This window comes from Pseudomonas sp. CROZ-RG-20F-R04-15, from assembly GCF_022662375.1.
In the GTDB taxonomy this organism is placed as follows: Bacteria; Pseudomonadota; Gammaproteobacteria; order Pseudomonadales; family Pseudomonadaceae; genus Aquipseudomonas.
The window spans coordinates 115,344-228,406 of record NZ_JAKNQL010000008.1 but is presented as its reverse complement, the minus strand read 5'-3'; the positions used below and the strand labels follow the sequence as shown (position 1 = coordinate 228,406).

Here is a 113,063-nt window from a genome sequence, read left to right as displayed (position 1 = left end):
GAAGTGGTGCCGGGCGCGGAGGTTTTATCGATGATGCGTACGCGTACGCCGAGTTTGCTCAGCCACAGGGCCAGCACCAGCCCGGTCGGGCCGGCGCCGATGATCAGGACGTCGCTGCGGTTCATGGGCCTGTCCTCCGTTTGCTGTGCAGCAAGTATGGATCAGCAGGCGAGGGTGGCCAGTGGATCGGCCAGACGGAAAAAGGCCCCGCAGTGGTGAGGCTGTGGGGCCTTTTTTGGATGTTCGGCAGGAAATTCTGGTGACAGTGAAATTTACCCCCTCACCCCAGCCCTCCCGAAACGTCGGACCGCCCCCAAGGGGGCGAGAGGGAAAGGGAGCCGATTGGGGGCCTTTCAGAACCTGAGTTCGACGCGATGGCACACGTCGGCGTAACTCGAAAGAACACCGCAATCAGTCCCCTCTCCCTCCGGGAGAGGGCTAGGGTGAGGGGCTTTTCAGCGTTAGAAATCGATAGTGCCGGACAACTTGGCAACCCGCGGTTCACCCTGCGTCAGATAACCACCCTGAGCCGATTCCCAGTACTTCTTGTTCGCCAGATTCTCCACGCCCAAACGCAACGTCACGTCCTTCTCCGAGACCTTGAACGCATAACGCGCACCCGCATCGAAGCGGTTCCAGGTCGGCAGGCTGAGGTTGTTCGCCGCATCGGCATATTGACCGCCGGTACGCAGCATCCGCGCATTCAACGCGACACCTTGCAGGCCGGGCACGTCCCAATCCGCACCAGCGTTGAACTGGAAGGTCGGCACGCCGATCGCACGGTTGCCGTCGTTGGCGCCGTTGAGGGTGTTCTTCAGTTCGGTGTCCATCAGGGTCAAGCCGCTGATCAGGCGCAGACCATTGATCGGCTCGCCGAACACGTTCATTTCCACGCCTTTGTTGACCTGTTCGCCTTCACGCACGTAGGTGCAGGTGGTCGCACTGTCGATGTTGCAGTAGCCGTCGCTCGGCTGTTCGATGCGATAGACACCGAGGCTGGCGCCGTAAGTGCCCATGTCGACTTTCACTCCCACTTCGGTCTGCTTCGAGCGCGCCGGTGCGTAGACTTCGTTGCCGTTGGTCACGCGAAAGCCGCCGGTGCTGGTCGGCGAGGTCGGGCCCTGGGCCAGGCCTTCGATGTGGTTGGCGTAGAACGACACGTGTTCCCACGGCTTGAACACCACGCCGTAGACCGGGGTGGTGATCGATTCGTCGTAGCTCGACTTGCGATCGCCGCTGCCCCAACTGGCATAGTTGTAACCTTGCACCACCAGTTGCTGGCGGCGCAGGCCGGCGGTGACGAGCAGGCGATCATCGAAGAAACCGAGGGTGTCGGAAAGCGCGATGCTGCGGTTGAAGGTCTTGCCGACAATGCCCGGATCATTCACATCGCCGCCGGCAAAATTGCCCACCGGTGACGGCGTCTGTACCGGGTGGTAGATGTTGTTGGCGTACTTGGTCAGGTCGAAATCATAGGCGCTGCGCTGTTCGGTCCAGATCCCGGTCAGGCCGAAGTTGAGCTTGTGGCTGACCGGACCGGTATCGAATTTGCCGTTGAGGCCGGCCATGACACTGGTGTTGTCTTCATCGTGGGGAATGAACGAGCCAGTGGTGAACGAAGCACCGTTGTTGCCGACCAGGGTGGTCGAGTTGTAGCGCCCGACTTCGCGGGTGTGCTTGGCGCCGCCGGCCGCGTAGGCGGTCCAGTTATCGTTCAGGTCGTACTCGGCGCGGAGCATGCCGAAGGTGTCTTCGATGTCGGTGTAGCCCCACTTCGGCGCGTAGTTGGTGTCGGCCGATGGCGCGTCGGGAATGTGCGTGGCAGTGCCGAGGTTGACCGAGTTGCGGCCACCGTTGACGCGTTCTTTCTGATAGGCGAAGTCGCCAGAGATGCGCAGGGCATCACCGCGATAGTCGAGGCCGATGGCGAACAGTTTCGAGCGCTGGTTCTCGTGATCGATACCGGTGTCACCTTCGCGCTGGGACAGGTTGATCCGTGCGCCGAAGCGGTTGTCTTCACCGAAGCGCTGGCCGATGTCGAAGTGCTGACCGATGCGGCCTTCGCTGTTGATGTCGGTGGTGTAACGACGCAGCGGCACATCGCCGGCGCGTTTCGGTTGCAGGTTGACGCCGCCGCCGATGCCGGAGCCGGTCGGGGTCACACCGTTGATAAAGGCGTTCGGGCCTTTGAACACTTCCACGCGCTCCAGCGCGTCGGTGGAAATGATCTGCCGTGGCAGCACGCCGTACAGGCCGTTATAGGAAATGTCGTCGCCGCTCAGCGGCAAGCCGCGGATCATGAACACCTGCGCCTGGTTGGAGAAACCCGAGGCCTGACGTACCGACGAATCGTTGAGCAACACGTCGGCGACGTCTTCGGCCTGTTGATCCTGAATCAGTTGCTCGGTATAGGAGGCGGCGCTGAACGGCACGTCCATCATGTCCTGATTACCCAGCACGCCGAGCTGGCCGCCACGGGCGACCTGACCCCCCGAGTAAACCGGGGGCAGGGCGTCAGGCGTCAGGGCCTGAGCGTTGACGTTGACGTCGTCCAGCACCAACGCCTTGGTATCGCCTTCGGCGGCGTGGGCGGTGACAGTCAGGGAGCACAGCAGGGCGAGAAGCGTCGGGCGAAACGGGACGGCGAGTCGAGCTGAAGCGGGCATGTAGGGACCTGGAGGCGCGCGGCCGGTTGGAAAAGTAAGGGCGGCGCGGAACTCCTTGCGCAAATGCGACTCCAGGTGCAAATGATAGATTTTCTCAGTAACGTTTTGCAATCAGTTTGTCATCACCCCTTCAATACCCGCATTCCTGTGCAGGAGCCTGCGGCAGCTCCTGCACGGATTGTGTATGGTGGTTCGGGCTTAACGGACTGGATAAAGCTTCATGCAAAACTTTCGATTACCGATCACCTTCGCCGCACTGCTGGTGCTCGCCGGTTGCGCCGGGCAGCGCAGCCAGGAACCGGTGCCCCGTGCGCCTGCTGAAGTGAAGGCTGAGATCGTCCGGCTGATGCCGGCCAAGACCGCTGATCGCCAAGGCTGGGCCACCGATATCTACGCCGCATTTGCCGCGCAGAACATCAGCCCGACCACACAGAATCTGTGTTCGGTACTGGCCGTTGCCGAACAGGAATCCACCTTTCAGGCCGATCCCACCGTGCCCGGCCTGGGCAAAATCGCCCGCGACGAAATCGACCGTCGTGCCGCCAAAGTGCATATCCCCAGCCTGTTGGTCAGCGGCGCGCTGCAAGTGCGCTCAACCAACGGCAAGACCTACAGTGATCGCCTGAGCGCGGCGCGCAGTGAAAAAGAGCTCAGTGGCATTTTCGACGACTTCATCGGCCGGGTGCCGATGGGCCGCACGCTGTTCGGCGGCTTCAACCCGGTGCACACCGGCGGGCCAATGCAGGTCAGCATCGAATTTGCCGAGCAGCACGCCAAGGATTATCCATACCCGGTGGATGGCACGATCCGCCACGAGGTTTTCAGCCGCCGGGGCGGCATGTATTTCGGTATCGCGCATTTGCTCGGTTATCCGGTGAGCTATCGCGAGCCGCTGTATCGGTTTGCTGATTTCAATGCCGGTTGGTACGCCAGCCGCAATGCCGCTTTCCAGAATGCAGTCAGCCGTGCTTCTGGCATCCCGCTGGCACTCGATGGCGATCTGATTCGCTACGACTCGATCATGCCTGGCGGTACTGAACTGGCGGTGCGCACCCTCGGCAAGTCATTGGGCATGCGCAACCCGACCATTCGCGATCAACTGGAGAAGGGCAAAACCCTTGAGTTCGAAGAGACCAAACTCTATCAACGGGTGTTTGAACTGGCAGAGCAAGCGGAAGGGAAAAAGCTGCCACGTGCGGTGTTGCCGGGGATCGTCCTGCAGAGCCCGAAGATCACCCGCAAGCTGACGACGGCCTGGTTCGCCAAACGCGTGGACGAGCGCTACAAACGCTGCATGGCCAAGGCCGGATAAAACACACAGACATAAAAAACCCGGCTGAGGGAGCCGGGTTTCTCTGGGGTGTTGCGCTTACAGCCATTCATTCAGGCAACGCGGCGTTCGAGCAGACGATCCGAACCACCTTCGGCAACACGACGTTCGATCAGACGATCCGAGCCACCTTCAGCAACGCGGCGTTCGATCAGACGATCCGAACCACCTTCAGCAACGCGGCGTTCGATCAGACGATCCGAACCACCTTCAGCAACGCGGCGTTCGAGCAGACGATCCGAACCACCTTCGGCAACGCGACGTTCGATCAGACGATCCGAACCACCTTCAGCCACACGGCTTTCGATCAGTTTGTCCGAGCCGCCTTCGGCGATCATGGTGTGGGCCGGGGTAGCGGCGAAAGCGTTGATAGCGAAGACCGAGAAAGCGATGCCGAGAAGGGTTTGGCGTTTCATGATGGTGTGCTCCGGGGTGTTGTTGGTTGGTATGGAGCAGATGTTACGCCCGGGATTTTTTATGAGAACTTCATTGCCGTGATTGTAAACATCGATGCCGATGATGTTTGCCAGAAGCCGCAGAGCAGAGCCTTACAGCACCTTCACCGCGCGCCCGATCGCCTGAATCGGCCCGGTCGGTTTGCCGATCGGCGAGCCATTGGCTCCCTCTAGTGTCAGTTCGAACAACTGGTTCGGTTGCAGCGGCGGCAGCTTGTCCAGCGGCACCGACAACGCCTGTCCAGGCTTGACCAAACCTAGCGATACCGGCCCTTGCCAGCCATCAGCCTTGGTCCAGAATTCCAGTGCCTTGTCCGCCGGTACTTCGACCACACCCAGCGGAATCAATTGAATCTCCCGCGAATTGCTCGCCTGGATCACCCAGCCCGGAGCCTTGTCTTGCGGCGCGACCAGCACCACCAGATAACTCGGTTTCGGCGTGGTCTGGGTCAGCAGGATCGAGCCCAGAATCAACGTGGCGGCCAATCCGGCAGCACTCAATCCGCGCCAGAGCGGCAGCAGGTTCCACCATGAGGTCGATGGCGCTTTCGGTGTGAGTCGTTCGAGGCTGCGCTCAATGCGCGACCACAACTGCGCCGACGGTTGTTGCGCGGGCGCAAGATCGGTCAACTCCAGCAGACGCCGTTCCCAGGCATCCACCGCCGCACGCAATTCGGGCTCATTCGGCAAGCGCCGTTGCACTTCGATGCGCTGCTCGGCGGGCAGCGTGCCAAGCACATATTCGCCAGCCAGTTCATCACGTTCCTGCGCCGATTCGCTGGTCATCCCATGCACTCCCGCAACGCATTGAGGCTGCGCTTGATCCACGCCTTGACGGTGCCCAGCGGCGTATCGAGGCGCGCGGCAATCTGCGCGTGACTGTAACCGTCGACATAGGCGTGGAGGATGCAGTTGCGGCGTTTTGGCTCCAGTTGTTCAAGACAATGATGGATGCGTGTCGAATGCGCGTAGGCGTCGAAGCTGTCATCGTCCTCAGCGCTTTCGTGGGCCTCGTTGAACGGCGTTTCCCGCCCGTGATCACGCAGCAGGTTGAGCGCCAGATGCCGGGTCACGCTGAACATCCAGCCACGCGCCGAACCACGCGCCGGGTCAAACCCCGCAGCGCCGTTCCATATCTTGATGAAGGCCTCATGAACGATGTCCTCCGCCAGTGCCGTATCGCGCACCAGCCGCTTGGCCACGCCGAGCAGACGCGGGCCTTCCTGCACATACAAATCGCGCAGGGCCGCGCGCTCGCCTCGGGCACAGGCAGCGAGGCGCGCTTCGTAATCGAATGTGGATTCGGCTAAAGGCATGTCGTGCAATCTAGCTCACATTCCCCAAACATCCAGACAACCCAATTGCCCCCTGTGGGAGCGAGCCTGCTCGCGAAGGCGTCGGGTCAGTCAACACTTATGTGATTGACCCACCGCATTCGCGAGCAGGCTCGCTCCCACATTGGATCTCGGTAACTCCGGGAATCAGTTCGCCGCCCAGAAGATGTAATCGGCCTGATACTTCACCACTTCCTGCTTGCCCTTGTTCGCCGCCGTGCATTCACTGCCCGGCGCCACGCCGCCCTTGAGCGCGACACGCTGGATGTAACTCACACCCGTCATCGCGCCTTTACCTTCGGCCGGATTGGCCTTGACCAGTTGATAGGGCAGGTTGCCCGGAGTCGACGGCGCCACGGCCAATTGCGTACCGGTGACTTTCGAACCGTCCTTGGCCTGCCAGGTGGCCGGCGGGCCGAAGTAAGTGCCGACTTGTTTGCCGCTGCGATCATTGAGCACCGCTTTCGGGCCGACAAAGGTCCACTCGGTCTGTCCCGGGGTATTGGCTTTGTCACGGCATTCGTAGGTGATCTCGCCGACCCCGGTGGTCTCCATCGCGATCTTGTGGCCGTCCGGGACTTTGATCGCGTCGGGATAACTGCTTTGGGCGAAGGTTGAGGCGCTGGCGGTGAGCAAACCGGTGAGGCAGATCAACTGGGTGATGTTCATCAGTATGTTTCTCCGAAAAGGGTAGATCGCTGGCAGCCGAAGCGGGCTGTTACAGGGACTACCCGTGGCGGAGGCGTTTGGATGCAGTGCCCGAAAAATAAATTTCAAACCCGACGATAACCCCTGTGGGAGCGAGCCTGCTCGCGAAGGCGCCGGGTCAGCCAGCACTTATGTAACTGACACACCGTATTCGCGAGCAGGCTCGCTCCCACAAGGATTTTTGTCTGGCTTTAGGCCGGAGGCATTCAGGAGTTCCTGGGTGTAGGGATGTTTGGGCGCGGCAAAGATTTCCCGCGACGAACCCTGCTCCACCACCTTGCCATCCTTGATCACCATCAAGTCATGCGCCAACGCATGCACCACCGCCAGATCATGGCTGATAAACAAATAGGTCAGCCCATGTTTGATTTGTAGTTGCCGCAGCAACTCCACCACCTGCTTTTGCACCGTACGATCCAGCGCCGAAGTCGGTTCGTCGAGCAGAATCAGCGCCGGTTCCAGCACCAGTGCGCGGGCGATGGAAATGCGCTGGCGCTGGCCACCGGAAAACTCGTGGGGATAACGATGGCGGCTCTGCGGGTCGAGGCCGACTTCCTCCAATACGCGAATCACCGCCGCCTCCCGCTCGGCCTCGGTACCGATACCGTGAGTCAGCAAGCCTTCGGCAATGATCTGCTGCACCGACATCCGTGGGCTGAGGCTGCCGAACGGATCCTGAAACACCACTTGAATCTGCCGCCGCAACGGCCGCATCAAGCGTTGATTGAGCAGGCTGAGTTGCTTGTTGCCAAAACGGATATTGCCCTCGGATTCGACCAGCCGCAGGATCGCCTGACCCAACGTTGATTTGCCCGAACCCGACTCGCCAACAATCCCCAAGGTCTTGCCCCGTTGCAGGGTGAAACTGACCCCGTCCACCGCTTTGATGTAATCCTGCTGCCGGCTGAACAGCGCTTTGGGCAACGGAAACCACACCTTCAAATCATCGACTTCGAGCAGGTTGTGATCGTATTCACTCGGCACCGGCGCACCGCTCGGTTCGGCCTCGATCAGCAAACGACTGTAAGGATGCTGCGGCGCCCGAAACAGCGCTTCGCAATCGGCCTGCTCAACAATCTCGCCATGGCGCATCACGCACACCCGCTGCGCAATGCGCCGCACCAGATTGAGGTCATGACTGATCAATAGCAGCGACATGCCCAGCCGTTGCTGCAACTCGATCAGCAACTCGAGAATCTTCTGCTGCACCGTGACATCCAGCGCCGTGGTCGGCTCATCGGCGATCAACAGTTCCGGCTCGTTGGCCAGCGCCATCGCAATCATCACTCGTTGCCGCTGCCCACCGGAGAGCTGATGCGGATAGGCTTTCAAACGCTGCAATGGCTGGCGAATACCGACCAGCTCCAGCAACTCCAACGTCCGTTCGCGGGCAGCGCGGCCCTTCAGACCTTTGTGAATCTCCAGCACTTCGCTGACCTGCTTTTCCACCGTGTGCAACGGATTGAGCGAGGTCATCGGCTCCTGAAAAATCATCGCAATGCGATTGCCACGCAAGCCACGCATCTGCTGCTCGCTGGCGTGCAATAAGTCCACGCCGTTATAGCGGATCGCGCCGCTGCTGCTGACGTTCTTGCCCGGCAACAAACGCAGGATCGAATGCGCGGTCACTGACTTGCCCGAGCCGGATTCACCAACCAGTGCCAGGCACTCGCCCCGGCGAATATCGAGGTTCAAACCATGCACCACTGCCTCCCCGGCGAAGGCCACGCGCAGATCGCGAATTTCAATCAGGTTGTCGTTCATCTCAGCTCCTTGGATCAAACGCATCACGGCAAGCCTCACCGATGAAAACCAACAAAGACAAAATCAGTGCCAAGGCAAAAAACGCGGTCAACCCCAGCCACGGCGCTTGCAGATTGCGCTTGGCCTGGCCGATCAATTCGCCCAGCGACGCGGTGCCCGCCGGCATGCCGAAGCCGAGAAAGTCCAGCGCGGTCAGCGTGGCGATGGCGCCGGTCAGAATGAACGGCAGGTAGGTGAGGGTGGAGGTCATGGCGTTGGGCAGGATGTGTCGGCACATCAGTTCGTTGTCGGTCAGGCCCAGCGCTCGCGCAGCTTTGACGTATTCCAGATTGCGTCCGCGCAGAAACTCGGCACGCACCACATCGACCAATGCGAGCCAGGAAAACAGCGCCATGATCCCCAGCAACCACCAGAAACTCGGCGAGACGAACCCGGACAAAATGATCAGCAGGTACAGCACCGGCAATCCCGACCAGATCTCCAGCACGCGCTGCCCGAGCAAGTCGACCCAACCGCCGTAATAACCCTGCAACGCCCCGGCAACGATGCCGATCAGCGCACTGATGCCGGTGAGGATCAGCGCAAACAGGATCGAAATCCGCGTGCCGAAAATCACCCGCGCCAACACGTCGCGTGCCTGATCATCGGTGCCCAGCCAATTGCTCGAGGATGGCGGACTCGGCGCCGGTTCGCTGAGGTCGTAATTGACCGTGTCGTAGCTGAACGGAATCGGCGGAAACAGCATCCAGCCGCCCTGATCCTCGATCAACTTGTGCACGTAACTGCTGGCGTAATCCGGTTGAAATGGCAGCTCGCCGCCGAAGTCGGTTTCCAGGTAATCGCTGAGGATCGGAAAGTAAAAAGCGTCGTGATAGCGGATTACCAGCGGTTTGTCGTTGGCGATCAACTCACCGCCCAGACAAATCAGGCACAGACCGATAAACAGCCACAACGACCAGCGTCCGCGCCGATTGGCTTTGAATTGCGCAACGCGACGCTGACCGAGAGGAGAAAGAGTGAACATCAGGCAGTCCTCGCCGAGAAGTCGATGCGCGGGTCGAGCAGGGTGTAGCAGAGGTCGCCGATCAGCTTGATCAGCAAACCGAAAAGGGTGAACAGAAACAGCGCGCCGAATACCACCGGATAGTCGCGCGACACTGCCGCCTCGTAGCTCATGCGCCCGAGGCCGTCGAGGTTGAAGATGGTTTCGATCAGCAGGGAGCCGGCGAAAAACACCTCGATCAGTGCCGACGGCACACCGGCCACCACCAACAACATGGCGTTACGAAACACATGGCCGTAGAGCACGCGCCTCTCGGTCAGACCCTTGGCCCGCGCGGTGATCACGTACTGACGGCTGATCTCGTTGAGGAAGCTGTTTTTGGTCAGGATCGTCAGCGTGGCGAAGCCGCCAATCACCAGCGCCGTCACCGGCAATACCAGGTGCCAGAGGTAATCGCCAATCTTGCCCAGTGTGCTGAGGCTGTCGAAGTTATCCGAGACCAAGCCCTGCACTGGAAACCAGTTGACGTAGCTGCCACCGGCGAACACCACGATCAACAGAATCGCGAAGAGGAACGCGGGCATCGCATAGCCGATGATGATTGCCGTGCTGCTCCAGACATCAAACGCGCTGCCGTTCCTGATCGCTTTGCGAATGCCCAGCGGGATCGAAATCAGGTAAGTGATCAACGTCGCCCACAAACCCAGCGACAGCGACACCGGCAGTTTCTGCACGATCAGATCAGTGACTTTGGCGCCGCGAAAGAAACTGCTGCCCAGATCCAGCTGCGCGTAGTTTTTCAACATCAGCCACAGGCGTTCGTGCATCGGTTTGTCGAAGCCGTAATGGTGTTTGATTTCCTCGATCAGCGCCGGGTCGAGACCACGGCTGCTGCGCCCGGCGCCGCCAATCGCGGCGACCTCGCCACCGCCGCCCATGCTGTGCCCGCCAAAACCTTGCAGGCGCGCAATGGCTTGCTCGACCGGGCCACCCGGCGCGGCCTGCACAATAAGAAAATTGACCACCAGAATGCACAGCAGCGTGGGGATGATCAGCAGCAAACGTCGGCTCAGATAACGCAACATGTCACTGGCCCCCCGCGAGCTGAGTGTGCATCTGCTGGGTGGTCAACGCCTTGGCCGATACCTCCCACCAGGTGTTGAGGCCTTCGTCGTACGCCGGTTGCACGGGCGGCATGCCGAAGCGGTTCTGATACACCGTCGGCGTGCCTTTGGAGTAGTAGTTGGGAATCATGTAGTAACCCCATTGCAGCACCCGGTCGAGGGCGCGGGCGTAATGCACCATGGTTTCGCGGGTGTTGGCCTGGACCAGCCCGTCGATCAGTTGATCGACCGCCGGATTGGCCAACACCATCGAGTTCGAGCTGCCGACTTGCGTGGCACTTTGCGAGGCGTACAGGCTGTACAACTCGCGGCCGGGCGAGACGATCGGATCGCCGCTGCGCGGGAAACTGGTGACGATCATGTCGTAGTCGCGGGCGTTGAGGCGGTTGACGTATTGCGCTGAATCGATCCGCCGCAGATTCAGGGTGATGCCGATCTGCGCGAGGGTGCGTTTGAACGGCAGCAGCATGCGATCGAAGCCGCCCTGACCGTCGAGAAAAGTGAACTCCAGCGGCTCGCCAGCAGCATTGACCAAACGATTGTGTTGCGGCGTCCAGCCAGCCTCGGCGAGCAGCCTCAGCGCTTGCAGTTGCTTGTCGCGGATGTAGCCGCTGCCATCGGTTTTCGGGGCCTCATACACCGTGGTGAAAACCTCGTCAGGAACCTGTCCGCGTAGCGGTTTGAGGATCTTCAATTCTTCAGCGTCGGGCAGGGCGGTGGCGGCCATTTCACTCTTTGGCCAGAAGCTGTTCTGGCGCACGTAGAAGCCGCGCATCATCTGTTTGTTTGTCCACTCGAAATCCCACAGCAGGCTGATCGCCTGACGCACGCGGCGATCCTGGAAGATCGGGTTCTGCAGGTTGAACACAAAGCCTTGGGCGGCGGTGGGTTTTTCCGGCGCCAGAATCGACTGCTGCAAGCGCCCGTCGCGCAACGCCGGGCTGTCGTAGCCGACCACGTAGCCGGAGGAGGAAAATTCGCGGTTGTAGTCGAACGCACCGGCCTGCAACAACTGGCGGGCGACGTCGGTGTCGCCGTAGAAATTCACTGTGAGGGTGTCGAAGTTGTACATGCCGCGACTGACCGGCAGGTCCTTGCCCCACCAGTCCGGATCGCGCTGGAAACTGATGCTGCGCCCGGCGTCGACCTTGCTCACCCGGTACGGGCCGCTGCCCAGCGGTGGCTCGAAACCGCCGCCATTGGCGAAGTCGCGGGTTTTCCACCAGTGTTCGGGGACGATGCGCATCGTCGCCAGATCCAGCGCGAGGGTGCGGTTGAGGTTGTTCTTGAAGGTGAAGCGCACCTGTCGCGGGCCTTCGATCAACACGTCCTGAACGTCGGCGTATTGCTGGCGATAACTCAGGCTGCCCTTGGTCATCAGCAGGTTGTACGTGTAGCGCACGTCTTCGGCGGTAATCGGCGTGCCGTCGGCGAAACGTGCTTTTGGATTGAGGGTGAAGCGCACCCAGAGTCCATCGGGGTCGCGCTCGATCTGCTGCGCGACCAATGCGTAAACGGTGTACGGCTCGTCGAGTGAACGGAACGCCAGCGGCGAGTACACCCAGTCGTTGACCTGCACCACGGAAATGCCCTGATCGGCGTAAGGGCTGATGTAGTTGTACTGGCCGATTTCCATCGACGCGCGGCTCAGCGAACCGCCCTTGGGCGCGTTGGGATCGACGAATTCGAAATGCTGGAAATTCGCCGGATACTTCGGCGCCTCGCCGTACACCGTCAGCGCATAACTGCCAGCGGCCAGCACCGAGGTGCCGGTGCACAGTAGCGCACTGCCCAAAAGCAGGCCCGCCATGTTGCGCAAAAAACTCATGCAATCACTCCTCAAAATCCCTGAAAGTCCACGGACCCAATGTGGGAGCGAGCCTGCTCGCGAAGGCGTCTTGTCAGCCGACATCTCTCTTGCTGATCCACCGCTTTCGCGAGCAGGCTCGCTCCCACAGGGGGAGATGTGTTCTGTTTCTGGTTAGAAGTGGTAAGTCATGCGCGCAAATAACGTGCGGCCCAGCGGGTCGGTGTAGCGCGGGTCATAGCCGCTCTGGAAGTTGTAAGCCTGGTTGGAAAACGGCGGATTGCGGTCAAACACGTTCTTCATCCCGGCATCGACATCCAGCACCTTGTTGAAGGTGTAACCGGCCGACAGGTCCCACACTGAATACGACGCCACGCGCGCGTGGGTATCGCGGTCGTAGTCGTTGTAGCCGGTGGTGAAGCGGTTGGTCAGTGCTGCCCGCGCCGCGCCGAAGGTCCAGCTGCCGGTGAGGTTATGCTTCCAGCGCGCGATCACGCCGTCACCTTCGAAGTCGCCGACCTTGTCGGTGAACGGGCCTTTGATGGTGCTCTGGAAGTCGTACTCGTCAACATAGGTGCCTTGCAGGCCCAGACCGAACTGACCGTACGGCGTGTTCGGGAAGCGGTAATCCAGCGACACGTCGACACCGTTGGTTTCGACGATGCCGAGGTTGGCGTTGCCGGTGACGATGTAGTTGAGCGTGCCATCGGCGTTGCGCACAAAACGGTCCTGATAGGAGCCGGCCTGATCAAACACGGTGGATTCCGGGAATGGCTGGATCTGGTTGGAAATGTGAATCCACCAGAAATCCAGACCCACCGAGAGGTTGTTGATCGGCTGATAGACGAAGCCGAGGGTCACGTTGCGCGCCTTCTCCGGGGCCAGGTCTTCGTTGCCGCCGATCTGGTTGAGGAACTGCTGACCGCAATCGCGGCCGCCGTTGCCGCCCGGTTGTACCACGCCGCCGGTACACAGCACCGGGTCGTTGTAGTAGCCCTGGGTGTAGGTGATGCTGCGCGGCGAATACAGCTCGTACAGCGATGGCGCACGGAAGCCTTCGCTGTAGGCGCCACGCACCACCAACTCTTTCAATGGCTGATAACGGAACGAGTATTTCGGGTTGGTGGTGCTGCCGAAGTCGCTGTATTTGTCGTGACGCACGGCGGCGGACAGTTCGAGGCTGTCGAGCACCGGCACGTTGATTTCCGCGTAGGCAGCTTTGACGCTGCGGTCACCTTCGACACTGCCGGCCGGGTCGATGCCGAGGCTCTGGATGTCGCCGGCGAAGGACTCGAAGTCCTGGTGGAATTTCTCTTTGCGGTACTCGCCACCCAGGGCCAGACCGGAAGGGCCGGCACCGAACCAATCGCCGATTTCACGGCTGATACGACCATCGAAACCGGCTACACGACCCACAGCAGTGGAGTAAGCGCCGTGATACGCCGCGTTATCGATGTATTGCTGACCGGCGGCGGACTGTGGGCCGAACGGGTTGAGCAAACCGCTGGCCAGACCGTCGATCATTGCCTGATCGCTGACATAACCGCTGGTGACGCTGGAGACGATTTTGTTCTGGTTGTACGAGGCGCCGACGTTGTAATCCCAGCCACCGACCAAGCCATCGAAGCTGAGCAAGAAGCGCTGGCTGGTGTTCTGGTCTTTCGATTCGCGCGGGCCGGCAGCAGTTTCACGCCAGTTCACATCGACCGGTTGCGTCGGGTCGAGGGCGAAATCGGTCGGTGCCGGGGTGATGCCATTGCCGGGGTAGTAGGGCGATGAGCCGTCGAGGCTCAGACCGGTCAACGGCGCAGGGCCGACCGCCGTGGCGTTGTTGTTGCGCGACCAGAAGTATTCGAGGTTGACGTTGTGATCGTCGCCGAGCTTGCCGGTGGTCTTGCCGAAGAACGAGGTCTTCTCGGTTTGCGGCACCAGGTCGATGAATTCACGGGTACTGAAGCGGCACAAGCCGTCGCGGGCGATCAGGTTGGGGCCGTTGCAATTGCTGTTGGCCAACGGGTTGGTCGCGTTGCCGTTCTGGCTGTAGTTGCCGGGGAACGCGGTGCCCGAAGTCTGATCGAGACCGCGACCGGGCGCGTAGTCGGTGGCGAAGGAGCGGTCGTTGGCGTCGAGGTTCTGCTGCTTGTTGTAGTTGAACACGCCAAGGACGTTGAAGCGGTCCTCCTCCAGATCGCCGTAGCCCCAACTGGCGCTCATGTCCTTGGTCGCACCGCCGCCGCTGTGGGTCGGGGTTTCGCCGCCGAGGGTCAATTGGCCGTCAGTCAGGGATTTCTTGGTGATGAAGTTGATCACACCGCCGATGGCGTCGGTGCCGTACAGGGCCGAGGCGCCGTCGCGCAGCACTTCGACGCGCTCGATGGCGGCAAACGGGATCATGTTCAGATCCACCGCGCCGCCGGCCGAGTTGGTCCCCGACAAGGCGTTGTTGGCCAGACGTCGACCGTTGAGCAGCACCAGCGTCTTGTTCGCGCCGATGCCGCGCATGTCGGCGAACGAGGCGCCGCCAGTCGCCGCGCCCACGGAGCCGGCGCTGTTGTTGATCGACTGGCTGCCGGTGATGCGCTGCACCAGTTCGGCGGTGGTGGTCACGCCCTGTTTGCGCAGCTCATCGGCCTTGAGAATGGTGATCGGCACCGCCGTTTCCGCATCGACCCGGCGAATCGCCGAACCGGTCACTTCCACCCGTTGCAGTTGCGTGGTTGGCGCAGCCACCGCCGCAGCTGCCGGGACGGCAGCGTTGTCGTCCTCGGCCGCCTGCACAGTCCCGGCGCCCATCCCCATGGCCACCAGATACAACGGAACAAAACGGTGGCGAGAAATCGTTGCCACCAAGGGTTTGAGCGTGAAGCGTGGAGTGTTCATCAGCATGGTTATTTCCGACTTTTTAGACGTTATCGAATTGGCCTTGTGAGCCCCTCATTGCTCCGCTATCGGTGATACCGCGTGCGGAAAACCACTTTCTTCAAGCAAGCCGATCCCCTCCGAAGACGCGTGGCGTTTTTTCGGTCGGCTGGTTGCGACGGGAGTCAGCGAACGGTGGCGGGCGTGTCCCTCAAGGCGCGCCCGCCACCGCACTCAATGGGTGGTCATCACCGAAATCTTGGTAATGCCCGAGCGTTCGATCGACGCCATGGCCTTGGCCACCTGGCCGTAATTGACGGCGGAGTCGGCCTGCAGCTGCACGCGGACTTCGGCGTCCTTGGCCTTGACCTCTTTAAGGCTGGCTTCCAGCGATTCCGGGGCCAGCTCGGTTTTCGCCAGATAGAACTTGCCGTCCTGATCGACGCTGACCACCACCGGGTCTTTCTTCTCGGCGGGGGCGACGGCGTCGGTTTTTGGCAGGTTGACCTTGATTGCGTTGGTCATCAGCGGCGCGGTGACGATGAACACCACCAGCAGCACGAGCATCACATCGACCAGTGGCGTGACGTTCATTTCGCTGAGCACTTCATCGCTGTCCTGAGTAGAAAAAGACATCAGCTGGCCTCCCGCACGGCGGCTGTGGTTTTGCTGGCGATGGCCTGGCGGCTGATGGAAAACGCGCTGCGCGAGGCGAGGGCGTCGAAGTCGTGTGCGAAGTCATCCATGTCTGCCGAAGCGAGTTTCAGACGACGCAGGAAAAAGTTGTAAATCAGCACCGCCGGTACGGCGACGGCGATACCCACGCCGGTGGCGATCAGTGCGTGACCGATCGGACCTGCCACCGCTTCCAGGCTGGCTGAACCGGTTTCGCCGATGCTTTTCAGCGCTTCCATGATTCCCCACACGGTGCCGAACAAACCAATGAACGGCGCGGTGCTGCCGATACTGGCGAGGATTGCCTGGCCGTTTTCCAGCGAGCGGCGTTCCTTCTGGATCTGCTGGCGCAGGTTGCGCTCGAGGCGATCCGAACGGTTGATGGTGTGCGCCAATTGCTGCGTGGTGCGCGGCGAATCTTCCACCAGCAGCGCTTCGAAACCGCTGCTGGCGATGCGCGCCAGCGAACCAGGATACTGGCTGGCGTGTTCGGCGGCGGTGAGCAGATCCGGCGCGCCCCAGAAGGCTTTAGTGAACTGCTTGTTCTGCGCTTTCTGGCGCAGGTACTGCGCCGACTTGACCAGCAGGATCGCCCAGCTGACCACGGAAAACAGCACCAGACCCCAGAGCACGCCGGGGACAATCATCGAAGACAAATCGTTCATGGTGATACCTCGCTTGCGTTATTCGGTTGTGCGTTGATTGAGCGTTCGGTTATTGCGGCAATTTGAAATCGATGGTCTGCGTGGCGAAGCCGTCGATCGGCGTTTCACCGCGTTTGGCCGGAATAAACTTCCAGTTCTTCACCGCAGCGACAGCGGCGTCATCCAGTTGCGGCTTGCCACTGGATTTGGTCACCGTCACTGATCCTGCGCGACCGTTGGCGAGCACCTGAATGCGCAGCACCACGCTGCCTTCCCAGTTGCGTCGCAGGGCCAGCGACGGGTATTCCGGTGGCGGGTTGCCAAGACTGGCGAGGCCGGAAACGGCTGCCGACTCCTTCACCGGACCTGGCGCGGCGGCAGGGGCCGGTGGCGCGCTCGGGGTGGCTGGCGCAGCGGGTGCAGCCGGTTGTGCCGGGGCCGGTGGAGCTTTCGGCGGCTCGACCTTTTTCACCGGTTTCGGCTTCTCGACCGGTTTCGGTTTTTCGATCGGCTTGGGTTTCTCCACCGGTTTCGGTGGTGGCTTGACCGCATCTTCGTCTTCCACCGGTTGTTCCGGCTCCGGTGGGGGAGGCGGCGGCGGTGGCGGTTCCGGGGTAGGCGGTGCCGGTGGTGTCGGGCTGGTCAGCTCGACGGTCATTTCCGGAATCTGCGGCGGCGTTGGCAATGGCTCGGTTCTGGACTGCTGGAGAAACCACCAGGCACCGCCGTGTATCAGCGCCGACACAGCCACCAGCAACACCATCTGCTGTTTATTCAGACCGCCGGGTTGTGAGGTATTGGCTTTGAAGGCCGGCCTGCCCGGAGGCGGCGGAATTGGCGCTTCCCGCAACGACCCCGGCAGGGTTCTGTGCTTTACCGCATCGTTCATTAAAGCTCCCTCGGGTGGATGAAGGGCAATAAGGTGCCGTCCGAACATTTGGCTGATGTTCGAGTGGGTGGGTGTAACTTTCTTCAAGGTGTGCAGAAGCCGATAGTTGAACTATCCGGTGAACAAGGCTTGTGCAAACTTACTGGCTTGGCGCTATCGATTTCGTCTGTTCATCAGCCATTCCCTGGTTGTTCTTCTATTGCCTAAGACAACGGTCGGTGTCTCATGCTTGTTACACATAGCAACCGCTGTGCCACATGTTGCTGAAATGTAGAGTGCGTATTTCATGAGTGTTACCCATGTCGCATTTATATAAGTTTTACCCTCGTCATGGTTTTTCCAAGGCGCGCAGATTGCCGTGACTCCGGTTGAGAGAGCTTTTTCACAGGCGAGTCAGGCTGTGCGCCATATCCCGCGGGTTGGCGGGATAGAGCGGCTGCGCAGCTGGCGGCCAGGGCACTTGCTGGTGCGCGGCGGACTGAATTGGTGCGGGTCAATGTTTTAGCGGCTCACGGGGCATGTTCCTTGTTGTTGTTTAAATGAAATCGCTGTTTGAAGTATTGAATAGTTCAAATCCGTGGAGCAGTTTTGGTGCACTTGCAATGGCGCTGAAAGTTATTGTTCGACAATCCTGCTGTCGTTCAATGCACACTGCATTCGTGCAATAACTGCCCGAGTCTTATTTAAAAAATAAATAGCACGCTGCCGTCGGCCAATGACTCATTGCCGAACGCAGTGCGCTGTCGAGGTGTCAGGTAATAAAGTAAGTGTGAAGGCAGCCGGGACTGTTCGAATGAACTCGGCGGCGAACGGATAAATGCAAAGAGGTTGTGATGCGGCAGAGCGTTTGAAGATTCACGCGGTGAACTCCTTGTTGCCAGCTCGGATACGCGAACTTTTGGTTCGGTATCGCACCTTACAAGAACGCGGATAGCGTTCGATGATTGCTCTTGGTGCGGGATGGGCACCGCCAGCGCTGTTTTGCGAGGTTTGAATTCGCAAGTCGCGAGTGCATGGGAAAACCGTGCCAAAACCGATACACAGACAGATTATTTCTACACCCGCGCTACAGCCATCTACCCTGTGGCAATGGCCTTTTCGGGGGGATTGGATATGTACCAGCTCTACGGGCACAGAAATTCAGGCGCAGCGGCCATCGAAGCGGCGCTGGAACTGTGCCAGATCGCTTACCGCTTCATTGATATCGAAGCCAGCACCGAAGCCGCCGAGGCGCTGGCGCAGCTCAATCCACTCAAGCAGATACCGACGTTGCAACTGCCCGATGGCAGCGCCATCACCGAGAGTGCGGCGATCCTGATTCATCTGGGCCTGACGTTTCCCAAGTCCGGCCTGCTGCCAGCCAAAGCGGAGGATCGCGATCAGGCGATTCGCGGTCTGGTCTACATCGTCAGCAACTGTTATGCGGCGATCGGCGTCATCGATTATCCGGAGCGCTGGCTGCTGATGCCCGACGAAGCCTCGCGGCAGAATCTGGTGGCCGGCGCGCGTGAGCGATTGCACTGGAGTTGGGAGGTGTTTGCCGACCAGTTTTCCGCCGAGCTGTATCTGGATGACGAAACGCCGGGGGCACTGGATGTGCTGGCGGCAGTGGTGACGCGTTGGGCAGGGAGCCGCGAGCATTTGCGTCAGACGCGACCGGGGTTTTCTGCGTGGTTGCAGCGGATTGACCGGCACCCGGTGCTGGCACCGGTGTTTGCCCGGCATTGGCCGTCCTGACCGACGATGATCGTTCCCACGCTCTGCGTGGTAACGCAGCCCGGGACGCAGAGCGTCAAAGGAGGCATTCCCACGCGGAGCGTGGGAACGATCAGGACAGGGGGCGGCGGTGTCTTTGGGATTTATTCCCCGCGAATGTACTGCTCCAGCTGCTTGATCAGCTCCGCCTGTTCGGCAATCGCTTCCTTGACCAGGTCACCGATCGACAGCAAGCCGATCAGCTTGCCGTTCTCGACCACCGGCAAGTGCCGCAGGCGTTTGTCGGACATGATGCCCAGGCAGGTGTCGACGGTTTGATGGGTGTCGACGGTGATCACGTTCGCCACCATGATGTCGCGCACCGGTGTGCCCACGGATGAGCGACCATGCAGCACCAGTTTGCGCGCGTAGTCCCGCTCGCTGATGATGCCGACCACCTTATCGTCTTCGACCACCAGCAAGGCACCGACGTTTTTCTCGGCCATCTTCATCAGCGCTTCGAGCACCATGTGATCAGGTTTGATCTGGTGCACTTCCTGATTTTTCTGATCTTTGAGCTTGAGCAGTTGGGCGACGGTCTTCATGGCGGTTACTCAGGTGTTGTCGTTGTTATTCAAGCATCGTAGACGCAAGCGCGCAGGGCAAGGTGGCAAAGCGGCAGATAACACGCAAAAAACGTCATTCGCCGGTTTTTTCCGTGGTTGGCGCCGATTTATCGCCAGAGTCATCCCACGCAATGCCGCGTAGAATGCCCCTCTGTTTCAATTCCTGAGGTTGCAGTGGTGGATTTACCGCAGGGCTTCGTCCTGACCCGGCATTGGCGCGACACAGCGGCCGGCACCGAAGTCGAGTTCTGGCTGGCGACCGACGCCGGGCCGCGCCGTGTGCGCTTGCCGCATCAGCCGTCGGTGGCGTTTATTCCCGCTGAGCAGCGCGCGGCGGCCGAACGTCTGCTGCACGACGAAAAGAACGTCGAACTGCGCCCGCTGGCCTTGCAGGATTTCGAGCATCGCCCGGTGCTGGGGCTGTATTGCCAGCAACACGGCCAATTGATGCGCCTGGAAACCACGCTCAATCGCAACGGGGTCGACGTCTTCGAAGCCGACGTTCGCCCGCCGGAACGCTATCTGATGGAGCGTTTCATCACCGCACCGGTGCGGTTCAGCGGCACGCCCGATGCCGACGGCGTATTGCTCAACGCCCAGCTCAAACCCGACCCCGATTACCGACCGAGACTGCGACTGGTCTCGCTGGACATCGAAACCACCGAAACCGGCGAGTTGTATTCGATCGCCCTCGAAGGCTGCGGCGAACGTCAGGTGTACATGCTCGGTGCGCCGAACGGCGACGCCAGCATCGTCGACTTCGACCTTGAATACTGCGACTCACGCACGGTCATTCTGAAGAAACTCAACGACTGGTTCGCCCGCCACGACCCCGACGCGATCATCGGCTGGAACGTCGTGCAGTTCGACCTGCGCATCCTCCACGAACACGCACGGCGCCTCGGCGTGCCGCTGAAAATCGGTCGTGGTGGCGAAGAAATGCAATGGCGCGAACACGGCAGTCGCAATCACTACTTCGCCTCGGCGGCGGGACGGTTGATCATCGACGGCATTGAATCCTTGCGTTCGGCGACCTGGAGTTTCCCTTCGTTCAGCCTGGAAAACGTCGCGCAGACCCTGCTCGGCGAAGGCAAGTCGATCGATAATCCGTACCAGCGCATGGACGAAATCAACCGCATGTTTGCCGAGGACAAACCGGCGCCGGCCAAGTACAACCTCAAGGACTGCGAACTGGTCACGCGTATCTTCGCCAAGACCGAACTGCTGACCTTCTTGCTCGAGCGCGCCAGCGTCACCGGATTGCCAGCGGACCGCAGCGGCGGCTCGGTGGCGGCGTTCACCCATCTGTATATGCCGTTGATGCACCGCCAGGGTTTTGTTGCGCCGAACCTCGGCACCAATCCGCCGCAGGCCAGCCCCGGCGGATTTGTCATGGACTCGCAACCGGGGCTGTACGAATCGGTGCTGGTGCTCGATTACAAGAGCCTTTATCCGTCGATCATCCGCACCTTTCTGATTGACCCGGTGGGCCTTATTGAAGGCCTGCAACACCCGGATGACGCCGATTCCGTGGCGGGTTTCCGTGGTGCCCGATTCTCGCGCACCCGCCATTGCCTGCCGTCGATCGTCTCGCGCGTTGCCGAAGGTCGTGAGATCGCCAAACGTGAGCACAACGCACCGTTATCGCAAGCGCTGAAAATCATCATGAACGCCTTCTACGGCGTGCTCGGCTCCAGCGGCTGCCGCTTCTTCGATACGCGGCTGGCGTCATCGATCACCCTGCGCGGTCACGAAATCATGCTGCGCACGCGCAAGCTGATCGAAGAGCAGGGCCACGCGGTGATTTACGGCGACACCGACTCGACGTTTGTCTGGCTGCGTCGCCCGCACGGACAGGAAGAGGCGGCGAACATCGGTCATGCGCTGGTCAAGCACGTCAATGATTGGTGGCGCGCGCATGTGCGTGATGAATATGGCCTGGAAAGCGCCCTCGAACTGCAGTTCGAAATTCACTACAAACGCTTTCTGATGCCGACCATTCGCGGCGCGGAGGAGGGCAGCAAAAAACGTTATGCCGGCCTCGTCACCCGTGCCGACGGCAGCGATGAAATGGTCTACAAAGGTCTGGAAACCGTGCGTACCGACTGGTCGCTGCTGGCCCGGCAATTCCAGCAGGAACTCTACGAGCGGATCTTCCAGCGCAAGCCCTATCAGGATTACGTGCGTGACTACGTGCGCAAAACCCTCGCCGGTGAATTCGATGATCGCCTGGTCTACCGCAAGCGCCTGCGCCGCACCCTCGACGATTACGAGCGCAACGTACCGCCGCACGTGCGCGCGGCGCGCTTGGCCGATGACTACAACGCGCAACACGGGCGACCACGGCAATACCAGAATGGCGGCTGGATCAGCTATGTCATCACCCTGGCCGGCCCGGAACCGCTGGAAGTGCGCCGCGCCGCGATCGACTACGACCACTACATCACTCGGCAGCTGCAACCGGTGGCGGATGCGATTCTGCCGTTTGTCGACGACGACTTCTCAACCCTGATCGGCGGGCAACTGGGCCTGTTTTGAGTCGAGCAGTTGCAGCGTCCATTCATCGAGAATGCCGTGGAAGTAACGCTCCAGCGCCTGATTGAACAGGCTGTCTTCAGCGGCAAATTGAGCGAACAGCGTCATCGAGGAATGAAATTTCAGGTCATCGGGATGGCCGAAAATCTCCGCGATCGAGCGCTGTGGCACATTAAGCACAAGCTGCGTGCCGGTGCGTAGTCGGGCGCCGAGCAGCTCGTGGGCCAGATAAGCCCGGGCTTCCTCGGCTGAACCGATAGCGTAGCGCCGGGACATTTCACTGCCGCCCAGACCCGCGAACTGCGGGAAGACAAACCACATCCAGTGGCTGCGCTTGCGGCCGTCGTCGAGCTCGCGTTGCACGCGCTCGAACACCGGGTCCTGGGCCTGGACAAAACGTTGCAGGTTGAACGGGTCGTACTGATCAGTGCTTCTCATCGCGAAGCCCTCGCCAGCCGCTAGCTCAAACCATGGCCAGCCGCTGCTTGCGTTGTGGCGCTTGAAACGCCTGGTCCAGCGCCGCCAGATCCCCGGCCTCCAGTTGCAGTTGCGCGGCTTGTGCATTGAGTTGCACATGTTCCGGTCGCACAGCCTTGGGAATCGCAATCACACCATCCTGACGCAGAATCCACGCCAGCGAAACCTGCGCGGGGGTTACACCATGACGAGCGGCAATTTCATTCAGCACCGGTTCAGCCAGCATCGCGCCGCCCTGGCCGATCGGACAGTAAGCCATCAGCGGCATGCGCTGATGTTGGCACCATGGCAGCAGATCGAATTCGATGCCGCGCTCTTCAAGGTTGTACAGCACCTGATTGGTCGCACAGGCCGAGCTGGACAGCTCTTCGAGATCGTCGACATCGAAATTCGACACGCCCCAACGGCCGATCTTGCCGTCCTCGCGCAGGCGCTCGAAGGCCTCGACGGTTTCTTCCAGCGGATACTGGCCGCGCCAGTGCAACAGATAGAGGTCGATGTAATCGGTGTCGAGTCGGCGCAGACTGCGCTCGCAGGCCTGCGGGATGCCTTTGCGGCTGGCGTTGTGCGGGTAGACCTTGCTCACCAGAAACACCTGATCGCGCAGGCCGGCAATGGCTTCGCCAACCACGCTTTCGGCGCCGCCCTCGGCGTACATTTCCGCCGTGTCGATCAGGGTCATGCCCAGCTCGATCCCCGTGCGCAGCGCCGCCACTTCACGCTTGTGCGCCGAGCGATCTTCACCCATGCGCCAGGTGCCCTGGCCAATGATCGGAACCTGGACGCCTGCCAGTTCGAGGGTACGCATGCAAACCTCCTTGCTGAATGTGTCGATACCTTTTAGTGGGCAGCAGGATAGCGCAGGGCTTCAAAAAGCAAAAAGATCGCAGCGTGCCGCAGCTACAGGGGGAACGATCAACTGTAGGAGCTGCGGCACGTTGCGATCTTTTGATCTTCGTTTTTACTTGGCGGAGAACTTCAACACCACGCTGTGGCTGTAAGTCTGCCCCGGATCAAGCCGAGTACTCGGGAAGTCCGGCTGATTCGGCGAGTCAGGATAATGCTGAGTCTCCAGGGTAAACGCGCCCCAGTGCGGATACACCTTGCCACTCTTGCCCTTGACCGTGCCGTCGAGGAAGTTGCTGGTATAGAACTGCACACCCGGCTCCGTGGTGAACAACTGCAGCACGCGACCGGACTGCGGATCACTGACCTCAGTCGCAACTTTGCCGATGTCACCCTTGGTATCCAGCGCCCAGTTGAAATCAAACCCACCCTGTTTCGGCTCAGCAAACTTCAGCTGCGGATGATCAGCCTTGATGTGCGTGCCAATCGCGGTCGGCTTGGTGAAGTCCATCGGCGTGCCGGCCACGGGCGCCAGTTCGCCGGTCGGGATCAGTTTGGCGGTGACCGGGGTGTAATGGCTGGCGTGCAGCGTGGCGACCTGTTTGAGAATGTCGCCATTGCCGGCACCGGCGAGGTTGAAGTAGCTGTGGTTGGTCAGGTTGAGCACGGTCGGTTTGTCGGTGCTGGCCTTGTAGTCGATGCGCAGTTCGTTGTTGTCGGTGAGGCGATAGGTCACTTCGGTGGTGAGGTTGCCGGGGAAGCCCATTTCGCCGTCCGCTGACAGATAGGTCAGGGTCACGCCGACCGAATCCTTGTCCCTGGTTTCCTGTGCCTTCCAGACTTTCTTGTCGAAGCCCTGCGTGCCGCCGTGCAGCGCGTTGGTCTTGTCGTTCTGCGGCACTTGATAGTGCTTGCCGTCGAGTTCGAACGCACCTTCGGCCAAGCGATTGCCGAAACGGCCGATGGTCGCGCCGAAGTAGGCGGTGCCTTTCTGGTAGCCCTGGACATCGTCGAAGCCGAGCACGACGTCGTCGAATTTGCCGTGTTTGTCGGCGACTTTCAGCGATTGCAGGGTCGCGCCGTAGGTGATCACGGTGGCTTGCATGCCGTGGCTGTTGCGCAGGATGTATTGCTCGACGGGCGTGCCGTCATTGGTTTTGCCGAAGGCTTTGTGTTCGGCGCTGAGGCCGGCCGCGTTGGCGGAAAGGGTGGCGATCATCAGGGACAGTCCGAGGCCGGAGAGCAGGTGACGGGATTGAAGCATGGTAGACCTTCCTTCTTGTTGTTGTTTTCAGAGCGAAACTAGTCAGGCTATTTGTTGGTTGGAGTGAAATTTATAGCTGATTAATCGTTTATTTCAACAATAAAGACAGACTAATTGGTTGTGGCTAAGGTGCCGAAGGTCGGTTGGTCATGCGCACCACTGCACTTTTTCGCAATCGGCGGCTCTATCCATGGCCAGGATGCGGTGACTCCCGCCGCACAGGAATGTGCCTGTTCGAGATTTCATGCCGAGAGTTTTTGCCCTGATCGCTGCTTTTTTCCGCCGCCCGTGCCTGTTGCTGGCGTGTTTGTCGTCGCTGCTGTTCAGCGGTTGCAGTCACCAGGACGGCAACGGTTTCTTCAACCAGATGCGTGACGGTCAGCCGCAGGAATTCCTGCAGACCAGCGTCGACCGCATGGCCACACTGGCGATGCGCGACAACCTCAACAGCCTCTATCGCTTGCAGGGCAAGCTGTACTTGCGTAACCCGGAAGAACTGCGCAAGTCAGGCTTTCTCAACATCCATGCGGCCGTGAAACAGGTGCGCCAGGCCATCGAGCAGCAACAACCGCTGCCGGTGCTTGGCGGGCGCAAGGATCTGGCCGCGCTCAGCTATGCGATGAGCCCGGAGTTTCTCGGTGACCGCGTCGGCGCGTTCATCTATGCGATCGGCAGCATGCTGGTCACCGCCCACGGCAATCGCACCGAGTTCTACATGACCGACGCGATCAACCCGACGTTCGTTCACAACGCTGCACGCAATATCGAAAAAGCCACGTGGATTTTGTCCCAGCGACAAAACAAGGAAGGTCAGCCGCTGCTGTTTTCCAATGAGATCTCGGAGGAGGGCAGCAACCTGAGCTTCGCCACCGAGTTCGGCAAGATCGTTGCGCGACTGGACCTGATCACGCAGATGCTTGATGAGCGTTACCGGCGGATCGGCCTCAACTACGCGCAGAGTTTGTTGTTCCTGAATTTCCTTCCGGTGCAGTGAGTGCAGAGATCCAATGTGGGAGCGAGCCTGCTCGCGAAAGCGGTGGATCAATCAACACTTCAGTGCCTGAAAGACCGCATTCGCGAGCAGGCTCGCTCCCACATTGAATCAATAGTGCAGGTGATTTTTGTATACAATCCGTCGCCACTATTGATCAAAAAGGAGCTGCACCTGTCATGACCGACCCCGCAAGCGCCGATTTCACTCGCGTCGACCGCACCGCCCGTGCGGACAAACTGCCCTATGCCGCGTTGCTGGCATTCGCCATGACCGGTTTCATCGCCATCCTCACCGAAACCCTGCCGGCCGGGCTACTTCCGCAAATCGGCGCCGGGCTCAACGTCAGCGAAGTGCTCGCCGGGCAACTGGTGACGCTGTACGCGCTGGGTTCAATTGTCGCGGCGATCCCGCTGACCGTCGCCACGCGCGGCTGGCCCCGGCGGCGGGTGTTGTTGATGACGGTTGGCGGGTTTCTGGTGTTCAACACCGTCACCACGTTCTCCAGCCATTACGGTCTGACCCTGGCTTCGCGTTTTCTTGCCGGGATGGCGGCGGGGTTGTCGTGGGGGATCATGGCCGGTTATGCACGCGGCATCGTGCCGGTGCATCAACAGGGGCGAGCGCTGGCGATTGCCATGCTCGGCACGCCGGTGGCGCTGTCGTTGGGCACGCCGGCGGGGACGTGGCTGGGCAATCTGATCGGTTGGCGTGCCTCGTTCGGGATCATGTCGGCGCTGGCCCTGGTGTTGGCAGCATGGATTGTCATTGCGGTGCCGGATCGTCCGGGGCAGGCCAGTGATGAGCGTCTGCCGTTGCTTGAGTCGATGCGTTTGCCCGGCGTGCGGCCGGTGCTGTTTGTGGTACTGACGTGGATGCTCGGGCACAACATTCTCTACACCTACATTGCACCGTTTCTGATGCAGGCCGGATTGGCTGATCGGGTCGATCTGGTGCTGCTGGTGTTTGGCCTGTGTTCGCTGGTGGGGATCTGGATCATCGGCATGCTGGTGGATCGCTGGTTGCGCTGGTTGACCTTGATCAGCCTTGCGGTGTTTGCGCTGACGGCACTGGTCTTGGCGCTGGCGGCACCGTCACCGCTGGTCATTTACGCGTGCATGGCGGTGTGGGGCTTGTCGTTTGGCGGTTCGGCAACGTTGTTGCTCACCTCCGCGGCCGACTCTGCTGGCGATCACGTTGACGTGGTGCAGGCGATGCTTACCACCTCGTGGAACGTGGCAATCGCCGGTGGCGGCTTGTTCGGCGGCTTGCTGCTGGATCGGGCAGGGGCGATGTCGTTTCCGTGGGCGCTGCTGATTCTGTCGCTGATCGCGTTGGCCACAGTGTGGATCAACAAGACCCACAGCTTCAAACCGGGCCGAAGGATGCACTAACTCTGGAAACCACCGCTTCACCCTGTGGGAGCGAGCCTGCTCGCGAAGACGTTGTGTCAGTCGATAAATGTGTCGGATGACCCACCGCATTCGCGAGCAGGCTCGCTCCCACAGGGGGTAATCGTGGTGAGTTCGATATGGCATAACGATAGACCGCATCGATATATGTGGTTATAAGAAAAATCGCTATGCTGCGGGCCAGATTTTTCCTGTCGTTTTTCTGGACGGTTTAATGGAATTGGCAAATTTCGGCCTGGTGATTGCCGGGCTGGTGGTGGGTTTTATTGTCGGCATGACCGGTGTCGGCGGCGGTTCGTTGATGACGCCTATCCTCTTGTGGTTCGGCATCAACCCGGCAACGGCAGTGGGCACTGACCTGCTGTATGCCGCCATTACCAAATCCAGCGGCGTCCTCGTTCATCGCAAAAACAAGAACATCGACTGGGCGATCACCGGCTGGCTGACCCTCGGCAGTGTGCCGGCGGTGGCCATGACCCTGTGGTTTCTCAGCACTTTGCATACCGCGCCGGACGCGATGAACGCCATCATCAAACAGGCGCTGGGCTTTGTGCTGTTCGCCACGGCGCTGGCGATCTTCTTCAAGAAACGCTTGCTCGACTTCGCCCACAAACGCGCGGGTGGCAACTACAACCCGAGTGGTTCGCGGCTGAACGTGATGACCGTGATCACTGGTCTGGTTCTTGGCACCATGGTCGCCCTGACCTCGATCGGCGCTGGCGCCCTCGGCACTGTCGCGCTGTTCATCCTTTATCCGCTGCTGCCGACCCGTCGCCTGGTTGGCACCGAAATCGCCCACGCCGTTCCGCTAACGCTGGTCGCAGGCCTCGGCCACGCGAGCATGGGCAATATGGATTGGGGGGTGCTGGGCTTTTTGCTGGTCGGCTCGCTGCCAGGCATCTGGCTCGGCAGCCACCTGACCGGACGCATCTCCGATGAAGTGCTGCGCCCGTGCCTGGCGACGATGCTGGTGTTGATCGGTTACAAACTGGCGTTCTGATCCGGCCATGAGTGAAACCACTGTCCATTGCGCAGGCCGTCTCGCCATCACCGTCGAACCGCGTGAGATGCGCATGAGCCATTGGCTGTACGCGCCGCGTGTGGTCGATCTGCAGCAGCAAAAAGTGCTGCTGGATCTGAGCGAGAGTCTGTGGGATTTGCTCGGTACCGCCGACGAGACGGCCAATGGCATTGAGCTTCTGCTGCGCAAGTACCCGGGCGATCGGGCGTCGCTGAGGTTGAGTGTTGAACTCGACAGCGGTGAACTCAAGCTCGGTGGACAACCCGTCGACCCCTCGCAGTTGCTCTCGGCACTCGATTCAGTGCTGGAGTGAGGCGGCACAGCTTGCGGTGGACCGCCTCACCACGGGGTTAGCGCTCAATGGCGTATTTCATCACCGTCACCGGCAAATCGTCGTAGACCAGCTCTTCCACCACTTCCCAACCCAGTCGCGCATACAGCGACTGCGACGTGTCGGTGTACAGATACAACTCCCGCACACCCAACGCCGCCGCTTCTGCAACCACTCGATTGACCAGTTGCGAAGCTATCCCGCGACCGCGTTCCTCAGCCTTCACATAAACGCCAGCCAGCCATGGCGTCAGGTTCGGGCGCAGCTTCAGATCGTTCTCGATCAGCAGCGCGCCGCCCAGCAAACGTGAACCTTCAAGCGCCACCACCACGCTGGGCACCGCACCTTTGCCACAAGATTCACGCATATGCTCGATGCGGTGCTCAACGGTTTGCCCGGGACGAAACTCGCCCCACTCCTTGAAGTTGAGTGTGGCCAGTTCTTCAATCAATTCGGGGTGATCGCACAGGTAATCGATGTGCATGCGGGTGAACTCCATTTCATGGGCAGAACCACCACCCTAATGCGGTCATAAAAGGTAATCAAATCCGCGTTGCGATCACCTCGGATATGTTGCGCAATGTCGCGCCTGTCCTAAGCTTCTGACTAGGCGGAAGATATTTGCCGGGTTGTCCCGGAACAATCGCCACGATGCGCAATCATTAGAGCGTGGATATCAAAAGGAGATGCGCATGCTCATCAGGTCACTGACCCTGACACTCTTGCTGGCGATTGCCGGCCCCTTGTTCGCCGCTGACAACGATTCGCCCATCGCCGGAGATATGGGCCGCGCCCGACCGCTGATCGTGATCGCACAAAGCACCGTCGACGCCGTGTGGGTGGCTTTGAAAAAGTCGTTGGAGGATCCCGCCAACAAAAAGGGCGTCACCGACCGCAACATCAAGGTCTACACCATCCTCAACATGGCCGGCCAGCTCGACGGCAAGGACCTAGGCCAGCAAGACACCATGGCGCTGCTGCGCTCGCTGAAGCTCGGTGCCGGGGCCTATCCGAAAGTGTTCCTGGTGGGCAAGGACGGCGAGACCAAGCTTTCGGCGTCGGGGGATGAAGCGAAAGCGGTGGATCTGAAGAAGATCTTCGACACCGTCGATGCATTGCCCGCCACCGAGAAGGACATCGCGCCGCCGTCCGTAGCAACGACACCGGCAGCGACCGAACCGGCCGCGAAAGGTACGAAGGGCGCCAAGCCGAGCAAACCAGCGAAACCGGCCAAGCCGCCGGAAATGCCGGATGATTGATCAAACAGTCACTGAATAAAACGCGTCCCCTGCAGGAGTGAGCCTGCTCGCGATAGCGAGCAGGCTCACTCCTGCATATTTGCGGACACCGACGCCCTCACAGCAACCTGTCTACCCACGGCTATCGTCCTCATCAAGCAGGTAAACCAGCACACCTTTGGTATCACCTATGACCAGTGGAGAACGCGTGGTCAACACGAACTGGCAATTGGGAAAGGTCGCGCTTAATTGCGTAGTCAGACCGAGCTGCCATTGCGGATCCATGCGCAATTCCACCTCGTCGATCAGAACAATGCCATCGCCGTGCAGCGGGTTGTCCATCGACGGGTTCATCATCGCCAGACGCCTGGCCATGTCACCCACCCACGCAATCATCGACTTTTCGCCAAGCGAGAGCTGAGTGACATTGAATGTCGCGCCATGTTTGTCGACGGCCATATGCAGATGTGGTTTGCGTTGCACGCGCAGGTTGGAGAAGTCCGGCATGAACGCGGTGAGGGCCGAGCGAACGGCAGTCAATTGGCGATCGCGAGTGGAGGCTTTCACATTGGCCAGCGTTTTCCAGGCGTCGCTGTCAGTACCGAATTTTTCCGCGATTTCGGCCAGTGCGGTATTGGAAATCCCGTCTTCGTTTTCGCTGTCTTCGCGTTCGCGGAACCATTCGAAAAAACTGCCAAAATCGACACCCCCGTGAAAACTGGTGTCGTAGCCGTCGAGTTGATCGAAGGCTTGTTTGCCGCTGATTTTCAGCGGGACTTCAACAACGCAACGTTCGGCCGGGTAATAAGCGATCAGCGGGAGTGAGGCGCTATCGTCGGCGGTGAGTTGAGTGCGGTAGTGGTCTGCAAGCAGTCTGACTTCGTTTAAATATCCACGGCCCGAGACTGCACCTTCCTGGCGACTTCGGGCAGCGCCCCATACGAATAATTCGTTTTCGGAACCCGCATCACTCTCAGCTGCGCGCGGGTGTGAAACGTCGGTGATGCCAATCGAAAGGACGGCTCCTGGGGCGCCGTTGCGAATATCTTCATCGACAAGGTATTTGCCATTGCCTTTATTGGAGCGAATTGTTGCGATCAGCCAGCTCAGACAAATATTCAGGGATTTCAGAATGGTGGTTTTTCCGCTGCCGTTGTTTCCCACCAGCACCGTGATGTTCGAACGGTGTGTCGGGGTAGGGGCAAACTGAATATCCATGTCGCCAAAGTGTCCGACATCCGCAAGCTTCAAACTTTTGATTTCCATCACTGCACCCTTCGAATGACTGTTTTTTGCCCGACGCCATCCTCGTCCAAAGATTGACTCGATGCAGTGTAGATACAACAAATTCATTCGCTAATACAAAGTCGTTGCAGCATGTGCCGGCCGAAATGTCTTACACAAAGCTCCTTCAGGTCGCGCGGATTTTTCCTGCAAGTCGCGGCGGCGGTGGTGAACTGGTGGGGTTGGGGGAGGAGGGATAGTCTTCTTTGGCCGCTGCAAAACACAGTGGTCGGATGTGGAAGTCCGGTGATTCCCGAGAGCGCGTTGCGCCTGTAAACACATGTTGGTGGTTTTTATGCCAACATTGTTTGCTTATGGCAGCGATGCGCAGGAGCACTCTCGAGTGCACCGGGTTCCTCGGGTTTCCCCGGACTTCCACCCCTGCGCAAAGCTGCCACCCTCTCGTGGAAGTGAGTTCGGCAGTTTTTTCTTTGAATGTCCCGAGGATTTACTAATGAAAAAACACACTCCAAGTCCCCCCGAATCCCCCATGGATTCAGGGTCCTTCGACGCCAACAACCCCCGCTTACGCAACCCGCATCACCCCGATCCCATCAGCCACCTCTTCACCATCCTCCCCGATATCGATACGCCCACGCTGCTCTGCCACGCTTGCGAAACCCTCGCTTCACTGAATGCCCTGACCACCGATCTGGCCGCAGAACTTCAAGGTTCACCGCGTAGCCTCGCCCTGTCGATTCAACAGTTGGCCGTACTCGGCGAGTTGCTGGTCAACCGAGCGCTGGACAATCTCGATCCACCGGCGGCGACGCAGCATTGAACAGGGAGGTTCAAACATGACGCGATACATTCCGCTGACCGGGATCGACTGCAAGATTCCCGCTCTGTTGATCGACCGCGAAGCACCGGTGGATGTGCTGCATGGCACGGCGGCTTACCGTTTGCGCTGTGTGACGCAACTGATGGAGACACTGGCGCTCGGTGACGGCAAGGGCCACGACGCCTTGCTGCTGCAGGATTTCGCACGGGTGATGGCGATCCCGTTGCGGGACAGTTGCGACTTGATGGATATCATCGGCTGGAAGTTGCAGGCGCAGCTTTAAAGACAAAAGATCGCAGCCTGCGGCAACTCCTACAGGATCGGGTTTTCACTCGGTCAAGGAGCTGCCACAGGCTGCGATCTTTTGATCTTTATTCAGCGACAGCGCTGAGAATTGTATGGGCGATTTTCACCCGCTCAGGAATCGGGAAGTTCTTGTTGGCCATGATCACAATGCCAATGTCCTTGCTCGGCACAAACGCCACGTAAGTCCCGAAACCACCGGTAGAGCCAGTCTTGTTGATCAGCACGTCATGCGGCTGCGGTTGCGGCGGATTCAGCCACTGCACTTTGTGCGCTTCCATGGCCATTTCCGTCGAGTTGCCCGCCAGCAAGCTTTCGAGGCTAATCGGGTAACGGTACATCTCCCAACCCAAACCTTGAGTCATATCGCCGACGGTGTAGTAGCCGGTGTGGGTGTTGGCGATGGTTTTTTGCAGGGAGGCTTCCAGGGTTTCAGGTTTCAGGTTGGCCTGCACGTAACGCAGCATGTCCACGGCACTGGTTTTCACGCCGTAGGCCTGCGAATCCAGGGCGCCGGGTGTGACGCGCACCGGTTTGCCATTCTTGTCATAGCCCTGCGCATACAGGGCCATTTGCGCGGCAGGCACGCTGAGGTAGGTGTGCTGCAAACCGAGTTTCGGCAGCAGGGTTTGCTTCATCGCCTGATCAAACGGCTGGCCGAGGCTCTTCGCCGCCAGATAACCGAACAATCCAAGGCTTGGATTTGAATACTGGCGATGGCTGCCGGCGGGATATACCGGTTTCCACTGCTGGAAATAGCCGAGCATCTTGTCAGACGAGTCCGCGTTGTCCGGGAATTGCAGCGGCAAACCGCCGGCGCTGTAGGTGCCCAGTTGCAACACACTGATGTTGTCGAACGCGCTGCCTTTCAGTTCAGGCCAGAGCTGGCTGGCCTTGGTCGACACGTCGAGTTTGCCCGTGGCCTGGGCATAACCGGCGAGGGTGGCGGTGAAGGTTTTGCTCACCGAGCCGATTTCGAACAGGGTGTTTTCGCTGACTTTCTGCCCGGTGTCTTTTGCTGCAACCCCGTAGTTAAAGTAATGCGCCTTGCCGTTAACGGTCAGCGCCACGGTCAGCCCGGGAATGTTCTGTTGTTGCATTACCGGCGTCACTGCGTCGTTGACCAGCGCTTGCAACTGCGCGTCGGTGGGCGTGGCGGCCATGCAGGCCGAGGCGCCGAAAAGCAGGCCGAAAGCGGCGCAGGAAATGACGTTGTTTGAATGAATGGATGGCATGAGTGAACCACTCTCCATGAGTGTTGATGACGTTATCCCGCTACACTGCGGGCGATTTCTTCGTTGGGCAACTGATCAACGCCGCCAATCTAGTCAGCGCGACGCCAATCGACAAACGACGAAAACTCGCACGAGCCATTAGAAAAATTTGGGACTGGGCATGATTCGACCGCAATTGCCGCTCAACGCACTGCGCGCCTTCGAGGTATCGGCGCGGCATTTGAGCTTCACCCGCGCCGCCGTGGAACTGTGCGTCACGCAAGCGGCGGTCAGCCATCAGGTCAAAAGCCTCGAGGCGCAACTCAACGTCACCCTGTTCAAACGCCTGCCCCGTGGGCTGATGCTGACCAGCGAGGGCGAAACCTTGCTGCCGGTGCTGAGCACGTCGTTCGATCACATCGCGCAGATACTCGAACGCCTCGCCGGTGGACAGTACCGCGAAATGTTGACCGTTGGCGCGGTCGGCACGTTCGCTGTGGGTTGGCTACTGCCGCGGCTGGCGGACTTCCGGGCGAAACATCCGCTCATAGATTTGCGCCTGTCGACCAACAACAACCGCGTGGATGTGGCAGCAGAAGGGCTGGATTACGCGATCCGCTTCGGTGCTGGTGCGTGGCATGGCATCGAGGCGACGCGGTTGCTTGAGGCGCCGCTGTCGGTGTTGTGCGTGCCGGAAATCGCCCGGCAATTGCAGACGCCGGGCGATCTGCTGCAACAAACATTGCTGCGTTCCTATCGCACCGACGAATGGCCGGAGTGGTTTCAGGCCGCCGGGTTGGCGACCCAGGCTGCGCCGCCGCAGAGCATCGTTTTTGATTCATCGCTGGCGATGATGGAAGCGGCGTTGCAGGGCAGTGGGGTGGCGTTGGCGCCACCGCTGATGTTCGCCAGGCAACTGGCGGCGGATACGATTTGCCAGCCGTTTGCGATTGAGATCACGACGGGGAGTTACTGGTTGACGCGGTTGCAGTCGCGTCCTGAAACAGCGGCGATGATGGCGTTCAAAAACTGGCTGCTGCAAATCTCTGATTAATGCAAAACCCTTGTAGGAGTGAGCCTGCTCGCGATAGCGGTGTGTCAGTCAAAATTGATATCAACTGACACACCGCTATCGCGAGCAGGCTCACTCCTACAGGGACCGTGGTGGATTTGAGATCAGGTTCAGCGCACCAGACACGGCCGCTTGTTATCGAACTTCCACCCCGGAATCAGAAACTGCATCGCCACGCTGTCATCCCGCGCGCCGAGGCCCATGCCTTTGTACAGTTCATGCGCCTTGGCCACCTGATCCATATCCAGCTCCACGCCCAGCCCCGGCTTCTTCGGCACTTGCACCAGACCATCGACAATTTGCAACGGCGCCTTGGTCAACCGTTGGCCGTCCTGCCAGATCCAGTGGGTGTCGATCGCGGTGATATCGCCCGGCGCGGCAGCGGCGACATGGGTGAACATCGCCAGCGAGATATCGAAGTGGTTGTTGGAATGCGAACCCCAGGTCAGGCCCCACTCATGGCACATCTGCGCCACGCGTACCGAACCCTGCATCGTCCAGAAGTGCGGGTCGGCCAGTGGAATGTCCACTGATTGCAACTGGATCGCATGACCCATTTCACGCCAGTCAGTGGCGATCATGTTGGTGGCGGTTTTCAACCCCGTGGCACGACGGAACTCAGCCATCACTTCGCGACCGGAATAACCGTTTTCCGCGCCGCACGGGTCTTCAGCATAGGCGAGCACCTGATGCTGATCGCGGCACAGGCGGATGGCTTCTTTCAGTGACCACGCGCCGTTCGGATCGAGGGTGATGCGCGCATCAGGAAAGCGTTCGGCCAGCGCTGTGACCGCTTCGATTTCGGCATCGCCACTGAGCACGCCGCCCTTGAGTTTGAAGTCCTTGAAACCGTATTTCGCGTGGGCCGCTTCGGCGAGGCGGACCACGGCTTCGGCGGTCATGGCCTTCTCGTGACGCACGCGGAACCAGTCGTTGTCGGCGTCCGGTTCGCTGCGGTAGGCGAGGTCGGTTTCGCGCTGATCACCGACGTAAAACAGATAACCGAGCATCTTCACTTCGTCGCGTTGCTGACCTTCGCCAAGCAGCGCCGCCACCGGTACATCGAGATGCTGACCGAGCAGATCGAGCAGCGCCGCTTCAAGACCGGTGACCGCGTGAATGGTGATGCGCAGATCGAATGTCTGCAGGCCACGGCCACCGGCATCGCGGTCGGCGAAGGTCTGGCGCACTTGATTGAGGATCTTCTGATAGGTGCCGATCGGGCTGCCGATTACCAGGCTGCGCGCGTCTTCCAGCGTCTGGCGAATGCGCTCGCCACCGGGCACTTCACCGACGCCGGTATGGCCGGCGTTGTCCTTGAGAATGACGATGTTACGAGTGAAAAACGGCCCGTGGGCGCCGCTCAGATTGAGCAGCATGCCGTCGTGACCGGCCACCGGGATGACTTGCATGTCGGTGATGATCGGGGCTTTGGCGGTGTCGTGTGCGGTCATGTTCTTATCCTTTTAATACGCAATCTTTAAAAATGGACGTCAGGCGTGTTTCGGCGCGGTCTCGACCACGGCGATGTCGGCAGCAGGTTTCGGTGTGGTGCGCGCGAAGAAGACAATGATCGCGGCGATGATCGAGGTCGCGGCCAAACCATAGAGGCCGCCCTGAATCGAGCCGGTGTGTTCTTCGAGCAGGCCGAACGTAGTCGGCGCGACGAAGCCGCCGAGGTTGCCCACCGAGTTGATCAGTGCGATCACCGCCGCAGCGATGCGGGCATCCAGATAGGCCTGTGGGATCGGCCAGAACAGTGACGAAGCGGATTTGAAACCCAGCGCGGCAAAACAGATCGCAACGAAAGCGAAGATCGGCCCGCCGGTGGTGGACATGAACATCCCCGCAGCAGCGATCAACAGTGCGGTGGCGACCCACGCCTGCTGGTGTTTCCACTTGGCCGAGAACGAGGCGAAGGCGTACATGCCGATGATCGACAGCAACCATGGAATCGAGTTGAACAGGCCGACCTGGAAGTCGCTCATCTCGCCCATTTTCTTGATGATGCTCGGCAGCCAGAAGGTCGCCGCGTAGATGGTCAACTGAATGAAGAAGTAGATCAGGCAGAACAGGATGATCTGGCGATCCTTGAGCAGTTTGCCCATCGATGGCCGGATGGGCGTCGCGGCTTCGCGAGCCTTTTGCTCGGCGTCGATAGTGTTGACCAGTGCGTCCTGTTCGGCGCGGGTCAGCCATTTCGCGTCGTGTGGCTTGGCGTCGAGCCAGAACCAGACAAACACGCACAGGCACACAGAGAACATCCCTTCAATGAAGTACATCCACTGCCAGCCGTGCATGCCCAGCCCGTTGATTTGCAGGAGCAGGCCTGACAGCGGGCCGGAGATCAACGAAGCCACGGCCGAGCCGCTGAGGAAGATCGCAATCGCCTTACCGCGTTCGGCGCCGGGCAGCCAGCGGGTGAAGTAGTAGATCACCCCGGGAAAGAAACCGGCCTCGGCCACGCCGAGCAAAAAGCGCAACACATAGAAGTGGGTTTCGTTCTGGATGAACGCCATACCGGCGGCGACCAGGCCCCAGGTGAGCATGATGCGGGTCAGCCAGATGCGTGCGCCGACTTTCTGCAGAAGCATGTTGGAGGGCACTTCGAACAGCGCGTAGCCGATGAAGAACAGCCCGGCGCCGAAGCCGTAAGCGGCGGCACCAATACCAAGGTCGTGTTCCATGTGGGTGCGGACGAAACCGATGTTCACCCGGTCAATGTAATTGACGATGAACATGATCACGAAAAGCGGCAGGACGTGGCGTTTCACTTTCGAGATGGCCGAGGCGAGTGTCGAATCGACACCCTCGTTCATCGCGGAGACGGAGGTTTTCACTTGTTTTTCTCCCACTGATTATTTTTATGCGGGGTAGGGCCGGTGCTGCGTTGTTGCTAGACATCATACAACTGAGATTTTTTGTCCTACAAGTGGGGAGCGGTGATTAATTTTTTCTGAAAGATCGGTTTTTTATGCTTTTCTTGTTTTTGTTCAGTATTTACTAGGCTTGTGGCGGAGTGTTCACGATCTTTTTCTACGGATCTACAGGTTTGGTCGCCAGAAAGCTCAAAGGCCGTTTTGCTCATGTTTGAATGTTGTCATACAAGTGTGGCGCTAAAATCAATGCCGTCGGCCAGTCTCGCAATGCTACGATCGACAAGCCCCGATCACCGGAACCGACCATGCAAGAAGACCTCGACGCTCCCGCCCGCAAACGTGCGCACAACCTCGCCCATGATCTGGTGGACAAACTCACCCAGAGCATCCTGCTCGGCCAGCTGACACCCGGCGACAAGCTGCCCTCGGAGAATTCCATCGTTCAGGAACACGGGGTCAGTCGCACTGTAGTGCGCGAGGCAATTTCAAAATTGCAGGCCTCCGGATTGGTGGAAACGCGTCACGGCATCGGCACGTTCGTCATCGAGCGCGCGCCGGAGCAGGGCTTGCGCCTGAATGTCGACACCGCGCTGGGCGTGCGCAGCATTCTCGAACTGCGCCTCGGCCTGGAAACCCAGGCAGCGGCACTGGCGGCGCAACGGCGCAGCGAGCAGCAATTGCTGCAAATGCGTCAGGCGCTGGATGACTATCAGCGGTTACTGGACAACAACGACAGTTGCGTCGAGGCCGATCGGCGTTTTCACCTGCTGATCGCCGAGGCGACCGGTAACGTCTGCTTCAGTGAAATCATGCAGCAGCTGGGCAGTGCGATGATTCCGCGCAACCGGCTCAACGCCGCCGAGCGTGGCGCGGCGGATCTGAGCAAGCTCGGGCAACTGGCCCATCTGGAACATGAGGCGATCCTGAATGCGATCAAGCGTCAGGATGCCGATGCCGCGCGGGCAGCGATGTGGCTGCACCTGACCAACAGCCGCGACCGCTTTTCCGCGCAGGGTTGAACGCCGTTGGTCTGTTCGATAGCACGCGGTATACAGGGCTGATTCCAAGGTGTACGGCCCGGGTATTCCGGACCTCCTGAGTGAGGTGCGTCATGGCTAACGATTTGCTGTTTCAGGGTGGTGTGCTGCCCACCGATCCAACCCGGCCGCTGCCCGGTACCGATGAACCGACCTTGGCCGATCACGATGCACCGATGGGAATGCCCCCTGGGCGCGACCCGCTGAGCGATGCCGATCGGCCCGAAGACTGGAAGGATCCGGCGGCGGACGATGAAGATGTGCCACCGGCAGATGAGCCGACGCCGTTGTCGGATGATCGGCGCTGAATCCTGGTTGTTGTGCTGGATTTACCGGCCCTTTCGCGAGCAGGCTCGCTCCCACATTTTGGAATGCGTTCTCCTGTGGGAGCGAGCCTGCTCGCGAAGACGGCTTTCGCTTCAAACAGGTTTCAGGTTAAACCCCGGCAGCCCGAACATCGCCAACCCGCCGCTCCAGATTCAACGCCAACACACTGATCAACACCACCACCGACCCCACCAGCACCATCAGCGTCGGCCGCTCCGCCAGCCCGACCGAAGAAATTCCCATCGCCGTCGGTGGAATCAGATACAACGCCATCGTCGCCCGGCTCAGGTCCACATGCTTGAGCACAAATCCCCACGCCAGATAGGCCAGCGCACTGGGAAATACCCCCAGCGCCAACACCGCCCATTGCACCCGCAGCGGCGCTTTCATCACGCTGTCCCCCAGCCCTGGCAGATAGATCAGCAGCATCAACGTCCCCGACCACACCGCATAACAGGCCAGACTGAAGCCGTCGTATCGCCGCGCATGATGCTTTTGCAGTGCGAAGTAGATGCTCCACGACATCGCTGCCAACAGGATCAGCAGGGCATGCGCATCAATGTCGCCCAAGCCTTTGTCGCCGCTGACCACGATCACCACGCCAACAAAACCGAGCAACACACAACCCCAACGCCAGGCGCTGACCTGATCCTTGAACACAAACCGCGCCAGCAGCGTGCTGAACAGCGGACTCGATTGCGCCAGTACGCTGGAGGCGCCGGCACTGACGCTTTGCTGGCCGATGTTCAGCGCGACGTGATGCAGGCTCACGGCGAAGAATCCCAAAGCGAACAACAGCGGCACATCGCGCAGATGTGGCAGGCGAATGTCCTTGAACGCAGCGATCAACGCCATGAACAGCGAGGCCAACAGAAACCGCAGCAACGCCAGATGCCCGGGCTCGTAGGATTGCAGGCCGATGTGGATGCCGGTCGACGAATAGGCCCAGCAACCGACGACAAATGCCATCGCCAAGAAGATTTTCAACGGGGAAGGGTGCGGCATGATCGGGCGCTCGGTGGTGTTGATGCGCCGAGTATCCCGGCGCCCAATCATTCGCCACAACTGACTTATACTGCGCTGAATGTTCACTCAGAGTGATGGGTATGGAGCTGGCACAAATCCGTATGTTCAAGACTGTGGCCGAGGTCGGCAGCATCGCTCGGGCGGCGGAAAAGCTGTTCTGCGTGCCGTCGAACATCACCGCGCGGATCAAGGCACTTGAGGCCGAGTTGGGCGTTGCACTGTTTCTGCGTGAGGGTCGCGGGTTGCGCATCAGCCCGGCGGGGCAGACGTTTTTGGTCTATGCGGAAAAAATTCTGGCGCTGACCGTCGAGGCCAAACGCGCGGTGGATCCTTCGGCCGAGCCGTCCGGGCCGTTGCGCATCGGCGCGATCGAATCCTCGGCGACCGGGCGCTTGCCGCGCTTGCTGGCGAAGTTTCACCAGCGTTATCCGCAGGTGGCGCTGGAACTCACCACCGGCACTTGGGGGCAATTGCTCGACGACACCGTCAGCCATCGCCTCGACGGGGCGATTGTTGCGGTGGATGTCGAACGTTCGCAGCTCAAGCGCACGCCGATGTATCGCGAAGAATTGCTGCTGATCGCGTCGACCTCGTTTGGACCGGTGCGCGACATTAATGATCTGCAGGACAAGACCGTGTTCATGTGGCCGCAAGGTTGTCCGTATCGCGCGGCGCTGGAGCATTGGTTGTTGCGTCAGGGCCAGGCGTTGCCGATTGTCAGTCTGGCCAGTTATGGCGCGATTGTCGGGTGTGTGAGTGCCGGGGCGGGGGTGGCACTGGTGCCCAAGGGCGTGTTTGAGCAGTATGCGAAAGGGGCTGGGTGTGTGGGGTATGAGTTTCCTGAATTGACCGCCGTTGACAACTTGTTTTACTGGCATGAAAACGCCGGGGTGCACCCGGCGCGGGAGGCGTTTGTGGCGATGTTGCGGGAGGAGTTTAGTGTGTAGGAAACGCCAGCCCTCACCCCAGCCCTCTCCCGGAGGGAGAGGGGGCCGACCGAGGTGTCATGCGTTATGCATCGACCTGAACAACCGAGTCGATTATGGATTCAGCCAAATCTGATTTTCTTGATCAGAAAAGTCGATTGTGGATTCACCGACGAATTTTCAGGTCGGTGAACCTCTCCAATATCCCCCAATCAGTCCCCTCTCCCTCTGGGAGAGGGCTAGGGTGAGGGGCTTTTTCAGGCAACACCGATATCCCGCATCAACAACCCAAACCGCAAACCCACCCCCTCCGGAATCGGCACATAAACCGTGTGCCCATCCCCCGGCGCCACCACAATCGCCTCACCCTTGACGCTCTGCAACTCATGCAGATCAAAATGAAAATTCCCGGTGGGCGTCATCAACTCCAGATGATCACCCAGACCAAAACGGTTCTTCACCTTGACCTCGGCCAGCCCCTCACGCTGCTCACCAGTCAGCTCACCCACGAACTGCTGGCGCTCCGACACCGAACTGCCGTGCTGATAATTCTGGTATTCGTCATGCACATGCCGGCGCAGAAAACCTTCGGTGTAGCCGCGCTGGGCCAGTGACTCCAGATCCGTCATCAGGCTGCGATCAAATTCACGTCCAGCCACCGCATCATCAATCGCTCGACGATACACCTGGGTGGTACGCGCGCAATAGAAGTGCGATTTGGTCCGGCCTTCGATTTTCAGGGAGTGCACGCCCATACGCGTCAGACGCTCGACATGCTGCACCGCGCGCAGGTCCTTGGCGTTCATGATGTAGGTGCCGTGCTCGTCCTCGAAGGCAGGCATCAATTCGTCGGGACGGTTGGCTTCCTGTAACAGGAACACCTGATCGGTGGGCGCGCCGAGGCCAAGAGTCGGCTCGGGCTGACAGGTCTGGACGATTTCGCCGAGCTGGTTTTCCGTGGCCTCTTGCGCCGAGTATTTCCAGCGACAGGCGTTGGTGCAGCTGCCCTGATTGGCATCGCGCTTGTTCATGTAACCCGACAGCAGGCAGCGCCCGGAGTAGGCCATGCACAGCGCGCCGTGGACGAACACTTCCAGCTCCATGCCGGGCACCTGTTCGCGGATTTCGCCGATTTCCTCCAGCGACAATTCCCGCGACAGGATGATCCGGCTCAAACCCTGTTGCTGCCAGAATTCGACACTCGCCCAGTTCACTGTGTTGGCCTGCACCGACAGGTGAATCGGCATCTGCGGGAAATGCCGGCGCACCAGCATGATCAGCCCTGGGTCGGACATGATCAGCGCATCCGGCGCCATCTCGATCACCGGCGCCAGATCCTTGAGGAAGGTCTTCAGCTTGGCGTTGTGCGGCGCGATGTTGACCACTACGTAGAAGCGCTTGCCCTGCGCCTGGGCTTCACGAATCCCCAGCGCCAGGTTGGCGTGATCGAACTCGTTGTTGCGCACCCGCAGGCTGTAGCGCGGCTGGCCGGCGTAGACCGCATCGGCGCCGTAAGCGAAGGCGTAACGCATGTTTTTCAGGGTGCCGGCGGGGGCGAGCAGTTCGGGGGCGGCGAGGGTCGGGGTCATGGCGGTGTCGGTCGCAAAAGCGCGGCAGGGTAATGCGGATCAGGGCGAGGTTTGTTGATCTGGATCTATGTTTGTGTCGAGCGCTGAACCTGTGCAGAAACAGCACAGATCATGTGCCGGTTTCACTGTGTTCGACACACCGGCACCTGCTTAAGCTCTGTTCATCAATCAACTGAACAGAGGCAATCTCCATGCAGCGTCTTACTCGTCGTTTTCTCAGCGCTTGTGCATTTTCCGGGGTGTTGGCCAGCACCGCTGCGCTGGCGGACAACCACCCGACCCTCCGAGCAATGTCAGGCGTCACGCCGGTCAGCCAGTTGCCCGCTGGCAAATCCGCCTTGCTGGTGATCGATTTTCAGAACGAGTATTTCACCGGCAAGATGCCGATCCCGGACGGCGCCGCCGCACTGGCCAACACCCGTGAGCTGATCAACTTCGCCGACCGCCACAAGATCCCGGTGTACCACGTTCAGCACGTGGCCCCGGCCGGTTCGCCGGTGTTCGCCATTGATGGTGAAACGGTGAAGTTTCATCCGCACATGCAGCCACGCGCCAAGGATGTGGTGCTGCAAAAGACCACGGTCAGCGTGTTTGCCAGCACCGACCTGAACCAGCGGCTGAAGCAGTCCGGCATCGAGACGGTGATTGTTGCCGGCCTGATGACCCACGCCTGTGTCGCCGGGGCTGCGCGTGATGCGGCGCCGTTGGGCTACAACGTCATCGTCGCTTCGGATGCTTCGGCCACCCGTGCGATCACCCGTGCCAACGGTGCGTCAATCGACAAGGACGCCTTGCATAACGCCGCACTGGCGGAAGTCGAGGACACCTTCGGCGATGTGCTGACCACGGATGAAATCGTCAAGTTACCGGTTCGCTGACCGGCTCGCGCTGATCCGCAACTATGCTCCATGAATAAAGATGGCACTCGTGCAGGCCCCGGTTGACTAAGCATCGGGGCGTGCATGACGCCTGACTGACATGGACCGGACATGAACGAAAAAAGCCTTCAATTCAAATCCCTCACCGTGCTGCTGTTGCTGGTAACGGTGGCGTTTATCTGGATCCTCTTGCCGTTCTACGGCGCGGTGTTCTGGGCAGTAATTCTCGGCATTGTGTTTGCGCCGATGCAACGCCGGCTGCAGGCGAAATTCGGCTGGCAGCGCAACCTGACGTCGCTGTGTACCTTGTCGATCTGCCTGGTGATCGCGATTCTGCCGGTGATCATTCTCAGTGTGTTGCTGGTGCAGGAAGGGACCACGGTTTACAAGAATATCGAAAGCGGCGAGCTGGACATCGCCGCGTATCTGGCGCAATTCAAGCACAGCCTGCCGCCGTTCTTTCAGCACTTGCTCGACCGGTTCGGCATGGGCGAACTCAATGGCCTGCGCGAGAAAATCGTCAAATCGGCGATGCAGGGCAGCCAGGTGCTGGCCAGTCAGGCCTTCAGTTTCGGCCAGGGCACGTTCGAATTCGTGGTAAGTTTTTTCATCATGCTGTACTTGCTGTTTTTCTTTCTGCGCGACGGCGCCGAACTGGCGCGCAAGGTGCGCACCGCCGTACCGCTGGAGGAGAATCACAAGCGCCGCTTGCAGTTGAAGTTCAACCGGGTGGTGCGCGCAACGGTCAAAGGCAATCTGGTGGTCGCGGTGACTCAGGGCGCACTGGGCGGGGCGATTTTCTGGTTTCTCGACATTCCCAGCGCGTTGCTCTGGGCGGTGTTGATGGCGTTTCTGTCGTTGCTGCCGGCGGTGGGCGCGGGGATTGTCTGGGCGCCAGTGGCAATCTATTTCCTGCTCAGCGGGATGATCTGGCAGGGCGTGGTACTGGGGTTGTTCGGGGTATTCGTGATCGGGCTGGTGGATAACGTGTTGCGCCCGATTCTGGTCGGCAAGGACACCAAAATGCCCGATTACATGATTCTGATCTCGACCCTTGGCGGACTGGCGGTGTTCGGTCTCAACGGATTTGTGATCGGGCCGTTGATCGCGGCGCTGTTCATGTCGAGCTGGGCACTGTTCGCCGAAACCAAGCCCAAGGTGCAGTTGCCTTAAGCGTTGAACGGCTGGCTGATGAGCTTCTGCGACAACGCTTGCGCGGCGGGTAACGAGGTGAGCGGGCCGCTGATGGCCTCGCCGTCGCGCATCAGATACCAGCAGGCGAGCAAGCCTGAGGCTCTGAGCGAGGCAGGAACGGCGCTGCCGATAACGGACATGATTTGAACCTGAGCCATGACAAGTACCTCCATCTATCAATGGAGCTACCTTAGGGATTCGCCGCTTCTACGGACAATCAACGCTTTCGATAGTGGTCATTGACGCCGTTGAGGGCTGGCTCAGTCGACCACTTGATCGAGCATGTGCATGACTTCGCGCTCGTTGAGCAAACCTTTGTGCACCAGGTTCTCCGCGAGCAGCGAGAGAAATTTCGCGCAGCGGTGGCCTTCCAGGTGCTTGAGCTCGGTCAGCGCGCTGTACACCTTGCTGGAGGTGCACAAGCCGACGATGCGGTGCGGGTTTTGTGTTGGCATACAGTCGTCCTTGTTGTTATCAACCTGTTGTTTACGGACGGATTCAGATTGCAGCTCCGTCATGACAAAAAAGTGACCGTTTTGTGGAAATGTACATAGCGGTCACTCAATCATGCCGACTTTAGCCGGTGAAACTGTCCTCACAGCGACCTTGGCGAGATTTTTTCAGACGCTGGCCGACCAACGGTCATAAAAAAGCCCCGCTATAAAAGCGGGGCTCTGTGTTTCGATTACCAGCGTGGACCGCCGTAGTAGTGCGGCCGACCGTAATAACCACGAGGCGGACCGTAGTAGACCGGGGCCGGTTGCACGTAGACCGGTTGCTGTACATACACCGGCGCCGGTTGGTAGTAGACCGGTGGCGGTGGCTGTTGCACATAAACCGGCGGCGGGGCGGCGTACACCGGCGCCTGCTGCACATAAACCGGGCGATCCTGATTGATCAGTGCCGAGCCGATGATGGCCGAGCCGACGATCGCGCCAAACACCGCTGGGCCTTGCCAGTAGTTGCCGCCATGGGCTTCTGCTTGCCCTGCGACAGCAAATGCACCAATCAGCAGGGCCACGATAGGGAGTTTACGAATCATGATAAGTCCTCGGTTCTTCGACCCGGCGGCAGGGCCTGCACCAGGCCCACAGTTGTCGCGGGGATACTTCTAAGACAGCGAAATTCTGAAAATCAGCACAGCCGCTGGGTAAATTTTGTGTAAGGTCTGTACCGGCTTCTTTACCGGGCCAGGCAAGGGCCACAGAACACCTTTAAAACAGGCCTCTATGATCGTTCAGAACCCGATGGGCTGGCTAATCCCGTCTATCCGAAAGTGCGTTTGAAGGAGAAGTTTCATGCAGATGAACCCAAACAAAGACACCCAGCTGTGCATGTCCCTGTCAGGGCGGCCGGGGAATTTCGGTCTGCGTTTTCATAACCATTTGTATGAGCAGTTGGGCCTGAATTTCTATTACAAGGCGTTCAGCAGCCAGGACCTGACCGGCGCAGTCGGCGGCATTCGCGCCTTGGGCATCCGTGGTTGCGGCGTGTCGATGCCGTTCAAGGAAGCCTGCATTGCGCTGGTCGATGAGCTGGATGCGTCGGCAGCGGCGATCCAGTCGATCAACACCATCGTCAATAGCGACGGCCATCTCAAGGCTTACAACACCGATTACATTGCCATCGAACAATTGCTGAAGACCCACGCGGTGCCCAAGGATTCCACGTTCGCCCTGCGTGGCAGCGGCGGCATGGCCAAAGCGGTGGCCAGTGCCTTGCGTGATGGCGGTTACAAAAACGGTTTGATTGTCGCCCGCAACGAGCGCGCCGGGCGTGCATTGGCGGATTCGCTGGGTTATCGCTGGCAGGCGGAACTGGGCGATGAGTGTCCGCAGATGCTGATCAACGTGACGCCGGTGGGCATGGATGGCGGGCCGGAGGCCGGGCAGCTGGCGTTCGCGCCTGAGGTCATTGCAGCGGCCGAGACGGTTTTTGATGTGGTGGCGATTCCGTCGGAAACGCCGTTGATCGTGTGCGCTCGGGCCGAAGGTAAAAAGGTGATTACCGGGCTGGAAGTCATCGCGATCCAGGCGCTGGAGCAGTTTGTGCTGTACACCGGCGTTCGGCCGAATGAAGAGCAATTTGCGGCGGCGGTGGCGTTTGCCCGGAGCTGATGGGTTGTGGTGGCCGGGCGGGCCTCTTCGCGAGCAGGCTCGCTCCCACAGTTGAATTTTTGTCATGCACAGATTGTGTGTTCGCTGTATATCCCCTGTGGGAGCGAGCCTGCTCGCGAAGGCCGCGACTCGGTTTTTTCGATTGCCTATACTGCCTCCCCAGCAAGCACAGACTTGCCTACCATAAAAACCGTGACCGAGGCTCCCCATGTACCCACCCATTCTCAACCTGCATCAGGTCGAACTCGAACCCCTGCCCGAAGCCCTGGCCCCGGAAGGCGAAACCGCCGGGCGCTATCAGCAGCGCATGGCCCGTATCGGTCAGCAACTCGGTTCGCAGAAACTCGGTTATCGCCTGTACGCGTTGCCGCCGGGCATGCGCGGCAGTCCGTTTCACAGTCATCGGGTCAACGAAGAAATGTTTTACGTGGTGGCCGGGGAGGGCGAGGTGCGTCTTGGCGCCGAGCGTTTTCCGATCCGCGAAGGCGATGTGATTGCCTGCCCCCCGGGTGGGCCGGAGCAGGCGCATCAGATCATCAACACCAGTCAGGCCGAATTGCGTTATCTGGCGGTGAGTACCCAGCAACAGCCGGACATTTGCGAATACCCAGATTCGAACAAATATGCGGTGATGGATAATTTTCAGGTGGATGCTGAGGGCAATACCTCAGGTTTTGTGGCTGTGGCACGGCAGGCGGATGGTGTGGATTACTGGGATGGTGAATAACCCCAGGATCTGAAACCTGATGAATAACCCCTGTGGGAGCGAGCTTGGTCGCGAATAGGCCGTGTCAGTTACATCATCGTTGAATGACACACCGCATTCGCGAGCAAGCTCGCTCCCACAATAAAACGGTGGTGGTTATTCCAGACGGGCCAGGCGTTCTTCCAGCGCGGCGATCCGCGCCTCCAGCTCTTCGATGCGCTCGACTGACACGCCGCTGCTTGCGCCGCGATCCGACGGATTCTGCCGTGCCGCCATGATCGCCTCGATATCCGCCGGATCACCCAAGGCATGGGTGTAACGATCTTCGCGTTGCCCGGCCTGACGCGGAATCAACACTGCCAGCCCCCGCGCAATCAGACGCTCAAGCTGATGAACCACTTGCTCGGTGTCTTCAAATTCATGCATGCGCCCGCTGCGGGTCAGCAGTTCATTGACGGTCTGCGGGCCACGCAGAAACATCAAGCCACTGAGAATCACCTGCGCCGGCACCAGTTCCAGTGCCTTGTCGACCTTGTGCTCCCAGCGGTCGGCGCGACTGCCCATCACCAGTTTGGCGAAACCGCGACCTTCCAGCGCACGCAAACTCTGCCCGACCTGGCCCTGAGTCAGGTTCATCACCGGTTCGCGGCTGGTTTTCTGATTGCACGCCGTGACCAGCGCATTAAGGGTCAGCGGATAGGTTTCCGGACTGGTTGCCTGTTTCTCGATCAACGAGCCGAGGATGCGGATTTCCGTGGCATTGAGCCGTGGCTCGTCGAAGGTGGATTCTGGTTCAGTGGTCATCGCGCGTTCCCTTTGCAGTCGAAGGCGCCTAGCCTAATCCTTGCCAAACAAAAGGCAAGCCGTGTGGTCATCAAGCATGGCTATAATCGCCTCCTTGTTCCACCCAGCCACCACACGAGACTGCCATGACCATTTCCCTGTACGCCGCATCCGTCCCGGTTTTTCAACAAATGCTCAACGCTTTGAGCGATGTGCTGAAAAAGGCTGAAGCCCACGCCACCGAGAAAAACATCGACCCGAACGCCTTCCTGCAGGCGCGTCTGTTCCCGGACATGTTCCCGCTGACCCGCCAGGTGCAGATCGCCGTGGACTTCGCCAAAGGCGTTTCCTCGCGTCTGGCTGAAGTCGAAGTGCCGAAGTACGACGATACCGAAACCACCTTCGCCGAGCTGCAAGCCCTGATCGCCAAGGTTCTGGCCTACATCGGCGAGATCAAGCCGGAGCAGATCGATGGCAAGGAAGGCATCGAAATCGTTACTCGTCCGGGCACTCCAAAGGAAAAACGCTTCAGCGGTCAGGCTTACCTGCTGACCTACGGTCTGCCGCAGTTCTTCTTCCACGTCACCACCACTTATGCGCTGCTGCGTCATAACGGGGTTGAAGTGGGCAAGCGTGATTACATGGGGGCGTTCTAAAAAGTCAAAAGCCCCTCACCCTAGCCCTCTCCCGGAGGGAGAGGGGACTGACCGAGTTGTTGGTTCGAGATACACCGACGTGAAATATCAAGTCGAACTCAAGTCTGGAAGGCAACAACGATCGGCTCCCTTCCCCCTCGCCCCCTTGGGGGAGAGGGTTGGGGTGAGGGGGAAAAGATCTCAGCCACAAAAAAGCCCGCCAAGGTTCACACCATGGCGGGCTTTTCATTACAGCGAATATCAAGCCGTACGCTGGGCCTTTTCTTCTTCACCCAAACACGCCGCAGCGGTAAACAGCACGTCCGTCGACGAGTTCAGCGCCGTCTCCGCCGAGTCCTGCAACACGCCAATAATGAAACCGACCGCCACTACCTGCATGGCAATCTCGCTCGGAATCCCGAACAGGCTGCACGCCAGTGGAATCAGCAGCAACGAACCGCCAGCCACACCCGAGGCGCCACATGCGCAAATCGCCGCCACAAGGCTGAGCAGGATCGCGGTCGGAATGTCCACGGCAATGCCCAAGGTGTGCACGGCAGCCAGGGTCAGTACGGTAATGGTGATAGCCGCGCCAGCCATGTTGATGGTCGCACCCAGCGGGATCGACACCGAATAGGTGTCTTCATGCAGACCCAGGCGCTTGCTCAGTTCCAGGTTGACCGGAATGTTCGCCGCCGAGCTGCGGGTGAAAAACGCGGTGATACCGCTTTCACGCAGGCACTTGAGGGTCAGCGGGTACGGGTTGCGACGCAGCTTCCAGAACACGATCAGCGGGTTCATCACCAGCGCCACGAACAGCATGCAGCCGAGCAGGACGGCCAGCAGGTGCGCATAACCGATCAGCGCACCGAAGCCGGAGGTGGCGAGAGTCGAAGCGACCAGACCGAAAATACCCAGCGGGGCGAAACGAATCACGACGCGCACGATCACCGTCACGCCGTTGGACAGATCACCCAGCACTTCGCGGGTGGTGTCGCCGGCATGGCGAATCGCGATGCCCATGCCGATCGCCCAGGCCAGAATGCCGATGAAATTGGCGTTCATCAGCGCGCTGACCGGGTTATCGACCACGCTCAACAGCAGGCTTTGCAACACTTCGCCAATGCCGCCCGGCGCGGTGACCGCAACGTTTTCGGTGGACAGCACCAGATGCGACGGGAACGCCATGCTGGCAACCACGGCCACCACTGCTGCGGCGAAGGTGCCCAGCAGATAGAGGAACAGAATCGGGCGGATATGCGTTTCCTGACCGTGCTTGTGGTTGGCAATCGACGCCATCACGAGGACGAACACCAGAATCGGTGCGACGGCTTTCAACGCCGAAACGAACACCTTGCCGATGAACGCTGTGGATTTGGCCAGCTCAGGCGCAATCAGGGCCAGCGCAATACCGGCGATCAGGCCGATCACGATCTGGGTGACCAGGCTGAGGTTTTTCAAGCGTTGCAATAGAGAAGGGGAAGAAGCGGTCATAACGGCATCTCTGATTTTTTATAGGGTGCAAGGTTGCGTGGAAGCACTGGTAAAACGGGGGCAGATCAGTGCCACGAACCGAAAGTGTTGAGGCGACATCAACGCCATTAAACAGGCCGCTGAATAGGCTGTACGTTTTTCAGGGCGCGGACTTTATCACAGCGTAGGCCTTATCCTTCAGGCATGTGACGATCTGCCACCCGATAGATCGACGAGATAGACAGGTTTGTGCAAGTCAGCCTGGACACACTCTGTTAAGATTGCGCATCCTTATTTTCAAACTCTGCCAGCGGGCCTCCGGGTCAACGCTGGTGTCGTCGTTTTGCTGGAGTTGCGCATGCTGTTGCCCATTCTTCTGTTGTCCGCCGCCGGGTTCACGGTGCTGACCACGGAATTCGTCATCGTCGGCCTGTTGCCGGCGATTGCCCGAGATCTTCAAGTCACCATCCCGCAGGCCGGATTGCTGGTGACGCTGTTCGCTTTTACCGTGGCGATGTTCGGGCCTTTCCTGACCGCCTATTTCGCCCGGTTCGAGCGGCGCAAGCTGTTTATCAGCATCCTGATCATGTTTGGTCTGGCGAATACCGTGGCGGCGCTGGCGCCGAACATCTGGGTGATGGCGATTGCCCGGTTGATCCCGGCGCTCGGTTTGCCGGTGTTCTGGGCGTTGGCCAGTGAGACCGCCGTGGACATCGTCGGCCCGGATTTCGCCGGTCGGGCGATCGCCAAGATCGGCTTCGGCATTGTCTGCGCCACGGTGTTCGGCATCCCGGTCGGCACGCTGATTTCTGACGCGTTCGGCTGGCGCAGTGCCTTTGGCATTCTGGCGGTCATCGCTTTTGCCAAAGCCTTGCTGCTGTTTGTTTACCTGCCTAAAACCAGTTTGCACCAGCATCAGGTCAGCTTCCGCTCGCAGTTCAAGATCCTGCGCAGCCCGTTGATGATCGGCCATATCGTCCTGTCGATTCTGGTGTTCAGCGGCATGTTTACCGCTTACACCTATCTGGCCGACATCCTTGAGCGCCTTGCCGGGTTCAACGGCACCGTGGTGGGTTGGTGCCTGATGGCCTTCGGCGCGGTCGGGCTGATTGGCAACTCGCTGGGCGGTCGTGCGGTCGATCGCCATCCGCTGGGGGCGTCGGTGTTGTTCTGTGCGTTCATGATTTCCGGCATGGTCTCGCTGGTGCCGAACATTCACTCGCCACTGGGGCTGGCGGTGGCGATGGGAATCTGGGGCATCACCCAGGCTGCATTGTTCCTGGTCAGCCATGTGCGCCTGATGAAAGCTGCGCCGGAAGCGCCGGCCTTTGCCGCTTCGCTGAACATCGCCGGGGCCAATCTGGGCATTGGTCTAGGCGCTATCGTCGGAGGCCGGGTCATCGACAGCGCGGGTCTGGGCTTCCTCGGCTTTGCCGCCGCCGGTTTCATCTTGCTCTCAGTGTTCCTCGCCATGGTGCTGATGACACTCAAGCCGCGCGAAATGTGCGCCGAGGCCTCATAACGCGGTAAACAGCTCGCGTCGGGCACCTTCGGTAATCGCAACGATGCCGGGGTGCTTGACCTTGCGTTCCACCGAAATGGCATAGAACGACTCGGTCACCGCGTCGGTCTGGCCTATCAGCTCGACGCCGTACTGGCGCTTCACTTCATCGGCAATCACGCTCGGGCCGATAAAAATCCCGCTGCCGGATTGGCCAAACGCCTGCATCAAGGCACTGTCATCGAACTCGCCGACGATTTGCGGCTGGATCTGCTGCTCGGCAAACCAACGCTGCAAGCGGCTGCGCACTACGGTTTCTGCGCCGGGAATCAGCAGTGGCGCGCCGTGCAGGCTGCGCGGGAAATCCTGACCGTATCGGGCCGCCAGTTCAGCGGTGGCAAAGAAACTGATCCCGCATTCACCGAGTTTCTGGCTGTAGCCCTTGATGTCCAGATGCGAGGGCATCGGGCTGTCGGAGATCACCAGGTCGAGGCGCTGGATGGCCAGATCGGCGAGCAAGCGTTCGAGTTTGTCTTCGCGGCAGGTGATGCGCAGCGGTTCGTTCAGCTCCATGGTCGGCGCGATCAGGCGATAGACGATGGATTTCGGCACTACGTCGGCGACACCGACGCGGAACAGAATCTGCTGTTCGTTGGGTTGGGCGCGCAGCATCAATTCCAGTTCGCCACCGAGCTGGAACATCTGCTCGGCGTAGGGCAGGGCCTGGCGTCCGGCTTCAGTCAGTTCAAGTTGTCGGCCAACCCGTCGAAACAACTCTATGCCGTAGGTTTGCTCAAGCAGGGAAATCTGCCCGCTGATGGTCTGCGGCGTCAGGTTCAGTTGCTCGCAGGCGCGCACGATGCTGCCGGTCTTGGCTACAACCCAGAAGTAATGCAGTTGTCGGTAGTTGAGCATGGCGATCTACACTTCGTGAAAACCGAAGTATAGCCGCTAAAAATACGAATTTTCCTGAAGTGTTCATCTCCCTAGAATGCCCAGCCATCGACGGCCGGTCTGTGACCCTGTCTGTTCATTCGAAGGAAACCTTATGAAATACACGATCCCTGCGCTGATGTTTACGTCTTTACTGCTTCTGGCCGGTTGCGATCAAGCCGAGAAAAGCGCCCAACAATTGATGGGCAAGGCTGCCGAAAGCGCCAAGCAAGCGATCGACGACACCCACAAAGCCGCGGAACAAGCGCTGAGTGATGCCACCGGCGGCTTGATCGAGAAAAAAGAAACACCGGAAAAAGACGCGGAAAAATCCGAATCTTCCTCCAAGACCATCTAATTCGTCTTACACAGAGTCAGGACTGACCCATGGAATATCTGTTACAGCTCGCCGCCAGCCCCACCGCCTGGGTTGCTTTGGCCACATTGGTGGTGATGGAAATCGTGCTCGGCATCGATAACCTGATCTTTATCTCGATCCTGACCAACAAATTGCCCAAGCAGTACCAGCAGAAAGCACGCCGCATCGGTATCGGCATGGCGTTGATCCTGCGTCTGGCGCTGTTGAGCACCATCGCCTTCATCGTGCAGTTGACCGCACCGGTGATCGAGATTCTGGGTCAGGCTTTCTCGTGGAAGGACATGATCCTGATCGCCGGTGGTCTGTTCCTGGTCTGGAAAGCCACGACCGAGATCCATCACAGCATGGACCCGGCGCCGGAAGATCCGAAGTCGGCGACCTCGACGGTTACGCTGGGTTTCGCTGCCGCTATTGGCCAGATCCTGATGCTCGACATGGTGTTCTCGATCGACAGCATCATTACTGCCGTCGGCATGACTGAACACTTGCCGATCATGATCATCGCGGTGGTGGTGTCGGTGCTGGTGATGCTGTTTGCCGCTGAACCGCTGGCCAAGTTCATCAACGACAACCCGACGGTGGTGATGCTGGCCTTGGGCTTCCTGATCATGATCGGTATGACCCTGATCGCCGAAGGCTTCGGCGCCCACGTACCGAAAGGTTATGTGTATGCGGCGATGGCGTTCTCGGCTTCGATTGAAGTGCTGAACATGATGTCGCGCAGAGCTAAGCAGAAGAAGCTGGCTGAGCACGCGTAACTGCTGAAAGTACAAAAAACCGCCTGAACTCTTAGAGAACAGGCGGTTTTTTTTGATTCAAGATTTGCAGCGTGGAATAGAGCCAGCCCCTCACCCCAGCCCTCTCCCGAGGGAGAGGGAGAGGGAGAGGGAGAGGGAGCCGAATTGTGGGGTATTTTGGTCTTGAGTTCGGCTCGGTATTTCAGGTCGGCGTAACTCGAATAAACAACTCGGTCAGTCCCCTCTCCCTCTGGGAGAGGGCTAGGGTGAGGGGCTTTTCGCTTTTGACGTTAATCCTCAATGCGCGGCCGCGTGACGCACTCGGTGTTCCTCGGCTTTCTCAACCGCAGCAGGCTGAACCGGATGGTGATGATGGCGCCGCGAAACCCGCAGCACCCCCCACAACATGGCAGCGGCCACGGCCAGCCAGCCGGCAATCAACATCACAATGGTCATGGTCAGGCTCATCAGTGCCTCCTCTTCGCCCTGCATCGGGCCCACACTTTTTCAATTCGCTCTGTTTCAGTGACAGTCTAGACAATGGGGTGTTTCAGACTATTGACCAAAGGTCGATTGCGACCAATCACTTTGCTCTATGCAATCGATGGGTCTGCCGCTTAAGGCTATACCGCAGCCGGGCGCGGCCCTATGATCGCAGGCGTTGCCGGAACACGATGACCGGCGTCTGAACAGAGAGTGATGATGGTGCAGGTATTTTCTCGAATTCGTGCGGCGCTACTGGTGGCGGGTTGCGCGGCCCTGTTGGCCGGGTGTGCAGGCAGTGTCGCGCCTGAGGTCAAGCGCCTGCCGGAACGGGTCGAACTCAGCGGCACGTTCTACCGCGGCGAAGCCAATCAGAGCGGGCCGCAAGTGCTGGCCAGCCTGTTGTCGCAGCAGGGCGTCGTGATTACCCCGGGCTTACTGGAAAAACCACTGCACTTGCCGGGTGCCGAAGACAAGCTGCAGCAGAATATCCAGAACCTTGCCCGCGAATACGGCATGGTGGTTTATCCACTGGACAGCAATCTGCCTGCGCTTTTGACGCAAGTGGCGGCGGGATATCCGGTGATGGTGCGTTTGAGCGAAGGTTCGGCGTTCTGGGCCGAGCCGCGTTACGCGATCCTGTCGGGCTACGACCGCAATAAACAGAAGGTACTGCTGCGTGCCGGCATGAATCGCCGCGAACTGATGAGTTTCAGTTCCTTTGAATCGGCGCTGGAAAAGTCCGGTGGCTGGGCCGTGCTGATTCAGAAACCGTCGCAGATCCCGGCAGCCGTCGACCGTCAGCGCTGGCTCAAAGCGGCGGATGAACTGGCGCAGGCCGGTCAGGAAAACGAAGCAGCGCAGGCGCGCAAGGCGTTGGCGGCACACTGAGTCTCCGTTCGTCATCTGCCGGGCACGACTGCGCCCGGCAAGCCTCTTACGCCTATAACCCGTTTTCGGGTCAATCAGGAGGTGAGCATGGCAGATTCCCCATCGCCGAAAGGCCCGCATTCGTCCGAACATTCTTCGGGTCATGATCTGGGCTTCGATCCGGATTCACCGGATCTCGATGATCCGCAAGTCGATCCCGTCGGCCCGGCGAAAGCGCCGAAAGACGTGAAACCCGGCGAGGACGACAAGCAGCCGGCCAAGCCTTATGACCCGTTAGCCAATCTGAAACCTTGATGTGAGGTGCGTATGAGTACCGATTCAAGCTTCGATGACCAGAAACCGGACAGCGTGCCTACCACTCCAGAGCCGGAGATTGATCCGGTGCTGGACCCGGACAGCCCGCTGCGCGACCCGATGGCCCGGCCCAATATCATGACGCCGGAACCTTCGCGGGATCCGAGTGCGGGCGATGGCATCCCCGATGACGACCAGATGCCGCTGCCAAATGACTGATACGCAGGCGAAAAAAAGCCCCGAGGATTCGGGGCTTTTTCTTGTGCGGTGGCTTACTTGGACGCTTCTACTACGCCGCTCTGGCGATTCTTGAGGTTTTTCTCAGCTTTGTACTGCTGAGCCACCGCCGGAACGCTGGCGCTGCGCCCGGTTTCTACCCAACTGCGAATACGGCTGGCATCGGCAAAGTGGGTGTACTTGCCGAACGCGTCGAGAATGACCAGCGCGACCGGGCGGTTGCCCATTTTCGTCACCAGTACCAGGCAGTGACCGGCGGGGTTGGTGAAACCGGTCTTGGTGATCTTGATGTCCCAATCAGCCTTGTTGACCAAGTGATCGGTGTTGCGGAAACCCAGGGTGTAATTGGGTTTGCGGAACGACACGGTCTTTTCCTTGGTGGTGGTGAGTTCGCTGAGAATCGGATATTTGCTCGCGGCGACCAGCAACTTGCTCAAGTCACGCGCGGTAGAGACGTTGCGTTCGGACAAGCCAGTCGGCTCGACGTAGTGCGTGTTGGTCATGCCCAGTGCCTTGGCCTTGGCGTTCATCGCCGCGATGAAGGCGGCATAACCGCCCGGGTAGTGGTGCGCCAGACTGGCGGCGGCACGGTTTTCCGAGGACATCAGAGCAATCAGCAGCATCTCGCGGCGCGGCAGCTCACTTTTCAGTTTGACTCGGGAGAACACGCCCTTCATTTCCGGCGTGTTGCTGATATCGACATTGATCCATTCGTCCATGTTTTGCCGGGCTTCAACCACCACCAGTCCAGTCATCAGCTTGCTGACAGAAGCGATCGGTACGATCACGTCAGGATTGCTGGAATAGATGACTTTGTTGGTCTGCATATCCATGAGCAGGGCGCTGCCGGAAGCGATCTTCAGGGTCGAAGCATCACGTGGGGCAGCGGTGGTTTCCGCAGCGTTGATCGTTGGCGTGATGAATGTGCCTGTAAAAGCAAAAAACAGGCTCAGAATCGAAAGACGAATTTTCACGCGGGCGAACTCATAAAGGTTGGATATTCCGTTTGTTTGTAACGGGTTATTTCTTCAAAGCGTCGCATTCTAGGAGTATGGCTGAAGATCTGTCGATGGTTGTTTGAATGACCTGAAAATCTCGTGAAAAGGCCTGTAAAAAGAGGGGTTTCCGGCGAACGGTTACAGTTTTTTCTCAGGCATGAAAAAACCCGCACGAGGCGGGTTTTTCTATCGCTGAAAACGACGACTCAAGCGTGCAGGGTTTCTGCGGCGTAAAGGGTGTTTTCCAGCAGGCAGGCGCGAGTCATCGGGCCGACACCGCCCGGTACTGGAGTAATCCAGCCGGCGCGGGGCAGGGCGGTTTCGTAGACAACGTCACCGACCAGTTTGCCGTCGTCCTGACGGTTGATGCCGACGTCGATCACGATCGCGCCTTCCTTGATCCACTCGCCTTTGACCAGGCCCGGCTTGCCGGCGGCCACCACCACCAGATCGGCACGACCGACGTGGCCGGCCAGATCCTTGGTGAAGCGGTGAGTCACGGTCACGGTGCAACCGGCCAACAACAACTCCATCGCCATCGGGCGACCGACGATGTTGGACGCGCCGACAACCACTGCGTCCATGCCATAAAGGTCAGCGCCAGTGCTTTCCAGCAGGGTCATGATGCCTTTAGGTGTGCACGGACGTAGCAGCGGAATGCGCTGGGCCAGGCGACCGACGTTATAAGGGTGGAAACCGTCGACGTCTTTGTCCGGACGAATGCGCTCCAGCAATTTGGAGGCGTCCAGGTGCTCGGGCAGCGGCAGCTGCAGCAGGATGCCGTCGATCGCAGGGTCGTCGTTGAGGCGATCGATCAGATCGGTCAACGCGTCTTGCGTGGTGTCGGAGGGCAGGTCGTAGGCTTGAGAGAGGAAGCCAACCTCTTCACAGTCTTTACGCTTGTGCGAGACATAAACCTGAGAGGCAGGATCGCTGCCGACCAGGATCACCGCGAGGCCGGGAGTGCGCAGGCCTTGCTGGCGACGCTCGGCAACTCTTTGGGCGATCTGCTGGCGCAGGCTGGCGGCGATCGATTTGCCGTCGATTAGTTGTGCAGTCATTGCGCGTGATTAACCATCGAGAGGGGAAAAAATGAGAACGCATTCTCGCATGTCGAGCGGTGAGGGCAAAGGCGCTTGGTCAGCAAATTCCTCTAACTCCTTTAATTAAATGAATTTTTTTCAAAAAGGATTTGACGACCTTTGGAGCGCTCTATACTATTCGTCGCACTTGTCGGGCACAGCCTAGCACTGGTTAAGAAGGTGAAGCGGAATCAAGGTTCTGCAACACCGGAAAGCACTTAGTTTGTAGTCCTTTAAGAGTACAGATTAATAAGGCGCCCGTAGCTCAGCTGGATAGAGCATCCGCCTTCTAAGCGGATGGTCGCAGGTTCGAGTCCTGCCGGGTGCGCCATTAGGCAGCTTTGGCACAAGTAACGCGATATGGTGGGCGTAGCTCAGTTGGTAGAGCACGGGATTGTGACTCCCGTTGTCGTGGGTTCGATCCCCATCGTCCACCCCATATTTCGAAAGGCGCCAGATGTAACAGTCTGGCGCCTTTGCTTTAAAGCTTCATCTGCGGATGTGGTGGAATTGGTAGACACACTGGATTTAGGTTCCAGCGCCGCGAGGCGTAAGAGTTCGAGTCTCTTCATCCGCACCAATTAAAGCTTCATTCATGTCTTCGGGCTGGTGAGGTTTCAACAAAGAAGTTGTTTGGCTTTTTTGTTACGCAATATGGTGGGCGTAGCTCAGTTGGTAGAGCACGGGATTGTGACTCCCGTTGTCGTGGGTTCGATCCCCATCGTCCACCCCATATTTCGAAAGGCGCCAGATTTAACAGTCTGGCGCCTTTTTTGTTTTAGCGGTTCTGAAAACCGGCGATCGCCGGTTTCGGGGCGCAGGGGCAGGGCGCTTCGTCGTATTTATGTTGCTCGATGATGCTGCGCTGCTCGCCGGACTTGCTTGCAAGAACGGCCGTCAGGGAGTGATTGGCAACTCTTCTATATATAGAAGCGGTTGGCGCAGAGCCCTGGCGAGATTGGTTGTATTCGCCTGTGGGGCGCGCTGCACTGGTGTAGCGGTCCCGATAAAATGCCTGCTGTTTTTTTACCCGTTTTCAGTAGGGTGACTTCTTGAGTTTGACCCACTAGAATGCATGCCCTTGATTCTGGGGTCGGAAACGGCCGGCTAACGTCTGTGCAACGAGGAATATCCATGCAAGTTTCTGTTGAAAATACTACTGCTCTCGAGCGCCGCATGAGCGTCACCGTGCCGGCTGAGCGCATCGAGACTCAGGTCAACAAGCGTCTGCAGCAGACTGCCCAAAAGGCCAAGATTGCTGGCTTCCGTCCAGGCAAAGTGCCAATGAGCGAAATCAAGCGCCGTTTCGGTGCTGATGCTCGTCAGGAAGCTGTCGGCGACGTGATCCAGTCCTCCTTCTACGAAGCTGTGGTTGAGCAGAAGCTGAACCCTGCTGGTTCGCCTTCGATCGAGCCTAAGTCGCTCGAAGCTGGCAAGGACCTGGAATACGTTGCTGTATTCGAAGTGTTCCCTGAGTTCACCGTTGCCGGTTTCGAAGGCATCACCGTTGAGCGCCTGAGCGCTGACGTGGCTGACGCTGACCTGGACAAAATGCTCGACATCCTGCGCAAGCAGAACACTCGTTTTGAAGTGGCCGACCGTGCTGCCCAGAACGAAGACCAACTGAACATCGATTTCGTTGGCAAGGTTGACGGCGAAGTATTCGCTGGCGGTTCCGCCAAGGGCACTCAGCTGGTACTGGGTTCCGGCCGCATGATCCCGGGCTTCGAAGAAGGCCTGGTTGGCGCTAAAGCCGGCGAAGAGCGCGTTCTGAACCTGACCTTCCCAGAGGACTATCAGAACCTGGACCTGGCTGGCAAAACCGCCGAGTTCACCGTGACCGTCAACACTGTTTCCGAGCCTAAGCTGCCAGAACTGAACGAAGAGTTCTTCGCTCAATTCGGCATCAAGGAAAGCGGCATCGACGGTTTCCGCACCGAAGTTCGCAAGAACATGGAGCGTGAACTGCGTCAGGCGATCAAATCCAAGGTCAAGAATCAGGTAATGGACGGTCTGCTGGCCACCAACCCGATCGAAGTGCCGAAGGCGCTGCTGTCCAACGAAGTTGACCGTCTGCGCGTGCAGGCTGTTCAGCAGTTCGGCGGCAACATCAAGCCTGATCAACTGCCGGCCGAGCTGTTCGAAGAGCAAGCCAAGCGCCGCGTTGTGCTGGGTCTGATCGTTGCTGAAGTGGTCAAGCAATTCGACCTGAAGCCTGACGAAGCTCGCGTTCGCGAAATGATTCAGGAAATGGCTTCGGCTTATCAGGAGCCTGAGCAGGTTGTGTCGTGGTACTACAAAAACGAGCAGCAACTGAACGAAGTACGTTCGGTTGTGCTGGAAGAACAAGTTGTGGATACTGTTCTGCAGAAAGCTAGTGTGACCGACAAAGCGGTCTCTTACGAAGAAGCAGTCAAGCCGGTAGAAGCTCCAGCAGCCGACTGATTGATTCTGCGTTAAGAAGTACACACCATAAGCCAGCTCTCGAGCTGGCTTATGCGTATTCAAGACATAACTATTTGGGAGCGACTGCAGAGCATGTTCCGTAATTCTTATATTCAGCAGAACTCTGATATCCAGGCCGCCGGCGGCCTGGTCCCGATGGTTGTCGAGCAATCTGCTCGTGGCGAACGCGCCTATGACATCTATTCGCGCCTGCTCAAGGAGCGAGTGATCTTTCTGGTTGGTCCGGTAGAGGACTACATGGCCAACCTGATCTGCGCGCAACTGCTGTTCCTTGAAGCGGAAAACCCGGACAAGGACATCCATCTCTACATCAACTCTCCGGGCGGTTCGGTGACAGCAGGCATGTCGATCTACGACACCATGCAGTTCATCAAGCCGAACGTATCGACCACCTGCATCGGTCAGGCCTGCAGCATGGGCGCATTCCTGCTGACCGCAGGTGCCCCGGGCAAGCGTTTCTGCCTGCCGAACTCGCGCGTGATGATTCACCAGCCACTGGGCGGTTTCCAGGGCCAGGCGTCGGACATCGAAATCCACGCCAAGGAAATCCTCTTCATTCGCGAGCGTCTGAACACGCTGATGGCCAAGCACAGCGGGCGTACTCTGGAAGAAATCGAGCGCGACACCAATCGCGACAACTTCATGAGTGCAGAAGCTGCGAAGGAATATGGCCTGATCGACGAAGTGATCAACCAGCGCCCAGCTTAAAATAAGCAGCTCAAAATAGGCTTGGTCGGCTTGTCTGATCAGCGGCGGGCTTGAAAAAGCCCGCAATAGCCTTCATCTTGTGTTGCAAGCCTATCGGATTTGGATCGAACGAATGACTGACACCCGCAACGGCGAGGACAACGGCAAGCTGCTCTATTGCTCCTTCTGTGGCAAAAGCCAGCATGAAGTGCGCAAATTGATTGCCGGCCCCTCGGTCTTTATCTGCGACGAGTGCGTCGACCTGTGCAATGACATCATCCGCGAGGAGGTGCAGGAAGCCCAGGCCGAGAGCAGCGCGCATAAATTGCCTTCGCCTAAAGAAATCAGCGGCATCCTAGACCAGTACGTCATTGGTCAGGAGCGTGCGAAGAAGGTTCTGGCCGTAGCGGTGTACAACCACTACAAGCGCCTGAACCAGCGTGACAAGAAGGCTGACGACGTCGAACTCGGCAAGAGCAACATCCTGCTGATCGGCCCGACAGGCTCCGGTAAAACCCTGCTGGCCGAAACACTGGCCCGCTTGCTGAACGTTCCGTTCACCATCGCCGATGCAACCACCCTCACCGAGGCGGGTTACGTGGGTGAAGATGTCGAGAACATCATTCAGAAGCTGCTGCAGAAGTGCGATTACGACGTAGAGAAAGCCCAGATGGGCATTGTCTACATCGATGAAATCGACAAGATTTCGCGCAAGTCCGACAACCCGTCGATCACCCGGGACGTTTCCGGTGAAGGCGTGCAGCAGGCCTTGCTCAAGTTGATCGAAGGCACGGTCGCTTCCGTACCGCCGCAAGGTGGCCGCAAGCACCCGCAGCAGGAATTCCTGCAGGTCGACACCCGTAACATCCTGTTCATCTGCGGTGGTGCGTTCTCCGGTCTGGAAAAGGTTATTCAAAACCGTTCCACCAAGGGCGGCATCGGCTTCAACGCAGAAGTGCGCAGCAAGGAAGAAGGCAAGAAAGTCGGTGAATCCCTGCGTGAAGTCGAGCCTGACGATCTGGTCAAGTTCGGTCTGATCCCGGAATTCGTCGGTCGTCTGCCGGTCCTTGCGACGCTGGACGAGCTCGACGAGGCTGCGTTGATGCAGATCCTCACCGAGCCGAAAAATGCTCTGACCAAACAGTATGCCAAGCTGTTCGAGATGGAAGGCGTGGATCTGGAGTTCCGCACAGACGCGCTGAAATCGGTCGCCAAGCGTGCCCTGGAGCGTAAAACCGGTGCCCGTGGCCTGCGCTCGATTCTCGAAGGTGTACTGCTCGACACGATGTATGAAATCCCCTCGCAGTCCGAGGTGAGCAAAGTCGTGATCGATGAAAGCGTGATCGAAGGCAAGTCCAAGCCACTGTATATCTACGAAAACAGTGAGCCGACTGCCAAGGCAGCGCCGGACGCGTAAGCGTCCACCGCGCCGCAACAAAGAAGGGGCCTTCGGGCCTCTTTTTTTTTATGTCGTTTTTTACATCCGCTTTGCGCTTGTTTTTTTTCAAGGCAGCCCCCATCTTGGTTTCAAGCTCAATTCCATCTGATTACGGCCATATGGCCGCCGTAGAGGCGAAATCATGAAGACAACCATCGAATTGCCTCTCCTGCCATTGCGTGATGTCGTGGTTTATCCGCACATGGTTATCCCGCTGTTCGTGGGGCGCGAGAAATCCATCGAAGCCCTCGAGGCCGCGATGACGGGCGACAAGCAGATCCTCCTGCTGGCCCAGAGAAACCCGGCTGACGACGATCCCGGTGAAGACGCTCTCTATCGCGTAGGTACCATTGCCACTGTTCTACAGCTTCTGAAGCTGCCTGACGGCACCGTAAAGGTTCTGGTCGAGGGTGAGCAGCGTGGCACGGTCGAACGCTTCAGCGAAGTCGACGGTCACTGCCGTGCCGAAGTCTCGTTGATCGAAGAAGTCGACGCCGCCGAGCGCGAATCCGAAGTGTTCGTGCGCACGCTGCTGTCGCAGTTCGAACAATATGTACAGCTGGGCAAGAAAGTCCCGGCTGAAGTCCTGTCGTCGCTCAACAGCATCGATGAGCCGGGTCGTCTGGTCGACACCATGGCCGCGCACATGGCGCTGAAAATCGAGCAGAAGCAGGAAATCCTCGAAATCATCGATTTGTCGGCCCGGGTCGAGCACGTTCTGGCGTTGCTGGATGCCGAGATCGATCTGCTGCAAGTCGAAAAACGCATTCGTGGCCGCGTCAAAAAGCAAATGGAGCGCAGTCAGCGCGAGTACTACCTGAATGAGCAGATGAAGGCCATTCAGAAAGAGCTCGGCGACAGCGACGAAGGCCACAACGAAATCGAAGACCTGAAAAAGCGCATCGACGCTGCCGGTCTGCCGAAAGACGCGTTGGCCAAAGCCACTGCCGAGCTGAACAAGCTCAAGCAAATGTCGCCGATGTCCGCTGAGGCCACCGTGGTGCGCTCTTACATCGACTGGCTGGTGCAGGTGCCGTGGAAGGCCCAGAGCAAGGTGCGTCTGGACCTGGCGCGCGCTGAAGACATTCTCGATGCCGACCACTACGGTCTCGAAGAGGTCAAGGAACGCATCCTTGAATACCTCGCTGTGCAAAAGCGCGTGAAGAAAATCCGTGGTCCGGTGTTGTGCCTGGTCGGTCCTCCGGGCGTGGGTAAAACCTCGCTGGCGGAGTCGATTGCCCATGCCACCAACCGTAAATTCGTGCGCATGGCCCTTGGTGGCGTGCGTGATGAAGCGGAAATTCGTGGTCACCGCCGGACTTACATCGGTTCGATGCCGGGAAGATTGATTCAAAAGATGACTAAGGTGGGGGTGCGCAACCCGCTGTTCCTGCTCGATGAAATCGACAAAATGGGCAGCGACATGCGTGGCGATCCGGCGTCGGCGTTGCTGGAAGTGCTCGATCCAGAGCAGAACCACAACTTCAACGACCACTATCTGGAAGTCGATTACGACCTCTCCGATGTGATGTTCCTGTGCACCTCGAACTCGATGAACATCCCGCCGGCGCTGCTTGACCGCATGGAAGTCATCCGTCTGCCGGGCTACACCGAAGACGAGAAGATCAACATTGCCGTCAAATACCTCTCGCCAAAACAGATCGCCGCCAATGGTCTGAAGAAAGGCGAGCTGGAATTCGATGCAGAAGCGATCCGCGACATCATCCGTTACTACACCCGTGAAGCGGGTGTGCGTGGCCTCGAACGTCAGATCGCCAAGGTCTGCCGCAAAGCGGTGAAAGAGCACGCAATGGAGAAACGCTTCTCGGTGAAAGTGACAGCTGACCTGCTGGAACATTTCCTCGGTGTGCGCAAGTTCCGTTACGGTCTGGCCGAGCAACAGGATCAGATCGGTCAGGTGACTGGCCTTGCCTGGACGCAGGTGGGCGGCGAATTGCTGACCATCGAAGCCGCTGTTGTGCCGGGTAAAGGTCAGTTGATCAAGACCGGTTCGCTGGGCGACGTGATGGTCGAATCGATCACTGCAGCGCTGACAGTGGTGCGCAGCCGCGCCAAGAGCCTGGGCATTCCTCTGGACTTCCACGAGAAGCGCGACACGCACATCCACATGCCGGAAGGGGCGACGCCGAAAGACGGCCCTAGCGCTGGCGTAGGCATGTGTACGGCGCTGGTGTCGGCATTGACCGGCATTCCGGTGCGCGCCGATGTCGCCATGACCGGTGAAATTACTCTGCGTGGTCAAGTGCTGGCTATTGGCGGTCTGAAGGAAAAACTGCTGGCGGCTCACCGCGGCGGAATCAAGATCGTGATTATTCCGGAAGAGAACGTGCGCGATCTGAAGGAGATTCCTGACAATATCAAGCAGGATCTGCAGATTAAACCGGTTAAATGGATTGACGAGGTCCTGCAAATTGCGCTGCAATACGCGCCGGAGCCCTTGCCGGATGTGGCTCCGGAGATAGTTGCCAAGGACGAAAAACGTGAGTCTGACTCTAAGGAAAGAATTAGCACGCATTAATATGCTTTTGCCTGGGGGGCTTCCTTGACAGTTTTTTAGAGCCCTTGTTATAAAGCGGCTCTTAAGTGTCTGTAGGCCATTCAGCACTCGTTTTTGCTTTCACCAAAAAACTTAGAATCATCTCAAAATAGATATAAGGGGACTTAGAGTGAACAAGTCGGAACTGATTGATGCTATCGCTGCATCCGCTGATATCCCGAAAGCTGCTGCTGGCCGTGCGCTGGACGCTGTAATCGAATCCGTCACTGGCGCTCTGAAGGCTGGCGACTCCGTTGTTCTGGTTGGTTTCGGTACTTTCTCCGTGACTGACCGTCCGGCTCGTACCGGTCGTAACCCTCAGACTGGCAAGACTCTGGAAATCCCGGCTGCCAAGAAGCCAGGTTTCAAAGCCGGTAAAGCACTGAAAGAAGCGGTTAACTAAGCTTCAGGTTTTTACCCATCCGGGTCGGGATCATGCCTGACTTGGCAGCGGAGCGGTAGAGCAGGTCGCTGAAACAGCTTCCTGTAACGCCGGGATCGAGGGTTCGAGCCCTGTCCGCTCCGCCAGTTACGAGAAGGCGCATCCTCGGATGCGCCTTTCTTCTATCCGGATTCTACCCACGCTCCACGGTTGCCAAATTTTGAAGTTCAACCGTTTCTGGGGGACGCATGCTGCAGAATATCAGGGACAATTCACAAGGCTGGATTGCCAAGACCATTATCGGAGTCATCGTTGCACTGATGGCCCTGACCGGTTTCGACGCCATTTTCAAGGCCACCACTCACAAGAATGAGGCGGCCAAGGTCAATGGTGAAGAAATCAGCCAGAACGAGCTGAGCCAGGCCGTTGACATGCAACGCCGTCAGCTGATGCAACAGCTAGGCAAGGACTTCGATGCTTCCTTGCTCGACGAGAAAATGCTGCGCGAATCGGCCCTCAAGGGTCTGATCGATCGCAAGCTGCTGCTGCAAGGTGCAGAACAAGCGAAATTCGCTTTCTCCGAAGGCGCACTGGACCAAGTGATCCTGCAGACACCTGAATTCCAGGTGGACGGCAAGTTCAGCTCCGAGCGTTTCGACCAGGTAATCCGTCAGCTGGGTTACAGCCGCATGCAATTCCGCCAGATGCTGGCTCAGGAAATGCTGATCGGCCAACTGCGCGCCGGTGTGGCGGGCAGTGGTTTCGTCACCGACGCTGAAGTGCTGGCATTCGCCCGTCTGGAAAAACAGACCCGCGATTTCGCCACCCTGAACGTCAAGGCTGATCCGGCTGCGGTCAAACTGACCGACGACGAGGTCAAGGCCTACTACGACGAGCACGCCAAGGAGTTCATGACTCCGGACCAAGTGATCATCGATTACGTAGAACTGAAGAAGTCCTCGTTCTTCGATCAGGTCGCGGTCAAGGATGAAGACCTGCAGGCGGCGTATCAGAAAGAGATCGCCAACCTGTCGGAACAGCGTCGTGCCGCGCACATCCTGATCGAAGTGAACGACAAGACCACCGAGGCTCAGGCCAAGGCGAAGATTGAAGACGTTCAGGCGCGTCTGGCCAAGGGCGAGAAGTTCGAAGCGCTGGCCAAAGAGTTCTCGCAGGATCCGGGTTCGGCCAACAATGGCGGTGACCTCGGTTACGCAGGTCCTGGCGTTTACGATCCAGCGTTCGAAAAAGCGCTGTACTCGCTGTCGAAAGACCAAGTGTCCGAGCCTATTCGTACTGACTTCGGTTACCACTTGATCAAGCTGTTGGGTGTGGAAGCGCCGGAAGTGCCAACCCTGGCCAGCCTGAAAGACAAGCTGACCCGCGAGCTGAAAGCCGCACAGGTCGAGCAGCGTTTTGTCGAGGCGACCAAGCAACTGGAAGACTCGGCGTTCGAAGCGTCTGACCTGGCCCAGCCAGCGGCGGATCTGAAACTGACCGTGCACACCTCCAAGCCGTTCGGCCGTGAAGGTGGCGAAGGTGTTGCAGCCAACCGTGCTGTGGTCACCGCTGCATTCAGCACTGAAGTGATCGACGAAGGTGCCAACAGCACCGCCATCGAACTGGATCCGGAAACCGTGATCGTATTGCGCTCCAAGGAGCACCTGAAGCCTGCGCAACTGCCGCTGGAAAGTGTGAATGCGGCGATCCGCACTCAGCTGACCAAAGAGCACGCCAGTGCTGCTGCCAAGACCAAGGCCGAGAAGCTGATTGCTGATCTGCGCGATGGCAAGGCGCCTCTGGACAAGGCAGTTGATGGCCAGAACTGGAAAGCTACCGAAGCGGCCACTCGTGGTCAGGAAGGGGTTGATCCAGCGGTGCTGCAAGCGTTGTTCCGTATGCCGAAGCCGGCTGCGAAGGACAAGCCGACGTTCACCAGCGTCACTCTGCCGGACGGTAGTCTGATGATTGTGCGTCTGAACGGCGTTAACGAAGCGGCTGCGCCGACGGATGAAGAGAAGGTTCAGTACCGTCGTTTCCTTGCTTCGCGTGAGGGGCAGCAGGACTTTGCGGCGTATCGCAAGCAGTTGGAAGCTCAGGCTGAGATCAAGCGGTTTTGATGATTGACTGAGATGTGATGTGAGAGCCCCGGCCTGAATAGGTCGGGGCTTTTTTTTGGCTCTGGGTGCCGGGTCTTGGCGGCCTTTGGGCCGGCCATGCTCTTGGGGTTTTGGGTGAATATCCGTTGCTTCGGGGGTTGCCGCTGGCGGTTTCGCCCTTACGGCGAGGCACTTTTTCCAGACGCCGAAAAAGTACCCAAAAAGGCTTGTCCCAACGTTCGGCCCGCTCGCTAAAGCTCGGGGTTCCTTCGCTCCGGGATTCATCCGGGGGGCATCGCCTACGGTTTGCTTCGCTGCACCTCCTCTCGATGTGTTTGGCTTCGCCAAACGGTCGCTGCGCTCCCACCCCCGGATAAACCCCTCCACTCAGCCTGCCGACGGGACCGGTGGATCAAGATCAAAAGCTGCAGCCGAGCTAACGCTCATCCTGTTGAGTGGGGCGGCTTTGCCGCGTGGGCCGCACACATTATTAAAATGTGGGAGCGAGCTTGCTCGCGAAGGCGGCCTGCCAGCCGACCAATCTTCTGTCTGATGTACTCAGTTTCATTGTAGGAGTGAGCCTGCTCGCGATGGCGGCCTGTCAATCCACCGATTTCCAGGCGTCTGGCCTCAATCCAACAGCTCATTCGGTCTCATACCGCCCTTGGAAAACCATGGCCCCGAGCCTTTACCGTCACAAACAGTGTCAACACCAACAACCCAGCAACAATCCATGGGAATACCCCCACACCGAGGTTGCCCAACAACACACCACCCACCAAGCCGCCACCCGCAATCCCGACATTCCACAACGTCACCAGCATCGATTGCGCTGTATCGGCAGCCTCTTTCGCGGTTTTGGCAGATGCGGTTTGCAGCAGCGATGGCATGGCGCCGAACGCCAGTCCCCAGACAGCGGTAGCGATGTAGATGACAATCGGCGAATCGCGCCACAGGCCCAGCACGACCGCTGACAGCATGAACAGCCCGGCACTGATCAACACCAGTTCGCGCAGCCAGCGGTCAATCAGGCTGCCGACGATCCATAAGCTCAACACTGAAGCGAGGCCGAATGCCAGCAGCACGCGGTCGACATTGGCATCAAGCCCGGATGGCTGCAGGTACGGCGCGATGTAGGTGTACAACAAGTTGTGCGCGACAACGTAGGTAAGCGTGACCAACAACACGGATCGCACGCCGGGCAAGGTGAATACCTGACGCAGCGGCATGCGGTTTGCCACGCGTTCGCCGGCGAAGTCCGGGACTTGCCAGTGCACCCAGATCACCAGCGCAACGGTCAGTCCGGTCATGATGGCGAAGCTCAGGCGCCAGCCGACCAGGGTGCCGAGCAGGGTGCCTGCGGGGATTCCCAGCGACAGCGCCAGTGGCGCGCCGAGCATCGCTACGGTTATGGCGCGGCCTTGCAAGTGCGGGGCGACCATGCGGCTTGCGTAACCTGCCAGGAGTGCCCACAGCAACCCGGCAAATACGCCGGCAATAAACCGCGCAAACAGCGTCAGCCAGTACCACTGCGACAGGGCGGTGAGGCTGTTGGCGATGGCGAAGCCTGCGATGGCGGCCAGCAGCAGCGGTTTTCTTCGCCAGCCGCGGGTGGCGATCGTCAGCGGGATCGCTGCCAGGATCGAACCGAGCGCGTACAGCGTAACCAGTTGCCCGATCAGCGCCTGGGAAACGTTCAGGCCGCTGCTCATCTGCGGCAACAGGCCGGCGGGCATGGCTTCGGTCATGACCGTAATGAATCCGGCGGTGGCCAGTGCCAGTAGCGCGGCGAGGGGTAATCGCTCGCGGCGATCGACGGGTTGTTCAAGTGCGGGGCAACCGAGTTGGGCATCGTTCATGAGCCGGCATCCTTGTGCAGTGTTGACGAGGAGCACAGGGTAGGGCGCTGCACATCGGCGAAAAACGGGTTAAGGTTCCGAACATATCGGACACGGATGTCGGCAATGGGAGGGTGGTATGGATAGCCTGGGCAGTATTTCGGTGTTCGTTCAGGTCGCCGAGACGCGTAGTTTTACTGAGGCGGGCCGGCTGCAAGGGGTGTCATCGTCGGCGGTGGGCAAAAGCATTGCGCGGCTGGAGGCGCGATTGGGCGTGCGGTTGTTTCAACGCACCACGCGCAGCGTCACGCTGACCAGTGAAGGTGCGCTGTTTCTTCAACGCTGTCGCAGGATCCTCGCGGAGGTCGAGGCGGCGGAGTTCGAGCTGTGCGATGCCGCTGCCAAACCCCACGGCAAATTGCGCATCAGCCTGCCGCAGGTGCATGGTCTGGTGATGCCGGTGATGAACGAGTTCATGGCGCTGTACCCGCTGATTGAACTTGATCTGGATTTGACCGATCGCATGGTCGATGTGGTTGAGGAAGGTTTTGATGCCGTGATCCGCACTGGCAAGCCACGGGATTCACGACTGATGGCGCGAGCCTTGGGCGAGTTTCACATGGTGCTGGTGGCCAGTCCGGCTTATCTGGCGCAACGCGGTGTGCCGCAGACGCCCGCCGATCTGGCGGATCACGCGTGCCTTCGGCATACGTTTCATGCCACCGGCAAACTGGAAACCTGGCCGCTGATTCGCGCGGAGGGTGCCGCAGAGCCGACGTTGCCGACGCGGTTGGTCAGTACGTCGATTGAGGCGGTAAGCCACGCGGCGCTGGCCGGCATGGGCATTGCCTGTCTGCCGGACTTCATGACCCGCGAGGCTGAGGCGCAAGGGCGCTTGCAGCGGGTGCTCGACGCGCATCTGGAACACACCGGGCAGTTCTGGGTCCTATGGCCATCGAGTCGCCACGCCACGGCGAAATTGCGTGTGTTCATCGATCATCTGGCGTTGCGACTTTTTCCCGCAACCGAGGGTCGATAGAGTTGTAACTGCTTTAAGACACTAATCCATGCGCAGCGGGGCAGCGATCTGTTGCACAATACGCCCCGGACTGTTTTCTCTCAGGATGTTCAATGTTGATTTCCACTCCCATGCGTGTAGTCGGGTTGGCGCTGTTGTTGACCGCTGTTGCCGGCTGTTCGAAAGACAAGCCGATGTATGAGCATGAGAACTTCGATGACTCCGGTACGTTTTCGCGCAATTACCCGGTGACCGACTCGGTCAGTTGCGAAGCGGCTCGCCGTGCGTTGCTCAGCCAGGGCTACATCATTACCAGCAGCGACCCGAAACTGGTCAGCGGCCACAAGAGTTTCCAGCAAACCGGCGACACCCACATGGAGATCAGCTTCAATGTGGTCTGCGCCGATGACGGCAGCGCCAGGCACCATGCGACGATGTTCGCCAACGCTTTGCAGGATCGATACGCACTGAAGAAGACCAACAACTCGGCCAGTCTCGGCGTGGGTGTGCTGGGCTCGGTGTCGATGCCGATCGGCTCGTCCGACGATTCGATGGTCAAGGTGGCCAGCGAGACGGTGACCGCACAGAAGTTCTACGAGCGTTTCTTTACCCTGGTCGAGCAGTTCATGCCGGCAGATGCGAAGAAAGCGGCGCATATCGAAGAGAAACCGAAAGCTGATCTGGGTGTGCCTGAGGGGAAGGCTGCGCCGGCAGCGCTGGCGCCAACACCGACTCCGGCGGCCGAACCCGCAGCAACGCCGGCCCCGGCTGCAGTACCGGCGCCAGCACCTGCCGAAACCCCGCCAGTAACGTCGGAACCGGTCGCTCCACCGGCAGAGGCCGCGCCGATCACGCCAGCCCCGAGCGCAGAACCTGCACCTGCGACCGAAACCATCACGCCACCGACCAACCCGGACATCCCGCCGCCATCCGAGCCGATTCCGGCGATGCCAGCGTCCGGCCAATAATCAAGCCTCAACGCCGCCCCTGTGGGAGCGAGCCTGCTCGCGAAAGCGTCGGAACATTCAGCACGCATGTGACTGATTGGCCGCCTTCGCGAGCAGGCTCGCTCCCACAGGGGTTTTTTGGGGGCCTTAAATTTCGTTACATTCCCCGGACAAAAGTCCCGCGATAAATTCCTGACCGTCTGCTACGTTTTATTCATGAAGGCCAGGTTTCACTTTTCCTTCACACGAGCACGTTAAGCTCGAGGCACTGGGCATTTGCTCAGGCCCATTCAAGAGAGCAGCAGGGGGATTACGCGATGGATGACTATCAAGAAGAGCTGCTCGAATACCAGGCCTTTGAACTGGATCCTCTGGAACCCGCCGAGGACGCCACCGAGCTGTAAGCGTCAGGCGGATTTACGATGGCTGCGACGGAATTCGCCGGGCGTCTGACCGCTCCAGCGCTTGAAGGCTCGCTGGAATGCTTCGGCTGAAGCAAAACCCAGCAAGTAGGCGATTTCGCCGAAGGCCAGTTCAGTATCGCGGATATACGTCATCGCCAGATCACGGCGCGTGTCGTTGAGGATTGCGCGAAACTGCGTGCCTTCCTCGGCCAGTTTGCGCCGCAAGGTCCAGGTCGGCAGCTTCAGGCGTGCCGCCACTTCTTCCAGGTCGGGCTCCCGGCCTCCATTGAGCAACGGCCCCAGTAGCTGAGTGATGCGTTCACGCAGGCTGCGGGTGCGGGTCAATTGTTCCAGTTCCCGTTCACACAGTTGCAGCAGATGCCGCCAGGTACTCGGGCAATGCTCGGGATTACGCTGTGCGAGGCTGTCGAGGTTCAGGCGCAGCTGATTGCGTTCGGCGCCAAACTGGATCAGGCAATACCCCAGCACGCTGTAAGCCTCGCGATAATCCGGCGCTTCGAATTCGATGTCGATGCGTTCCGCGCGCAACGGCTCGCGGCCGACACTGGAGAGCTGGTGCAGCCACCCGGCGATGATCGAGTCCACGACAAAACGGTTATAGGCGTTGTACGGGCTGATCGAATAGAAACGCAGCCACGCGCCATGGGCATCTTCGTGGAAACTGGACTGGCCACGGTAGTTGGAGCCGTACAGCGCCTCGAAACGGATCAGGCAGCGCGCGGCTTCGCGCACGGTTGGCGCTTGGGCGGCGGTGACACCGGCCAGCCCGGCCTGGCTCAGGCGACTGAGCTGACCCATGCGCAAGCCCAGCGCCGAATCGCCGGTCAACTGAATCGCCGCATGACCCAGACGCATGTAGCGCGGAATCGACAAGCGCGCCCCGGCCTCGGCCAATCGCGCGGCGTCCAGACCATATTGCTCGAGCAGCGGCTGCGGGTCGGCCGCATGACTGCGCACGGCATCAGCGAGGCTGTGAACGAAGCCCACCGACAGATCCCCGAGGCGCATCGGCAGTGGCTTCATGGCTTACAACCAGATGTTCAACAAACGCGCGCCACGGGCTTCGCTATCGGCGAACTGCTGACCGTTGCTGCTGAGGAAGCTCTGACCGGCACTGGCCTTGTCCCAGAACTGCCCGCGCAGGAACACGCTGATGCCGGCAATCGCCCGACTGCTCGGCGGTTGTGCGGTCAGCGTCAGACGATGCCAGGCCTGTCCTTCGGTGACTTCACCGGGTTTGAGGCTGACCGAACCCGGCGTACTTGAACCTTTGTAGCCGCGCCACGGTTGATTCCACGCACCCTGGCCGAACACCTGCGCCGGCACCGCGACCAATTGTGCGCCTTGCTCGTCGAGTGTGCGGTAGTTGTCCGGATACCAACTGTCGCTGCCAATCAGCACGCCGAGGCGCCCGGCCGGGGTGTCCACCACATTGATCTGGTGTTTGTCTGCGCCTTCGATCACTTCACGCTGATCGAACACCGGGTGCATCTGCCGCTGTGGCTGGCCAAGCGGCACGCCGTCGCGACCGAACACTACGCTGCTGTTGAACAGGGCGCCGCTGCCGGGTTTCAGCCGGCCATCGCGGATGCTCGGTTCCGGTAGCACGATCGAGCCGGCCACCAGTGTCACGTGAAATTCCTTGGCCAGGCCGCCGAACAGGGCTTGGTAATCCTTGGCCATCGCCCTGGATTTCATCCGCAGGTACGCGTCGTTGAGGCGGTCGCTGCCATTGGCGCTGAGCCAGGCGCGGGCGAACAACAATGGATTGCTCGCTGCCAGCCAGTTCATTGCCTCGGCAAGGGACGGCGCCTGATACAGCTCGTCTTTCTCGCCGCTGAGCAGCAACCAGGTGCCGACGTTTTCCGGCAACACCACCACGGTTTTCTCACTCAGCAGACCTTGATCCTGGGCCTGCTGCAGATACGCCGCGAGTTTGCGGTGCAGGCGTTCGGGGCTTTGATAGTCAGTGGGAAACAGTTCGGGCTGGATGCCCAGCAGATTGCCACGGTCGCCGGGCGTGCCCTGATCGACCGCCACTTTTATGCGCAGGTCCGACAGGTAATGCCCCGCCGGCCGGTCCGCCGCCCACATGGCGTAGGTAGTAAGGACAGCCACCAGGGCCATGGAAAACGTCAGGTACAAAAGTTTGCGCATGAAAACCAACGACAACCGGGTACAGGGTGTGGCGACTAGGGTAGGGCCCATGGCGCTGGTTGCCAAGGGGCGCTGCGCATTTGGATCAATAAGTTGTCAGTTACGGTCATTGAGTGACAGCGATGCGACTCTTAGTCTGTGGCACATGACTGACGGGGGCCGCAGAGCGCCCGCAACTTTTTCCGTGATCGCTCGTTGTGGAGTTACCGATGACCGCCGCTCATTACCCGCACCTGTTGGCCCCGCTGGACCTGGGATTCACCACGCTGCGCAACCGCACCCTGATGGGCTCGATGCACACCGGCCTGGAGGAGAAACCGGGTGGCTTCGAACGCATGGCGGCGTACTTCGCCGAGCGTGCGCGTGGCGGTGTCGGCCTGATGGTCACCGGCGGCATTGGTCCGAACGACGAGGGCGGGGTTTACTCCGGCGCGGCCAAACTGACCACCGAGGAAGAAGCGCTCAAGCACCGCATCGTCACCCGCGCGGTGCACGACGCGGGCGGCAAGATCTGCATGCAGATTCTTCACGCCGGTCGCTATGCCTACAGCCCGAAGCAGGTCGCGCCAAGTGCGATTCAGGCGCCGATCAACCCGTTCAAACCGAAAGAGCTGGACGAGGAAGGCATCGAGAAGCAGATCAGCGACTTCGTCACCTGCTCGGTACTGGCGCAGACTGCCGAGTATGACGGCGTCGAGATCATGGGCTCGGAAGGTTATTTCATTAACCAGTTCCTCGCCGCGCACACCAACCACCGCACCGACCGTTGGGGCGGCAGTTACGAAAACCGCATGCGCCTGCCGGTGGAAATCGTTCGCCGCGTGCGCGAAGCCGTCGGCCCGAACTTCATCATCATTTTCCGTTTGTCGATGCTTGACTTGGTCGAGGGCGGCAGCACCTGGGACGAGATCGTCACCCTGGCCAAAGCCATCGAGCAGGCCGGTGCGACCATCATCAACACCGGTATCGGCTGGCACGAAGCGCGGATTCCGACCATCGCCACCAAGGTGCCGCGTGCGGCATTCAGCAAGGTCACGGCCAAGCTGCGTGGCTCGGTGAAGATTCCGCTGATCACCACCAACCGCATCAACACCCCGGAAATCGCCGAGCAGATTCTTGCCGAAGGTGATGCCGACATGGTCTCGATGGCGCGGCCGTTCCTCGCCGACCCGGACTTCGTCAACAAGGCTGCCGAAGGTCGCGCCGACGAAATCAACACCTGCATCGGTTGCAACCAGGCGTGCCTCGACCACACCTTCGGCGGCAAACTGACCAGTTGCCTGGTCAACCCGCGCGCTTGCCACGAGACCGAACTCAACTACCTGCCGGTGCAGCAGATCAAGAAGATTGCCGTGGTGGGCGCTGGCCCTGCCGGGTTGTCCGCCGCCACCGTGGCCGCCGAGCGCGGCCATCAGGTGACGTTGTTCGATTCGGCCAGCGAAATCGGCGGCCAGTTCAACATTGCCAAGCGCGTGCCGGGCAAGGAAGAGTTTTTCGAAACCCTGCGTTACTTCAAGCGCAAGTTGCAGACCACTCACGTCGAGGTGTGCCTGAACACCCGCGTCGACGTGGCGAAACTGGTTGAAGGCGGATACGACGAAATTATCCTCGCCACCGGTATTGCGCCGCGTGTCCCGGCGATTCCGGGCGTCGACAACGCCAAGGTGCTGAGCTATCTGGACGTGATCCTCGAGCGCAAACCGGTTGGCAAACGCGTGGCAGTGATCGGCGCCGGTGGCATCGGTTTCGACGTCTCGGAATTCCTCGTTCATGAAGGCGTGGCGACCAGTCAGGATCGTGCCGCGTTCTGGAAAGAGTGGGGCATCGATACGCAACTGGAGGCACGCGGTGGCGTGGCGGGAATCAAAGCTGCACCGCATGCCCCAGCGCGCGAAGTGTTTCTGTTGCAGCGCAAGAAAACCAAGGTTGGTGATGGTCTGGGTAAAACCACTGGCTGGATTCACCGTACCGGTCTGAAGAACAAGCAGGTGCAGATGCTTAACAGCGTTGAATATCTGAGCATTGATGACCAAGGCCTGCACATTCGCATCGGCGAAACCGGCGAGCCGCAACTGCTGGCGGTGGACAACATTGTGATTTGTGCGGGGCAGGATCCATTGCGTGAACTGCACGATGGCCTGGTTGAAGCGGGGCAGAATGTACACCTGATCGGCGGCGCGGATGTCGCGGCTGAGCTGGATGCCAAGCGTGCGATCAACCAGGGCTCGCGCCTCGCCGCTGAACTTTAAGCTTCACCGCTTAACCTGTGGGAGCGAGCCTGCTCGCGAAAGCGGAGTGTCAGCCAACACACCTGTCGACTGACACGACGCCTTCGCGAGCAGGCTCGCTCCCACAAGGGTTGTGTTGTTCACAGATTCGGTGAGCACCACAAACCAATGTAGGAGTGAGCCTGCTCGCGATGGCGGCTTGTGAGCGACTAGAATGCCGGCTCTGTCCAGATCGAACCGCCGCCCATGCTTTTGCCTCCCTCCGATTGGCTACCCCAAGCCCCCCTCGAACACCTTCATCTGGACTGGCTCGCAGCCGCCGGCATTGAAGTCGCCATCCTGCGCCTCGACCAGATCGACCCGCTGATCAGCGGCAACAAGTGGTTCAAACTCATCGAACACCTCAAAGCGGCAGACCGCGCAGGGGCCGAAGGCATCATCAGTCTCGGTGGTGCGCATTCCAATCATCTGCACGCATTGGCGGCGGCGGGTAAACGGCTGGGGTTCAAAACCGTGGGGCTGCTGCGCGGGCATGCACAGGAAACGCCGACCGTGCAGGATCTGCAGGCGTTCGGCATGCAGTTGCACTGGTTGGGTTACGGTGGCTATCGCGCGCGAAATCAACCAGGCTTTTGGGAACCTTGGCACGCGCAGTATCCGCAGTTGTATGCGGTGCCCGAGGGCGGCGGTGGATTAGCTGGGGCGCTTGGCTGTGCCGCCATCCAACAGCAGGCGCAAGCGCAACTGCACACACTGGGCTGGAGTGATTATCACGCTTGGTGGCTGGCCTGCGGCACCGGCACCACATTGGCGGGACTGGTGCTGGCCGAAGCAGGCGCCCACCCGGTCTATGGCGCGCTGGCGGTGCCGGACGATCACGGTGTGGCGCCGCAAGTCGAGTCGATCCTGCAAGCCGCAGGGCACGGCAACGGGAATTATGAACTGCTCGACGCCAGCCGTGGCGGCTTTGCCAAGGTTGATCCGGCGTTGCTTGCGTTCATCGAACAAACCGAGCAGACCAGCGGCATTCCTCTGGAGCCGCTGTACACCGGCAAGGCGTTGCTCGCGCTCAAACAGCAGGTCGAGGCGGGCAGGTTCACCATCGGCATGCGGCTGATCTTCATTCACACCGGTGGCTTGCAGGGCCGGCGCGGTTTTATCGCCAGCCCCTGACGGTCAACCGCGCTTGGGCATCATCCGCAGCAGCGTGTTATCGCGCACCACATAATGGTGATAGATCCCCGCCAGCGCATGCAGGCCGATCAGCCAGTAGCCGATCGTGGCAATGAGCACATGCCAGTGCTCGACCTGCTTGGCGAAATCCTTGTTCTCCGCGACAAGCAGCGGCAGATCAAAACCATAGAACATCACTTGATGGCCTTCGGCGCTGGTAATCAGCCAGCCGAGAATCGGCATGCTGATCATGAACAGGTACAGCGCCCAGTGCATCAGCCGCGCCAGTACGGTTTGCCATTGTGGTGAAGCCGGAAAGATTTTCGGTGCCGGGCCGAGGCTGCGGGCGAGCAGGCGAAACCACACCAGCACAAACACAGTCAGGCCGAGCATGTAATGCACTTCGCGGATCAACGTGCGCCCGCCACTGCCTTTAGGGAAGAGGCCGCGCAATTCCATGCTGGCGTACACCAGCACCAACAAGACCAGCATCAGCCAGTGCAACAGGACTGACACGGTACTGTAGCGCGATTCGGAGCTTGTCCACGGCATACGGTGTTTCCTCATCGGTCAGGGTTTACGGGTACCGTTTCTTGTGCGACGGCCTATATCAACTGTAAACCTGATGTGATGTTTTTGCCTGAAGTAATCAGTGTTTTTTGCTGCCGAAACGCCGCAGCCAAAAAGTCGTGGTTTTGAAGTTGTTGGATTTTAGTGTCGGGGAAGTTGTTGGGTGGTGTTTTAAGTTGTTGGTGTAACTGTATGTTGTTTATATCTTGTGTTTGCTTTGATTTGAGTTGTTGGCTTGGGGTGATTATTGTTTTGTCAGGGCCTTGGTTGTTCTCTAAGGCTTGTAGTTTGTAATCTTCTTATTATGTTGAGTTTGTGGAAATGAAAAAAATTACTTTAGCAGTCCAGCGAAAAAACACTTATGCGATTAAGAAAGATATGGCTAAGGCTCCGATCCCGAAACCGACTCCAAAACCACGGCCCTCCATCACCCCGCCCAAGCCTGTGACGCCGACCAAGCCTGTAGCCCCGACCAAACCCGTGGTGCCGACCCGACCTGTAGCCCCAACCAAACCGGTGGCACCGACCCGACCCGTAGCCCCAACCAAACCGGTGGCACCGACCCGACCTGTAGCCCCAACCAAACCGGTGGCGCCGACCCGACCTGTAGCCCCAACCAAGCCGGTGGCACCGACCCGACCTGTAGCCCCGACCAAACCGGTGGCGCCAACCACGCCCGTAGCGCCAACCCTGCCGACTGATCCAGTCGACACAAAGCGACCGCCAATGCCGTGGCCGACGGTCAACATCAATGTTGACCCGATTGCCTTGATTGCACTGATTCAAGCCATCGGTGCCACAACCCACCAGGATGGTTCGACGACATTGCCGGACGGTAGTCGGATTGATGCGGATAAAACTTCGGTAACACGTCCCGACGGAATTATTCAATATGAAGATGGTCGGGTAGAGTATCCCGACGGCCGAATCGTGTGGCCAGATGATACGATCGAATATGCAGATGGGCGTATTGAGTGGGCAGATGGAACAGTAAAGCTTCCGGATGGCAGTATTAAATACCCGGACGGTCTGGCCTTTGACGCCGCAGGTGATCTTGTCTCGGAATAACTTCTTGAGTTTGCTTGATTGCATTTATGCAGATGGAATAAAAAACCGCTGATTGCGTTTGCAATCAGCGGTTTTCATCGTCTCGGTGAAACTAGCCGTGTTGGGGCATTTCACCCTTGGCCAGGCGCTTGTTGATGTCGGCAATCACTTCCGGCAAGTCGATGATGGTGTCGATCATGTAGTGCGGGCGCGAGCCTTCGAACAGCGCGTGAATGCGTTTGCGTTCGCTGGCCAGCTCATCGCTGCCCAAGGCACGGAAACCGGCGTAATCCAGACCCAGCGCATTGCCCGAGCAGATCAGCGCGACCGTCCACATCCCGGCGCGGCGGCCTTCGAGAATGCCCGGCACGGTGTCATCGATCTTTACGCACGCCGCGACATCGTCGATGCCCAGCGCGATCACGTTGGCCAGCGCCTGAGCCGGCCATGGGCGGCCATTCGGCACTTCGTCGGTGGCGACCACGTGGTCAGCGACGTAGCCGTTGGTGGCGGCCAGTTCGACGACCTTGTCCATCACTTGCTTCGGGTAGCCGGAGCAGGAACCGATCTTGATCCCTTGCTGGCGCAGGTTGGCGATGGTCTCCAGCGCGCCTGGAATCAGCGCCGAGTGTTCGGCGATCTTTTCGATCTGCAGCGGCATGAAGCGGTTGTAGATGGCGGTGACGTCGTCATCGGTCGGCGTGCGGCCGAACGCCTTGCGATAACGCTCGGCCACTTGCGGCTGGTCGCAGAGGGTGCGGATGTGGTCCCACTTGCCCATGCCCATCGGGCCACGGGCTTCTTCGATGGAGACCTGCACGTCGAATTCGGCGAAGGCTTCGACGAAGATCTGCGTTGGCGCGAAAGAGCCGAAATCGACCACGGTACCGGCCCAGTCGAGGATCGCGGCTTGCAGCTTGTTTGGGTTTACATAGTTCATGGCAATCAATTCCTGAGTTGGCGATGCAATTCAAACTGTGGGAGCGAGCTTGCTCGCGAATGCGGTCTGACAGTCACCATTGATGTCGCCTGAGACGACGCATTCGCGAGCAAGCTCGCTCCCACAGGGGATTAAGGGTGGGTTTTAGATGTCGAGGACTTCCATCTCGCGCAGCACGTCGCCGACCGCCGCGACGGCCTGGCGCATTTCGTCCGGGCTGACGTGGCCGATGCAGCCGACGCGGAAGGTCTCGACCTGGGTCAATTTGCCCGGATAGAGGATGTAACCCTTGGCCTTGACCCGTTCGTAGAAATCCTTGAACTGATAACGCGGATCTTGCGGTGCATGGAACGTGGCAATGATCGGCGCCTGAATCGCCGCTGGCAGAAAGCTGCGCAAACCGAGCTTGCCCATCTCTTCCATCAGCGCCTGACAGTTGGCGGCATAGCGCGCATGCCGTGCCGGCAGGCCACCTTCTTCGTTGTATTGCAGCAGCGCTTCGTGCAGCGCCGCGACCACGTGGGTCGGCGGAGTGAAGCGCCATTGCCCGGTCTTGATCATGTAGGCGTGCTGGTCGTACAGGTCCATCGCCAGCGAATGCGAGTTGCCGGCGGCTGCGGCCAGAGATTCTTTGCGGGCGAAGACAAACCCCATCCCCGGTACGCCTTCCAGACACTTGCCGGAAGCGGCGATCAGTGCGTCGAACGGCACTTGCTGCGCATCCACTGGCAAGGCACCGAAGGAACTCATGGCGTCGATGATCAGGCGTTTTCCGTGTTGCTCAACGACCTGAGCAATCTCCGCCAGCGGATTGAGAATCCCGGTGCTGGTCTCGCAATGGATCAGCGCAACGTGGGTGATGTCGCTGTCGGCGCGCAGCAGACGGTCAACGTCGGCGGCGGTGGTCGGTTCGTCTTCAGCGGTTTCGAAAGTGCTGAACGCGCGGCCAAGCACTTCGCAGATCTTCGCCAGACGCTTGCCGTAGGCACCGTTAATCAGCACCAGTACTTTGCCGTCACGCGGCACCAAGGTGCCGATGGCGGCTTCGACGGCAAAGGTGCCGCTGCCTTGCAATGGCACGCAGTGGTGAGTCGCGGCGCCGTTGAGGATCGCCAGCAATTGTTCGCAAAGGCTGGCGGTCAGTTGATTGAAGCGGTCATCCCATGACCCCCAGTCGACCATCATCGCCTGGCGGGTGCGGGCCGAAGTGGTCAACGGGCCGGGAGTGAGCAGGATGGGTTCGGCGATACTCATTCGTGTGTCCTCGGATTGCGCTGTGGGATGAAGCTACGGGGCATACGTTGCAATTCGCCGTTGCATCAATCAAATTGTTTGTTGTTATGCCAGCCATCAGTGAGAGTTATTCATGAACCTGTTTCAGCTCCGCGCCTTCGACGCCGTGGCCCGCGAAGGCAGCTTCACCCGCGCCGCCGCGCGGTTGTTCATCAGTCAGCCGGCGGTCACCGGGCACATCAAAGCGCTGGAGGAGCACTACCAGATCACCCTTTTACGGCGCACCGCGCGACGGGTCGAACTGACCGAGGAGGGCACCAAACTCGCGGCGATCACCCGCGCGATGTTTGGCCTCGCGGAAGAGGCGCAGACGATGCTCGAGGCCAACCGGCAGTTGTTGACCGGGCGGCTGGAAGTGGCGGCGGACGGGCCGCATATGGTCATGCCAATGCTGGCCAGCCTGCGTGCGCGCTATCCGGGGATCACCGTCAATCTGCGTTTGGGCAATGCCCAGGAAACGCTCGCAGCATTGTTGTCGGAACACGCCGATGTGGCGGTATTGACCGAAGTCGAGCCGCGCAAGGGCCTGCATCTGCAGGCGCTAAGCGAATCGCGAATTTGCGCGTTGGTGCCGGCGGGGCACCCGTGGGCGATGCGCGCCGGGGAAGTGAAACTCAAGGAACTGGATCAGGTGATCATGGTGCTGCGCGAGCCGAGTTCGATCACCCGGCGTACGTTCGATCAGGCGTGTGCGCAGGCGTCGATCCATCCGCGTGTGTTGCTCGAACTTGATAGCCGTGAGGCGGTGACTGAAGCCGTCGCGGCCGAGTTGGGTGTTGGCGTGGTGTCGTCGGTGGAGGTCAGCCATGATCCGCGAGTGATGGCGATTCCGATTGTCGGGGACGGGCTGATGAACCGGCACATGATCGGTTGCATGGAGCGGCGTCGGGAGTTGCGCTTGATCCAAGCGTTCTTTGGCCTGGCACCCGCCGCCCCGTGATCGTTCCCACGCTCTGCGTGGGAATGCAGCCCGGGACGCTCTGCGCCCCATCCAAAGCCGAACGCGGAGCGTCCGTTGAGGCGTTCCCACGCAGAGCGTGGGAACGATCAGGAACCGGGGAGGCTGGCGCGAACCATATCGAGAAAGGTCGCCACCACCCGTCGATTGCTTTGCTCACGCAAACACACCAGCGTCTCCGTCAGCCGTCGCGTGCAATCGACAATCGGCAACGCGCACACCCGCGAATCCGCACCAAACTCTGCCGCCGAGACCACGCCGACACCAATCCCGACCACCACCGCCTCACGCGCCGCTTCCCGGCCCTCGACCTGAATCGCCGGACGGATGCGAAATCCGGCCCGGGCCATTTCCTCTTCCAGTGTCTGCCGCGTCACCGATCCGTGTTCACGCAGCACCAGCGGCGTGTCATCCAAGTCTTCCAGGCAAATCGATTCACGCTCGGCCCACGGATGATTGCGCGAGACAAACGCCACCATCGGATCGTTACGCAATGGAACGCACAGCAAGCGTTCATCTGTGACATCGCGCCCCAGTAACGCCAGATCCGCCTGATAGTTGAACAGGCGAAACAGCGATTCATCGGTATTGCCGGTTTCGATCTTCACGCTGATCCCCGGATAGCGCTCGCAGAACCGCGCGATCTGCGGCAGCACGTGCACCGGCGCATCCACCGCCAGAATCAGGCTGCCGGTTTGCAAGGCCTGGGATTCCTGCAGCAGTTCCTGCGCTTCCGCTTCAATCACGAACAGACGCTGGGTGATCGCCAGCAAGCGCTCGCCCAAGTCAGTCAGGCGCACGGAACGTTTATTGCGGTGAAACAGCAAAACGCCGAAGCGTTCTTCGAGTTTGCGCACCTGGTCGGAAATCGCCGGTTGCGTGAGAAAAAGACGCTCGGCGGCTTTGGTGAAGCTTCCATGCACGGCCACGGCGTGGAAGGCTTTGAGTTGGGCGTGGGAAACCGACATGAAGTCACCTGATCGTTAAGTCAGTTACAAGCTGAGCTTATGTGTGAAATACGATAAATCGATTTTATTTATTAAACAGTAATTGCTTTGATCGGCGCACGCCATCGCTGACTGCCCGCTCGGGCAGCACGGTGAGCCATGAGCCTGTGCGTGCAACAGCAGGACTCATCTGACCGGTATCGCCAGAGGGATAGAGCGATATCGCGGTGCTCAACAATAAAAACACAGGCGTTTTTCTTAACGATTCTGCCGGCACACTCACACCCTGAGGTCAGAACCACCATGAACAAGCACATCGGCACCATTGCGCGTTGGCGCATGCAGATTTTCGCGATTACCTGGCTGGCGTATGCCGCGTTCTACTTCACCCGCAAAGCGTTTTCGGTGGCCAAACTCGGCATCGCCGAAGACCCCACCTTCATGCTCGACAAAATGGCCATGGCCAACCTCGATGCGATCTATCTGGCGGCTTACGCCATCGGCCAGTTCACTTGGGGCATGCTCGCCGACCGCTTTGGCCCACGGGTCGTGGTGCTCGGCGGTTTGCTGATTTCCGCCGCAGCGGCGCTGGTGATGGGCAGTTTCGCCACGTTGCCGATCTTCGCTACCTGTATGTTGATTCAGGGCCTGGCGCAGTCCACCGGCTGGTCGGGATTGTGCAAAAACCTCGGCAGTTTTTTCCCGTCTCAGCAGCGCGGACGGGTGCTCGGCCTATGGAGTTCCTGCTACGCGTTTGGTGGTCTGGTGGCGTCGCCGTTCGCCGGTTGGTGGGCGTATACCTTGATGGGCACCTGGCACGCGGCGTTCATTTCCAGTGCGGTGGTGGTCGCCGTGGTGGCGGTGTTGTTTTTTATCTTCCAACGCAACAAACCCGAAGACGTCGGTTTGCCGGCGGTCGAGCCGGAACCTGAGCTGACCGCAGAAGAAACCGAAGCCAACAGCAAGCTCAGCATGTGGGAGCCGCTGAAAGAAATTCTGCGTAACCGCACGGTGCTGGTGCTGGGCCTGGCGTATTTCATGTTGAAACCGGCGCGTTACGCGATTCTGTTGTGGGGCCCGGTGATTGTCTTTGAACAGATGCCCAGTGTCGGCAAGGTCGGCGCGGCGATCATTCCCACCTCGTTCGAACTGGCCGGATTGCTCGGGCCGATTCTGATCGGGCTGGCCTCGGACAAGCTGTTCGGCGCCCGGCGTATGCCGGCCTGCGTGTTGAGCCTGTTGGCGCTGACCGTGACGCTGGCGCTGTTCATGGCTGCGTTGCACACCGGCAGTGTCTTGCTGGTGGTGGCGCTGCTGTTCGTCATGGGCCTGACTTTGTATGGACCGGATTCGATGATCAGCGGTGCCGCTGCGATCGATTTCGGCAAAGCCAAGGCCGGCGCCACCGCTGCCGGTTTCGTCAACGGCTGCGGCTCGGTGGGTGCGGTACTCGGTGGTTTGCTGCCGGGTTACTTCGACTCGGTGACAGTGTTCATCGTCTTCGCCGGTTGCGCATTGTTTTCGGCGCTGGTGCTGATTCCGCACTGGAACAGCCGCCCGGTTGGCGTGATGGAACCGCGTGCCTCGATCCCCAATTGCCCGCTGACGATCAAGCCCCTGCGTTCCTGAAACCCTTTGCCTCGCGGCCTGCTGCGGCGTTCGCGGCAGGCTGTGGCGCGGCCAACTGACTGGAGAAAAAACATGAGACCGTTTTGGCTGGAGCAGGCCTTGCAGGCCGACACCTCTGAAACCTGCCCGCCGTTGCAGGGTGAAGTCCGCACTGATGTGTGCATCGTTGGCGGCGGCTACACCGGGTTGTGGACGGCAATCATGCTCAAGCAACAGAACCCCGAACTCGATGTGTTGTTGATCGAAGCGGACATCTGCGGCGCTGGCGCGAGTGGGCGCAACGGCGGTTGTGCGCTGTCATGGTCGGCAAAATATTTCACCCTTGAGCGCCTGTTTGGCGTCGAAGAAGCGGTACGTCTGGTCAAGGAATCGGAACGCAGCATTCATGCGATCGGCGAGTTCTGCGAACACTACGGCGTCGATGCCGATTACCGCCTCGACGGCACGCTGTACACCGCGACCAACCGCGCGCAAGTCGGCTCGACTGACGCGGTGATCGCCGCGCTGGAGCGCAATGGCATCAACTCGTTCAGCCAGCGCCCGGTCGCCGATGTGCAGCGCATGGCCGGTTCGAGCAAGCACCTGGAAGGCTGGTTCTCGCCGGCAGCGGCCAGCGTGCAACCGGGCAAACTGGTGCGCGGCTTGCGTCGGGTGGCGTTGCAACTGGGCGTGAAAATCCACGAAAGCACCGCGATGACCGGGCTGGAGGAGGGGCGGCCGGCACGCCTGCAGACGCCGAATGGCACGGTGATCGCTGATCGCGTGGTGCTGGCGATGAATGCGTGGATGGCCCGTGCCTTCCCGCAGTTCGAACGCAGTGTGGCGATTGTCTCCAGCGACATGCTGATTACCGAACCGCGTCCGGAGCTGTTGCAGGAAATCGGTTTGACCAGCGGCGTGACCGTGCTCGATTCGCGGATTTTCGTGCACTACTACCACAACACCCCGGACGGCCGGATCATGCTCGGCAAGGGCGGCAACACCTTCGCGTTTGGCGGGCGCATGCTGCCGGTGTTCGATCAGCCGTCGCCGTATGCCGGCCTGCTGAAAAACAGCCTCGCGGACTTTTTCCCGGCCTTTGCCGATGTGAAAGTCGATGCCGCCTGGAACGGGCCGTCAGATCGCTCGGTCACCGGGTTACCGTTCTTCGGCCAGATGAGCAGCGCGGGCAATGTGTTTTACGGTTTCGGTTATTCGGGTAGCGGCGTCGGCCCGTGTCATATGGGCGGGCAGATTCTTGCTTCGCTGGTGCAGGGGCTGGACAACCCGTGGACGCGCTCGCCGCTGGTCAACGGGCCGCTGGGCTATTTTCCACCGGAGCCGATCCGGTATCTCGGTTCACTGATGGTGCGCAACGCCATCCGCCGCAAGGAACGCGCCGAGGATCACGGGCGGCGACCTCGGCATCTGGATGTGCGTCTGGCGAAGTTCGCCGCGGCGGCGGGCAAGGCTGACAAAGGTTAGTCGACGACCTCCACTGGGGATTCAGCGGGTATCGCTATTGAACAACCAGTCCAGCAACAAGCTGTTGTCGCGTGCGGGCGGTGGCTCGCGAGGCGTAGGGTTGCGGGAGTTGCCCAGGCACAGAATCGGCCGGTCCGGATCGCTGTCGAGGAAACTCACCCACACTTCGCTGCCGGCGCAGGGCAAATCGTCCGGTGCGATGCGGCGATGGGTCCGGGTCATGGCGATGGGCAGCCAGATCGCCTGGTGATCAAGCGTGTGCCTGGTATCCGAAGGCCACAGTCGCACGGCGACTCGACCCTGATCATCGAGTTGCGCCGGTTGCCCGGCAGGCCCCAGCACCCGGGCCAAGTGATAGCCGGCAACGCTGGGCCGGGGTTGTCTGAGCGCCGGGCGAAAGTCGGATGACCAGGGCTGGGCGCTGAAGTCGTTGTGGTAGCGGTGTGCGTTTGGAGTCGGGTCAAGAATCGACGGATGCTGCCCGTGATGGCGCAGGGCGGTAAGCCGCCATTGTTCATTGAAGTGGCTGACTGGATGCGCCGACACTTGCAGCAGATGCCCACTGAGCAAACCGACCCGGTCACTGCGGCCGTTGATCGTCCGGTGCTGACCGCGTTGCCTCTCCAGATGTCGACGGCTGCGTTGTTCGTGGTGACGTTGTTCGAGAGAGAGTATCGGTGGCAGGGCAGTTGCCGTGATGTGGTTGGCGGCATCGTCACCGCTTGCCTGCTGGCCTCGATTGCGTACGGCATGCAGCGTGGCGACGGGCGCAGCGTGATGGTGCTGGAACAGCGCACTGACGCACGGTGACGGTGTTTGCTCGCCCACCTTGAACGGCAGCAGCGCCGGCATTTGCGGCAGGCTCAGGCTGTCATCGGCAAACACGACAACGTGACCGTCGACCCGGTGTTCGAAGTGATAGTGAATGCCTTCTTCTTCGCAAAGCCTGTCCAGCAGCGTCAGATCGCTTTCTTCGTACTGGATGCAAAACGGTCGGGGCGGGTAATGGCCGACAGTCATTTCAATCCGGTAGCCATCGCCGGGCAGGGCGTTTTCCGTGAGCAATTGCTGGAGAATCTGCGGCACGCTCAGTTGCACAAACACGCGCCGCTTGTTTGGCTGGGCCAGCCTTTGCAAACGTGGCACCAACGTCAGTCGATAGCCGATCCGATGCGTACCGCGATGCTCGCAACTGGCACTGTCGATCAAGCCGTGAACCCCATGATGATCGTCCAGACGCAAAAAGGCCGGTTGGTGCAGAAATGTACCCGGCGTCATGGCGGGCGCGAGGCCGATCAGTTCGATGTCGAAACGGTAAGGCTGGTTGAGCGCTTCTTCGCCTTGAAAACGCAGCACCGGCAGGCTCAGGCCGCTGTCGGTCAGGGTCAGGGTAAAAGGACTTTCCTTGTCATTGAGCATTCGAACAGGCTCTGTCAGGCAATACGGGCTTGAGAGGGTACGAAACCACAGCGCTGAATGGTCATGTCAAAGCCGTTTTTCAGAATCGCCCTACAAGCTCTGGTGAAGATGTCGATTCCGCGTTGCATTTTTTTGGTCGATTGCCGACTTTAGGCCGTATAAACTTGGCGCCACGCGTCGGCCAATAGATGTCTCGGCGCCACAGATCAAGAGAGTGAGTAATGGGCGCACAGTGGAAGGTTAAACACAAAGAAGCGGCATCCAACGCCAAGGGCAAGATCTTCGGCAAACTGGTGAAGGAAATCACCATCGCTGCCCGCAACGGTGCCGATACCGCCACCAACGCACACCTGCGTCTGGTGGTCGAACAGGCCAAGAAAGCCTCGATGCCAAAGGAAACCCTCGATCGCGCGATCAAGAAAGGCGCCGGTCTGCTCGGTGAAACCGTGCAATACCATCGCGTGACCTACGAAGGCTTCGCCCCGCACCAGGTGCCGCTGATCGTCGAGTGTGTGACCGACAACATCAACCGTACCGTCGCCGAAATCCGCGTGGCGTTCCGTAAGGGCCAACTCGGCGCTTCCGGCTCCGTGGCTTGGGACTTCAACCACGTCGGCATGATCGAAGCCTCGCCGGAAACCCCGGACGCCGATCCGGAAATGGCCGCGATCGAAGCCGGTGCCCAGGATTTCGAACCGGGCGAAGACGGCGCGACGCTGTTTCTGACCGATCCTACCGATCTGGATTCGGTGCAGAAGGCATTGCCAGAGCAAGGGTTCACCGTGCTGTCGGCCAAGCTGGGCTACCAGCCGAAGAACCCGGTCAGCGGTTTGAGCGATGAGCAGATGGCTGAAGTTGAAGCATTCCTCGAAGGCCTCGACAACCACGATGACGTGCAGGATATGTTTGTCGGCCTGGCAGGCTGATCGACTGCGTCAGTGAGGGCCTCATCGAGAGCAGGCTCACTCCTACAGGCCAGTGAACACATCATTGTGATCACCACCCTCCACTGTAGGAGTGAGCCTGCTCGGGATTGACCGCGCAGCGGTCACAGATTCTCAAGCTGCAGCATGACCTCTGCGAACCCCGGCCGAGCGAGCACATCCGCCTGACAGCAACGCCGCTCCAGCTCCTCAAACACCGCACGCCGCTCATCACTCAACCCCGAGTCGATGCGCGCCAGCAACTCCCCGAGCAAAATCCCGAACGCACGCACTTCGATGCGTTGCAACGCGCGCGTTTCTACTGTGTCGGCGACTTCATGGAACGATGCCCCGCCAAAATCCCCGAGCAGGCAATCGCCGCGCTCGTTCAACAGAATGTTGTGCCCGTAGAGGTCGCCATGGGTGATGCCTTGCTGGTGCAAGTGATCGGCTGCCGAAGCGATGCCTTTGGCGATGTTCAGCGCAACCTCGGCACTGAATCGGCAATCAGCGGCGTAAACATCTCGCGAGCAGGATGCCAGGCTTGGCAGATCGGCGAGGTTGCCGAACGACGGATCGATCAACTGCATCACCAGCCCCTGCTGGCCCTCGGGATGGCCGCTGATGCGCCCTTCGATACGGATCAGATTGGGATGCAGGCCCGCGGTGATGCAGGCATTCATTTCGTGCAGCGGCGAGCCATCGCTGGTCATTTCACCTTTGTACAGTTTCACTGCGACCGGCGTCACTGAGCCATCGTCGCGCTGCCAGCTCGCCCGGGAAATCACCCCCGAGGCGCCTTCACCCAAGCGTTGCTCCAGACGTAGCGCCGACCAGTCGATTTGCGCTGTCGCCTCTAGCGCGGCGGCGTCCGCCTCGGTTTCCAGCGGGTTACCGGCGTAGGCCAGCCAAGTCAGGCTCGGCAGCGCGAGCAGCCACTGCGGCAGTTCAGTCAGGCGGTTGGCGGAAATGCGCAGCAGCTCCAGCCGATGGCACTTGCTCAGCGATGGCGGCAGCGTCTGCAGACGGTTGCCAGACAGCATGAGCTTCTGCAGCGCAGGACGTTCACCCAGTTCGCTCGGCAGGTGTTCGATGCAGTTGTCGGTCAGGATCAGCCAGCGCAAGTGCGGCGGCAGAGCTTCGCCGGGTACGTTGACGATGCGATTGGCCCTGAAACCGATCATCGTCAATGCCGCGCATTGGCCGAGGCAGGCTGGCAGTTCGGTGAACGGGTTGTCGGAGCAGAACAGCACACGCAGGTGCGTCAGACGGTGCAAGTCATCCGGCAGACTGCTCAGGGCGTTGCCGCTGAGGTTGAGGATTTCCAGACTGTCGGCCAGGTCGAAAATCTCGCGCGGGAATTCGGTCAGGCCGCAAGACAGATCCAGCCGCGTGATGCCCGACAACTCGCCGGCGCGTAATTGAGCAAGGGTGTGCATGTTGGTGTTCGCTATTGATCAGTGGAGCGACGCTGGGGCGCTGAGGATGGGCGACATGATAACGGCAAAGCAGGTTCTGGGCCTGAGTTGCATGTTGAAAACGCCACAAAACCCTGTGGGAGCGAGCTTGTTCCGGGCGGCGTTCCGACGAAGGCGTCGGGTCAGTCGACATTCATGGTGATTGTTCAACCGCTTTCGCGAACAGGCTCGCTCCCACAGGGTCGGCGTGCTCAGTCGTTGTTGTGCACTTGCTGCAACTGCCCCAACCGACTGCGCGTGCGCGCCAGGTCAATGACATGGCCGTCGAGGCTTTCGCGTAAGGGCAGGCGACCGAGCAACGTCAGATGCTTGTCCTGGTCGTACAACACGTCGATCAGGTTGATGAAGCGCTGTTGCGCGGCGATCGAGCACTCTCCCAGTTCCGGCAGACCATCAATGATCCAGCGGTCGAAACGTCGACACAGTTCCAGATAATCCATGACCGCCGTCGGCTGTTCGCACAGATCGCTGAAGGTAAAACCGACACGCCGTTCCTCACACAAGCGCGCCTGAAACTGTCGGGTGCCGACCGCTAACTGGATGGCTGGCGCGTCCGCGGGCGGCAGCTCCAGCGCGGCGCGCTGTGCGGGCGTGGCCGGCCACACATAATGTCCTTGGGTGAAAATCTGCTGCGCAGAGTGGCGTGTGTGACTGCGGTAATCGTGCGGGCCGCCGACCTCCATTACCTGCATGTGCGTATTGATCAGCTCGATCACCGGTTTGAAACGGGCGTGATAGAGCGGATTGGGCAGCAGGCCCTCCGGCGCATAGTTGGAGGTCACCAGCAGCAGAATCCGTCGTTTGAACAATGCCTTGAACAGCCGGGTGATGAGCATGGCATCGCCGATGTCATGCACATGAAACTCGTCAAAACACAGCACCCGACAATCCTGCAGAAGTTCGTCGAGGGTCGCTTCGAGGGCATCGTCCTGCGCGCGATGGCTGAACATGCCTTGATGCAATTGCGCAAAAAACTGATGGAAATGCAGGCGCCGTTTCTGGGTGATCGGCAGGGCATGAAAGAAACCATCGAGCAACCAGCTCTTGCCGCGTCCAACGGCGCCGAACAGATACAGGCTCGGCGCGGTTCGGCCGCTGGCGCCAAACAACAGGCTGGCCTGCTGCGCCATGCACTCGATGACGCGCTGCTGGCTGAGGCTGAGGGTGTAACCCTGACCGCTGGCCTTGTGCCGGAAGTAGTCGCGGATCGACTGGGCACTGGCGTCATGCCCGGCGCTGGCCGGCAAACCCTTGCCCAACCAGCGGCGCAACGCCGGCCAGCGCTGGGTCAGTCGCGATCGTTTCGGCGGTTGGGCTGGCACTGTGGGCGTCTCCGTGTTCGTAGAACCGGCTCCCGGAAGCGCGGCGACATAGTGTAACCAGACGCCGACTTTGCCAGCCACCGCGATGACTCGAGAGTGGGCGGTTATTGAACAAACTTATGCGGCACGTACAGCTATTTTTAGCGACATGGCCCAACCAGTTGCCAACCTTTCGAAACATATCCCGGGCGATCCATGGATCCAATCGACTGGCGGAATCGTCGACCGTTGCTAACCTCAATCACAGAAACGACGTCGCAAGCGATCGCTGACAAGGAACGGTGCAGTGAATGTACATGTGGTCATGGGCCTGCTCGGTGTGCTCGTTGCGCCCGTCAATGCGGCGGATCTTCAGGTCGAAGTGCGCGTCGATGTGCAGCGTGGCTGCCAATTGATCGGCCAGCAGCGTGAGGCCGGCATCGAGCAACTGGGTGTGCTCGACTTCGGCAGCACCGCGCGCCTTGACGACCCGGCCGGTCCACTGGGCGCGGCGTTGACCAATCAGCGCCTGCCACGGCTGGAGTGCAATCCGGACACGCCATACCAGATGCGCGTCGACGGCGGTTTGCATGGCGGTGTCGGGGAAGTCCGCTACATGGCCGGTTCGATGGGCAGCAAGCCGATTCCGTACCGCTTGTATCAGGACGCAGCGCGACGGGTGCCGCTGGTGGTGGATGTGCCGGTCAGCGGGCGGGTGCCGGACAGCGGCACCGTGGAATTACCGTTGTACGCGCGGATCGAGCGGCTGGCCGAAGTACCACAGGTCAGCCGTTATTCGGATCTGGTCAAGGTCACGGTCACCTGGTGATCACGGTTTCAACAGGCACCCGGTGGACGTGGGTGTGCATGGAAGGCGTTCGATTTTGAGCGCGGTGGTTGAATCACCAAAAAGGAGCAGGGACGGACGCAATGACAGGCAAGCACTGGATGGTGATCGCAGCAGGAGCGCTGGTACTGCTCGCCGACGACGCCCAAGCGGCGATGAGCGGGCAGATCAATGCGCGGCTGATCCTGATTGCCGGCTGCGAAGTCACCAACACCAGCAATCCAGCGAGCCCGGTCAGTGACCTCGGTACACTCGATTTCGGTCAGCAGGGGCCGACCTGGAACGCGCCGATCAAGGCCAGTCTCGACGGTGACAGCAGCGGCAAACTCAATGTTGCCTGCAACCCTTCGGTCACCGGTTTCACCGTCACCATTGATGGCGGCACCCACGGCGACGGCAATACCCGGCGTCTGAGCAACGGCCGCCAGACCATTCCCTATCAGCTGTTCGTCGATCCCTCCGGCGCCCGGAGCTACAGCATCGGCCAGCAACACAATTTCGCTGTCACCAGCGGTGCACAGATACCCATTCCGGTATTTGGCTCGGTGGTGGCGAATACCCGCGCGGTGCCGGCAGGGGTCTATACCGACACCCTGACGGTGACGCTCGACTGGTAACCCCGTAGAGGACGGACACCATGCGTATGTTTGCATCAAGGATAGGTTTGTCGCTGCTCGGCCTGGCGCTGGTTTCCAGTGCCAATGCCGCCACCACGGTCACCGGCCAGATCACCTCCAGCCTGATTCTGATCAGCAGCTGTCAGGTCAACGGCGCTGGCGGTTCCACCGGTCTGAACTTCGGTGCGTTGAACTTCGGTACCGCCAACAGCCTGTTCACCACGGCCACCGGACAAGTGTTGGGCGGCGGTGGCGGGGCGCTGTCGATTCTCTGTTCCAATGGCACCACGCCGACGGTCAAGGTGCGCGCCGGTTCCCACGACGGCATGTCGCCGGGCGGCACGCGAGCGTTGTACGACGGGGTCGCCAATTACGTGCCGTACGACTTGTACACCGATGCCGGGCACTCGCAACTGCTGGCGATCGACGGGACGATCAACCTTGCCGCCAGTACCGGTGTCGCGCAGACGGTGAACATTTACGGTCAGGCGGTGGGCAAGGCCGGATTGCCGGCGGGGACCTACACCGACACCGTCGCTGTTGAACTGACGTTCTGATGCCATGCGCCGCCATGGCTGCGCCGCGCTGCTCCTGCTCTGTGCGGGCAGTGCGCCGCTGCCGCTGACGGCGGCGACGAGCCAGAGCTTTCAGGTCAGCGCTACAGTCACTGCCGGGTGTCTGGTGGTGGGCGGGGTGTCGAACTATGGCGGGCTGAATTTCGGTTCGCGTTCGGCACTGGCCACCGGCACCGTGCAGGTCGCGTTGACGGGGGGCGTGCAGTTGCAATGTACGCCGGGCGTGACCTTGAACATGAGTGTCGATGGCGGCCAGTACAACAACAGCGGCCGGCACATGCAGGTCAACAGCGGCAGTGCGCGGGTGGCGTATGCGCTGTTTCGCGATGCGGCGTACAGCCAGAGCCTGGGCATTGGCCAGAGTGTGGCGGTGGCCTACAGCGATGCGAACAACATCAGCCTGCCGATTTACGGTCAGGTGCAATTGCCGGGCAATCAGCCTGGGGGGACGTACAGCGATGTGTTGCAGGTGCAACTGTCGTGGTGAGGCGAAGTCAGGATTGCCGACAAGGAGCAGGTTTATGCGGTGTTATACGTCAGGGCGTTCGCTTGAGTATTGCGCGATAGCGGCATTGCTCATGCTGGGGATGAATTCTGTGCACGCTGCAAGTTCAGTGCTGATCTGGCCGATTGATCCGGTGCTGGAGGCCGATCAGCATGCCAGTGCGTTGTGGCTGGAAAACCGTGGCAACGAAACTGCCAATCTGCAGATCCGCGTATTCGGCTGGAGCCAGAGCGGGTTCACGGAGCAATATCAGAACCAGCGCGAAGTGATCGGCAGCCCGCCAGTGGCGAAGATCGAACCGGGGCAGAAACAATTGGTGCGTCTGACCCGGACCAAAGAGGTGCCGCCGGGGCAGGAAATGGCCTACCGCATCATTATCGATGAAATTCCTGCCGCACAATCGGCGAGCGCTGACGGTGGCAAAACCGCTGCAGCGATCCGCTTCCAGATGCGTTACTCGGTGCCGCTGTTTGCCTATGGCGTCGGACTGTGGAGCAAAGAGGACAGCACCCGGGCGCGTGACCCCAAGGGGATTGGCCTGCCGCAGTTGAGCTGGCGCACGGTGGCGGTGGATGGCAAGCCTTATGTCGAAGTGCGCAATCAGGGCGCGGTGCATGCGCGGCTGACCGACGTGACAATCAAACAGGCCGGGCAGAGCAAACCGTTGGCCGAGGGGCTGTTGGGTTACGTGCTGCCGGGTGCGGTGATGCGTTGGCCGGCACCGGGACCGGTGGCCAGTGAGTCGGCGTTGCAGGTGCGGGTCAATGGTGCGGCCCAGGTGCAGAGCATTACGCCGGCCAAGTGAGTGAGTCGTCGCGCCAACGACTGGCGTCGACGAAAGCGGTATCAGGAGGATTCAGTCCATTGACGGACGTAAAACGCGTATGAGCCCGGGATTGGCTCGCCGTATTCAGCGTCCGTTGTGGTTCATCACCGGCGCGTGTTGCCTGATGTTCGTGCAACCATCCGGGGCCGGCGATCTGCCGCCGCCACCCAGCGGCATGGAGGCCGTGAGTGATGCACAGTTGTTTCTGGAACTGGTGGTCAACCAGATGAATACCGGACGCGTCGTGGCAGTGCAGCAGCGCGACGGACGCTTGTTTGTACCGGCGACGGCGTTGCGCGAAACCGGCATGAAGCTGCCGGATAATCTCGCTGCCGAGGTCGATCTCGACAGCCTGCCGGGACTGCACAGCGACTATGACAGTGTCGGTCAGCGCCTGCTGCTGGACGTGCCGCCGGACTGGCTGCCGGAACAGTTTATCGGTAACCGCCAGGCTTATCCGCGCACTCCGGCGCTGAGCAGTTTCGGCGCGCTGTTCAACTATGACCTGTACCTCAACGACACCGACGATGCCGGCACTTATCTGGCGGCGTGGAACGAAGTGCGCTTGTTCGACAGTTGGGGCACGCTGTCCAACACCGGGCAATACCGGCGCACCTTGTCCGGTGATTCACTCAATACGCTGGACAATGGCTACCTGCGTTACGACACCACCTGGCGTTACTCCGATGACGAGCGGATGCTCACCTACGAGGCCGGTGACGTGATCAGCGGTGCGTTGCCGTGGAGCAGTTCGGTGCGTCTGGGCGGCGTGCAGTTCTCTCGGGATTTTGCCGTACGCCCGGATCTGGTGACCTATCCGTTGCCGCAATTTGCCGGTGAAGCGGCGGTGCCGTCCTCAGTGGATCTGTTCATCAATGGCTACAAGTCCAGTAGCGCAGACTTGCAACCCGGGCCTTACACGCTGACCAATATTCCGTTTATCAACGGTGCTGGCGAAGCCGTCGTCGTGACCACCGATGCACTCGGTCGGCAGGTGTCGACCACGGTGCCGTTCTATGTCACCAGCACCTTGCTGCAAAAAGGCTTGAGCGATTTTTCCGTGGCTGCCGGTACGTTGCGCCGCGACTACGGTTTGAAGGATTTCAACTATGGGCCGGGTGTCACCTCCGGCAGCTTGCGTTATGGCGTCAGCGACAGTTTTACTCTGGAAAGCCATGCCGAAGCGGCCGATTCGCTGACACTGGGCGGGCTCGGTGGCAACCTGCAACTGGGCAATTTTGGCGTGCTCAACAGTGCGTTGAGCCAAAGCCGTTTCGACGGCGAGGGCGGTCATCAGGTCAGCTTGGGTTATCAGTACAGTAACCAGCGTTTCAGCTTTTCCTACCAACGCTTGCAACGCCACGATCAATACGCCGACCTGAGCGTGGTCGACAGCCCCTACATCAGCCTGAGCCGGCGCAGCGAACAGGCGACCCTGAGCCTCAATCTCGATCGCTGGGGTAGCCTTGGTGCGGGCTATTTCGATGTACGCGCGGCGGACGATTCGCGCACGCGTCTGCTCAACCTGAGCTGGAGCAAACCGCTGTGGCGCAACAGCAGTTTCTACCTCTCGGCCAACCGCGAGATCGGCGACAGCAGCTGGGCCGTGCAGGCGCAACTGGTGATTCCGTTCGACTTGCGCGGCAGTCTGGCGATCAGCACCGAACGCAGCAAAACCGGGCAGAGCCAGCAGCGGGTCAACTACAGTCGCGCGGTGCCGACTGAGGGCGGCGTAGGTTTCAATCTGGGTTACGCCAAGGGTGATGGCGCTGATTATCGTCAGGCCGACGTGACCTGGCGCCTGCAATCGGTGCAGTTGCAGGCCGGTGTCTATGGCACTTCCGACGCTGAAACCCGTTGGGCCGACGCCAGTGGTTCGCTGGTGTGGATGGATCGTCAGGTGTTTGCTGCCAACCGTATCGACGACGCGTTTGTGGTGGTCAGCACCGATGGCTTCGCCGACATTCCGGTGCGCTACGAAAACCAGCAGGTCGGCCAGACCGACAAGAATGGTCATCTGCTGGTGCCGTGGAGCAGCGCCTATTACCGCGGCAAGTATGAAATTGATCCACTGAATCTGCCGGCCAACGTGCGTAGCCCCAACGTCGAACAGCGCATTGCCGTGCGCCGAGGCAGCGGTTATCTGCTGGAGTTTCCGCTGAGCCGGGTGATTGCCGCGAGCATCGTGCTGGTCGATGCGCAGCAACGCGAGTTGCCGCTGGGCGCGGGCGTGCTGCACGAGCAAAGTGGCGCGCGGACGGTGGTTGGCTGGGACGGGCTGGTCTATCTGGAAAACCTGCAGGCACAGAACTCGCTGTTGGTCACGCTGGCCGATGGCAAGACCTGTCGGGCGCAGTTCAGCGTCGATATGAATCAGGATCAGGTGCCGATGCTTGGGCCGTTGGTGTGTCAATGATCTTCAGGCGATGGCTATTGGCGCTGGCGCTGGTGTTGCCGGGGACAGTGCAGGCCGCGTGCTCGGTGGTCAGCACCACGCCGGCGGCGTTCGGCATGCTCAGTTCGATTGCCGTGCGCACGACGTCGCAACCCAGTTCCACGCTTAACGCGGGTTTGAGCTGCACCGGTTCGCTGCTGTCGCTGCTGACCAGTAACGACCACTTCTGGGGCACTGTGTCTTCGACGCAAGGCGGGCTGGTCGGGCCGACCGGCGATGTCATCAGCTACACGATCTACGCCAACAACAGCACCAGCTACCCGCTGACGCGCGGCACGGCCTATGACTTTGCGCGCAACGGCATCATCGATGCTCTGGGCCTGCTCAACGGTACGACGCCGAAAACCGTGCCGCTCTATCTCGGTACCACCATCGGCAGCAACGTCGCCGCCGGGGTCTATACCGAGACCCTGAGCATTTTCTGGAACTGGAACTACTGCTCGGGAATCGGCATTGGCGCCATTTGCCTCGGGCGCGATATTGCCAACGGCACGACCTCGCTGACGGTGAATCTGACCGTGTCCAACGACTGCACGATTACTGCACCGAACATTGCCTTCGGCAGCGCGCCGGTGGTCAGCGCGTTTACGCCGGTGACCGGGCAGACCATCAATCTGGCCTGCACCAAAGGCAGTGCTTACACCGTGGGGTTGAGCGACGGGCAGAACGCGGTGAGTGTCGGCGGCCGGCGCCGGATGATTTCCGGGAGCAATTATCTGGCCTACGACATTTTCAAAAGTGCCGGCACCACGCGTTGGGGCAGCGTCGGCGCGGCGCGGCGGGCGAGTACCGATGCCGAGGTCAATCCGGGGAATGGCTTGGGCACCGGCAGCCAGATTTTCAACTACAACGCGAAGATCTACACCGACCAGACCACGCCGCCGGCGGGCACTTATCTGGACAATGTCGTGCTCGACGTAGGTTTCTGAGCCTGACGCTGATCCCCTGTGGGAGCGAGCCTGCTCGCGAATGCGGTGTGTCATTCAGCAACGATGCGACTGATCCGGCGCCTTCGCGAGTAGGCTCGCTCCCACAGGGAGGAGGTGGTGTTTTCAGAATTGCAGCGATTGCTTTAGCTGTTGCGCTGCTGGCGTATCAACCGGGCTGACCATCGCGTAGTTGTAGCCGCCACCCGACCAGTATTCGGCCTGCAAGTCCCCGTCACTCCGCGTGCCGCGCGGCAAAAACGTGTTCTTTGGCCCCGGCGGTCGCACATAGAAACTCACTTTGTGCCCGCTGCCATCCTCATACATGACCATTGCCGCCGGGCCTTCATCGGTGCTGAGCAGGCGCCCGCTGACCGGTGCAAACCCAGCGGCCTTAAGGTCAGGCAAGCGACTGGCCTGGGTGAAATAACGGTCAAGCCAGCGTTGCATGTCGCCGTCATTGTCGACCTTGTAATCGGCCGGCAGCATCCCTTGCTGGGCGATCAAGCGATAGGCCTGCAAAGCGTCGGTCATCGGCAACATGGACGGGCGCACGAGGGTCATTTCGCGAGCCTGCCAGCCACTGAAGCCACCGATGCTCACCGCGATCAGCAATACCGCCGCGCTGGCCAGATGACGACGTGACTGACGTTGTCGGCGCTGGCGGATCATGCCCGGATCAAGCGCTGGATTGGCCGGCTGCTGTAATGCACCGCTGAGTGCCGCGCGCAATTGCTGGGCATCCTGTTGCCAGGCGCGAACCTGCGCCGCTTCATCCGGGTGACTGGCCAGCCAGGTCTCCAGCATACGCCGGTCGGCGTCGCTGAGCTGGTGGTCGACATAGGCGTGCAAGTCACGCTCATTGGGAGGCAGGCTGATCATTTGAGTATCCGCAAAGAAGGGCTGCTGATTTCACCGTCGCTCAATTGGCGCAAGGCCTGGCGGGCACGGGACAGGCGCGACATCACGGTGCCGATCGGGGCGTCGAGAATCTCGGCGACCTCTTTATAGGAAAGACCTTCCACCGAGACCATCAGCAGCAGGGCGCGCTGTTCGCTGGGCAAGCGGTCGAAGGCTTGCAGGGTCGATTGGGCGATCACGGTGCGCTCCACCGAGGGTTCTGCATCGTCGCGACCAGTGAAGAATTCGAGCATCCGTGCGTAGCGTCGCGAGCGGCGATGGGCGTCGAGAAACTGCCGATACAGAATCGCAAACAGCCAGGCGCGCAAGTCGCCGTCGGCGCGTTTGTCGCCCCAACTCGACAGCGCCCGCTCCAGGCTGGCCTGTACCAGATCGTCAGCGCTGCTGCTGTTGCGCGTCAGAGACACGGCAAAGCGGCGCAATCTGGGAATGATTTCTCTCAACTGTTCGTCGAATTCGCTCATGAAATTCTGCTAGTCACTACGCTGTGGACTAGGGAGACGTCCGTCGTTGGAGGTTATTCCACGTTCGGAAAAATAAATACCGAGGCGGGGAATAAATCCGCGCGAGGTGCGTCTTGCTGATTCTTCCTACTCGTGGCCGATGGCCCTGGAGTTTTTCATGGTTGATCGTTCATCACCCGATACTGCGCCGCCCGGCGGGCCAAAGCGTCCACCTCTGAGTGCAGCGAGCCTGGTGCTGCGTCTGGGCGGCATTGCTGTGGTAGTCGCTGCCGTGGCCGGGGCGTTTGCCTACGTGCACGGCAACTTTGACCCACAACGCCTGACGCCAAAAGCGCTGGTGGATGTGCTGGAAAAGAACAACGGCGTCCACCCTGGCTTCCGTCGTAACCATGCCAAAGGCGTCTGCGTGATCGGCCATTTCGAAAGCAGTGGCGAGGCGCGGGTGTTTTCCACTGCGCAGGTGTTCAACGAGCCGCAGACCCCGGTGGTCGGGCGATTCGCGCTGCCGGCGGGCAATCCGTATGCACCGGACAGCAGCGTGCCGATCCGCAGTCTGGCGCTGCGTTTCACTCAGGCCAATGGGCAGCAGTGGCGCACCGGGATGAACAGCATGCCGGTGTTCCCGGTCGGCACGCCTGAGGCGTTTTATCAATTGCAGCAGGCACAGTCGCCGGATCCAGCCACTGGTAAACCTGACCCGGCGAAGGTCCCGGCGTTCTTCGCCTCGCACCCGGAAACCGTGCCGTTCCTGACCTGGGTGAAAACCGCCAAGCCGTCGGCCAGTTATGCCACTGAAACCTACAACAGCGTCAATGCGTTTTATCTGGTCGACGCCAGCGGTAAAAAGCAGGCCGTGCGCTGGAGCATGACGCCGTTGGCGCGGGATGCGGCGGGCGCCACTGCGCCTGAGGGCGGCGACTTTCTCGAGAAGGATCTGGTGCAACGTTTGGCCGCAGGATCGCTGCGCTTTCAGTTGAACATCACCCTGGCCAATCCTGAAGACCCGGTAAATGACGCCAGCAAGACCTGGCCTGAGGGGCGCAAAGTGTTGAACGCTGGCACGTTGGTGCTGGAGAAAACCCAGCCGCAACTGAGCGGCGAATGCCGTGATATCAACTACGACCCGCTGGTGCTGCCGGCCGGGATTCAGGGCTCCGACGACCCGTTGCTCGCGGCCCGTTCCGCCGGTTACGCCAATTCCTACCTGCGTCGCACCAGCGAAGTCAGCCAGTTGCCCGCCGGCAAACAGGAGGCTCGTCCATGAGAACTCAACCGACGCATTTCGCCCTGGTGGCGCGGCTGCTGCATTGGCTGATGGCACTGATGATCATCGCCATGCTGTTTATCGGCGCAGGTATGGTCACCTCGGTTTCCGAGCGGCATGAATGGCTGATCCATCTGCACAAGCCGCTGGGCATCGCGATACTGGCGCTGGTGATTGTGCGTTTGCTGGTGCGGCTCACCACGCGCCAGCCACCGTTGCCTGCGGATCTTCCGGACTGGCAGGCGCTGGCAGCCAAGGCTTCGCATCTGCTCCTGTACGCGTTGATGCTGGTGTTGCCATTGCTCGGCTGGGCGATGATCAGCGCTTCGGGTGAGCCGGTCATGCTCAGCACAACGTTGCAGTTGCCATCGATTGTTCCGGCGGACGCGCAGCTGTTTGCGCTGCTGCGCAAGGCGCATGGCTATCTGGCCTATCTGCTGTTCCTGACGGTGCTGTTGCACCTGGCAGCGGCGCTGTTTCATGGCTGGATCCGCCGTGACGAGGTGCTCGACAGCATGTTGCGTGGTCGCGATCGCAGTTAACCCGTTTGAGTGGCGCATCGTGCCGGTGCGCCGCTTTTCAGGGTCAGCCACCAGTACGCGAGCGCCACGGCGTTGATGGCGGCGCCGAGCAGGCACACGCCGATCCAGCCGGCCCACGCATACATGGCGGTCGAACTGATTGAGCCCAGCGCGCTGCCGATCGAGTAGAACAGCATGTAACCGGCGGTGAGGCGGCTTTGCGCTGCCGGACGCACGCTGTAAATCATGCTCTGGCTGGTGACGTGTACGGCTTGCAGACCCAGATCCAGAGTGATCACACCAAGCAGTAATGCCCACAATGACGATTGGGTGAGGGCGATTGGCAGCCATGAAGCGAGCATCAGCAACAGCGAAAGACCACTGACCCATTGGCCGAGGCCGCGATCAGCCAGATGACCAGCGCGTGCGGCAGCCAGCGCACCCGCTGCGCCGGCCAATCCGAACAGACCGATTTCACTGTGCGATAGGGACAGCGGCGGGGCGGCCAGCGGCAGCACCATCGGCGTCCACAGCACCATCGCGCTGGCGAAGGTCAGCAGGGCGAGGATCGCGCGTTGGCGCAGCACCGGTTCTTCTTTGAACAGGCTGAAAACCGAAGCGATCAGTGCGATGTAGCCCGTCGCCGGTTGCGGGGATTCGTGCTTGGGCAGAACGCGAAACAACAGCAACGCCATCAACAGGGTCAGCGCGGCTGACAGAAAGTAGATTGCACGCCATCCGGCCAGATCGGCCATGCCGCCCGCGACCGTGCGTGCCAGCAGAATTCCTACCACGATGCCGCTGGTCACCACACCGACTACGCGTCCGCGTTGTGCCGGGATCGCCAGCGTCGCGGCGTAGGCTACCAACACCTGCGTCACGACGGCGAGCAGCCCGGTCAATGTCATGCCGAGCAGCAGCCAGACACTGCTGGGCGCCAGCGCGATCATCAACAACGCCACTGCCGACAGCAGTGTCTGGGTGACGATCAATTTGCGCCGGTTGAGCAGATCCCCGAGTGGCACCAGTAATACCAGACCGATGCCGTAGCCGATTTGCGTCAGGGTGATGACGATGCCGATGGTCGCCGGCGACATCGCAAACGCCACGGCCATCGCGTCCAGCAATGGCTGGGCGTAATACACGTTGCCCACGGCCAGACCGCATGCCACGGAGAAAAGCAAAACGACGCTGCTTTTGAGAGGTTTCATATCCCGCATCCTTTTAGGTTTCAAAATAAAACCTTGGTCACGGTATTGATTAGGGTTTTATTTTGCAACCTGTTTGCGCAAGCGTACAAATCGCACAAAGCAAAAGATCGCAGACAAGCTGCGATCTTTTGCGGGACGGAGGAGGGGATCAGCGCAAGGTATCAACCATGTCGGCAATGGTCGTCAGTACGTCTTTGCCCAATAGCTTCGAGCGTTTGCCCGACCAGCCGGTGACTTTGTCGGGATGGTCGTCGTGATCCTTGAATGGCATTTCCAGGGTCAACGACAGGCAGTCGTATTTTTGCCCGACGCTGTTGCACGCCAGCGTCATGTTGGCTTGGCCCGGTTCGTCGCGGGTGTAGCCGTACTGGGTCTGGAAGTCTTTGGTGGTGTGTTTCAGGTGGCTGCGGAAATGTTCTTCGAGCTTCTCGATTCGCGGCGTGAAGCCCGGGTTGCCTTCGCAACCGGCGGTGAATACGTGGGGTATTTCTTCGTCGCCATGTACGTCGAGGAACAGATCGACGCCATACTGTTCCATTTGCTGCTGTACGAAAAGTACCTCGGGGCTGACTTCCTGACTGGCGTTCTGCCAGGCGCGGTTCAAGTCCTGGCCCATCGCATTGGTGCGCAGGTGACCGTGGAAGGCACCGTCCGGGTTCATGTTCGGCACCAGGTACAAGTCAGCGCTGGCCAGCAGTTTGTTCAGCACGGGATCGTCGTGTCTTTCCAGACGTTCGATCACGCCTTCCATGAACCATTCAGCCATGTGCTCGCCCGGATGCTGTTGAGCAATGATCCAGACTTTGCGCTGGCCCTCGGCGCCGGTGCCTTTGCGCAGCAGTTGAATATCGCGACCTTCGACGCTCTTGCCGGTGGCCAGCAGTTCGGTGCCAGCCTTGCTCAACGCCTGATCGATCAGCCAGTCGTGACGGCCACGACTGTAGGGTTCGAAATAGGCAAACCAGGCGTGGGTTTGCTCGGCTTCGAGGCAAAAGCGCAGGCTGTCACCTTCAAAACTGGTCGGAATACGGAACCAGTTGACGTGGTCGTAGGAAGCGACTGCCTGATAGCCGGTCCAGGCTTTGTTATAGGAGGACTGGCTGGCGTTGACCAGGCGGAACCAGTGTTCCTGATGAACATGCAGCCCGCTGGCCTTGAAGTGGAACCACTGAAAATGGGCGCTGCGGGTATCCGGGCGAATGGCCAGAACCGGATTGAGCGGATTGCTGATGTCGATGACTTGGATGTTGCCGCTGTCGAAGTTGGCGCTGATGTCGAACGAAGATTTGGCCACGGTCATAATCGATTCCTGAATATGATTTTTATGGCCGTTACTTTACACGCAGGCAGGTCTGAAACCGAGGGGAATTGCGGGGTGTGGCGGGGGGCGTCCTCCATGACGCGCAAGCAGCTTAGAGGCTGTGCGATTGATTCTCAAGTGCTAATTGTCATTAGTTTGCCCCAATGTGGCCGGGCTCGGCTTGCCAAGCGATATTCTTTTGATATTATCCGCGCCATCGAATTTGCAACACCTGAAGACTTCATTAGCCTGAAGCCATAAGCCCGAAAAACGGGCAAAAAAAAACCCGGCAAAAAGCCGGGTCAAAAACCGTGATTAGCCTGATGAGGAGATAGTCCAGAAGACCGACCTAAGGTCTCTGGTCCATCGACTGATCTCGCGACCAGCTGCATGCAATAATAATCATTATCATTTGCAAGTCAAATGTTTTTATCTGCGCGATTGGAAAATTCTTTCCCGTCCGTCCGTCCGTCCGCATTCCCGTTCCTCAGGCCTCATCGCCATCGAGTGAATGGTCGACCATCGCCCGCGCCATATCCACCATGTGCACCACTGAAAATGCCAGATCGCGACTCGCGCCTTGCAGGTTTTCCGCTGCCTTGAAGGCCGTGGCTGCGGCACAACGCAACAGATCCGAAGCGTGCACCAGGGCTTCTTCGCCGCTCAAATGGCGCCTGACATCGAAAAAGCGTTCGTCGACCTCGGGTTCTGACACAGCTGGTTTCAAGTAATAGTCCAGTGCTCGCTGCGCCGCCGCATTGCCCTGAGGCGAGGTGAAGGTGGTGTCCATTTGCAGATCGGGCAAGTCTTTGCTGCTGATATTCATGATGAAGAGGCACTCCTTGGTCGATTGAAAATCCGTCCTTTCAGAATAGTACTCTTCGTAGTTGTGACCAGAATTTAAATACTACAATATGTGTTTTGCTGGCCGAAGGCGTCCACGTAAGGTGCTGCACATGGATAAATGGATTGAGTTGGTCAAGGCCAAGATGAGTGAACTCAAAATCACTCAAACAGAGCTCGGAGAGCGCGTCGGCATGTCCCAGGGCGGGATCGGCCATTGGCTGAACAAGCGTCGCGAACCCGGCATCACGGAAATGAACCGCGTGCTGCAAGCGCTGGGCATGGATTTTCTCGAAGTGGTGCTGGTGATCCGGGAACCGCAAATAACACCTGACGACGACATGCCGCTGGCGCAGAAGTACAACCCTTACTTCCGTTACCCGGTCAGCGATTGGCAAACGACGTGCGAGGTGCGTGAGAGCGACGCTACGTCCTACGCCAAGGCATCAGGCAAGCAGCGTTTCGAACTGACGGATTACCACGCACGTGGCCCGGCGTTCTGGTTGACGGTGACGGGAGATTCAATGACCGCGCCCAGTGGCCAGAGCATTGCCGAAGGCATGCTGATTCTGGTTGATCCGGCGGCCGAGGCGGTGCCCGGCAAACTGGTTATCGCCCAATGGCCCGACAGCCCTGAAGCGATTTTTCGCAAACTCGACGAACAGGGCGGCCAGCGTTACCTGGTGCCGCTCAATCCGACGTGGCCGAAAGCCCTGCTGACCGATGAGTGTCGAATCATCGGCGTTGTGGTTCAGGCAACGGCGCGTTACTAGTCAGATCGATCCTCGCCAGGCGTAGGATCGATCCTCACATTCACACTTCTTCCAGTTCAACCAAAGCGCTGCCTTCGCCGACCATTTCGCCCTCCTGGCAATACAGCGCTTTGATCACTCCGGCATGCGGCGCACGGATGCTGTGTTCCATCTTCATCGCTTCCAGCACCACCAGTTGTGCACCGGCCTCGACCGATTGCCCTGCCTCGACCAGTACGCGAACAATGCTGCCGTTCATCGGTGCGGTCAGACCGCCCTGATGGCTGTGGCTGGCTTCGACGGCGCTGATCGGGTCGTACGTCTCGATGCGCCGCAACTCGCCTTCCCATTGCAGGTACAGCGAATCGCCTTGGCGAATGGCACGCAACGTACGACGAACGCCCTCGTGCTCGACGATGAGTGCTTCACCGGACAGTCTCGCGTGATCAGCGGCATTCAGCATCAATGCCCGGTCCTGGCCCTCGCAACTCAAATGCAGGGTGATTTCCCGTGGCAGACCGGCACGTAAACCACTATTGAATGACCACGGCGAAGCAGGGTCATCCTGGCGCGCCAGCTGAGGCAGACTTTGCGCCACCGCCTGAGCCGCCGCGCTCCAGAATGCCTCGCTCAACGTGCCCGGGGCAGGCAGCAATTGCTCCTGATGGCGCGGAATAAATCCGGTATCCAGCTCCGCCGCCGCAAACGCCGGATGGGCGATGATCCGCCGCAAAAAGTTGATGTTGGTTTTCAAACCGCCAATGGCGAATTCGTCGAGCATGCTCAACAGACGCAGGCGCGCCTGCTCACGATCCTCGCCCCAGGCAATCAGCTTGCCGAGCATCGGGTCGTAGAACGGCGAAATTTCATCGCCTTCTTCGACTCCGCTATCCACCCGGCGCCCAGGCCCCTCAGCCGATTCGCGATACAACGCCAAACGCCCGGTCGCCGGCAGGAAGTCATTCGCAGGGTCTTCGGCGTACAAGCGCACTTCAATCGCATGGCCGTTCAACGGCACCTGCGCCTGGGTGATCGGCAGTGCTTCACCACGGGCGACGCGAATCTGCCACGCCACCAGGTCCAGCCCGGTGATGGCCTCGGTCACAGGGTGCTCGACCTGTAGTCGCGTGTTCATCTCCATAAAGAAGAATTCGCCACGGGCATCGAGCAAAAACTCCACCGTACCGGCGCCGACATAGCCGATTGCTTGCGCCGAACGCACAGCCGCTTCGCCCATGGCGCGACGCAGTTCAGGCGTCAGGCCCGGTGCCGGCGCTTCTTCGACGACTTTCTGGTGACGGCGCTGAATCGAGCAGTCACGCTCATTGAGGTACAGGCAGTTGCCATGCTGATCGGCGAACACCTGAATTTCCACGTGACGCGGTTTCAGCAGATATTTTTCCACCAGCATCCGCGAATCGCCGAACGACGATTGCGCTTCACGCTGAGCCGAGGCGAGGGCTTCGGCCAATTGGCTGACGTCCTCGACGACTTTCATGCCCTTGCCGCCACCGCCGGCCGTGGCTTTGAGCAGCACCGGATAACCGATGCGTTCGCAGGCATCGCGGAAGGTCTCGAGATCCTGCGCTTCGCCGTGATAACCCGGCACCAGTGGCACGCCCGCAGTTTCCATCAGCGCTTTGGCGGCGGACTTGCTGCCCATGGCATCAATGGCCGAGGCTGGCGGGCCGAGGAAAATCAGCCCGGCCGCTTCAATGGCGCGAGCGAATCCGGCGTTTTCCGAGAGAAACCCGTAACCCGGATGAATCGCCTGCGCGCCACTGGCCTTGGCCGCTGCGATCAGTTTGTCGATTTGCAGGTAACTGTCGGCCGCTTTGCTGCCACCGAGATCGACGCGAATGTCCGCCTCACGGCTATGTCGCGCCTCGCGGTCGGTGGCGCTGTGCACTGCAACCGTGGTCAGGCCCAGCGCTTTCGCGGTGCGCATCACGCGGCAAGCAATTTCGCCACGGTTGGCCACCAGCAGGGTGGTGAGAACAGGTGCGCTCATCAATGCGACTCCTTGTTTGCGGCTTGCCAGCTCGGCGGACGTTTTTGCAGAAAGGCCCGCAAGCCTTCCTGGCCTTCTGGGCTGACACGAATGCGGGCGATGGCATTTTCGGTGTAGCGGCGCAATGCGGGGGTCAGCGCACCGTTACCGACTTCACGCAGCAAGTCCTTGCTGGCACGCATCGCGGCCGGGCTGTTGAGCAACAGGTTGTTGATCCACTGTTCGACCTGTTGTTCCAGTTCGGCGGCTGGATAGCTGTCGGACAACAAGCCGATTTCCCGAGCGCGTTGGCCGCCGAAACGTTCGGCGGTCAGCGCGTAACGACGCGCAGCGCGCTCGCCAATCGCTTGCACCACAAACGGACTGATGACTGCCGGCGCCAGACCAATGCGCACTTCCGACAGGCAGAATTGCGCATCATCGGCGCCAATCGCCATGTCGCAGCAACTGATCAACCCCAGCGCGCCGCCGAACGCCGCGCCTTGGACCACGGCCATTGTGGGAATTTTCAGCTTGGCGAGGTTGTACATCAGCTCCGCCAGTTCGCGGGCGTCGTCGAGGTTGGTGTGGTAATCGAGTTCGGCCGATTGCTGCATCCATGCCAGGTCGGCGCCGGCACTGAAGTGCTTGCCACGGCCACGCACCAGCAGGAAACGCAGGCTGGCGTCACTGGCGACCTTGTCGAGAGCGAGGATCAGCTCGCGGATCATCTCGGCGTTGAACGCGTTGTTCTTTTCCGCGCGGTTGAGCCACAGCGTCGCGAAACCCCGTGGGTCGCTCTGCAGTTCGAGGGTGTTGAAATCACTCATATTCATCCGTCTCCACGGTTCCTGTGGGAGCGAGCCTGCTCGCGAAAGCGTTGTATCAGTCGACCGATCCGCTACCGGACCAACCGTATTCGCGAGCAGGCTCGCTCCCACAAAAAATCACATCCGGAACACGCCGAAGCGGCTCGGTTCGATTGGCGCGTTCAGCGACGCGGACAAGGCCAGGGCCAGCACATCGCGGGTCTGCGCCGGGTCGATGACGCCGTCGTCCCACAGCCGAGCGCTGGAATAGTAGGGGTGACCCTGTTCTTCGTACTGGTCGAGGATCGGTTGCTTGATCTCGGCTTCCTGCTCGGCACTGAACGCCTGACCGCTGCGTTCAGCCTGTTCGCGTTTGACCTGCACCAGCACACCCGCCGCCTGCTCGGCGCCCATCACGCCGATCCGCGCGTTCGGCCACATCCACAGGAATCGTGGGTCGTAAGCGCGCCCGCACATGCCGTAGTTACCCGCGCCGAAGCTGCCGCCGATGATCACGGTAAATTTCGGCACTTTCGCGCAAGCCACCGCCGTTACCAGTTTCGCGCCGTGCTTGGCGATGCCGCCGGCTTCGTATTTCTGCCCGACCATGAAACCGGTAATGTTCTGCAGAAACAGCAGCGGAATGCCGCGCTGGCAGGCCAGTTCGATGAAGTGCGCGCCTTTCTGCGCGGCCTCGGCGAAAAGGATGCCGTTGTTCGCCAGAATCGCGATGGGATAGCCGTGCAGATGCGCAAAACCGCAGACCAGCGTGGTGCCGAACAGCGCTTTGAATTCATCGAACACCGAACCGTCGACCAGTCGCGCAATCACTTCGCGTACGTCGAATGGTTGCTTGGCATCGGCGGAAACCACGCCATACAACTCATCGCTGCTGTACAGCGGCGCAATCGGTGTGCGCTGCTGCACTTCACCGAGCTTGCGCCAGTTGAGGTTGGCCACGCTGCGGCGGGCGAGGGCGAGGGCATGTTCGTCGCTCTCGGCGTAATGGTCGGCGACCCCGGAAATCTTGCAGTGCACATCGGCACCGCCCAGGTCTTCGGCGCTGACCACTTCACCGGTCGCGGCTTTCACCAACGGCGGCCCGGCGAGGAAAATCGTCGCCTGATTGCGCACCATGATCGCTTCGTCAGCCATCGCCGGCACATACGCACCGCCGGCAGTGCAAGAGCCCATGACCACAGCGATTTGCGGAATGCCCATCGCGCTCATGTTGGCCTGATTGAAGAAAATCCGCCCGAAATGCTCGCGATCCGGAAACACTTCATCCTGACGCGGCAGGTTGGCGCCACCCGAGTCGACCAGATAGATGCACGGCAGACGATTCTGCTGCGCGATGGTCTGCGCGCGCAGGTGCTTTTTCACGGTCAGCGGGTAGTACGAACCGCCCTTAACCGTCGCGTCGTTGGCGACGATCATGCATTCGACGCCTTCGACCCGGCCAATCCCGGCAATCACACCGGCGGCAGGAACCTCTTCGCCATAGACGGCGTGGGCGGCCAGTTGGCTGATTTCCAGAAACGGTGAGCCGGGATCGAGCAAACGGTTGATGCGCTCGCGCGGCAGCAGTTTGCCTCGTGAGGTGTGACGTTCCTGGGCTTTCGCGCCGCCACCCTGCGCCACTTGGGCGAGCAGGGTGTGCAGGGCGTCGACCTGTTTGAGCATCGCCGCGCTGTTGGCGGCGAACTCCGCTGAACGAGGGTTGAGCTGAGTGTGCAGGGTAGCCATGGCCAGCTCCGTTTAGCGGGTTTCGTTGAACAGTTCGCGACCGATCAGCATGCGACGGATCTCACTGGTGCCGGCGCCGATTTCGTACAGCTTGGCATCACGCAGCAAGCGCCCAGCCGGGAATTCGTTGATGTAACCGTTGCCACCGAGAATCTGGATTGCGTCGAGGGCCATTTGTGTGGCGCGTTCGGCGGTGTAGAGGATCACCCCGGCGGCGTCTTTGCGTGTGGTTTCGCCGCGCTCGCAAGCCTGCGCAACGGCATAAAGATAGGCGCGGCTGGCGTTGAGTTGGGTGTACATGTCGGCGACTTTGCCCTGGATCAGCTGGAATTCGCCGATGCTTTGGCCGAACTGTTTGCGATCGTGGATGTACGGCACGATCAGGTCCATGCACGACTGCATGATCCCGGTCGGGCCACCGGACAGCACGACGCGCTCGTAATCGAGGCCGCTCATCAGCACTTTTACGCCGCCGTTAAGCACGCCAAGGATGTTCTCTTCCGGCACTTCGACGTCATCGAAGAACAGCTCGCAGGTGTTGGAACCGCGCATGCCGAGCTTGTCGAACTTGTTGCTGCGGCTGAAGCCTTTCCAGTCACGCTCGACAATGAATGCGGTGATGCCGTGCGCGCCTTTTTCCAGATCGGTCTTGGCGTAGATCACGTAGGTGTTGGCGTCAGGGCCGTTGGTGATCCAGGTTTTGCTGCCATTGAGGACGAAACGGTCGCCGCGCTTGTCGGCGCGCAGTTTCATCGAGACCACGTCGGAACCAGCGTTTGGCTCGCTCATCGCCAGCGCGCCGACGTGTTCGCCGCTGATCAACTTCGGCAGGTATTTGCTTTTCTGTTCGTGGTTGCCGTTGCGGTTGATCTGGTTGACGCAGAGGTTGGAGTGCGCGCCGTAGGACAACGCCACCGAGGCCGAGCCACGGCTGATTTCTTCCATGGCCACGACGTGCGCCAGGTAACCCAAACCGGCGCCACCGTACTCTTCCGGCACGGTGATGCCGAGCAGACCCATGTCACCGAATTTGCGCCACATGTCGGCGGGGAACAGGTTGTCGCTGTCGATCTGCGCCGCACGCGGAGCGATCTCCTTGGCAACAAAGGACTGAACCTGATCGCGCAGCATGTCGATGGTTTCACCGAGGGCAAAGTTCAGGGATGGATAGCTCATGGGTCACCTTTTGGCTTTTTTGTAGGGTGGGGAGGGCGGTCGTTCGGCTCTCACCTTTACGTTAACGTAAGCTTGCGGCGAATGACTGTCAATCACCCTTTACGTTAACGTCAACTTAAGCGAGAGTAAGGGCAGTTCAAGATTGAAACGGACTAGACCTTGTGGGAGCGAGCTTGCTCGCGAAAGCGTCAGATCAGTCAACATGGATGTTGAATCCGCAGGCCTCTTCGCGAGCAAGCTCGCTCCCACAGGGGTTAAATCCGGCAAAACCCACTAATAAAGACAATAGGGGTCGTCATGGATCAACCCAGTGCAAACCCGCAGCGCAGCTACACCCGTGGTTCTCAGGACCAAGCCTTGCTGGCGATGACCATCGGGCAGAAATTCGATCAGACCGTCGCGCAGTACCCCGACGGTGAAGCGCTGGTGGTGCGCCATCAGCAGTTGCGTTATTCCTGGCGACAACTGGCCGATGCGGTGGATCTGCACGCCAGAGCATTGCTCGCTCTGGGTTTGCAGGCCGGCGATCGTCTCGGTATCTGGGCGCCGAACTGCGCACAATGGTGCATTACACAATTCGCCACGGCGAAAATCGGCGTGATCCTGGTCAACGTCAACCCGGCCTACCGCAGCTCCGAACTCGAATACGTGCTCAAACAATCCGGCTGCCAATGGCTGGTCTGCGCCGGGGCGTTCAAGTCCTCGAACTATCACGGCATGTTGCAAGGCCTGGTGCCGGAACTGGCCGGGCAATCCGTCGGCCAATTGCGCAGCGAACGTCTGCCGCAGTTGCGTGGGGTGATCAGCCTCGACCCGCAGTCACCGTCAGGTTTCCTGCCGTGGTCGCAATTGGCCGACATGGCAACCAGCGTCTCCAAAGAACAACTACACGAACGCAGCGACAGCCTGCACTTCGATCAACCGGTCAACATCCAGTACACCTCCGGCACCACCGGTTTCCCCAAAGGCGCGACCCTCAGCCATTACAACATCCTCAACAACGGTTACATGGTCGGTGAAAGCATCGGCCTGACCCCGCGCGACCGCTTGGTGATCCCGGTGCCGCTGTACCACTGCTTCGGCATGGTCATGGGCAATCTTGGCTGCATCACCCACGGCAGCACGATGATTTACCCCAACGATGCTTTCGACCCGTTGCTGACCCTGCAAACCGTCGCCGCAGAAAAAGCCACCGGCCTCTACGGCGTGCCGACCATGTTCATCGCCATGCTCGACCAGCCGCAACGCGTCGAATTCGATCTGTCGAGCCTGCGCACCGGGATCATGGCCGGTGCGACGTGCCCGATCGAAGTGATGCGCCGGGTCATCAGCGAGATGCACATGAGCGAAGTGCAGATCGCTTACGGCATGACCGAAACCAGCCCGGTGTCGCTGCAAACCGGCCCGAACGACGAACTGGAGCTGCGCGTGACCACCGTCGGTCGCACCCAGCCGCAACTGGAAAGCAAGATCATCGACGAGGCCGGTAATCCCGTGCCGCGCGGCACCATCGGCGAACTCTGCACTCGGGGTTACAGCGTGATGCTCGGCTACTGGAACAATCCGCAGGCCACCGCAGAAGCCATCGATGAAGCGGGCTGGATGCACACCGGCGACCTGGCGAGCATGAACGAGGAGGGTTACGTCAACATCGCCGGGCGCAACAAGGACATGATCATTCGCGGCGGCGAGAACGTTTATCCGCGTGAGCTGGAAGAGTTTTTCTTCACTCACCCGGCGGTGGCGGACGTGCAGGTGATCGGCATTCCCTGCTCACGTTACGGTGAGGAGATTGTTGCCTGGATCAAATTCCACCCCGGCCACAGCGCTTCCGAGCTGGAGCTGCAAACCTGGTGCAAGGAGCGCATCGCGCACTTCAAGACGCCACGGCACTTCAAGTTCGTTGAAGAGTTTCCGATGACGGTGACGGGCAAGATTCAGAAATTCAGGATGCGTGAAATAAGTATCGAAGAACTGAAAACTATCGAGCGGTAACCGCAACCCCTGTGGGAGCGAGCTTGCTCGCGAAGGCGTCAGGTCAGCCAATATCTTTGTTGATGACACACCGCATTCGCGAGCAAGCTCGCTCCCACAGGGGATAGGCGTTGAGGAAAAGAGGAATTGCAGAAAGCACAAAGGGGAGCCGAGGCTCCCCTTTAATTTTGTCGTCGCGTGCTCTTTTTTATTATTGAGGGTCGGTCTGTTGTTGTTTTTGGCAACCGAGGCCCTTTACCGCTGTTTTTGGCGACCCCCATCCGGGGTCAAGAGCAAACGTATTTTTTTGAGCGCTGATCTGCTTTCTCGTTAAACGATCCAACCGATTCGGGAGCTACCTGAAGGTAGTTTTATTGTTCTCTGCCCGGTTGCGGGTCACTCCTGAGAGCACCCTGAAAAGCACACCTTCTCCAAAAAAATCTGTTAGCTGCGTCTCTGCCGTGTTGTTTTTGTTATGTCAGAGTCGGTACGTCTTATTTTTAT

At 59.7% G+C, this 113,063-nt stretch carries 104 protein-coding genes and 4 tRNA genes (1 of these 108 only partly in view); 55 read left to right on the top strand and 53 right to left on the bottom strand.

Annotated elements, in window-relative coordinates; all coding sequences use genetic code 11:
- Together L8H52_RS14640 and L8H52_RS14635 are read right to left on the bottom strand one after the other, a co-directional pair.
- Positions 1-125: the 5' portion of an FAD-dependent oxidoreductase gene (locus tag L8H52_RS14640; protein WP_242207514.1), read on the bottom strand. It extends 1,411 nt beyond the left edge of the window; only the first 125 of its 1,536 coding nucleotides appear in the window; its start codon is at positions 123-125; its stop codon lies off the left edge, out of view.
- A 336-nt stretch (positions 126-461) separates the two neighbouring features.
- Positions 462-2,666 (bottom strand): TonB-dependent siderophore receptor, encoded by a 2,205-nt coding sequence (locus L8H52_RS14635; protein ID WP_242207515.1) that lies wholly within the window; start codon positions 2,664-2,666, stop codon positions 462-464.
- A 220-nt stretch (positions 2,667-2,886) separates the two neighbouring features.
- On the opposite strand from L8H52_RS14635, the gene L8H52_RS14630 reads away from it, so the two are divergent.
- The gene (locus tag L8H52_RS14630) at positions 2,887-3,978 is read left to right on the top strand and encodes a DUF1615 domain-containing protein (RefSeq protein ID WP_242207516.1); all 1,092 of its coding nucleotides are present in this window, start codon (positions 2,887-2,889) and stop codon (positions 3,976-3,978) included.
- A 71-nt stretch (positions 3,979-4,049) separates the two neighbouring features.
- Here L8H52_RS14630 and L8H52_RS14625 read toward each other — a convergent pair whose 3' ends face one another.
- The 12 genes from L8H52_RS14625 to L8H52_RS14570 form a co-directional block, all read right to left on the bottom strand.
- Positions 4,050-4,412 carry a hypothetical protein gene (locus tag L8H52_RS14625; RefSeq protein ID WP_242207517.1) on the bottom strand — a complete coding sequence of 121 codons (363 nt, stop codon included), beginning with the start codon at positions 4,410-4,412 and terminating at the stop codon, positions 4,050-4,052.
- A 132-nt stretch (positions 4,413-4,544) separates the two neighbouring features.
- Entirely contained in the window at positions 4,545-5,237 is a 693-nt protein-coding gene (locus L8H52_RS14620) for an anti-sigma factor (protein WP_242207518.1), read from the bottom strand.
- A complete protein-coding gene (locus L8H52_RS14615) occupies positions 5,234-5,767 on the bottom strand; it encodes a sigma-70 family RNA polymerase sigma factor (protein WP_242207519.1) in 534 nt (177 codons plus the stop codon). Before L8H52_RS14615 ends, L8H52_RS14620 begins: the two co-directional genes overlap by 4 nt.
- Before the next feature lie 165 nt (positions 5,768-5,932).
- Entirely contained in the window at positions 5,933-6,454 is a 522-nt protein-coding gene (locus tag L8H52_RS14610; protein ID WP_175553763.1) for a DUF3455 domain-containing protein, read from the bottom strand.
- Positions 6,455-6,622: 168 nt separating this feature from the next.
- Positions 6,623-8,257 carry an ABC transporter ATP-binding protein gene (locus tag L8H52_RS14605; protein ID WP_242207520.1) on the bottom strand — a complete coding sequence of 545 codons (1,635 nt, stop codon included), beginning with the start codon at positions 8,255-8,257 and terminating at the stop codon, positions 6,623-6,625.
- 1 nt (position 8,258) lies between these two features.
- Positions 8,259-9,281: an ABC transporter permease gene (locus tag L8H52_RS14600; protein ID WP_077573741.1), complete on the bottom strand. Its 1,023-nt coding sequence runs from the start codon at positions 9,279-9,281 to the stop codon at positions 8,259-8,261.
- A complete protein-coding gene (gene yejB / locus L8H52_RS14595) occupies positions 9,281-10,345 on the bottom strand; it encodes a microcin C ABC transporter permease YejB (RefSeq protein WP_242207521.1) in 1,065 nt (354 codons plus the stop codon). The genes L8H52_RS14600 and yejB overlap by 1 nt, the downstream gene beginning before the upstream one ends.
- A gap of 1 nt (position 10,346) precedes the next feature.
- Positions 10,347-12,212 (bottom strand): extracellular solute-binding protein, encoded by a 1,866-nt coding sequence (locus tag L8H52_RS14590; protein WP_242207522.1) that lies wholly within the window; start codon positions 12,210-12,212, stop codon positions 10,347-10,349.
- 153 nt (positions 12,213-12,365) lie between these two features.
- Positions 12,366-15,077, bottom strand: coding sequence for a TonB-dependent receptor (locus L8H52_RS14585; protein WP_242207523.1), 2,712 nt, complete (start codon positions 15,075-15,077; stop codon positions 12,366-12,368).
- A gap of 207 nt (positions 15,078-15,284) precedes the next feature.
- Complete coding sequence (locus tag L8H52_RS14580; RefSeq protein WP_007918272.1) at positions 15,285-15,686, bottom strand: biopolymer transporter ExbD; 402 nt, start codon at positions 15,684-15,686, stop codon at positions 15,285-15,287.
- Positions 15,686-16,390 (bottom strand): MotA/TolQ/ExbB proton channel family protein, encoded by a 705-nt coding sequence (locus tag L8H52_RS14575; RefSeq protein ID WP_007918273.1) that lies wholly within the window; start codon positions 16,388-16,390, stop codon positions 15,686-15,688. Before L8H52_RS14575 ends, L8H52_RS14580 begins: the two co-directional genes overlap by 1 nt.
- Before the next feature lie 49 nt (positions 16,391-16,439).
- Positions 16,440-17,258 carry an energy transducer TonB gene (locus L8H52_RS14570; protein WP_242207524.1) on the bottom strand — a complete coding sequence of 273 codons (819 nt, stop codon included), beginning with the start codon at positions 17,256-17,258 and terminating at the stop codon, positions 16,440-16,442.
- A gap of 1,113 nt (positions 17,259-18,371) precedes the next feature.
- Here L8H52_RS14570 and L8H52_RS14565 point away from each other — a divergent pair.
- Positions 18,372-18,995 carry a glutathione S-transferase gene (locus tag L8H52_RS14565; RefSeq protein WP_242207525.1) on the top strand — a complete coding sequence of 208 codons (624 nt, stop codon included), beginning with the start codon at positions 18,372-18,374 and terminating at the stop codon, positions 18,993-18,995.
- A gap of 122 nt (positions 18,996-19,117) precedes the next feature.
- On the opposite strand, the gene L8H52_RS14560 is transcribed toward L8H52_RS14565, so the two are convergent.
- Complete coding sequence (locus tag L8H52_RS14560) at positions 19,118-19,558, bottom strand: CBS domain-containing protein (protein ID WP_008084932.1); 441 nt, start codon at positions 19,556-19,558, stop codon at positions 19,118-19,120.
- Between the two features lie 198 nt (positions 19,559-19,756).
- On the opposite strand from L8H52_RS14560, the gene L8H52_RS14555 reads away from it, so the two are divergent.
- Positions 19,757-22,117, top strand: a complete 2,361-nt coding sequence (locus tag L8H52_RS14555) for a DNA polymerase II (protein ID WP_242207526.1) — start codon at positions 19,757-19,759, stop codon at positions 22,115-22,117.
- Here the strand turns inward: L8H52_RS14555 and L8H52_RS14550 are convergent.
- The 3 genes from L8H52_RS14550 to L8H52_RS14540 form a co-directional block, all read right to left on the bottom strand.
- Complete coding sequence (locus tag L8H52_RS14550) at positions 22,082-22,552, bottom strand: DUF1810 domain-containing protein (protein ID WP_242207527.1); 471 nt, start codon at positions 22,550-22,552, stop codon at positions 22,082-22,084. The genes L8H52_RS14555 and L8H52_RS14550 overlap by 36 nt on opposite strands.
- Positions 22,553-22,577: 25 nt before the next feature.
- Complete coding sequence (locus L8H52_RS14545; protein ID WP_242207528.1) at positions 22,578-23,399, bottom strand: aldo/keto reductase; 822 nt, start codon at positions 23,397-23,399, stop codon at positions 22,578-22,580.
- Between the two features lie 153 nt (positions 23,400-23,552).
- Positions 23,553-24,701, bottom strand: a complete 1,149-nt coding sequence (locus L8H52_RS14540; protein WP_242207529.1) for an aldose epimerase family protein — start codon at positions 24,699-24,701, stop codon at positions 23,553-23,555.
- Between the two features lie 244 nt (positions 24,702-24,945).
- Between L8H52_RS14540 and L8H52_RS14535 the strand changes: the two genes are divergently transcribed.
- The 4 genes from L8H52_RS14535 (at position 24,946) to L8H52_RS14520 (ending at position 28,438) form a co-directional block, all read left to right on the top strand.
- Complete coding sequence (locus L8H52_RS14535) at positions 24,946-25,695, top strand: hypothetical protein (protein WP_242207530.1); 750 nt, start codon at positions 24,946-24,948, stop codon at positions 25,693-25,695.
- A gap of 176 nt (positions 25,696-25,871) precedes the next feature.
- Entirely contained in the window at positions 25,872-27,086 is a 1,215-nt protein-coding gene (locus L8H52_RS14530; RefSeq protein ID WP_242207531.1) for an MFS transporter, read from the top strand.
- Positions 27,087-27,318: 232 nt separating this feature from the next.
- Positions 27,319-28,104, top strand: a complete 786-nt coding sequence (locus tag L8H52_RS14525) for a sulfite exporter TauE/SafE family protein (protein WP_242207532.1) — start codon at positions 27,319-27,321, stop codon at positions 28,102-28,104.
- A gap of 7 nt (positions 28,105-28,111) precedes the next feature.
- Positions 28,112-28,438: a hypothetical protein gene (locus L8H52_RS14520; RefSeq protein ID WP_242207533.1), complete on the top strand. Its 327-nt coding sequence runs from the start codon at positions 28,112-28,114 to the stop codon at positions 28,436-28,438.
- A gap of 37 nt (positions 28,439-28,475) precedes the next feature.
- Here L8H52_RS14520 and L8H52_RS14515 read toward each other — a convergent pair whose 3' ends face one another.
- On the bottom strand, positions 28,476-28,940 hold the full coding sequence (locus L8H52_RS14515; protein WP_242207534.1) for a GNAT family N-acetyltransferase: 465 nt from the start codon (positions 28,938-28,940) through the stop codon (positions 28,476-28,478).
- A gap of 208 nt (positions 28,941-29,148) precedes the next feature.
- Here L8H52_RS14515 and L8H52_RS14510 point away from each other — a divergent pair, with 208 nt between their 5' ends.
- Positions 29,149-29,715, top strand: a complete 567-nt coding sequence (locus L8H52_RS14510) for a DUF4174 domain-containing protein (protein ID WP_242207535.1) — start codon at positions 29,149-29,151, stop codon at positions 29,713-29,715.
- Between the two features lie 111 nt (positions 29,716-29,826).
- Here the strand turns inward: L8H52_RS14510 and L8H52_RS14505 are convergent, their stop codons facing one another.
- Positions 29,827-31,047 carry an AAA family ATPase gene (locus L8H52_RS14505; protein WP_242207536.1) on the bottom strand — a complete coding sequence of 407 codons (1,221 nt, stop codon included), beginning with the start codon at positions 31,045-31,047 and terminating at the stop codon, positions 29,827-29,829.
- Positions 31,048-31,432: 385 nt separating this feature from the next.
- Here L8H52_RS14505 and L8H52_RS14500 point away from each other — a divergent pair, with 385 nt between their 5' ends.
- Both L8H52_RS14500 and L8H52_RS14495 read left to right on the top strand, forming a co-directional pair.
- On the top strand, positions 31,433-31,759 hold the full coding sequence (locus L8H52_RS14500; protein ID WP_242207537.1) for a DUF6124 family protein: 327 nt from the start codon (positions 31,433-31,435) through the stop codon (positions 31,757-31,759).
- A 16-nt stretch (positions 31,760-31,775) separates the two neighbouring features.
- Positions 31,776-32,042, top strand: a complete 267-nt coding sequence (locus L8H52_RS14495) for a hypothetical protein (RefSeq protein ID WP_242207538.1) — start codon at positions 31,776-31,778, stop codon at positions 32,040-32,042.
- 88 nt (positions 32,043-32,130) lie between these two features.
- Here L8H52_RS14495 and ampC read toward each other — a convergent pair whose 3' ends face one another.
- Positions 32,131-33,297, bottom strand: coding sequence for a class C beta-lactamase (gene ampC, locus L8H52_RS14490; protein WP_242207539.1), 1,167 nt, complete (start codon positions 33,295-33,297; stop codon positions 32,131-32,133).
- A 160-nt stretch (positions 33,298-33,457) separates the two neighbouring features.
- Between ampC and L8H52_RS14485 the strand changes: the two genes are divergently transcribed.
- Positions 33,458-34,330, top strand: coding sequence for a LysR family transcriptional regulator (locus L8H52_RS14485; RefSeq protein WP_242207540.1), 873 nt, complete (start codon positions 33,458-33,460; stop codon positions 34,328-34,330).
- A gap of 128 nt (positions 34,331-34,458) precedes the next feature.
- Here L8H52_RS14485 and gudD read toward each other — a convergent pair whose 3' ends face one another.
- Positions 34,459-35,802, bottom strand: a complete 1,344-nt coding sequence (gene gudD / locus L8H52_RS14480; RefSeq protein WP_242207541.1) for a glucarate dehydratase — start codon at positions 35,800-35,802, stop codon at positions 34,459-34,461.
- Between the two features lie 39 nt (positions 35,803-35,841).
- Complete coding sequence (locus L8H52_RS14475) at positions 35,842-37,188, bottom strand: MFS transporter (protein WP_242207542.1); 1,347 nt, start codon at positions 37,186-37,188, stop codon at positions 35,842-35,844.
- A 344-nt stretch (positions 37,189-37,532) separates the two neighbouring features.
- Between L8H52_RS14475 and L8H52_RS14470 the strand changes: the two genes are divergently transcribed.
- Positions 37,533-38,246 carry a FadR/GntR family transcriptional regulator gene (locus tag L8H52_RS14470; protein ID WP_242207543.1) on the top strand — a complete coding sequence of 238 codons (714 nt, stop codon included), beginning with the start codon at positions 37,533-37,535 and terminating at the stop codon, positions 38,244-38,246.
- 92 nt (positions 38,247-38,338) lie between these two features.
- Entirely contained in the window at positions 38,339-38,572 is a 234-nt protein-coding gene (locus L8H52_RS14465) for a hypothetical protein (RefSeq protein WP_242207544.1), read from the top strand.
- A 127-nt stretch (positions 38,573-38,699) separates the two neighbouring features.
- Here L8H52_RS14465 and L8H52_RS14460 read toward each other — a convergent pair whose 3' ends face one another.
- Complete coding sequence (locus tag L8H52_RS14460) at positions 38,700-39,596, bottom strand: DMT family transporter (RefSeq protein WP_242207545.1); 897 nt, start codon at positions 39,594-39,596, stop codon at positions 38,700-38,702.
- A 101-nt stretch (positions 39,597-39,697) separates the two neighbouring features.
- Here L8H52_RS14460 and L8H52_RS14455 point away from each other — a divergent pair, with 101 nt between their 5' ends.
- Positions 39,698-40,564: a LysR family transcriptional regulator gene (locus L8H52_RS14455; protein WP_242207546.1), complete on the top strand. Its 867-nt coding sequence runs from the start codon at positions 39,698-39,700 to the stop codon at positions 40,562-40,564.
- A gap of 236 nt (positions 40,565-40,800) precedes the next feature.
- Here L8H52_RS14455 and yegQ read toward each other — a convergent pair whose 3' ends face one another.
- Positions 40,801-42,132 carry a tRNA 5-hydroxyuridine modification protein YegQ gene (yegQ, locus tag L8H52_RS14450; protein ID WP_242207547.1) on the bottom strand — a complete coding sequence of 444 codons (1,332 nt, stop codon included), beginning with the start codon at positions 42,130-42,132 and terminating at the stop codon, positions 40,801-40,803.
- A 191-nt stretch (positions 42,133-42,323) separates the two neighbouring features.
- On the opposite strand from yegQ, the gene L8H52_RS14445 reads away from it, so the two are divergent.
- Positions 42,324-43,010, top strand: a complete 687-nt coding sequence (locus tag L8H52_RS14445; RefSeq protein WP_242207548.1) for an isochorismatase family protein — start codon at positions 42,324-42,326, stop codon at positions 43,008-43,010.
- Between the two features lie 111 nt (positions 43,011-43,121).
- Entirely contained in the window at positions 43,122-44,183 is a 1,062-nt protein-coding gene (locus tag L8H52_RS14440; RefSeq protein ID WP_242207549.1) for an AI-2E family transporter, read from the top strand.
- On the opposite strand, the gene L8H52_RS14435 is transcribed toward L8H52_RS14440, so the two are convergent.
- From L8H52_RS14435 to L8H52_RS14425, 3 genes are all read right to left on the bottom strand, one after another.
- Entirely contained in the window at positions 44,180-44,362 is a 183-nt protein-coding gene (locus tag L8H52_RS14435; RefSeq protein WP_242207550.1) for a hypothetical protein, read from the bottom strand. The two genes, L8H52_RS14440 and L8H52_RS14435, sit on opposite strands and share 4 nt — an antisense overlap.
- Positions 44,363-44,464: 102 nt before the next feature.
- On the bottom strand, positions 44,465-44,659 hold the full coding sequence (locus L8H52_RS14430; RefSeq protein WP_016984641.1) for a hypothetical protein: 195 nt from the start codon (positions 44,657-44,659) through the stop codon (positions 44,465-44,467).
- Positions 44,660-44,889: 230 nt separating this feature from the next.
- On the bottom strand, positions 44,890-45,246 hold the full coding sequence (locus L8H52_RS14425; protein ID WP_141128115.1) for a hypothetical protein: 357 nt from the start codon (positions 45,244-45,246) through the stop codon (positions 44,890-44,892).
- Between the two features lie 256 nt (positions 45,247-45,502).
- Between L8H52_RS14425 and L8H52_RS14420 the strand changes: the two genes are divergently transcribed.
- Positions 45,503-46,321 carry a shikimate 5-dehydrogenase gene (locus L8H52_RS14420; protein WP_242207551.1) on the top strand — a complete coding sequence of 273 codons (819 nt, stop codon included), beginning with the start codon at positions 45,503-45,505 and terminating at the stop codon, positions 46,319-46,321.
- A 208-nt stretch (positions 46,322-46,529) separates the two neighbouring features.
- Positions 46,530-47,048, top strand: coding sequence for a cupin domain-containing protein (locus L8H52_RS14415; RefSeq protein WP_242207552.1), 519 nt, complete (start codon positions 46,530-46,532; stop codon positions 47,046-47,048).
- Positions 47,049-47,183: 135 nt separating this feature from the next.
- Here the strand turns inward: L8H52_RS14415 and L8H52_RS14410 are convergent, their stop codons facing one another.
- Positions 47,184-47,831, bottom strand: coding sequence for a DUF480 domain-containing protein (locus tag L8H52_RS14410; RefSeq protein WP_110719311.1), 648 nt, complete (start codon positions 47,829-47,831; stop codon positions 47,184-47,186).
- 125 nt (positions 47,832-47,956) lie between these two features.
- Here L8H52_RS14410 and L8H52_RS14405 point away from each other — a divergent pair, with 125 nt between their 5' ends.
- Entirely contained in the window at positions 47,957-48,466 is a 510-nt protein-coding gene (locus tag L8H52_RS14405) for a DUF1993 domain-containing protein (RefSeq protein ID WP_007917351.1), read from the top strand.
- A 240-nt stretch (positions 48,467-48,706) separates the two neighbouring features.
- Here the strand turns inward: L8H52_RS14405 and sstT are convergent, their stop codons facing one another.
- On the bottom strand, positions 48,707-49,939 hold the full coding sequence (gene sstT / locus L8H52_RS14400; RefSeq protein ID WP_242207553.1) for a serine/threonine transporter SstT: 1,233 nt from the start codon (positions 49,937-49,939) through the stop codon (positions 48,707-48,709).
- 337 nt (positions 49,940-50,276) lie between these two features.
- Between sstT and L8H52_RS14395 the strand changes: the two genes are divergently transcribed.
- Positions 50,277-51,440 carry an MFS transporter gene (locus tag L8H52_RS14395; RefSeq protein ID WP_242207554.1) on the top strand — a complete coding sequence of 388 codons (1,164 nt, stop codon included), beginning with the start codon at positions 50,277-50,279 and terminating at the stop codon, positions 51,438-51,440.
- Here the strand turns inward: L8H52_RS14395 and nhaR are convergent.
- Positions 51,435-52,334: a transcriptional activator NhaR gene (gene nhaR / locus L8H52_RS14390; protein WP_016986874.1), complete on the bottom strand. Its 900-nt coding sequence runs from the start codon at positions 52,332-52,334 to the stop codon at positions 51,435-51,437. The two genes, L8H52_RS14395 and nhaR, sit on opposite strands and share 6 nt — an antisense overlap.
- Before the next feature lie 133 nt (positions 52,335-52,467).
- On the opposite strand from nhaR, the gene L8H52_RS14385 reads away from it, so the two are divergent.
- Positions 52,468-52,710, top strand: coding sequence for a hypothetical protein (locus tag L8H52_RS14385; RefSeq protein WP_007917343.1), 243 nt, complete (start codon positions 52,468-52,470; stop codon positions 52,708-52,710).
- Positions 52,711-52,739: 29 nt separating this feature from the next.
- Positions 52,740-53,489 carry a TerC family protein gene (locus tag L8H52_RS14380; RefSeq protein ID WP_242207555.1) on the top strand — a complete coding sequence of 250 codons (750 nt, stop codon included), beginning with the start codon at positions 52,740-52,742 and terminating at the stop codon, positions 53,487-53,489.
- Positions 53,490-53,765: 276 nt separating this feature from the next.
- Here the strand turns inward: L8H52_RS14380 and L8H52_RS14375 are convergent, their stop codons facing one another.
- A complete protein-coding gene (locus L8H52_RS14375) occupies positions 53,766-53,936 on the bottom strand; it encodes a hypothetical protein (RefSeq protein ID WP_177413122.1) in 171 nt (56 codons plus the stop codon).
- A 234-nt stretch (positions 53,937-54,170) separates the two neighbouring features.
- Between L8H52_RS14375 and L8H52_RS14370 the strand changes: the two genes are divergently transcribed.
- From L8H52_RS14370 to L8H52_RS14360, 3 genes are all read left to right on the top strand, one after another.
- The gene (locus L8H52_RS14370; protein WP_242207654.1) at positions 54,171-54,842 is read left to right on the top strand and encodes a peptidase C39 family protein; all 672 of its coding nucleotides are present in this window, start codon (positions 54,171-54,173) and stop codon (positions 54,840-54,842) included.
- A gap of 87 nt (positions 54,843-54,929) precedes the next feature.
- On the top strand, positions 54,930-55,136 hold the full coding sequence (locus tag L8H52_RS14365; protein ID WP_026000733.1) for a DUF6021 family protein: 207 nt from the start codon (positions 54,930-54,932) through the stop codon (positions 55,134-55,136).
- 12 nt (positions 55,137-55,148) lie between these two features.
- On the top strand, positions 55,149-55,355 hold the full coding sequence (locus tag L8H52_RS14360; protein WP_034154677.1) for a hypothetical protein: 207 nt from the start codon (positions 55,149-55,151) through the stop codon (positions 55,353-55,355).
- Positions 55,356-55,408: 53 nt separating this feature from the next.
- Here L8H52_RS14360 and pbpG read toward each other — a convergent pair whose 3' ends face one another.
- Both pbpG and folD read right to left on the bottom strand, forming a co-directional pair.
- A complete protein-coding gene (gene pbpG / locus L8H52_RS14355; RefSeq protein WP_141128104.1) occupies positions 55,409-56,347 on the bottom strand; it encodes a D-alanyl-D-alanine endopeptidase in 939 nt (312 codons plus the stop codon).
- Positions 56,348-56,577: 230 nt separating this feature from the next.
- Entirely contained in the window at positions 56,578-57,432 is an 855-nt protein-coding gene (gene folD / locus L8H52_RS14350; protein WP_038362797.1) for a bifunctional methylenetetrahydrofolate dehydrogenase/methenyltetrahydrofolate cyclohydrolase FolD, read from the bottom strand.
- Between the two features lie 275 nt (positions 57,433-57,707).
- Here folD and L8H52_RS14345 point away from each other — a divergent pair.
- The 10 genes from L8H52_RS14345 to L8H52_RS14300 all read left to right on the top strand — a co-directional run bounded on the left by L8H52_RS14345 (position 57,708) and on the right by L8H52_RS14300 (position 67,103).
- Positions 57,708-57,784 (top strand) — tRNA-Arg (locus tag L8H52_RS14345).
- A gap of 32 nt (positions 57,785-57,816) precedes the next feature.
- A tRNA-His gene (locus L8H52_RS14340) sits at positions 57,817-57,892 on the top strand.
- A gap of 56 nt (positions 57,893-57,948) precedes the next feature.
- Positions 57,949-58,033: transfer RNA gene (locus L8H52_RS14335), tRNA-Leu, on the top strand.
- Between the two features lie 77 nt (positions 58,034-58,110).
- Positions 58,111-58,186: transfer RNA gene (locus L8H52_RS14330), tRNA-His, on the top strand.
- 401 nt (positions 58,187-58,587) lie between these two features.
- On the top strand, positions 58,588-59,898 hold the full coding sequence (gene tig / locus L8H52_RS14325; RefSeq protein WP_242207556.1) for a trigger factor: 1,311 nt from the start codon (positions 58,588-58,590) through the stop codon (positions 59,896-59,898).
- Positions 59,899-59,991: 93 nt separating this feature from the next.
- On the top strand, positions 59,992-60,627 hold the full coding sequence (clpP, locus tag L8H52_RS14320) for an ATP-dependent Clp endopeptidase proteolytic subunit ClpP (RefSeq protein WP_007951559.1): 636 nt from the start codon (positions 59,992-59,994) through the stop codon (positions 60,625-60,627).
- Between the two features lie 112 nt (positions 60,628-60,739).
- A complete protein-coding gene (clpX, locus tag L8H52_RS14315) occupies positions 60,740-62,023 on the top strand; it encodes an ATP-dependent Clp protease ATP-binding subunit ClpX (protein ID WP_003223632.1) in 1,284 nt (427 codons plus the stop codon).
- 163 nt (positions 62,024-62,186) lie between these two features.
- The gene (lon, locus tag L8H52_RS14310) at positions 62,187-64,583 is read left to right on the top strand and encodes an endopeptidase La (protein WP_016986884.1); all 2,397 of its coding nucleotides are present in this window, start codon (positions 62,187-62,189) and stop codon (positions 64,581-64,583) included.
- Between the two features lie 148 nt (positions 64,584-64,731).
- Complete coding sequence (locus L8H52_RS14305) at positions 64,732-65,004, top strand: HU family DNA-binding protein (RefSeq protein ID WP_003183171.1); 273 nt, start codon at positions 64,732-64,734, stop codon at positions 65,002-65,004.
- A 227-nt stretch (positions 65,005-65,231) separates the two neighbouring features.
- Positions 65,232-67,103 carry a SurA N-terminal domain-containing protein gene (locus L8H52_RS14300; protein ID WP_242207557.1) on the top strand — a complete coding sequence of 624 codons (1,872 nt, stop codon included), beginning with the start codon at positions 65,232-65,234 and terminating at the stop codon, positions 67,101-67,103.
- A gap of 632 nt (positions 67,104-67,735) precedes the next feature.
- Here the strand turns inward: L8H52_RS14300 and L8H52_RS14295 are convergent.
- A complete protein-coding gene (locus L8H52_RS14295; RefSeq protein WP_242207558.1) occupies positions 67,736-68,941 on the bottom strand; it encodes an MFS transporter in 1,206 nt (401 codons plus the stop codon).
- A 118-nt stretch (positions 68,942-69,059) separates the two neighbouring features.
- Between L8H52_RS14295 and L8H52_RS14290 the strand changes: the two genes are divergently transcribed.
- The gene (locus tag L8H52_RS14290) at positions 69,060-69,959 is read left to right on the top strand and encodes a LysR family transcriptional regulator (RefSeq protein WP_242207559.1); all 900 of its coding nucleotides are present in this window, start codon (positions 69,060-69,062) and stop codon (positions 69,957-69,959) included.
- 92 nt (positions 69,960-70,051) lie between these two features.
- Entirely contained in the window at positions 70,052-70,906 is an 855-nt protein-coding gene (locus L8H52_RS14285) for a DUF2242 domain-containing protein (RefSeq protein ID WP_242207560.1), read from the top strand.
- A gap of 386 nt (positions 70,907-71,292) precedes the next feature.
- Here the strand turns inward: L8H52_RS14285 and L8H52_RS14280 are convergent, their stop codons facing one another.
- Both L8H52_RS14280 and L8H52_RS14275 read right to left on the bottom strand, forming a co-directional pair.
- Positions 71,293-72,333 (bottom strand): AraC family transcriptional regulator, encoded by a 1,041-nt coding sequence (locus tag L8H52_RS14280; RefSeq protein ID WP_242207561.1) that lies wholly within the window; start codon positions 72,331-72,333, stop codon positions 71,293-71,295.
- A 3-nt stretch (positions 72,334-72,336) separates the two neighbouring features.
- Positions 72,337-73,467, bottom strand: a complete 1,131-nt coding sequence (locus tag L8H52_RS14275) for a carbon-nitrogen hydrolase family protein (protein WP_242207562.1) — start codon at positions 73,465-73,467, stop codon at positions 72,337-72,339.
- 209 nt (positions 73,468-73,676) lie between these two features.
- On the opposite strand from L8H52_RS14275, the gene L8H52_RS14270 reads away from it, so the two are divergent.
- Entirely contained in the window at positions 73,677-75,716 is a 2,040-nt protein-coding gene (locus L8H52_RS14270; protein ID WP_242207563.1) for an NADPH-dependent 2,4-dienoyl-CoA reductase, read from the top strand.
- Positions 75,717-75,941: 225 nt separating this feature from the next.
- Entirely contained in the window at positions 75,942-76,868 is a 927-nt protein-coding gene (locus L8H52_RS14265) for a pyridoxal-phosphate dependent enzyme (RefSeq protein WP_242207564.1), read from the top strand.
- 3 nt (positions 76,869-76,871) lie between these two features.
- Here the strand turns inward: L8H52_RS14265 and L8H52_RS14260 are convergent, their stop codons facing one another.
- Complete coding sequence (locus L8H52_RS14260; protein WP_242207565.1) at positions 76,872-77,420, bottom strand: cytochrome b; 549 nt, start codon at positions 77,418-77,420, stop codon at positions 76,872-76,874.
- Between the two features lie 744 nt (positions 77,421-78,164).
- On the opposite strand from L8H52_RS14260, the gene L8H52_RS14255 reads away from it, so the two are divergent.
- A complete protein-coding gene (locus L8H52_RS14255) occupies positions 78,165-78,506 on the top strand; it encodes a hypothetical protein (protein ID WP_242207566.1) in 342 nt (113 codons plus the stop codon).
- Positions 78,507-78,597: 91 nt separating this feature from the next.
- Here the strand turns inward: L8H52_RS14255 and phnX are convergent, their stop codons facing one another.
- Complete coding sequence (gene phnX / locus L8H52_RS14250; RefSeq protein WP_242207567.1) at positions 78,598-79,425, bottom strand: phosphonoacetaldehyde hydrolase; 828 nt, start codon at positions 79,423-79,425, stop codon at positions 78,598-78,600.
- A gap of 144 nt (positions 79,426-79,569) precedes the next feature.
- Positions 79,570-80,679 (bottom strand): 2-aminoethylphosphonate--pyruvate transaminase, encoded by a 1,110-nt coding sequence (locus L8H52_RS14245; protein WP_242207568.1) that lies wholly within the window; start codon positions 80,677-80,679, stop codon positions 79,570-79,572.
- 112 nt (positions 80,680-80,791) lie between these two features.
- Here L8H52_RS14245 and L8H52_RS14240 point away from each other — a divergent pair, with 112 nt between their 5' ends.
- Complete coding sequence (locus L8H52_RS14240) at positions 80,792-81,658, top strand: LysR substrate-binding domain-containing protein (protein ID WP_242207569.1); 867 nt, start codon at positions 80,792-80,794, stop codon at positions 81,656-81,658.
- Between the two features lie 107 nt (positions 81,659-81,765).
- On the opposite strand, the gene L8H52_RS14235 is transcribed toward L8H52_RS14240, so the two are convergent.
- The gene (locus tag L8H52_RS14235; RefSeq protein ID WP_242207570.1) at positions 81,766-82,644 is read right to left on the bottom strand and encodes a LysR family transcriptional regulator; all 879 of its coding nucleotides are present in this window, start codon (positions 82,642-82,644) and stop codon (positions 81,766-81,768) included.
- Positions 82,645-82,926: 282 nt separating this feature from the next.
- Here L8H52_RS14235 and L8H52_RS14230 point away from each other — a divergent pair, with 282 nt between their 5' ends.
- Both L8H52_RS14230 and L8H52_RS14225 read left to right on the top strand, forming a co-directional pair.
- Positions 82,927-84,252, top strand: a complete 1,326-nt coding sequence (locus L8H52_RS14230) for an MFS transporter (protein ID WP_242207571.1) — start codon at positions 82,927-82,929, stop codon at positions 84,250-84,252.
- Positions 84,253-84,324: 72 nt separating this feature from the next.
- Positions 84,325-85,716, top strand: coding sequence for an FAD-dependent oxidoreductase (locus L8H52_RS14225; RefSeq protein WP_242207572.1), 1,392 nt, complete (start codon positions 84,325-84,327; stop codon positions 85,714-85,716).
- 21 nt (positions 85,717-85,737) lie between these two features.
- Here L8H52_RS14225 and tssI read toward each other — a convergent pair whose 3' ends face one another.
- Complete coding sequence (gene tssI / locus L8H52_RS14220) at positions 85,738-87,135, bottom strand: type VI secretion system tip protein TssI/VgrG (RefSeq protein WP_242207573.1); 1,398 nt, start codon at positions 87,133-87,135, stop codon at positions 85,738-85,740.
- 221 nt (positions 87,136-87,356) lie between these two features.
- Here tssI and L8H52_RS14215 point away from each other — a divergent pair, with 221 nt between their 5' ends.
- Positions 87,357-88,061 carry a YebC/PmpR family DNA-binding transcriptional regulator gene (locus tag L8H52_RS14215; protein WP_242207574.1) on the top strand — a complete coding sequence of 235 codons (705 nt, stop codon included), beginning with the start codon at positions 87,357-87,359 and terminating at the stop codon, positions 88,059-88,061.
- A 122-nt stretch (positions 88,062-88,183) separates the two neighbouring features.
- On the opposite strand, the gene L8H52_RS14210 is transcribed toward L8H52_RS14215, so the two are convergent.
- Complete coding sequence (locus L8H52_RS14210) at positions 88,184-89,497, bottom strand: leucine-rich repeat-containing protein kinase family protein (RefSeq protein ID WP_242207575.1); 1,314 nt, start codon at positions 89,495-89,497, stop codon at positions 88,184-88,186.
- A 230-nt stretch (positions 89,498-89,727) separates the two neighbouring features.
- Positions 89,728-90,858, bottom strand: a complete 1,131-nt coding sequence (gene zapE / locus L8H52_RS14205) for a cell division protein ZapE (RefSeq protein WP_242207576.1) — start codon at positions 90,856-90,858, stop codon at positions 89,728-89,730.
- 286 nt (positions 90,859-91,144) lie between these two features.
- On the opposite strand from zapE, the gene L8H52_RS14200 reads away from it, so the two are divergent.
- From L8H52_RS14200 to L8H52_RS14170, 7 genes are all read left to right on the top strand, one after another.
- Positions 91,145-91,666, top strand: a complete 522-nt coding sequence (locus L8H52_RS14200) for a spore coat U domain-containing protein (RefSeq protein ID WP_242207577.1) — start codon at positions 91,145-91,147, stop codon at positions 91,664-91,666.
- 101 nt (positions 91,667-91,767) lie between these two features.
- Positions 91,768-92,301 (top strand): spore coat U domain-containing protein, encoded by a 534-nt coding sequence (locus L8H52_RS14195; RefSeq protein ID WP_242207578.1) that lies wholly within the window; start codon positions 91,768-91,770, stop codon positions 92,299-92,301.
- A gap of 20 nt (positions 92,302-92,321) precedes the next feature.
- Positions 92,322-92,858, top strand: a complete 537-nt coding sequence (locus tag L8H52_RS14190; protein WP_242207579.1) for a spore coat U domain-containing protein — start codon at positions 92,322-92,324, stop codon at positions 92,856-92,858.
- A 4-nt stretch (positions 92,859-92,862) separates the two neighbouring features.
- A complete protein-coding gene (locus tag L8H52_RS14185) occupies positions 92,863-93,363 on the top strand; it encodes a spore coat U domain-containing protein (protein WP_122607800.1) in 501 nt (166 codons plus the stop codon).
- A 91-nt stretch (positions 93,364-93,454) separates the two neighbouring features.
- A complete protein-coding gene (locus tag L8H52_RS14180) occupies positions 93,455-94,186 on the top strand; it encodes a molecular chaperone (RefSeq protein ID WP_242207655.1) in 732 nt (243 codons plus the stop codon).
- 79 nt (positions 94,187-94,265) lie between these two features.
- Positions 94,266-96,623: a fimbria/pilus outer membrane usher protein gene (locus L8H52_RS14175; RefSeq protein WP_242207580.1), complete on the top strand. Its 2,358-nt coding sequence runs from the start codon at positions 94,266-94,268 to the stop codon at positions 96,621-96,623.
- Positions 96,620-97,591 carry a spore coat U domain-containing protein gene (locus L8H52_RS14170; RefSeq protein WP_242207581.1) on the top strand — a complete coding sequence of 324 codons (972 nt, stop codon included), beginning with the start codon at positions 96,620-96,622 and terminating at the stop codon, positions 97,589-97,591. The genes L8H52_RS14175 and L8H52_RS14170 overlap by 4 nt, the downstream gene beginning before the upstream one ends.
- A 123-nt stretch (positions 97,592-97,714) precedes the next feature.
- Here L8H52_RS14170 and L8H52_RS14165 read toward each other — a convergent pair whose 3' ends face one another.
- Both L8H52_RS14165 and L8H52_RS14160 read right to left on the bottom strand, forming a co-directional pair.
- A complete protein-coding gene (locus tag L8H52_RS14165; RefSeq protein WP_242207582.1) occupies positions 97,715-98,470 on the bottom strand; it encodes an anti-sigma factor in 756 nt (251 codons plus the stop codon).
- On the bottom strand, positions 98,467-98,973 hold the full coding sequence (locus L8H52_RS14160) for a sigma-70 family RNA polymerase sigma factor (RefSeq protein ID WP_242207583.1): 507 nt from the start codon (positions 98,971-98,973) through the stop codon (positions 98,467-98,469). The genes L8H52_RS14165 and L8H52_RS14160 overlap by 4 nt, the downstream gene beginning before the upstream one ends.
- Positions 98,974-99,130: 157 nt before the next feature.
- On the opposite strand from L8H52_RS14160, the gene L8H52_RS14155 reads away from it, so the two are divergent.
- Both L8H52_RS14155 and L8H52_RS14150 read left to right on the top strand, forming a co-directional pair.
- The gene (locus L8H52_RS14155) at positions 99,131-100,237 is read left to right on the top strand and encodes a catalase family peroxidase (protein WP_242207584.1); all 1,107 of its coding nucleotides are present in this window, start codon (positions 99,131-99,133) and stop codon (positions 100,235-100,237) included.
- On the top strand, positions 100,234-100,779 hold the full coding sequence (locus L8H52_RS14150; RefSeq protein WP_242207585.1) for a cytochrome b: 546 nt from the start codon (positions 100,234-100,236) through the stop codon (positions 100,777-100,779). Before L8H52_RS14155 ends, L8H52_RS14150 begins: the two co-directional genes overlap by 4 nt.
- Here L8H52_RS14150 and L8H52_RS14145 read toward each other — a convergent pair.
- The 3 genes from L8H52_RS14145 to L8H52_RS14135 all read right to left on the bottom strand — a co-directional run bounded on the left by L8H52_RS14145 (position 100,776) and on the right by L8H52_RS14135 (position 104,095).
- A complete protein-coding gene (locus L8H52_RS14145; protein WP_242207586.1) occupies positions 100,776-101,969 on the bottom strand; it encodes an MFS transporter in 1,194 nt (397 codons plus the stop codon). The two genes, L8H52_RS14150 and L8H52_RS14145, sit on opposite strands and share 4 nt — an antisense overlap.
- Before the next feature lie 148 nt (positions 101,970-102,117).
- Positions 102,118-103,269 carry a M14-type cytosolic carboxypeptidase gene (locus L8H52_RS14140; protein ID WP_242207587.1) on the bottom strand — a complete coding sequence of 384 codons (1,152 nt, stop codon included), beginning with the start codon at positions 103,267-103,269 and terminating at the stop codon, positions 102,118-102,120.
- A 487-nt stretch (positions 103,270-103,756) separates the two neighbouring features.
- Positions 103,757-104,095, bottom strand: coding sequence for a DUF3077 domain-containing protein (locus L8H52_RS14135; RefSeq protein WP_093434137.1), 339 nt, complete (start codon positions 104,093-104,095; stop codon positions 103,757-103,759).
- A gap of 130 nt (positions 104,096-104,225) precedes the next feature.
- Here L8H52_RS14135 and L8H52_RS14130 point away from each other — a divergent pair, with 130 nt between their 5' ends.
- Positions 104,226-104,885, top strand: a complete 660-nt coding sequence (locus L8H52_RS14130) for a S24 family peptidase (protein ID WP_242207588.1) — start codon at positions 104,226-104,228, stop codon at positions 104,883-104,885.
- A 40-nt stretch (positions 104,886-104,925) separates the two neighbouring features.
- Here L8H52_RS14130 and L8H52_RS14125 read toward each other — a convergent pair whose 3' ends face one another.
- The 4 genes from L8H52_RS14125 to L8H52_RS14110 form a co-directional block, all read right to left on the bottom strand.
- A complete protein-coding gene (locus tag L8H52_RS14125; protein WP_242207589.1) occupies positions 104,926-106,875 on the bottom strand; it encodes an acetyl/propionyl/methylcrotonyl-CoA carboxylase subunit alpha in 1,950 nt (649 codons plus the stop codon).
- Positions 106,875-107,684, bottom strand: a complete 810-nt coding sequence (locus tag L8H52_RS14120; RefSeq protein WP_242207590.1) for a gamma-carboxygeranoyl-CoA hydratase — start codon at positions 107,682-107,684, stop codon at positions 106,875-106,877. The genes L8H52_RS14125 and L8H52_RS14120 overlap by 1 nt, the downstream gene beginning before the upstream one ends.
- A 117-nt stretch (positions 107,685-107,801) precedes the next feature.
- A complete protein-coding gene (locus L8H52_RS14115) occupies positions 107,802-109,409 on the bottom strand; it encodes a carboxyl transferase domain-containing protein (protein ID WP_242207591.1) in 1,608 nt (535 codons plus the stop codon).
- Between the two features lie 12 nt (positions 109,410-109,421).
- Positions 109,422-110,585 carry an isovaleryl-CoA dehydrogenase gene (locus L8H52_RS14110; protein ID WP_123376220.1) on the bottom strand — a complete coding sequence of 388 codons (1,164 nt, stop codon included), beginning with the start codon at positions 110,583-110,585 and terminating at the stop codon, positions 109,422-109,424.
- Positions 110,586-110,882: 297 nt separating this feature from the next.
- Between L8H52_RS14110 and L8H52_RS14105 the strand changes: the two genes are divergently transcribed.
- On the top strand, positions 110,883-112,580 hold the full coding sequence (locus L8H52_RS14105) for an AMP-binding protein (RefSeq protein WP_242207592.1): 1,698 nt from the start codon (positions 110,883-110,885) through the stop codon (positions 112,578-112,580).
- The last annotated feature ends 483 nt before the right edge of the window (positions 112,581-113,063 follow it).

What these genes read in the sequence shown, in the direction of transcription:
- L8H52_RS14635 (WP_242207515.1), bottom strand. Translation starts at nt 2,666, where the DNA reads ATGCCCGCTTCAGCTCGACTCGCCGTCCCGTTTCGCCCGACGCTTCTC.
- L8H52_RS14630 (WP_242207516.1), top strand. Translation starts at nt 2,887, where the DNA reads ATGCAAAACTTTCGATTACCGATCACCTTCGCCGCACTGCTGGTGCTC.
- L8H52_RS14625 (WP_242207517.1), bottom strand. Translation starts at nt 4,412, where the DNA reads ATGAAACGCCAAACCCTTCTCGGCATCGCTTTCTCGGTCTTCGCTATC.
- L8H52_RS14620 (WP_242207518.1), bottom strand. Translation starts at nt 5,237, where the DNA reads ATGACCAGCGAATCGGCGCAGGAACGTGATGAACTGGCTGGCGAATAT.
- L8H52_RS14615 (WP_242207519.1), bottom strand. Translation starts at nt 5,767, where the DNA reads ATGCCTTTAGCCGAATCCACATTCGATTACGAAGCGCGCCTCGCTGCC.
- L8H52_RS14610 (WP_175553763.1), bottom strand. Translation starts at nt 6,454, where the DNA reads ATGAACATCACCCAGTTGATCTGCCTCACCGGTTTGCTCACCGCCAGC.
- L8H52_RS14605 (WP_242207520.1), bottom strand. Translation starts at nt 8,257, where the DNA reads ATGAACGACAACCTGATTGAAATTCGCGATCTGCGCGTGGCCTTCGCC.
- L8H52_RS14600 (WP_077573741.1), bottom strand. Translation starts at nt 9,281, where the DNA reads ATGTTCACTCTTTCTCCTCTCGGTCAGCGTCGCGTTGCGCAATTCAAA.
- yejB (WP_242207521.1), bottom strand. Translation starts at nt 10,345, where the DNA reads ATGTTGCGTTATCTGAGCCGACGTTTGCTGCTGATCATCCCCACGCTG.
- L8H52_RS14590 (WP_242207522.1), bottom strand. Translation starts at nt 12,212, where the DNA reads ATGAGTTTTTTGCGCAACATGGCGGGCCTGCTTTTGGGCAGTGCGCTA.
- L8H52_RS14585 (WP_242207523.1), bottom strand. Translation starts at nt 15,077, where the DNA reads ATGCTGATGAACACTCCACGCTTCACGCTCAAACCCTTGGTGGCAACG.
- L8H52_RS14580 (WP_007918272.1), bottom strand. Translation starts at nt 15,686, where the DNA reads ATGTCTTTTTCTACTCAGGACAGCGATGAAGTGCTCAGCGAAATGAAC.
- L8H52_RS14575 (WP_007918273.1), bottom strand. Translation starts at nt 16,390, where the DNA reads ATGAACGATTTGTCTTCGATGATTGTCCCCGGCGTGCTCTGGGGTCTG.
- L8H52_RS14570 (WP_242207524.1), bottom strand. Translation starts at nt 17,258, where the DNA reads ATGAACGATGCGGTAAAGCACAGAACCCTGCCGGGGTCGTTGCGGGAA.
- L8H52_RS14565 (WP_242207525.1), top strand. Translation starts at nt 18,372, where the DNA reads ATGTACCAGCTCTACGGGCACAGAAATTCAGGCGCAGCGGCCATCGAA.
- L8H52_RS14560 (WP_008084932.1), bottom strand. Translation starts at nt 19,558, where the DNA reads ATGAAGACCGTCGCCCAACTGCTCAAGCTCAAAGATCAGAAAAATCAG.
- L8H52_RS14550 (WP_242207527.1), bottom strand. Translation starts at nt 22,552, where the DNA reads ATGAGAAGCACTGATCAGTACGACCCGTTCAACCTGCAACGTTTTGTC.
- L8H52_RS14545 (WP_242207528.1), bottom strand. Translation starts at nt 23,399, where the DNA reads ATGCGTACCCTCGAACTGGCAGGCGTCCAGGTTCCGATCATTGGCCAG.
- L8H52_RS14540 (WP_242207529.1), bottom strand. Translation starts at nt 24,701, where the DNA reads ATGCTTCAATCCCGTCACCTGCTCTCCGGCCTCGGACTGTCCCTGATG.
- L8H52_RS14535 (WP_242207530.1), top strand. Translation starts at nt 24,946, where the DNA reads ATGCCGAGAGTTTTTGCCCTGATCGCTGCTTTTTTCCGCCGCCCGTGC.
- L8H52_RS14530 (WP_242207531.1), top strand. Translation starts at nt 25,872, where the DNA reads ATGACCGACCCCGCAAGCGCCGATTTCACTCGCGTCGACCGCACCGCC.
- L8H52_RS14525 (WP_242207532.1), top strand. Translation starts at nt 27,319, where the DNA reads ATGGAATTGGCAAATTTCGGCCTGGTGATTGCCGGGCTGGTGGTGGGT.
- L8H52_RS14520 (WP_242207533.1), top strand. Translation starts at nt 28,112, where the DNA reads ATGAGTGAAACCACTGTCCATTGCGCAGGCCGTCTCGCCATCACCGTC.
- L8H52_RS14515 (WP_242207534.1), bottom strand. Translation starts at nt 28,940, where the DNA reads ATGCACATCGATTACCTGTGCGATCACCCCGAATTGATTGAAGAACTG.
- L8H52_RS14510 (WP_242207535.1), top strand. Translation starts at nt 29,149, where the DNA reads ATGCTCATCAGGTCACTGACCCTGACACTCTTGCTGGCGATTGCCGGC.
- L8H52_RS14505 (WP_242207536.1), bottom strand. Translation starts at nt 31,047, where the DNA reads ATGAATTTGTTGTATCTACACTGCATCGAGTCAATCTTTGGACGAGGA.
- L8H52_RS14500 (WP_242207537.1), top strand. Translation starts at nt 31,433, where the DNA reads ATGAAAAAACACACTCCAAGTCCCCCCGAATCCCCCATGGATTCAGGG.
- L8H52_RS14495 (WP_242207538.1), top strand. Translation starts at nt 31,776, where the DNA reads ATGACGCGATACATTCCGCTGACCGGGATCGACTGCAAGATTCCCGCT.
- ampC (WP_242207539.1), bottom strand. Translation starts at nt 33,297, where the DNA reads ATGCCATCCATTCATTCAAACAACGTCATTTCCTGCGCCGCTTTCGGC.
- L8H52_RS14485 (WP_242207540.1), top strand. Translation starts at nt 33,458, where the DNA reads ATGATTCGACCGCAATTGCCGCTCAACGCACTGCGCGCCTTCGAGGTA.
- gudD (WP_242207541.1), bottom strand. Translation starts at nt 35,802, where the DNA reads ATGACCGCACACGACACCGCCAAAGCCCCGATCATCACCGACATGCAA.
- L8H52_RS14470 (WP_242207543.1), top strand. Translation starts at nt 37,533, where the DNA reads ATGCAAGAAGACCTCGACGCTCCCGCCCGCAAACGTGCGCACAACCTC.
- L8H52_RS14465 (WP_242207544.1), top strand. Translation starts at nt 38,339, where the DNA reads ATGGCTAACGATTTGCTGTTTCAGGGTGGTGTGCTGCCCACCGATCCA.
- L8H52_RS14460 (WP_242207545.1), bottom strand. Translation starts at nt 39,596, where the DNA reads ATGCCGCACCCTTCCCCGTTGAAAATCTTCTTGGCGATGGCATTTGTC.
- L8H52_RS14455 (WP_242207546.1), top strand. Translation starts at nt 39,698, where the DNA reads ATGGAGCTGGCACAAATCCGTATGTTCAAGACTGTGGCCGAGGTCGGC.
- yegQ (WP_242207547.1), bottom strand. Translation starts at nt 42,132, where the DNA reads ATGACCCCGACCCTCGCCGCCCCCGAACTGCTCGCCCCCGCCGGCACC.
- L8H52_RS14445 (WP_242207548.1), top strand. Translation starts at nt 42,324, where the DNA reads ATGCAGCGTCTTACTCGTCGTTTTCTCAGCGCTTGTGCATTTTCCGGG.
- L8H52_RS14440 (WP_242207549.1), top strand. Translation starts at nt 43,122, where the DNA reads ATGAACGAAAAAAGCCTTCAATTCAAATCCCTCACCGTGCTGCTGTTG.
- L8H52_RS14435 (WP_242207550.1), bottom strand. Translation starts at nt 44,362, where the DNA reads ATGGCTCAGGTTCAAATCATGTCCGTTATCGGCAGCGCCGTTCCTGCC.
- L8H52_RS14430 (WP_016984641.1), bottom strand. Translation starts at nt 44,659, where the DNA reads ATGCCAACACAAAACCCGCACCGCATCGTCGGCTTGTGCACCTCCAGC.
- L8H52_RS14425 (WP_141128115.1), bottom strand. Translation starts at nt 45,246, where the DNA reads ATGATTCGTAAACTCCCTATCGTGGCCCTGCTGATTGGTGCATTTGCT.
- L8H52_RS14420 (WP_242207551.1), top strand. Translation starts at nt 45,503, where the DNA reads ATGCAGATGAACCCAAACAAAGACACCCAGCTGTGCATGTCCCTGTCA.
- L8H52_RS14415 (WP_242207552.1), top strand. Translation starts at nt 46,530, where the DNA reads ATGTACCCACCCATTCTCAACCTGCATCAGGTCGAACTCGAACCCCTG.
- L8H52_RS14410 (WP_110719311.1), bottom strand. Translation starts at nt 47,831, where the DNA reads ATGACCACTGAACCAGAATCCACCTTCGACGAGCCACGGCTCAATGCC.
- L8H52_RS14405 (WP_007917351.1), top strand. Translation starts at nt 47,957, where the DNA reads ATGACCATTTCCCTGTACGCCGCATCCGTCCCGGTTTTTCAACAAATG.
- sstT (WP_242207553.1), bottom strand. Translation starts at nt 49,939, where the DNA reads ATGACCGCTTCTTCCCCTTCTCTATTGCAACGCTTGAAAAACCTCAGC.
- L8H52_RS14395 (WP_242207554.1), top strand. Translation starts at nt 50,277, where the DNA reads ATGCTGTTGCCCATTCTTCTGTTGTCCGCCGCCGGGTTCACGGTGCTG.
- nhaR (WP_016986874.1), bottom strand. Translation starts at nt 52,334, where the DNA reads ATGCTCAACTACCGACAACTGCATTACTTCTGGGTTGTAGCCAAGACC.
- L8H52_RS14385 (WP_007917343.1), top strand. Translation starts at nt 52,468, where the DNA reads ATGAAATACACGATCCCTGCGCTGATGTTTACGTCTTTACTGCTTCTG.
- L8H52_RS14380 (WP_242207555.1), top strand. Translation starts at nt 52,740, where the DNA reads ATGGAATATCTGTTACAGCTCGCCGCCAGCCCCACCGCCTGGGTTGCT.
- L8H52_RS14375 (WP_177413122.1), bottom strand. Translation starts at nt 53,936, where the DNA reads ATGAGCCTGACCATGACCATTGTGATGTTGATTGCCGGCTGGCTGGCC.
- L8H52_RS14370 (WP_242207654.1), top strand. Translation starts at nt 54,171, where the DNA reads ATGGTGCAGGTATTTTCTCGAATTCGTGCGGCGCTACTGGTGGCGGGT.
- L8H52_RS14365 (WP_026000733.1), top strand. Translation starts at nt 54,930, where the DNA reads ATGGCAGATTCCCCATCGCCGAAAGGCCCGCATTCGTCCGAACATTCT.
- L8H52_RS14360 (WP_034154677.1), top strand. Translation starts at nt 55,149, where the DNA reads ATGAGTACCGATTCAAGCTTCGATGACCAGAAACCGGACAGCGTGCCT.
- folD (WP_038362797.1), bottom strand. Translation starts at nt 57,432, where the DNA reads ATGACTGCACAACTAATCGACGGCAAATCGATCGCCGCCAGCCTGCGC.
- tig (WP_242207556.1), top strand. Translation starts at nt 58,588, where the DNA reads ATGCAAGTTTCTGTTGAAAATACTACTGCTCTCGAGCGCCGCATGAGC.
- clpP (WP_007951559.1), top strand. Translation starts at nt 59,992, where the DNA reads ATGTTCCGTAATTCTTATATTCAGCAGAACTCTGATATCCAGGCCGCC.
- clpX (WP_003223632.1), top strand. Translation starts at nt 60,740, where the DNA reads ATGACTGACACCCGCAACGGCGAGGACAACGGCAAGCTGCTCTATTGC.
- lon (WP_016986884.1), top strand. Translation starts at nt 62,187, where the DNA reads ATGAAGACAACCATCGAATTGCCTCTCCTGCCATTGCGTGATGTCGTG.
- L8H52_RS14300 (WP_242207557.1), top strand. Translation starts at nt 65,232, where the DNA reads ATGCTGCAGAATATCAGGGACAATTCACAAGGCTGGATTGCCAAGACC.
- L8H52_RS14295 (WP_242207558.1), bottom strand. Translation starts at nt 68,941, where the DNA reads ATGAACGATGCCCAACTCGGTTGCCCCGCACTTGAACAACCCGTCGAT.
- L8H52_RS14290 (WP_242207559.1), top strand. Translation starts at nt 69,060, where the DNA reads ATGGATAGCCTGGGCAGTATTTCGGTGTTCGTTCAGGTCGCCGAGACG.
- L8H52_RS14285 (WP_242207560.1), top strand. Translation starts at nt 70,052, where the DNA reads ATGTTGATTTCCACTCCCATGCGTGTAGTCGGGTTGGCGCTGTTGTTG.
- L8H52_RS14280 (WP_242207561.1), bottom strand. Translation starts at nt 72,333, where the DNA reads ATGAAGCCACTGCCGATGCGCCTCGGGGATCTGTCGGTGGGCTTCGTT.
- L8H52_RS14275 (WP_242207562.1), bottom strand. Translation starts at nt 73,467, where the DNA reads ATGCGCAAACTTTTGTACCTGACGTTTTCCATGGCCCTGGTGGCTGTC.
- L8H52_RS14270 (WP_242207563.1), top strand. Translation starts at nt 73,677, where the DNA reads ATGACCGCCGCTCATTACCCGCACCTGTTGGCCCCGCTGGACCTGGGA.
- L8H52_RS14265 (WP_242207564.1), top strand. Translation starts at nt 75,942, where the DNA reads ATGCTTTTGCCTCCCTCCGATTGGCTACCCCAAGCCCCCCTCGAACAC.
- L8H52_RS14260 (WP_242207565.1), bottom strand. Translation starts at nt 77,420, where the DNA reads ATGCCGTGGACAAGCTCCGAATCGCGCTACAGTACCGTGTCAGTCCTG.
- L8H52_RS14255 (WP_242207566.1), top strand. Translation starts at nt 78,165, where the DNA reads ATGCCGTGGCCGACGGTCAACATCAATGTTGACCCGATTGCCTTGATT.
- phnX (WP_242207567.1), bottom strand. Translation starts at nt 79,425, where the DNA reads ATGAACTATGTAAACCCAAACAAGCTGCAAGCCGCGATCCTCGACTGG.
- L8H52_RS14245 (WP_242207568.1), bottom strand. Translation starts at nt 80,679, where the DNA reads ATGAGTATCGCCGAACCCATCCTGCTCACTCCCGGCCCGTTGACCACT.
- L8H52_RS14240 (WP_242207569.1), top strand. Translation starts at nt 80,792, where the DNA reads ATGAACCTGTTTCAGCTCCGCGCCTTCGACGCCGTGGCCCGCGAAGGC.
- L8H52_RS14235 (WP_242207570.1), bottom strand. Translation starts at nt 82,644, where the DNA reads ATGTCGGTTTCCCACGCCCAACTCAAAGCCTTCCACGCCGTGGCCGTG.
- L8H52_RS14230 (WP_242207571.1), top strand. Translation starts at nt 82,927, where the DNA reads ATGAACAAGCACATCGGCACCATTGCGCGTTGGCGCATGCAGATTTTC.
- L8H52_RS14225 (WP_242207572.1), top strand. Translation starts at nt 84,325, where the DNA reads ATGAGACCGTTTTGGCTGGAGCAGGCCTTGCAGGCCGACACCTCTGAA.
- tssI (WP_242207573.1), bottom strand. Translation starts at nt 87,135, where the DNA reads ATGCTCAATGACAAGGAAAGTCCTTTTACCCTGACCCTGACCGACAGC.
- L8H52_RS14215 (WP_242207574.1), top strand. Translation starts at nt 87,357, where the DNA reads ATGGGCGCACAGTGGAAGGTTAAACACAAAGAAGCGGCATCCAACGCC.
- L8H52_RS14210 (WP_242207575.1), bottom strand. Translation starts at nt 89,497, where the DNA reads ATGCACACCCTTGCTCAATTACGCGCCGGCGAGTTGTCGGGCATCACG.
- L8H52_RS14195 (WP_242207578.1), top strand. Translation starts at nt 91,768, where the DNA reads ATGACAGGCAAGCACTGGATGGTGATCGCAGCAGGAGCGCTGGTACTG.
- L8H52_RS14190 (WP_242207579.1), top strand. Translation starts at nt 92,322, where the DNA reads ATGCGTATGTTTGCATCAAGGATAGGTTTGTCGCTGCTCGGCCTGGCG.
- L8H52_RS14185 (WP_122607800.1), top strand. Translation starts at nt 92,863, where the DNA reads ATGCGCCGCCATGGCTGCGCCGCGCTGCTCCTGCTCTGTGCGGGCAGT.
- L8H52_RS14180 (WP_242207655.1), top strand. Translation starts at nt 93,455, where the DNA reads ATGCTGGGGATGAATTCTGTGCACGCTGCAAGTTCAGTGCTGATCTGG.
- L8H52_RS14175 (WP_242207580.1), top strand. Translation starts at nt 94,266, where the DNA reads ATGAGCCCGGGATTGGCTCGCCGTATTCAGCGTCCGTTGTGGTTCATC.
- L8H52_RS14170 (WP_242207581.1), top strand. Translation starts at nt 96,620, where the DNA reads ATGATCTTCAGGCGATGGCTATTGGCGCTGGCGCTGGTGTTGCCGGGG.
- L8H52_RS14165 (WP_242207582.1), bottom strand. Translation starts at nt 98,470, where the DNA reads ATGATCAGCCTGCCTCCCAATGAGCGTGACTTGCACGCCTATGTCGAC.
- L8H52_RS14160 (WP_242207583.1), bottom strand. Translation starts at nt 98,973, where the DNA reads ATGAGCGAATTCGACGAACAGTTGAGAGAAATCATTCCCAGATTGCGC.
- L8H52_RS14155 (WP_242207584.1), top strand. Translation starts at nt 99,131, where the DNA reads ATGGTTGATCGTTCATCACCCGATACTGCGCCGCCCGGCGGGCCAAAG.
- L8H52_RS14150 (WP_242207585.1), top strand. Translation starts at nt 100,234, where the DNA reads ATGAGAACTCAACCGACGCATTTCGCCCTGGTGGCGCGGCTGCTGCAT.
- L8H52_RS14145 (WP_242207586.1), bottom strand. Translation starts at nt 101,969, where the DNA reads ATGAAACCTCTCAAAAGCAGCGTCGTTTTGCTTTTCTCCGTGGCATGC.
- L8H52_RS14140 (WP_242207587.1), bottom strand. Translation starts at nt 103,269, where the DNA reads ATGACCGTGGCCAAATCTTCGTTCGACATCAGCGCCAACTTCGACAGC.
- L8H52_RS14135 (WP_093434137.1), bottom strand. Translation starts at nt 104,095, where the DNA reads ATGAATATCAGCAGCAAAGACTTGCCCGATCTGCAAATGGACACCACC.
- L8H52_RS14130 (WP_242207588.1), top strand. Translation starts at nt 104,226, where the DNA reads ATGGATAAATGGATTGAGTTGGTCAAGGCCAAGATGAGTGAACTCAAA.
- L8H52_RS14125 (WP_242207589.1), bottom strand. Translation starts at nt 106,875, where the DNA reads ATGAGCGCACCTGTTCTCACCACCCTGCTGGTGGCCAACCGTGGCGAA.
- L8H52_RS14120 (WP_242207590.1), bottom strand. Translation starts at nt 107,684, where the DNA reads ATGAGTGATTTCAACACCCTCGAACTGCAGAGCGACCCACGGGGTTTC.
- L8H52_RS14115 (WP_242207591.1), bottom strand. Translation starts at nt 109,409, where the DNA reads ATGGCTACCCTGCACACTCAGCTCAACCCTCGTTCAGCGGAGTTCGCC.
- L8H52_RS14110 (WP_123376220.1), bottom strand. Translation starts at nt 110,585, where the DNA reads ATGAGCTATCCATCCCTGAACTTTGCCCTCGGTGAAACCATCGACATG.
- L8H52_RS14105 (WP_242207592.1), top strand. Translation starts at nt 110,883, where the DNA reads ATGGATCAACCCAGTGCAAACCCGCAGCGCAGCTACACCCGTGGTTCT.